We start from the raw sequence: 113531 nt of genomic DNA, 5'->3' as shown, positions 1-113531 counted from the left end.
TCATCGGCCGCACCTTCATCGAGGTCTTCGACGAGGAAGCCACCAAGCTGCAGGACGTGAAGTTCCTCGCCCAGGGCACCATCTACCCCGACGTGATCGAGTCGGCCGGCGCCAAGACCGGCAAGGCCCACGTGATCAAGTCGCACCACAACGTCGGCGGCCTGCCCGAAGACATGCAGTTCGAACTGGTCGAGCCGCTGCGCGAGCTGTTCAAGGACGAAGTGCGCAAGATCGGCCTGGAACTGGGCCTGCCCTACGACATGGTCTACCGCCACCCGTTCCCGGGCCCGGGCCTGGGCGTGCGCATCCTCGGCGAAGTGAAGAAGGAATACGCCGACCTGCTGCGCCGCGCCGACCACATCTTCATCGAAGAGCTGCGCAACTTCGACTGGTACCACAAGACCAGCCAGGCCTTCGTGGTGTTCCAGCCGGTGAAATCCGTCGGCGTGGTCGGCGACGGCCGCCGCTACGCCTGGGTCGTGGCCCTGCGCGCGGTGGAAACCATCGACTTCATGACCGCCCGCTGGGCGCACCTGCCCTACGAGCTGCTGGAGAAGGTCAGCAACCGCATCATCAACGAGATCGAAGGCATCTCCCGCGTCACCTACGACGTGTCGAGCAAGCCGCCGGCGACCATCGAGTGGGAGTGAGTTAGCCTCCCTTCGGGGCTATCACTAATGCTTGAAAGCCTGCCGTAGCATATTGATCAATTGGGAGATATGTTACGGCGGCTGTCGGTGCTGCCGCCTGCCAGCGGAACGGGCTGGTGGTTGAAGCGGTAATTCAGGATCCTCTCGTTCACTCCCCCACTCTTGACGGTAAAAGTCTTCTTGGAAAGCTTGCTTCATGCGGCTTTCCTTTCATCGGCCGGCTCTTGGCCCCTGACGGTAGAAGCCGTTACGAACCGTCACCTTCCTTTACGATTATCGTCTCAATGAGCGCCGGAACCCTGGCTGTCGGCATCAGGGCCTGCCGATATTTCTCTCGCCCTGGCCACGAAAGGTCGATGGCATGGTGTTCTCCTGTGCATCTGTTGCAGCTGGGCGGTGTTGGGTTTACCGTTCAAAGAAAAAGATCAATATCAGTGGTCTTTTTTGTCTTTCGTTAAACCGCTTCGATCTTGAAAGGTTTATAAAAACTGTATTTTGAGCACTATAAGTGATCAAAAGTCAGGAAAGCTGAACCTGCTGCTGACTGAGCTAAGTGATACGCGGCTTATCTCGAGTCGCTGGTTGCGGGCCCACGGCTATTCCAACAGCCTCGTCGCGCGCTATGTGAGCAGCGGCTGGCTGGTGTCGCCAGTACGCGGCGTGTATATGCGCAAGGGCGGCCGCCTGCAATGGGAGGGTGTGGTTCGCAGCATACAGGTTGGGGAAGGCATGCCTTTGCATGTCGGCGGCCGTTTCGCTTTGAGCCTGCAGGGGCATGAGCACTACCTGCGCTTGGGCGATGCCGGAACCATCACGCTATATGGGCCGGAACGGCCACCAGGTTGGCTCGGCAAGCTGCCACTGGCGCAGCGTTTCGAGTTCCTGGGCAGGGGAGTTTTCGATCTACCGCCCTTGTCGTTCACCGTGGCGGTGTCCGAGAAGACTCTATCCGAGCAAGGGCTGGCCTGGTACCGGGCTGCGCCGGGCGCCGATTCCCTGGTCTGCTCTACGCCCGAGCGGGCCATGCTGGAGCTGTGCGATGGCGTTGCGGACGCAGCGTTGGTCTATGAAGCCGATGCGTTGATGCAGGCCATGACAACGCTGCGGCCACAGCGGGTCAGCTCGTTGTTGCGTCACTGCTGCAGCATCAAGGCCAAACGGGTGTTCCTGGCGTTGGCCGAGCGCCATCGGCATGCGTGGCTGTCGCACGTTTCACTGGATGGCGTAGATCTGGGGCGAGGAAAGCGTGCGCTGGTGCCCGGTGGGAGATTGCATCCGACTTACCAGATCACCTTGCCGGAAGACCTCGATGAACACTTGGCTTGAGCATTTGGACCAGCGCTATACCGACCGTGTGCGGCTCTTGGTCGAGATACTGCCAGTGCTGGAGCAGGAGCCGCGCTTTGCGCTCAAGGGCGGTACGGCCATCAATCTGTTCGAGCACGACCTGCCACGCTTGTCGGTGGACATCGATTTAGCCTGGTTGCCGGTGCATGACTATGCCGAAGATGCAAAGCTGATCGCGGAAGCGCTCGGGCGACTGGCCGATGTACTGCGTGCCCATCCCCTGCGGCTGCAGGTACAGGAGGCGGCTGGGGAGGGCGCTGGTGTCACGCGACTGGTGGCCAGTCGCGGCCGTGCGCGCGTGCAGATCGAGACGACGCCGGTTATGCGTGGCACGGTGCACCCTCCGCGGAAAATGGTGGTGCGCCCGAGAGTCGAGGAGGCATTCGGCTTCGCCTCGGTGCAGGTGCTGAACTTTGCCGACCTCTACGCCGGTAAGCTGGCTGCCGCGTTGTCGAGGCAGCATCCACGCGATCTTTTCGATATCGGCCTGCTGCTTGAAGACGAACGAGCGGATCAGATGCTCTGGCGAACTTTTCTCGTCTACCTGAGCTGTAGTCCCAAACCTGCTTGGGAGATGCTGGCGCCTCGCGTGCCAGCAGATTTCTCGGCGACCTTCGAAGCGCATTTCAAAGGCATGACGGCTGAGCCTATTGAGGCCAGAGCCTTGCTGGACATCCATGAGCGCCTGCTGACGCGCGTAGCCGGTTGGCTGGATGAGTCGTCGTGTGCGTTCCTGCTATCCATCGAGGATCAGCAGCCGGATTTCGATCTGATCGGGCTTGCGCAGGCAGCTGATTTGCCGGCTGTGCGGCGCAAGCTGTACAACCTGGCCCAGCGCACCGATGCCAAGCGGCTGGCGGATCGGAAGCTGCTGGAGGAAACGCTGGGTCGGATCCTTGGTGCCAGATGAGGTGAGGTGTTTACGTGATTCACGATTTCATATTTATTTGTCGCTGTTAGTGATGAATCGTGGGTCGCTGTAATTGGTCGGCGGTTGCCGAGGGACATAATTTAGTCGAGAAGTCTATGCGCCAGCATTCCACTTTGGTCGAAAGCGATAAAGATAAAATTATCGATAGGTTGAGGGACGATTTATGGATGTTGCGGAGTAATCTGATACATCTCCTCCCTTACGAGACGGCGCAAATATTGAGCAGTTATCATGGCTGCCTTTCGCGAAAGGATACCTATCAATGGCTTGACAAAATTTCTGAGAAAATTATTGCATATGCGCAGCCCCTAGAAACAAAAGCGTCCGGATGGGGTAGTCGGACAAACTGTCCTTTGTGTGGTCGTGGTGCCGACTCTCCATACCAGGAGGGGTTTGCTTTGCCCGAAGGGCTACGTCGCCATCTGGTGGGTTATGGAAATACACATCAATGCTTGTTCACGGAAGTGGCGGAATATTTAGCAAGGGACCATTGGAGAGACAAGTTTGCTGAAAGCGAGAGGCTGGAGCGCGAGGCGGAGCAGAAGGCGCTTGTTGAGCGACGAAGCAAGGAGGTGCTGTATCAACTCGATCCATTTGATGGCGGCCATTTGCTGGATGAGGGGATTTCGTACGGAGAGAAACCTCGTCATGCCGAGGACCTAGATTGGGTAGAGTCCCGTTTGCACTTCTTGGGGATGGAGAAGAAAATCAACGGGAATATACAAGGCTGGGTCGATGATCGTGAGACTTTTGTTGTCTATGCGGACGTGCGTTCGGCAGGGCGCATAAATTTTTCAGTATGGAAGAAGCCTCTACCTAAACGTCCTCCGTCAAATACGTATCGCTATAGGCTTGGATATTTCTATTTGCTAGATAATTGGAAAAATAATCTGAAGTCCAAGTACGAGTCTAGGCTGCCGAATACTTGATCTTTGCTGGCTGAGATCGTTAAGGACGTGGGCTTGCCTTGAGCAAGCCCGTCGTCGTTTCAGCGGCCGACGAAGTTCGCCTCGCGGCGTTCGAGGAAGGAGGCGACGCCTTCCTTGACGTCCTCGCTGCCCATCAGCGGTTGCAGGTCCGGCAGCAGGCGGCGGGCGGCTTCCGTCTCGCCTTCGGCCAGGGCCAGGCGCGCGCTGGCCAGGGTGGCGCGCACGCCCAGCGGGGCTTGGCGGGCGATGCGTTCGGCTATGGCCAGGGCTGCGGCGAATTCCTCGCCGGGGGCCGTCACTTCCTGCACCAGGCCCATGCGCTGGGCTTCCCGGGCGTCGAATTCGTCGCCGGTGAGCAGGTAGCGCATGGTGTTGCCCCAGCCGATGTTCTGCACGAAGCGGATGGTCGCGCCGCCCACGGCATAGATGCCGCGCTTGACCTCGATCTGGCCGAAGCGGGCATCTTCCGCGGCGATGCGCACGTCGGCGGCCAGCATCAGTTCCAGGGCGGCGGTGAAGCAGACGCCGCGGGCGGCGACCACGATCGGCTTGGCCACCCGCCGAGCCGGGTCCAGGCCGAAGGGGTCGCAGGCGCCTGGAGGCAGTTCGGGGAAGCGGCCGCTGGCGAACTGCGGGCCCCACTTGTCCAGCTCCAGGCCGGCGCAGAAGTGCTTGCCTTCGCCGTAGAGCAGGCCGCAGCGCAGTTCGTCGTCGCGTTGCAGTTCACCGTAGGCGTCGGCCAGCGCCAGGTACAGCTCCACGTCCATGGCGTTGTACTTCTCCGGGCGGTTCAGCCCGATGCAGAGCACATGGCCCTTGCGTTCCACCTTCAGTTTCTGGCTCATGCCTCGTCTCTCTCGTCGTCAATGGCGGTGTATCGCCGTGGAAGCGAAGTTATCCAGATAGCCTTCCGTGGCGTGGCTGTCCATGTCTGTCAGGCATTTGCTGCAGTTGCCAGGGATGCGACATCGCGCAGCGCCTTCGTGCTCGCCTTGCCACCGGGAAAATGAGAAAATCTTGCATTTGCGAGATACCCGCAGGGGTTGGGGGAGACATGAGCTTTACCCGCAGACAGGTACTGGGTGGCATCGCCGGCCTCGCCGTGGTCGGCCTCGGCGCCGGCGGCGCGCGCCTCTGGCTGGCGCGTCCGCAGGTGACCGCCGAGCACGACTACGAACTGATCGCCGCGCCCATGGACCTGGAGCTGGTGCCCGGGCACAAGACTCCGGCGCTGCTCTACGGCAACCGCTTCCCCGGCTTCGAGATCCGTGCCCGCCAGGGCGACTGGCTGCGCGTGCGTTTCACCAACAGGCTGGACGAGCCGACCACCATCCACTGGCACGGCATCCGCCTGCCCATCGAGATGGACGGTGTACCCTATATCTCGCAGCCGCCGGTGCAGCCGGGGCAGAGCTTCGTCTACCTGTTCAAGACCCCCGACGCCGGCAGCTACTGGTACCACCCGCACCTGATGAGCAGCGAGCAACTGGGCCGCGGCCTGGTCGGCCCGCTGATCATCGACGAGCGCGAGCCCAGCGGCTTCACCCAGGAGAAGATCCTCTGCCTGAAGACCTGGCACGTGGACGAGCAGGGCGCCTTCACCGCCTTCAGCGTGCCGCGCGAGGCCGCCCGCGAGGGCACCCGCGGCAGCCTGTCGACCATCAACGGCGAGCACGTACCGGTGATCGAGCTGCCCGCCGGCCAGGTGACCCGCGTGCGCATCCTCAACATCGACAACACCGTGACCTACCGGCTCAACCTGCCGGGCAGCGAGGCGAAGATCTACGCCATCGACGGCCACCCGGTGGAGCCGCGGGACCTCGACGAGCAATACTGGATCGGCCCGGGCATGCGCCTGGAGCTGGCCATCCGCGGTCCGGCCGAGGGCCAGGAGCTGTCCCTGCGCGACGGCGTGGTGCGCCTGGGCACGGTGCGCGGCGTGGCGCCGCTGCAGGGTGGTTCCGCCGAATGGCCGCCGGCGCTGCCGCACAACCCGGTGAGCGAGCCGGACCTGGACAAGGCCGAGACCATCGACTTCAAGTTCGAGTGGGTGGGCGCCATGACCGACTACTCCAAGGGCCAGGCGACCCCGTCGCTGTGGCAGATCAACGGCGTGGCCTGGCAGGGCGGCGAGGAGCACAAGCACAACGCGCCGCCGCTGGCCAAGCTGGAGCTGGGCAAGAGCTATATCTTCACCCTGCGCAACCTGACGCAGTACCAGCACCCGATCCACCTGCACGGCATGACCTTCAAGGTGCTGGCGTCCAACCGCCGCAAGATCATCCCGTACTACAGTGATACCTACCTGCTGGGCAAGAACGAGAGCGCGAAGGTGGCGCTGGTGGCGGACAACCCTGGCCTGTGGATGTTCCACTGCCACGTCATCGACCATATGGAGACCGGCCTGATGGGCACCATCGCCGTGGGTGACGCCTGGTGCGGCTGACCAACAGCAAGGGCCACCCGACGGTGAAGGGGCTGGCCCCGGTGATCGATCGCAGCCGCGACCGCGAATTCATGCGCGAGGCCATGGCCCTGGCCGAGCAGGGCGCGGCCCTGGGCGAGGTGCCGGTGGGCGCCGTGCTGGTGCTGGAAGGCCAGGTCATCGGCCGTGGCTTCAACCAGCCGATCACCGCCCATGACCCCAGCGCCCATGCCGAGATGATCGCCATCCGCGAGGCTGCGGCGGCGGCCGGCAACTACCGCCTGCCCGGCAGCACCCTCTATGTCACCCTGGAGCCCTGCAGCATGTGCGCCGGCCTGCTGGTGCACGCGCGTATCCAACGCCTGGTCTATGCCGCCACTGAGCCCAAGTCGGGGGTGGTGGTCAGCCGGGGGGAGTTCTTCGCTCAGGATTTCCTCAATCACAAGGTGTTGGTGGAGGGCGGGGTGCTGGCGGAGGAGTGCAGTGCGATGTTGTCGGCCTTCTTTAAGGCAAGGCGCAAGGGATAGGGCGCGGCGTCCTACGCGAATAGCGGACGGAGTCAGCTGCTACGATAGTGCATTCCTGAAAACTGTCTTGCCGAATGCGCCGAGGTGATGGGTATCGCTTCGCTCAACACCATCCTACGGGTGTTGTGTTTGCCGGAGGCCTCGGCGCGATTCGCGGATGAGATCCGCTCCTACGCTGCCCGCTCGCGCCATTCCCATGCAGGAGCGCGCCCTGCGCGCGAAATCGCGGGCAGGGCCCGCTCCTACAGTTGTCGTGAGGCATGGAGTTCCCTCGTAGGGGACTCCGTCCGCGATGCTCTGCGCTTCAGAGCTTCTCGTCAGGCTCTTCGCTGGGGCGGGTCTTGTTCACCCCGGGCAGGTGCAGGCCGCTTTCGGCCAGTTGGCCGCCTTCGAGCTGCGGCTGGGTCACCCAGGTGAGGATGTCGTAGTAGCGCCGCACGTTCTGCACGAAATGCACGGTCTCGCCGCCGCGGGCGTAGCCGTAGCGGGTCTTGCGGAACCACTGCTTCTGCGACAGGCGCGGCAGCATCTTCTTCACGTCCAGCCACTTGTCCGGGTTCAGGCCTTCCTGCTGGGCCAGCTTGCGGGCGTCGTCGAGGTGGGCGCTGCCGATGTTGTAGGAGGCCAGGGCGAACCAGCTGCGGTCCGGCTCCTTGATGCTGTCCGGCAGCTCGTCGCGGATCTGGTCGAAGTACTTGCCGCCGCCCTGGATGCTCTGCTTGGCGTCGAGGCGGTTGGACACGCCCATGGCCTGGGCGGTGCGGTTGGTCAGCATCATCAGGCCGCGCACGCCGGTCTTGGAGGTGGCGTCGGGCTGCCACATGGATTCCTGGTAGCCGATGGCGGCGAGCAGGCGCCAGTCCATCTTCAGCGTCTGGGCGATCTGCTTGAAGTGCGTTTCGTAGCGCGGCAGGCGCTGCTGCAGGTGCTGGGCGAAGGTGTAGGCGCCGACGTAGCCGAGCACGTCGACGTGGCCGTAGTAGCGGTCCTTCAGGTGCTGCAGGGTGCCGTCCTGCTTGACCTTGTCGAGGAACTTGTTGACCTCGGCATACAGGCTGTCGTCCGTCCCGCCGGGCAGGGCCCAGGCCAGGCCGCGGGCGTCGCCCAGGTCGAAGGCCACGCGCACGTTGGGGAAGTAGACCTGGTTCATCGCCAGTTCGTTGGAGTCGATCAGCGTCAGGTCGATGTCGCCGACGTCCACCATGCGCAGCAGGTCGACCATCTCGTCGGCGTCGGATTCCTTGTATTCCAGCTTCGGGTACTTCTTCTTCAGCTCGGCCAGCTGCATGGCGTGGCTGCTGCCCTTGAGCACCACGATGCGCTTGCCGACCAGGTCGTCCGGGCGGGTGGGGCGCGGGTCGCCATTGCGGTAGACCACCTGGGGGGTGACGTCCAGGTAGGAGTGCGAGAAGCGTACGGAGATCTCCCGCTCGCCGCCGGGGGTGAGGCCGGCGGCGGCCAGGTCGGGGCCGCCGGATTGGCCGAGCTTGCTGTAGAGGTCGTCGAGGTTGTCGGCGGTCTCCATCTGCAGCTTCACCCCCAGGTGATCGGCGAAGCGCTTGGCCAGCTCGTATTCGAAGCCGGTCTCGCCGTTGCGATCCTGGAAGTAGGTGGCCGGGCTGTTGCGGGTTATCACGCGCAGCACGCCGTCCTTCTGCACTCGCTCCAGGGCTGTCGGGACTTTCGCCTCGCTACAGCCGGAGAGCAGCAGAAAGATACAGGTCGCCAGGATCCATACGGCGGAGCGCACGCGTGACGGGTTCAGGGCAAACATCGGCGCAGTATACGCCAAGGTCGCGGAGCCCAATATCTGGACAGCTCGGGGCATCTCTGCTAGCGGCTTCGCTATGGAGGCCGTGCCAGACGCCGGTCAGGGCCCCGGGGCGCGACTGGAGCGGGCTTGCGGCGAGCCTGTTCGAAAGCGTTCGAAGATGAATGGCGCCGCTCCCCCGCCCAATGGCAGAAAGCCCTCGCCGTCGGCCGAGCTGCAGGTGCCGCCGGGGCATGCTTTACGGTAGAATGCACGGCCTCTGCGGGCCGGCCCTCCCGGCCCTGCGAATTCCCCTGTCTCCAGAGGCTGTTCCGACAATGCTGATCCTGCGCGGCGCTCCCGCCCTTTCCGCCTTCCGCCACGGCAAACTGCTCGACCTGCTGACCCGGCAGGTACCCGCTGTCACCGGGCTGTACGCCGAGTTTGCGCATTTCGCCGAGGTCAGTGGCGTGCTGACCGCCGATGAGGAACAGGTGCTCGGACGGCTGCTCAAGTACGGCCCGAGCGTGCCGGTGCAGGAGCCCAAGGGCCGGCTGTTCCTAGTGGTGCCGCGCTTCGGCACCATCTCGCCGTGGTCCAGCAAGGCCACCGACATCGCCCATAACTGCGGCCTGGCGAAGCTCGAGCGCATCGAGCGCGGCATCGCCTACTACGTCGCCGGCGAGCTGTCCGAAGCCGACGCTGCGCAAGTCGCCGCGCGCCTGCACGACCGCATGACGCAGCTGGTGCTGAACCAGATGGAAGAGGCTGCCGGCCTGTTCAGCCACGCCCAGCCCAAGCCGCTGACCGTGGTCGACATCCTCGGTGGCGGCCGCGCCGCGCTGGAGAAGGCCAACCTGGAGCTGGGCCTGGCCCTGGCCGAGGACGAGATCGACTACCTGGTGAAGAGCTTCGTCGAGCTGGGCCGCAACCCGCACGACGTCGAGCTGATGATGTTCGCCCAGGCCAACTCCGAGCACTGCCGCCACAAGATTTTCAACGCCAGTTGGGACATCGACGGCCAGGCCCAGGACAAGAGCCTGTTCGGCATGATCAAGAACACCTATGAAATGCACCGCGAAGGCGTGCTGTCCGCGTACAAGGACAACGCCGCGGTCATGGTGGGCTCGGTCGCTGGGCGCTTCTACCCGAACCCCGAGACCCGCCAGTACGGCGCCAGCGAAGAGCCGGTGCACATCCTGATGAAGGTCGAGACGCACAACCACCCGACCGCTATTGCCCCGTTCCCCGGCGCCTCCACCGGCTCCGGCGGCGAAATCCGCGACGAAGGCGCCACCGGCCGCGGCGCCAAGCCCAAGGCCGGCCTGGTCGGCTTCACCGTCTCCAACCTGAACATCCCCGGTTTCGAGCAGCCCTGGGAAGTGCCCTACGGCAAGCCCGAGCGCATCGTCACCGCGCTGGACATCATGATCGAGGGCCCGCTGGGCGGCGCCGCGTTCAACAATGAGTTCGGCCGGCCCAACCTGACCGGCTACTTCCGCACCTTCGAGCAGGCCGTGGCCACCCCGCGCGGCGAGGAAGTGCGCGGCTACCACAAGCCGATCATGATCGCCGGCGGCCTCGGCAACATCCGTGAAGACCACGTGCAGAAGGGCGAGATCAGCGTCGGCGCCAAGCTCATCGTGCTCGGCGGCCCGGCCATGCTCATCGGCCTGGGCGGCGGCGCCGCTTCCTCCATGGCCACCGGCGCTTCCGCCGCCGACCTGGACTTCGCCTCGGTACAGCGCGAGAACCCGGAAATGGAACGCCGCTGCCAGGAGGTCATCGACCGTTGCTGGCAGCTGGGCGCGAACAACCCGATCAAGTTCATCCACGACGTCGGCGCCGGCGGCATCTCCAACGCCCTGCCGGAACTGATCAACGACGGCGGCCGCGGCGGCCGCTTCGAACTGCGCGCGGTGCCCAACGACGAGCCGGGCATGAGCCCGCTGGAAATCTGGTGCAACGAGTCGCAGGAACGCTACGTGATGTCGGTGGACGCCGCCGACTTCGAGACCTTCAAGGCCATCTGCGAGCGCGAGCGCTGCCCGTTCGCCGTGGTCGGCGAGGCCACCGAGGAGAAGCACCTGACCGTCGCCGACAGCCACTTCGGCAACAAGCCGGTGGACATGCCGCTCGACGTGCTGCTCGGCAAGCCGCCGCGCATGCACCGCTCGGTCGCCCGCGAAGCCGAGATCGGCGATGACTTCAGCGCCGCCGCCCTGGACCTGGGCGAAGCCACCGAGCGCGTGCTGCGCCACCCGGCCGTGGCCAGCAAGAGCTTCCTGATCACCATCGGCGACCGCACCATCACCGGCCTGGTGGCCCGCGACCAGTTCGTCGGCCCCTGGCAGGTGCCGGTGGCCGACTGCGCCGTCACCGCCACCAGCTTCGACGTCTACACCGGCGAAGCCATGGCCATGGGCGAGCGCACCCCGCTGGCCCTGCTCGACGCCCCGGCTTCGGGCCGCATGGCCATCGGCGAGACCATCACCAACCTGGCTGCCGCCAGCATCGGCGCGATCTCCGACATCAAGCTGTCGGCCAACTGGATGGCCGCCGCCGGCCACCCGGGCGAGGACGCGCGCCTGTACGACACCGTCAAGGCGGTGGGCATGGAACTGTGCCCGGCGCTGGGCATCACCATCCCGGTGGGCAAGGACTCCATGTCCATGAAGACCCGCTGGCAGGATGAGGGCGTGGAGAAGAGCGTCACCGCGCCCATGTCGCTGATTATCTCCGGCTTCGCCCCGGTCGGCGACGTGCGCAAGACCCTCACCCCGCAACTGCGCCTGGACAAGGGCGAGACCGACCTGATCCTGATCGACCTCGGCCGCGGCAAGAACCGCCTGGGCGGCTCGATCCTGGCGCAGACCTACGGCAAGATCGGCCAGCAGGTCCCGGACGTCGACGACGCCGAGGACCTCAAGGCCTTCTTCGCGGTGATCCAGGGCCTCAACGCCGACGGCCATCTGCTGGCCTACCACGACCGTTCCGACGGCGGCCTGCTGGCCAGCGTGCTGGAAATGGCCTTCGCCGGCCACTGCGGCCTGTCCCTGCGCCTCGACGACCTGGCTTCCAGCCGCGAGGAACTCAATGCCGCGCTGTTCAGCGAGGAGTTGGGCGCGGTCATCCAGGTCCGCGAAGCGGCCACCCCGGAAGTGCTGGCGCAGTTCAGCGCCGCCGGCCTGGGCGACTGCGTGGCGGTGATCGGCCAGCCGGTCAACGGCGACGCCATCGAGCTGGGCTTCAACGGCGCGCCGGTGTACAGCGCCGAGCGCCGCCTGCTGCAGCGTATCTGGAGCGAAACCAGCTACCAGATCCAGCGCCTGCGCGACAACGCCGAGTGCGCCGACCAGGAGTTCGACGGCCTGCTGGCCGAGGACAATCCCGGCCTGTCCGCCAAGCTCAGCTTCGACGTCAACGACGACATCGCCGCGCCCTACATCAAGAAGGGCGTGCGCCCGCAGGTGGCGATCCTCCGCGAGCAGGGCGTCAACGGCCAGGTGGAAATGGCCGCGGCCTTCGACCGCGCCGGCTTCGCCGCGGTTGACGTGCACATGAGCGACATCCTCGCCGGCCGCGTCAGCCTGGAAGACTTCAAGGGCCTGGTGGCCTGCGGCGGCTTCTCCTACGGCGACGTGCTCGGCGCCGGCGAGGGCTGGGCCAAGTCGATCCTGTTCAACGCCCGTGCCCGCGACGGCTTCCAGGCCTTCTTCGAGCGCAAGGACAGCTTCGCTTTGGGCGTGTGCAACGGTTGCCAGATGATGTCCAACCTGCACGAGCTGATCCCCGGCACCGAATTCTGGCCGCACTTCGTGCGCAACCGTTCCGAGCAGTTCGAGGCGCGCGTGGCCATGGTCCAGGTGCAGGAGTCGCAGTCGATCTTCCTGCAGGGCATGGCCGGTTCGCGCCTGCCGATCGCCATCGCCCACGGCGAAGGCCATGCGGAGTTCGAGAGTGAGGAAGCCCTGCTGGAGTCGGACCTGTCCGGCTGCGTGGCGCTGCGCTTCGTCGACAACCACGGCAAGGTCACCGAGAGCTACCCGGCCAACCCCAACGGCTCGCCGCGCGGGATCACCGGCCTGACCAGCCGCGACGGCCGCGTGACCATCATGATGCCGCACCCGGAGCGGGTGTTCCGCGCCGTGCAGAACTCCTGGCGCCCGGACGAGTGGCAGGAAGACGGCGGCTGGATGCGCATGTTCCGCAATGCCCGCGTCTGGGTGGGCTGAGGCCGTATCTGACGTAGCAGGAAAAAGGGGAAGGCTTCGGCCTTCCCCTTTTTCGTTGCGGGCTCGCGAACCCGACCTCCTGTAGGAGCACGCCCTGCGCGCGAATCGCGGACAAGGTCCGCTCCTACAGGGAGGCGCCATCGTACGCGTAACTGTCTATTGGGTTCCCGCGTTCGCGGGAATGACGTCGGAAAACACGATTCTTACCCCGTCATTCCCGCGAACGCGGGACGCGGCTCCATCGCGAACAGCGCTTGCGCTGGCCCGAAGGGGAATAACCCAGAAAACAGTGTAGGAGCGGACCTTGTCCGCGATCGACGTGATTCGCGGATGAGATCCTGCGTTGCAGGCGAGCACGGCTTTTGTAGGAGCGAGCTTGCTCGCGAATGAGCCCCGCTGCGGAGTCTGTTCGCGAGCAAGCTCGCTCCTACGAAGAGCGCCTCGGCGCAGCCGGCAAGACAGTTGCTCCTACGAGCATCGCGGTGCAGCGAATCGGACCCCACCAAAGGTTGGGCTGGGCGCTGGCGGCGCTTTATCGGAAAGTGATTCCGACTGAATCTGCGCTCCATCACGTTTTAAAAATCTTGGGAATTTTCCCTTAGAACGTGAAGGCAATCGCGCTGTCGATATTTGCCGAGCATGACCGCTGAGTCATTGGAGGCAAAACGCCATCATTTGTGGCAGCATTCGCTCCTCGACTCCCCACCCGGTCCAGTTTTCCGCCACGGAGCGTCCGATGTACAAACTCTGCTTCTATGTTCCCGAGACTCACCTGGAGACGGTGAAGAAAGCGGTGTTCGCCGCAGGTGCAGGACGCATCGGTGCCTACGACAGCTGCTGCTGGCAGTCCCTCGGCCAGGGCCAGTTCCGCCCGCTGCAGGGTAGCAACCCCTTCCTCGGCTCGACCGGCCTCATCGAGCAGGTGGCCGAATGGAAGGTGGAGATGGTGGTGGCCGACGAACTGATCCACGACTCGGTCAAGGCGCTGAAGGCCGCGCACCCCTACGAGACGCCGGCCTTCGAGGTGTGGCGGTTGTCGGACATGGTCTTCTAGCCACCGCAAAATGAAAAAAGGCGCCCGAAGGCGCCTTTTTTCATTGCCGCCTCAGGGGCGGATCTCGATCAGCGTGCCGTCCTTGACCAGGCTCCAGACCTCCTGCATGTCCGGGTTGGTCATGGCGATGCAGCCGTTGGTCCAGTCCAGGGTGGAGAAGTACCACTCCGGGTACTCGTCGCTCAGCGGGGTGCCGTGGATCATGATCATGCCGCCGGGCGACAGGCCCTTCTCGCGGGCGCGCACCACGTCGCGGGCGTTGGGGTAGGAGATGTGCATGGAGAGGTTGAACTTGTCGCTGGTCTTGCGCCAGTCGATCCAGTAGAAGCCCTCCGGCGTGCGGTTGTCGCCCTCGGCCAGCTTGGTGCCGCGCGGGCTCTTGCCCAGGGAGATGCGGTAGCTCTTGAGGATCTTGCCGTTGCTCAAGAGGTGCAGCTTGTGCTCGGACTTGAGCACCAGCACCTTGTCGATGCGGCCTTCCAGGGTCGGCGTCGCATTGGCCTGCGATAGAGCGGCAAAGGTCAGGCACAGAAAGGCAAGCAGCCAGCGCATGGAAAGACGATCCCCCGGATGTTCGATAAAGCGCCGCGATGCACGGCCCTGCAAAGTGTTCAGGTCTTCTTATAGTGGCCCGGCATGGGTGCTATGGCCTCGTTGCGCACCGGGAAGTCCTGCCTCTGCCGGTCGCTGAAGTAGCATTCTAAGGTACGGCCCACGGTGGGGAAAGCCAGCTCCGACCAGGGAATCGCCGATTCCTCGAACAGGCCCACCTCCAGGCTTTCCTCGCCGGCGGCGAAGTCCAGGTCGGCCAGCTCGGCGCGGAAGAACATGTACACCTGGCTGATGTGCGGCAGGTCGAACAGGGTATAGAGCTGCAACTGGCGCACGCGGGCGCAGGCTTCCTCCAGCGTCTCGCGGGCGGCGGCCTGCTCGAGGGTCTCGCCGTTCTCCATGAAGCCCGCCGGCAGCGTCCAGAAGCCCTGGCGCGGGGCGATGGCGCGGCGGCACAGGAGGATGCGCCCCTCCCACACCGGCAGGCAGCCGGCGACGATGCGCGGGTTCTGGTAATGCACCGTATGGCACTGGTCGCAGATGTAGCGCGGCCGGTTGTCGCCGCTGGGGATGCGCAGGCTCACGCTGGCGCCGCACTGACTGCAGAATTTCATGCACTTTCCCTGGGAATCGATACAGCCATCTTGCTCGCCGGAAGGCCCGCGCAGCAAGGGGGTGGGGCTTGGGCGAGGCAGCCTTTCATGCCATGATTCCACAATTGAGAGAATGGCTTACACGCAGGATGTCCGCATGCTGGACGAGCTGCGCCGGCGCATCACGGCGCACACCCCCCAGGACCTGAACAGCGAGCAGCGCTTCCCCGAAGCGGCGGTGCTGCTGCCCATCACCCCCAGCGAAGAGCTGGTGCTGACCCTGCGCGCCACCGGCCTGTCCACCCACAGCGGCGAGGTGGCCTTCCCCGGCGGGCGCCGCGACCCCGAGGACGTCGACCTGATCCACACCGCGTTGCGCGAGGCCGAGGAGGAGATCGCCCTGCCGCCGAGCCTGGTGGAGGTGGTCGGGCCGCTGAGCACCCTGGTCTCGCGCCATGGCATCAAGGTGACGCCGTTCGTCGGTTTCGTCCCGGACTTCGTCGAGTACACCCCCAACGACGGCGAGATCGCCGCGGTGTTCAAGGTGCCGCTGGAGTTCTTCCGCGGCGACCCGCGGGAAATGACCCACCGCATCGACTACTTCGGGCGCAGTTGGTACGTGCCCAGCTACCGCTTCGGCGAATACAAGATCTGGGGCCTGTCGGCGATCATGGTCGTCGAGCTGGTCAACCTGCTGTTCGATGACCGCATCGACCTGCACCGAGCGCCGCCACAATTCATCAAGCTCAGCTGAGCGGCGCGTACAACAACGAGATGCCTGAGGAGCCACCGATGAAATACCGCCTGGGCGACGCCCGAGTCGAAACCCACCCCGACAGCTGGATCGCCCCGAACGCCGCGGTGATCGGCAAGGTGCGCCTGGATGCCGGCGCCAGCGTCTGGTTCAACGCCGTGCTGCGTGGCGACAACGAGCTGATCCACATCGGCGAGAACAGCAACGTCCAGGACGGCACCGTGATGCACACCGACATGGGCTTCCCGCTGAACATCGGCAAGGGCGTGACCATCGGCCACAACGTCATGCTGCACGGCTGCACGGTGGACGACTACAGCCTGATCGGCATCAACGCCGTGGTGCTCAACGGCGCGAAGATCGGCAAGTACTGCATCATCGGCGCCAATTCGCTGATCCCCGAGGGCAAGGTGATTCCCGACGGCTCGCTGGTCATGGGCTCGCCCGGCAAGGTGGTGCGCGAGCTGAGCGAGCAGCAGAAGAAGATGCTCGAAGCCAGCGCCGCCCACTACGTGCACAACGCCCAGCGCTACGCCCGCGACCTGGCCGAGCAGGAAGAATGAGCCAGGAACGCCCGGTGGCCTCGCCCTGCGTCTACGTCTGCACCCTGGACGATCAGGACCTGTGCATAGGCTGCCAGCGCACGGCCGACGAAATCACCCGCTGGGGCCGCATGGGCAACGACGAGCGCCGCGAGGTGCTGCGCCTGTGCCATGAGCGCGCCCGCGAACAGGGCGTGCTGCTCTAGCGCGCCGACAGAACATCCCCTTCCCGAGGTTGCACGCAATGCCCCGTATTGGAACCCCCCTGTCGCCCATGGCGACCCGCGTACTGCTCTGTGGCTCCGGCGAGCTGGGCAAGGAAGTGGTGATCGAACTGCAACGCCTGGGCTGCGAAGTGATCGCCTGCGACCGCTACGCCAACGCCCCGGCCATGCAGGTGGCGCACCGCAGCCACGTGCTGAGCATGCTCGACGGCGCCGCCCTGCGCGCGGTGATCGAGCAGGAGAAGCCGCACTACATAGTCCCGGAAATCGAAGCCATCGCCACCGCCACCCTGGTGGAGCTGGAGGCCGAGGGCTACACCGTGGTGCCCACCGCCCGCGCCGCGCAGCTGACCATGAACCGCGAGGGCATCCGCCGCCTGGCCGCCGAGGAGCTGGGCCTGCCGACCTCGCCGTACCACTTCGCCGACTCCTACGAGGACTACGTCGCCGGCGTCGCCTCGGTGGGCTACCCCTGCGTGGTCAAGCCGATCATGAGCTCCTCGGGCAAGGGCCAGAGCGTGCTCAAGTCCGACGCCGACCTCAAGGCCGCCTGGGACTACGCCCAGGAAGGCGGCCGCGCCGGCAAGGGCCGGGTGATCGTCGAAGGCTTCATCGACTTCGACTACGAGATCACCCTGCTCACCGTGCGCCACATCGGCGGCACCACCTTCTGCGCGCCCATCGGCCACCGCCAGGTCAAGGGCGACTACCACGAATCCTGGCAGCCCCAGGCCATGAGCCCGAAGGCCCTGGCCGAGTCCGAGCGCGTGGCCAAGGCGGTCACCGAGGCATTGGGCGGCCGCGGCCTGTTCGGCGTGGAGTTGTTCGTCAAGGGCGACCAGGTGTGGTTCAGCGAAGTCTCGCCGCGCCCCCACGACACCGGCCTGGTCACCCTGATCTCCCAGGACCTCTCCGAGTTCGCCCTGCACGCGCGGGCCATCCTCGGCCTGCCGATCCCGGCGATCCGCCAGTTCGGGCCCTCGGCCTCGGCGGTGATCCTGGTGGACGGCGAGTCGCAGCAGGTCAGCTTCGGCAACCTGGGCGCCGCGCTGACCGAGCCGGACAGCGCCCTGCGTCTGTTCGGCAAGCCGGAAGTCTCCGGCCAGCGGCGCATGGGCGTGGCCCTGGCGCGTGCCGAATCCATCGAGGAAGCGCGGGCCAAGGCGACCCGTTCGGCCGAGGCGGTGGTCATCGAGCTGTGAACCGCCTGGCGGGGCTGGCCTGGTGGGCGGCGGCGCTGCCGTTGCTGCCGCTGGCCCTGCCGATGGCCGTGCGCACCCGGCGCACGGCTTTGCGCCTGGCGCCGGCAGCCGGTTCCCGCGAGGGGCTGGCCGGCGCCGAACTCCCCGGCGAGCCATTGAGGCTGCTGTTGCTGGGCGAGTCGACCGTCGCCGGCGTCGGCGCCTCCTGCCTGGACTTCGCCCTGGCCGGGCGCCTGGCCACGGCCCTGGCGGCGCGCCTGCAACGGCCGGTGGCCTGGCGGGCGCTGGGGGAGAACGGCATTACCGCGTCGCAGGCCTGCGAGCGCCTGTTGCCGCTGGCCGACGGGGGTTATGACCTGGTGGCACTGGTCTTCGGCGTCAACGACACCACGCATTTCAGTTCCACCGAGCGCTGGCAGGCATCCATCGCCCGTCTGATCGGGCATTTCCAGGCCGGCGGCGCGCGGGTGGTGTGCACGGCGGTGCCGCCGCTGCGGCATTTCTCGGCATTGCCCTGGTTGCTGCGGCAGTTGCTGGGCTGGCGCGCTGCGTTGCTGGATGGCCAGTTGCGGGAATTGGCTACGGCACTAGGCGCTGGATTCTGCACGGTGGGGCTGGAGATGCAGCCGCAGTATCTCGCCATCGATGGCTATCACCCGTCGGCGCTGGGCTACCAGGTGTGGGGCGAGCATCTGGCCCAGTGGCTGGTGGCCGTGGAACGCGGCTGAGGCCGGATCGCGGGCAGGGCCCGCTACGTTGCAGGCGAGCACAGCTTCTCGTAGGAGCGAGCTTGCTCGCGAATGAGCCCCGCTGCGGAGTCTGTTCGCGAGCAAGCTCGCTCCTACGAAGAGCATCCCGGCGCTCCTACATGGATATGCCATGGCTGATGCGGCGTAGAAACCGTAGGGCGTACAACCGTTCGCGGTTGTACGCCGATGGCGCTATGGTCTGCGCTGAGTTGCCTTTCGTAGGATGGGTTGAGTTTGCGAAACCCATGCTGTCACGGCGATGGGTATCGCTTCGCTCAACCCATCCTACGGGGCTGGAGTGACAGCCCCGGTCGCGATGGCGCTATCAGAGCTCCCGCTCCCGCGTCTCGTGCAGGCACAGCACCGCGATCAGGCTCAGCGCCGCCGCCACCGACACGTAGCCGCCGACCCAGCTCAAGCCGCCCATGCCCACCAACTTCTGGGCGATGTAGGGCGCCACCGAGGCGCCGAGGATGCCGCCCAGGTTGTACGCCGCCGAGGCGCCGGTGTAGCGCACGCGGGTGGGGAAGAGTTCCGGCAGCAGGGCGCCCATGGGGGCGAAGGTCACGCCCATGAGGAACAGCTCCAGGGCCAGGAAGATCGCCACTTCCACCGACGAGCCCTGGCTCAGCAGCGGCTGCATGGTGAAGCCGGAGAGGATGGCGGCGATGCAGCCGACGATCAGTACCGGGCGGCGCCCGTAGCGGTCGCTCAGCCAGGCGGAGATCGGCGTGGCCGCGGCCATGAACAGCACCGCGAAGCACAGCAGGCCGAGGAACTGCTCGCGGCTGTAGCCCAGGCTGGTCACCCCGTAGCTCAGCGAAAACACGGTGGAGATATAGAAGAGCGCGTAGCACACCACCATGGCCAGCGCGCCCAGCAGCACCGGGCGCCAGTGCTGGGCGAACAGCTCGGCGATCGGCAGGCTGGAGCGCTCCTGGCGTTCCATGGCCTTGGCGAACACCGGGGTTTCCGACAGCTTCAGACGCACGTAGAGGCCGACGATCACCAGCAGCGCGCTGAGGATGAAGGGAATGCGCCAGCCCCAGGCGCGGAACTGCTCCTCGCTGAGGGTCATGGCCAGGCCGAGGAACAGGCCGTTGGCGGCGAGGAAGCCGATCGACGGGCCCATCTGCGGGAACATGCCGAACCAGGCGCGGCGGTGCTTGGGCGCGTTCTCCGTGGCCAGCAGCGCGGCGCCGCCCCATTCCCCGCCCAGCCCCAGGCCCTGGCCGAAGCGCAGCAGGCAGAGCAGCGCCGGGGCCCAGGCGCCGATGCTGTCGTAGCCCGGCAGCAGGCCGATCAGGGTGGTGGACAGGCCCATCAGCAGCAGCGAGGCGACCAGCGTCGACTTGCGCCCGATGCGGTCGCCAAAGTGGCCGAACAGCGCCGAGCCCAGCGGCCGGGCGAGGAAGGCGATGCCGAAGGTGATGAAGGCGCTGAGCATCTGCGCGGTGCCCGAGGTCTGCGGGAAGAACACCGGGCCGATCACCAGGGCGGCGGCGGTGGCGTAGACGTAGAAGTCGTAGAACTCGATGGCTGTGCCGATGAAGCTGGCGACCGCGACCCGCGCGGTGGAGTTGGCGGGTTGCTGTTCGTCGGCAGCGGCAAGGCTGGCGGTGGTCATGGGATATCCCTGTCAGTCATGGCCGGCACGGCTCTGCGGGCGTGTCCGGCGGCGATGGAGGCTGCGCCCGTGCGCGAGGCGGGAAGCGCCACCCGGGTAGGGCAGGGGCGGGAACCTCGCGGCGGGTCGGGGCGAGGCCGGGTGCTTCGCCGGGCGCAGGCGCGGGGCCGGGCTCGGGCTGGCGGGCGGTCGACTGGCGCCGGGCGTTGCGCGGGTAGCGCAGGCCCTGGCGCGGGATGCTGGGTAAGCAGGGGGCGATTATAGGGCGCGGGCCGGCCGCTCAGGCAAGCCCGTCGGCGCTGCCCGGCGCCGGCGCGGCGGCGCGCCCGGTGAGCCAGACGCGCACGCTCTTCACGCGGTTCTCGCCGGACTGCAGGATTTCCAGGCGGTAGGGGCCGATGCGCAGGCACACCGGGCAGTCGGGGATCTGCTCCAGGGCCTCGGTGACCAGGCCGTTGAGGGTCTTCGGGCCCTCGCTGGGCAACTGCCAGCCCAGGGCGCGGTTGAGCTCGCGGATGTTCGCCGAGCCGTCGATCACGTAGGTGCCGTCGGCCTGGGGGTGGATGTCCGGGTTGCGCAGGGCGTCGGCGTTGCTGAATTCGCCGACGATCTCTTCGAGGATGTCTTCCAGGGTGATGATGCCGATCACCTCGCCGTACTCGTCGACGACGATGCCGATGCGCCGCTTCTGCTTCTGGAAGTTGATCAGCTGGGTGGCCAGCGGCGTGCTCTCGGGAATGAAGTAGGGCTCCAGGCAGGCCGCGCGCAGGCTGTCCTTGGTCAACTGGTTGTGCGTCAGCAGGCGGGCGATCTGGCGCATGTGGACGATGCCCTCGACCTGGTTGATGTCGTTGCGGAACACCGGCAGGCGCGTGTGGGTGGTGTTGCGCAACTGGCTGATGATGCTTTCCACGTCATCGTCCAGGTCGATGCCCTGCACCTCGTTGCGCGGCACCATGAGGTCGTTCACGGTGATCTTTTCCAGGTCGAGGATGCTCAGCAGCATGTCCTGGCGGTTGGCGCTGAGCTTCTCGCTGGATTCGCTGACCACGCTGCGCAGCTCGTCGTTGTTCAGCGGCCGGCTGCGGCGCTGCGCCGGGTCCAGGCCGCACAGCCGCAGGATGCCGTTGCTCACCCCGTTCATCAGCCACAGCAGCGGGCTGAACAGGCGCTGCAGCCACAGCAGCGGCAGGCTGGCGGGGAAGGCCACGCGTTCCGGGCGCAGGGTGGCGTAGGTCTTGGGGGTGATCTCGCCGAAGATCAGCAGCACCAGGGTCAGCGCCAGGGCGGTGGGCGCCACCGCGAAGTCGCCCCACAGGCGCAGGGCCAGCAGGGTGGCCAGGGACGAGGCGATGACGTTGACCAGGTTGTTGCCGATGAGGATGGTGCCCAGCAGGCGGTCGGTGCGCAGCAGCAGCCAGCTGGTGCGCCGCGCCGCGCGGTTGCCCTGCTTGGCCTGGTGGCGCAGGCGGTAGCGGTCCAGGCTGAGCACGCCGGTCTCGACGCTGGAGAAGAACGCCGAGCACAGCAGCAGGACGACCAGCAGGCCGATCAGGTAGCCGGGGTGGATGTCGCCCATGCGTCGGGTTCCCTCAGCGTTCCGTGGCGCCCAGGCGCCGCCGGGCTCAGATGTGCAGGATGAATTCCTTGACCAGCTTGCTGCCGAAGTAGGCCAGCATCAACAGGCAGAAGCCGGCCAGGGTCCAGCGGATCGCCTTGTGCCCGCGCCAGCCGAGCTGGTGGCGGCCCCACAGCAGCACGGCGAAGACCACCCAGGCGAAGCAGGAGAGGATGGTCTTGTGCGCCAGGTGCTGGGTGAACAGGTTGTCGAGGAACAGCCAGCCGGACACCAGCGACAGCGAGAGCAGCACCCAGCCGCCCCAGAGGAAGCCGAACAGCAGGCTTTCCATGGTCTGCAGCGGCGGGAAGTTGCGGATCAGCCCGGCCGGGTGCTTGTGCTTCAGGCGATGGTCCTGCACCAGCAGCAGCAGGGCCTGGAACACCGCGATGGTGAGCAGGCCGTAGGCCAGCACCGAGAGCAGGATGTGCGCGAGGATGCCCGGCTGCTCGTTGATCGGCTCCAGGGTGCCGTGGGGCACCAGCACCGACAGCGCGGCGGTCAGCATGCCCAGCGGGAAGAGGAACAGCAGCAGGTTCTCCACCGGGATGCGCAGGCAGGCCAGCAGGGTCAGGGCGATCACCGCCGCGGCGATCAGGTTGGCGGCGTTGAAGAAGTCCAGCACCAGCCCGGCGTCGGTCAGCAGTTGCGGCGTCAGGCCCAGGCACTGGGCGACCAGCGCGGCCAGGCCGAGCACCAGCAACAGGGGTTTGTTCGGCGCGGCGCGGCGCGCCAGGCAGACACCGTGGTAGGCCGTGGCGCCCAGGTAGAGGAGGGCGGCGAGCAGGCTGGGCAGCAGAGGGTGCATAGCGTCTTGGGCGAATCCTTCGAAAGGTGCCGAGTTTGGCACAGAACGCCCATGCCTAGAAAGCAGCCGGGAACGCTTCGCTTTCTCGCTGCGGCGGGATCATCGGCGGTGTCTGCGGCCTTCGCAGTTGGTTATAATCCCGCGCTTGCTGCCACGCCCACCCCGGCCGCTCCCGGCCCGATAGGAACGCGCATGTTCGAAAACCTTACAGACCGCCTCTCGCAAACGCTGCGCCAGGTCACCGGCAAAGCCAAGCTGACCGAGGACAACATCAAGGATACGCTCCGCGAGGTGCGGATGGCCCTGCTCGAGGCCGACGTGGCCCTGCCGGTGGTCAAGGACTTCGTCAACCGCATCAAGGAGCGCGCGGTCGGCACCGAGGTGTCCAAGAGCCTGACCCCGGGCCAGGCCTTCGTGAAGATCGTGCAGGCCGAGCTGGTCGAGCTGATGGGCGCGGCCAACGAGGACCTGGCGCTCAACGCCGCGCCGCCGGCGGTCATCCTCATGGCCGGCCTGCAGGGCGCGGGCAAGACCACCACCGCCGGCAAGCTGGCGCGCTTCCTCAAGGAGCGCAAGAAGAAGTCGGTGCTGGTGGTTTCGGCGGACGTCTACCGCCCGGCGGCGATCAAGCAGCTGGAAACCCTGGCCAACGACATCGGCGTGACCTTCTTCCCCTCGGACACCAGCCAGAAGCCGGTGGCCATCGCCGAGGCGGCGATCCGCGAGGCGAAGCTGAAGTTCATCGACGTGGTGATCGTGGATACCGCCGGTCGCCTGCACGTCGACAGCGAGATGATGGACGAGATCAAGCAGGTCCACGCGGCGATCCAGCCGGTGGAAACCCTGTTCGTGGTCGACGCCATGACCGGCCAGGACGCCGCCAACACCGCCAAGGCCTTCAACGACGCCCTGCCGCTGACCGGCGTGGTGCTGACCAAGGTCGACGGCGACGCCCGCGGCGGCGCCGCGCTCTCGGTGCGCGCCATCACCGGCAAGCCGATCAAGTTCCTCGGCATGGGCGAGAAGAGCGAAGCTCTCGACCCCTTCCACCCGGACCGCGTGGCCTCGCGCATCCTCGGCATGGGCGACGTGCTCAGCCTGATCGAGCAGGCCGAGCAGAACATGGACCGCGAGAAGGCCGAGAAGCTCGCGAAGAAGATCAAGAAGGGCAAGGGCTTCGACCTCGAGGACTTCCGCGACCAGCTGCAGCAGATGAAGAACATGGGCGGCCTGGGCAGCCTGATGGACAAGCTGCCGATGATGGGCGGCGTCAACCTGGCGCAGATGGGCAACGCCCAGGGCGCGGCGGAGAAGCAGTTCAAGCAGATGGAGGCGATCATCAACTCCATGACCCCCGCCGAGCGCCGCGACCCGGAAGTGATCAGCGGCTCGCGCAAGCGCCGCATCGCCATGGGTTCCGGCACCCAGGTGCAGGACGTCGGCCGCCTCATCAAGCAGCACAAGCAGATGCAGAAGATGATGAAGAAGGTCACCGCCAAGGGCGGCATGGCCAAGATGATGCGCGGCATGGGGAGCATGTTCCCCGGCGGCATGCCGAAGATGTGACCCGCAGGCCCGCCTGGCTGGCGGGCCGACGTGCTGCGGCTTGCGGCGCGGGGCTTTAGCTCATAGAATATGCGGCCTTTCGGGCTCCGTGCCCGGGGGCTGCATTTCTTTTTTGCAAGCAAACCATAGGAACAATGTACGCATGGTAACCATTCGTCTGGCTCGTGGCGGCTCCAAGAAGCGCCCGTTCTATCACCTGACCGTGACCAACAGCCGCAACGCTCGTGACGGCCGTTTCGTCGAGCGCGTCGGCTTCTTCAACCCCGTCGCCACTGGCGCCGAAGTCAAGCTCTCGGTCAACCAGGAGCGCGTCAACTACTGGCTGAGCCAAGGCGCTCAACCGTCCGAGCGCGTCGCTCAACTGCTCAAGGACGCCGCCAAGGCTGCCTGAGATTGATGAACACGATGCCTGCCGCCGAGGAAATGATCGTACTCGGCAAGATAGTTTCCGTGCATGGCATTCGTGGCGAGGTGAAGGTGTATTCCTTTACCGACCCGTTGGACAACCTGCTGGACTACCGGCGCTGGACGCTCAAGCGTGGCACCGAGGTTCGACAGGCCGAACTGGTCAGTGGCCGCGTGCAGGGCAATGTCCTGGTGGCGAAGCTGAAGGGACTGGACGATCGCGAAGTCGCCCGCACCTATGCGGATTTCGAGATCCTGGTACCGCGCAGCGAGCTCCCGGAGCTGGACGACGGCGAGTTCTACTGGAGCCAGTTGGAAGGTCTCAAGGTGATCGACACGAACGGGCAACTGTTCGGGATACTCGACCACATGCTGGAGACCGGCGCCAACGACGTGATGGTGGTCAAGCCCTGTGCGGGCAGCCTGGATGACCGCGAGCGCCTGTTGCCCTATACGGAGCAATGCGTGCAATCGGTGGACCTGGCGGCTGGCGAGATCAGGGTGGACTGGGACGCGGATTTCTGACCCGCAGGGTAGGAGTTTCAACCCATGTGGATCGGAGTCATCAGCATCTTTCCGGAGATGTTCCGCGCCATCAGTGACTACGGCATCACCAGCCGTGCGGTGAAACAGGAGCTGATCCGGCTCGAGTGTTTCAACCCACGCAACAACACTGATGACCGTCACCAGACGGTGGACGACCGGCCCTTCGGCGGTGGTCCGGGGATGGTGATGAAGATCAAGCCGCTGGAAGGCGCACTGGGCGATGCCCGGCAAGCCGCAGGCGGACCGGCGAAGGTGATCTACCTGTCGCCGCAGGGCCGCAAACTGACGCAGGCGGCCGTGAAGGAACTGGCGAACGAGGAACGGTTGATCCTCATAGCCGGGCGTTACGAAGGCATCGACGAGCGCTTCATCGAAGAGCACGTGGATGAGGAATGGTCGATTGGCGATTATGTCCTGTCCGGGGGTGAGCTTCCGGCCATGGTGTTGATCGACGCGGTCACACGGTTGTTGCCCGGTGCATTGGGCCACGTGGACTCCGCCGAGGAGGACTCGTTCACCGACGGCCTGCTCGACTGTCCGCACTACACCCGACCCGAGGTGTACGCAGACAAACGTGTTCCCGAGGTGCTGCTAAGCGGCAACCACGAACACATCCGGCGCTGGCGTTTGCAGCAGTCCCTAGGAAGGACCTGGGAACGACGTGCCGATCTTCTGGATTGCCGCTCGCTTTCTGGAGAAGAGAAGAAGCTGCTGGAGGAATACATCCGCCAGCGGGACGATAGTTAACGTATCGATGGCGAGCGCCAAGCGCTTGTCTTAGGAGCACTGAGATGACCAACAAGATCATTCAGCAGATCGAAGCTGAACAGATGAACAAAGAGATTCCGGCGTTCGCCCCCGGCGACACCGTAATCGTCCAGGTGAAAGTGAAGGAAGGCGACCGTCAGCGTCTGCAGGCCTTCGAAGGCGTCGTGATCGGCAAGCGCAACCGCGGCCTGAACAGCGCGTTCACCGTTCGCAAGATCTCCAACGGCGTAGGCGTAGAGCGTACCTTCCAGACCTACAGCCCGCTGGTCGACAGCGTCAGCGTCAAGCGTCGCGGCGACGTGCGCAAGGCCAAGCTGTACTACCTCCGCGAACTGTCCGGCAAGGCAGCGCGCATCAAGGAAAAACTGGTCTGAGTCCACGACTCCCAGTCGATCCGGAAAAAAGCAGCCCTCGGGCTGCTTTTTTCATGCCTGCGATTTGCCGGGGACGCCTGTAGGAGCGGGCCCTGCCTGTGTCTCCCTGGAACCGTAGGGCGTACAACCGTTCGCGGTTGTACGCCGCTACACCCATCCCGTCGGCTACGCCATGGCTGAGCCTGGGAGAATGTCGGCCCACGACAAGCCCGGAACCGAGCGGAGCGGTAGCCAAGGTCAAACGGCGTATAACCGCGAACGGTTATACGCCCTACACGCTTGCCGGCTGCGCCGAGATGCTCTTCGTAGGATCGAGGGGGACGCCTAGTTCTTGCTCGCGAACCGCATGGCACCGCGTTTGTTCGCGAGCAAGCTCGCTCCTACGAAAAGCCATGCCCACCGGTATGGTAGGAGCGGGCTTTCCGGTCGCCTCAGGGCCGCATGCTGACGTGCAGCGAGGCCTGGGACAGGTCGATGTCCTGCAGGCTCAGGCTGCCCATGCTCTGGCTCTGCGGGGCGCCGGCGACGCGGATGTTGTCGAAGCGCATCTCGCCGATGGAACTGGGCAGGCGCAGGCTGATCGAGCCGTCGGGGTTGAGGCTGGAGGCCATGTGTTCGGTGTCGTAGACCACGTCCTTCATCGAGGTCTCGGCCTGCAGGCTGTCCACCACCGGCAGCACCAGGCGCGCCAGTTGCTTCATGGTGCCCACGCCGTCACCGGCCTCGGCACTGACGAACAGGCTCTGCAGGGTTTCATCGAAACCCTGGGCATTGATGCTGCTCATTTCGCTGTCGCTCAGCGGCTTCAGCCCGCGCTGCTGGTGGCTCTGGCTGATCGCCGGGGCCTGTTGGCGCTGGATGTCCGCGCTGGCCAGCTGGAAGGGGCCGAGCAGGGCCGCCACCAGGGTGGCGGCCAGGCGCAGGTTGTTCTGCTTCTTCAGCGCCTGCCTGACCTGGCGTTCGCTGACCCAGCCCTGGGCGATCAGGGTTTCCCCCAGGCGCAGGCCGTTGCGCAATTGCAACTGGATCGCCTGGTCCAGTTGGGCGGCGCTGATCAGGCCCTTGCTGACGAGAATCTGGCCGAGGCGGGAATTCTGGGTGTTGGGCATGGTTGTGGACCGTGGAACTGAAAGAATGATGGCGTGGTGCAATCATTGCTTCCGACACCCCGCCCTGTCACCCATCTTAGGATAGGCTGACGGACGATTCGCCAGCCGATCCCGGATCATTCCGACTGTCGGTCGTCCTCCTTGCCGGCCGCGTGGGCGCCTTCCTCGATCAGCGCTATCACCAGCCAGCTCTCCGCGGGGTTCAGCGGCCGGGTGCTGCTGGCCACGTGCATCCAGCCCGAGGGATCGCGGGCGAACAGCAGGGTGGCGGCGTTGCCGTACAGCGCCTGGTACTGCTCCCAGCCGAAGCTCTCGCTGAGCAGGGTGCTGCGCACTTCGGCGCCGCGGGACAGCAGGCCGGCGAACTGCGGGTAGCTCAGCTCGCGCGGGCTCAGGTTGTGCCCGCGGTGCTGGTCGCTGGCGCGGTGCTTGTCGGTGCGCCGGCTCTCCTGGCCGCTGGTCAGGCTGAAGAGGCGCGCGCCGAACTCGTGGCGGAAGCGCATGCAGGCCAGGGTGTTCAGCTCGCCGGAGGGCGACAGGGCCAGCAGGTGGCCGAGGCCGACCAGGTCCAGGTGCGCCTCGGCATGCTGCGAGGTGGGGTTGCCGAAGTAGGTGGGCAGGTTGTCCATGCGCGCGGCGCGGATGTTCTCCCAGCTGGAGTCGGTGAGCAGCACGCGGCTGCCGGCGTTCTTCAGCGCCGTGCCGATGGCCCGCGCCACCGGGTTGGCGCCGACGATGAGGAAGCCGCTGGGCGCCGGCTCCGCCACTTTCAGCAGGCGCGCCAGGGGCCGCGCGGTGGCGCTCTGCAGGACCACGGTGCCGATGATCACCAGGAAGGTCAGCGGCACCAGCAACTGGGCCTGCTCGTGGCCGGCCTCCTGCAGGCGGATGGCGAAGATCGCCGAGACCGCCGCCGCGACTATCCCGCGCGGGGCGATCCAGGCCAGCAGCGCCCGTTCGCGCCAGTTCAGCGACGAGCCGGCGCTGCTCACCAGCACGTTCAGCGGGCGGGCGACGAACTGGATCAGCGCCAGCACCAGCAGCGCCGCCGGGCCCAGGCCGAGCAGGGCGGACAGGTCCAGGCGCGCGGCGAGGACGATGAACAGGCCGGAGATCAGCAGCACGCTGAGGTTCTCCTTGAAGTGCAGGATCTGCCGCACGTCCACGCCCTTCATGTTGGCCAGGCACATGCCCATCAGCGTCACCGCCAGCAGGCCGGACTCGTGCACCGTGAGGTTGGCGCCGATGAAGATGCCCAGCACCGCCGACAGCGCGGCCAGGTTGTGCAGGTAGTCCGGCAGCCACTGGCGGCGCAGCACCTGGCCCAGGGCCAGGCCGCCGAGGATGCCGAAGGCGCTGCCGCAGGCGATCACCCCGGCGAAGGCGCCAAGACTGTGGCGCCAGCCGCTGCCGGTGTCGCTGGCGGCGATGAAGCTGTAGACCACCACCGCCAGCAGCGCGCCTATGGGGTCGATGACGATGCCCTCCCAGCGCAGGATGTTGGCGATGGTCGCCTTCGGCCGCACCACCCGCAGCATCGGCACTATCACCGTGGGGCCGGTGACCAGGGTGAGGGTGCCGAACAGCAGCGCCATCTCCCAGCTGAAGTCCAGCAGCCAGTGCACCGCCAGGGCGATCACGCCCCAGGTCAGCAGCGCGCCCCAGGTGACCATGCGCTGCACCACCTTGCCGATCTCGCGCCACTCGCTGAAGTGCAGGGTGAGGCTGCCTTCGAAGAGGATCAGCGCCACCGACAGCGAGACCAGGGGGAACAGCAGCGGGCCGAACAGCGCCTGCGGGTCGAGCAGGCCGAGCAGGGGGCCGGCGAGAATGCCGGACAGCAGCAGGAAAAGGATCGCCGGCAGGCGCAGGCGCCAGGCCAGCCACTGGCAGAGCAGGGCGCCGGCGCCGATGCCGCCGAGGGAAAGCAGAACTCGGGTTTCATCCATGCGGAGGATTCCTTGACGAGGGGATGGCTGGCCGCGGACGGCCTGCCTGTGGAAGACTAGCTGCGCCCCGTCCGCTTTAGAATCCGAAAACCGCCGTGAATCCCGTTGCGCACCCGCTGATCGACCGTTTCCTCGACGCCCTCTGGCTGGAGAAAGGCCTTGCCGACAACACCCGCCTGGCCTACGGCAGCGACCTGGCGCTGTTCAACGGCTGGCTGGAGGAGCAGGGCGTGAGCCTGGAGCGCGCCGGCCGCGAGCTGATCCTCGACCACCTGGCCTGGCGCCTGGCCCAGGGCTACAAGGCCCGCTCCACCGCGCGCTTCCTCTCCGGCGTGCGCGGTTTCTACCGCTACTGCCTGCGCGAGGGGCTCATCGCCGAGGACCCGACCCTGCAGGTGGAACTGCCGCAACTGGGCAAGCCGCTGCCCAAGTCGCTGTCCGAGGCCGACGTCGAAGCGCTGCTGGCCGCGCCCGAGACCGAGGACCCGCTGGGCCTGCGTGACCGCGCCATGCTGGAAGTGCTCTACGCCTGCGGTCTGCGCGTCAGCGAACTGATCGGCCTGACCCTCGAACAGCTCAACCTGCGCCAGGGCGTGGTGCGGGTGTTCGGCAAGGGCAGCAAGGAGCGCCTGGTGCCGCTGGGCGAGGAAGCCATCGTCTGGCTCGAACGCTACCTGCGCAACGCCCGCGACGACCTGCTCGGCGGCCGCCCCAGCGACGTGCTCTTCCCCAGCCTGCGCGGCGAGCAGATGACGCGGCAGACCTTCTGGTACCGCATCAAGCACCACGCCAAGGTCGCCGGCATCGGCAAGTCGCTGTCGCCGCACACCCTGCGCCACGCCTTCGCCACCCACCTGCTCAACCATGGCGCCGACCTGCGCGTGGTGCAGATGCTGCTGGGCCACAGCGACCTGTCGACCACGCAGATCTACACCCACATCGCCCGCGCGCGCCTGCAGGAGCTGCACGCCCAGCACCACCCGCGCGGTTGAGCGTAGGAGCGGACTCCGTCCGCGATGGGCCGGACACCCCCGTAGGATGGGTTGAGCGAAGCGATACCCATCACCACGACCGCATGGGTTTCGCCAAGGCTCAACCCATCCTACGAAAAGCGCCTCGGCGCAGCCGGCAAGATAGGCCTGTCTGGTGTAGGACGAACAACCGTTCGCGTTATCCGCCGCTTGACCTGATCGACCAACGGCGCGCCCTGAAGCCTCGTGCTACAAGCTCGCGGTTCGGTCCGCAGGCTCTGCTGTGGTAGGCTGCGAGGTTCATCCACAGGAGTTTTCCATGCGTCTGTCCCGTTTCCTGGCTGCCGCGGCCCTGGGCCTCGCCAGCACCCTCGTCCTGGCCGCCGAGCCCGACCAGACCATCCGCAAGACCCTGCAGTCGCTGCAGCCCGACCTGCCCATCGAAACCATCAGCGCCAGCCCCGTGCAGGGCCTGTACCAGGTCCAGCTCAAGGGCGGCCGGGTGCTCTACGCCAGCGTCGACGGCAACTTCGTGGTGCAGGGCAACATCTACCAGGTGAAGGACGGCGCGGCCACCAACATCACCGAGGTCGCCGAGGCGGCCGGCGTGGCCAAGACCATCAATGCGCTGCCGGCCAGCGACATGGTGGTGTTCCCCGCCCAGGGCAAGGCCAAGGCGCACATCACCGTGTTCACCGACACCACCTGCCCGTACTGCCAGAAGCTGCATTCCGAGGTGCCGGAGCTGAACAAGCGCGGCATCGAGGTGCGCTACCTGGCCTTCCCGCGCCAGGGGCCGAAGTCCCCGGGTGACCAGCAGCTGCAGGCGGTGTGGTGCTCCAAGGACCGCGCGGCGGCCATGACCGAGATGTTCCACGGCAAGGAAATCAAGGCCGCGCAGTGCCCCAACCCGGTGGACAAGCAGTTCCAGCTGGGCCAGATGGTCGGCGTGCAGGGCACCCCGGCGATCATCCTCGAAAGCGGCCAGATGCTGCCGGGTTACCAGAGCGCCGGCGAAATCGCCAAGCTGGTGCTGGACACCAAGTGAATCGGGCCCTGCGCCTGATTTGACTAATAGGGAGCCGCTTCGTAATGTGCGGTTCCTTTAACCATGAGGCCGGGCGTTCGCCCGGCCTTCGTACGGTACGTCCCCGCCCTCGCCGCGCATGCGCCGCGGGCCGGGACGTACCCCGTTTGCCGCGATGATGGGGAGTTTCAGCGTGAAACCGGTGAAAGTGGGAATCTGTGGGTTGGGGACCGTCGGTGGCGGTACCTTCAATGTACTCAAACGCAACGCCGAGGAGATTGCCCGCCGTGCCGGGCGTGGTATCGAGGTTGCGCAGATTGCCGCCCGTCGCCCCAATCCGAAATGCGAAACCGGCAGCACCCCCATCACTGCCGACATTTTCGACGTGGCGAACAACCCGGAAATCGACGTGGTCATCGAGCTGATCGGCGGCTACACCCTGGCCCATGAGCTGGTGCTCAAGGCCATCGAGAACGGCAAGCACGTGGTCACCGCGAACAAGGCGCTGATCGCCGTGCACGGCAACGAGATCTTCGCCAAGGCCCGCGAAAAGGGCGTGATCGTCGCCTTCGAGGCCGCGGTGGCCGGCGGCATCCCGGTGATCAAGGCGATCCGCGAGGGCCTGGCGGCCAACCGCATCAACTGGCTGGCCGGCATCATCAACGGCACCGGCAACTTCATCCTCACCGAGATGCGCGAGAAAGGCCGCGCCTTCGCCGACGTGCTCAAGGAAGCCCAGGCGCTGGGCTACGCCGAAGCCGACCCGACCTTCGACGTCGAGGGCATCGACGCCGCGCACAAGCTGACCATCCTGGCGTCCATCGCCTTCGGCATCCCGCTGCAGTTCGACAAGGCCTACACCGAGGGCATCACCAAGCTGACCACCGCCGACGTGAACTACGCCGAGGCCCTGGGCTACCGCATCAAGCACCTGGGCGTGGCCCGCCGCACCGACGCCGGCATCGAGCTGCGCGTGCACCCGACGCTGATCCCGGCCGACCGCCTGATCGCCAATGTGAACGGCGTGATGAACGCGGTCATGGTCAACGGCGACGCCGCCGGTTCCACGCTGTTCTACGGCGCCGGAGCCGGCATGGAGCCCACCGCGTCCTCGGTGGTCGCCGACCTGGTCGACGTGGTCCGCGTGCTCACCACCGACCCGGAGAACCGCGTGCCGCACCTGGCCTTCCAGCCGGACTCGCTCTCCGACCACCCGATCCTGCCGATCGAAGCCTGCGAAAGCGCCTACTACCTGCGCATCCAGGCCAAGGACCACCCGGGCGTACTGGCCCAGGTGGCGACCATCCTCTCCGAGCGCGGCATCAACATCGAATCGATCATGCAGATGGAAGTCGAAGAGCATGACGGTCTGGTGCCGATGATCCTGGTTACCCACCGCGTGCTCGAGTCCCGCATCATCGAAGCCATCGCCGCGCTGGAAGCGCTGGATGACGTGGTCGGCAACGTCGTACGCATTCGTGTAGAGCAGCTCGCGTAAGGCTATAGGCTGAAGGCTGGACGAGAAGGCTTCTACGTCCAGCCTCAAGCCTCCAGCGCTTTTATCGGTTTTCAAGAAAGGTTTCTAACATGCGCTACATCAGTACCCGCGGCCAGGCGCCCGCGCTGAACTTCGAAGACGTGCTGCTGGCTGGCCTGGCCAGCGACGGCGGCCTGTACGTGCCGGAAAACCTGCCGCGTTTCACCGTCGAGGAAATCGCCTCCTGGGCCGGCCTGCCGTACCACGAGCTGGCCTTCCGGGTGATGCGCCCGTTCGTCGCCGGCAGCATCTCGGACGCCGACTTCAAGAAGATCCTCGAGGAGACCTACGGCGTCTTCGCCCACAACGCCGTGGCGCCGCTGCGCCAGCTGAACGGCAACGAGTGGGTGCTGGAGCTGTTCCACGGCCCGACCCTGGCCTTCAAGGACTTCGCCCTGCAACTGCTCGGCCGCCTGCTCGACCACGTGCTGACCAAGCGCGGCGAGCGCGTGGTGATCATGGGCGCCACCTCCGGCGACACCGGCTCGGCGGCCATCGAAGGCTGCAAGGCCTGCGAGAACGTCGACATCTTCATCATGCACCCGCACAACCGCGTGTCCGAGGTACAGCGCCGGCAGATGACGACCATCCTCGGCGAAAACATCCACAACATCGCCATCGAAGGCAACTTCGACGACTGCCAGGAGATGGTCAAGGCCAGCTTCGCCGACCAGGGCTTCCTGAAAGGCACCCGCCTGGTGGCGGTCAACTCGATCAACTGGGCGCGGATCATGGCCCAGATCGTCTACTACTTCCATGCCGCCATCCAGCTCGGCGCGCCGGCCCGTTCGGTGGCCTTCTCGGTGCCCACCGGCAACTTCGGCGACATCTTCGCCGGCTACCTGGCGCGCAACATGGGCCTGCCGGTCAGCCAACTGATCGTGGCGACCAACCGCAACGACATCCTGCACCGCTTCATGTCCGGCAACCGCTACGACAAGGACACCCTGCACGCGTCGCTGTCGCCGTCCATGGACATCATGGTCTCGTCCAACTTCGAGCGCCTGCTGTTCGACCTGCACGGCCGCAACGGCAAGGCCATCGCCGAGCTGATGGACGGCTTCAAGGCCACCGGCAAGCTGTCCGTCGAGGATGACCGCTGGACCGAGGCGCGCCGCCTGTTCGACTCCCTGGCGGTGGACGACGAGCAGACCTGCCAGACCATCGCCGAGGTCTACGCCGAGTGCGGCGAACTGCTGGACCCGCACACCGCCATCGGCGTGCGCGCCGCCCGCGAATGCCGCCGCAGCCTGGCCATCCCCATGGTCACCCTGGGCACCGCGCACCCGGTGAAATTCCCCGAAGCGGTGGAGAAGGCCGGCATCGAGGCGGCCCCGGCGCTGCCGGCGCACCTGGCCGACCTGTTCCAGCGCGAGGAACGCTGCACCGTGCTGCCCAACGAACTGGCCAAGGTCCAGGCCTTCGTCAGCGCCCACGGCAACCGCGGCAAGCCGCTCTAAACCGGCCGCAGGAAGAGCCCGCCACCTTGGCGGGCTTTTTCGTTTTCGGGGCAAATATCTGAGGTTATTGAACTTTTTCCTTCAGATAGAGGTCTTTTCCTGACGTATCCGTTGTATCCCAGGAGAACCCCATGGACCGACTCGAGCCCCTGCTCGCAGCCATCTTCAGCCAGTACGCCCACGATCTCGGCCCCGCGCGTCCGGACGGTGGCCGGGTGCTGAGCCTGAGCACTTCCGAAGGCGAGGTCGTCCTGCGTCGCGTCCTCAGTGGCGAACAGCTGGCCGACGAGCGCAGCAGCCAGGAGGCGCTGGAGGCCATCAGCCGCGACCTGGCGGTGCAGGAGGGGCGCATCTGCAATGACGTGATCCACGCTCTGCGCCAGCGCGCCGCCCAGGTGCTCAGCTACGACACCTGAGCCCCGCCGGTTCCATCGCGAATGCCGCCGCCCCGGCCCGGGACGGCGGCATTCGTGTTTCTACAGGCGCCCGCACTGCACCAGGCGGGCGCGGATGGCCCCGGTGGTGCGGCCATGGGCGCGGGCGATGGCGGTGATGGGTTCGCCCTCGTCGAAGCGCTGCAGCAGGGCCTGTTCCTCTTCCTCGCTCCAGGGCTTGCCGGCCTGCTCCGGCGGCGGGCGTACCTTGCTCTGGGCTTCGAGGGCCTGGATGGCCTGGAACAGTGCGCGGATCACCTCCGGCGCCTGGCAGGCATCCTCCTCGGGAAGCGGCAGGCCGCTACGCGGGTCGATGCCCTGGGCCAGCTTGCGCAGCGTGTCCAGGCGGTGCTGGTTCATCTCCATGGAGCCTTCTCCTCTGCGGGGCGCCCGGAATAGGCGCCGAAAGGATCAGGTAGTGGATTTTCCAGTGCGGATCAGTCGGGTGGTTCCGTTCTTTTCGTAGGAGCGAGCTTGCTCGCGAATGGGGCTTCGCCGGCAATCTCGGCGCTTGACCTGAAGAGTGCCCTCTCCCCAACCCTCTCCCTGAAGGGAGAGGGGGCTGGTCCGTGCCGAGAGGAGGAATGGTTTCAGCCGGTAATTTCCGTGCTAGCCGGCTAACGCCGAAACACCCACATCTGCCCAACGGTCCCCTCTCCCTTCAGGGCGGGGCGCGCAGCCGAGGGGCGGGGAGAGGGGCGGAGCCAAGCCATGGCGTCGAAGTCACCGGTGACTCCAGTTCGCGAGCAAGCTCGCTCCTACAAGAGCAGTGTGCTCACCGCTATCAGACCGCCCCATCCCGCCGTAGCGCGGCGATCTGTCCGGCGTCGTAGCCTAACTCCGCCAGGATTGCGTCGTTGTGCTCGCCCAGCTTCGGGCCTATCCACTCTGCCGAGCCGGGGGTTTCCGAGAGCTTGGGCACTATGCCGGGCATCTTGAAGGGCTTGCCGTCCGGCAGCTTCGCCGAGAGGAACATCTCGCGGGCGAGGAATTGCGGATCACTGAACATGTCCTCGGCGGAGTAGATGCGGCTGGCCGGCACCTCGGCCTCGTTCAGCACCTTCAGCACCTCTTCCTGCGGCAGCGAGCGGGCCCAGCGGTCGATCACCCCGTACAGCTCGTCGCGCCGCGCATCGCGGCCGTCGTTGCTTGCCAGTTGCGGGTCGTCGGCCAGGTCCTGGCGGCCGATGGCGAGCATGAAGCGGCGGAAGATGGCGTCGCCGTTGGCGGCGATCTGCACGTGCTTGCCGTCGGCCGTGGTGTGCACCGAGGACGGGGTGATGCCGGGCATGATGTTGCCGCTGCGCTCGCGGATGAAGCCGAACACGTCGAACTCCGGGACCATGGACTCCATCATGGCGAACACCGCCTCGTACAGCGCCACGTCCACCACCTGGCCCTGGCCGCCGTTGACCTCGCGGTGGCGCAGGGCCATGAGCGCGCCGATGACGCCCCACAGGGCGGCGATGGAGTCGCCGATGGAGATGCCGGTGCGTACCGGCGGGCGGTCCTCGAAGCCGGTGATGTAGCGCAGCCCGCCCATGGATTCGCCCACCGCGCCGAAGCCCGGCTGGTCCTTGTAGGGGCCGCTCTGGCCGAAGCCGGACAGGCGCACCATCACCAGCTTCGGGTTCAGTGCGTGGAGCACATCCCAGCCCAGGCCGAGCTTCTCCAGTACGCCGGGGCGGAAGTTCTCGATGAGGATGTCGGCCTCGGCCAGCAGCTTCTTCAGCACCTCGCGGCCGGCTTCCTGCTTGAGGTTGAGAGTCAGCGAGCGCTTGTTGCGCGCCTGCACGAACCACCACAGCGAGGTGCCCTCGTAGAGCTTGCGCCACTTGCGCAGCGGATCGCCGCCGTCGGGCGACTCGATCTTGGTCACTTCGGCGCCGAACTCCGCGCACAGGCGCGCGGCGAAGGGGCCGGCGATCAGGGTGCCGAGTTCCACGACCTTGAGGCCGGCGAGGGGTTTGGCGGTGGCGTTCATCGAAGGGTTCCATCAGTCGGGCAGTGGGGCGACTCTAGGGCCGTCGCCGGCCCGCCGCAAGCCATGGCCGGGGCGGCGGCGCGGGCAAAGCTGACCGATCGGTTGTGAAGGCGTTCCGCGATCGACGCCGGACGCGTAGAGTAGGGAACATTCCCACACCCTTTTCAGGCCGGCCGGGTATCCGTTCATGCGCGCCGTTGATCTTTCTCCTTCCGTCGACCCTACGTCGCCTGCGCGCGGGATGCCGAAGGAGGGCGCATGTCGCTGAGCCTGCCCACCCTGCTGCTGGTGGACCTGTACATCCTCGCCCTGGTCGGCGTGCTGATGTTCTTCGCCTGGTACGGTGGGCGCCGCGAGCCGACCCTCGGCTACATGGCCGCCATGCTCCTGCTCGGGGCGCTGTCCACCTTCCTCATCGCCCTGCGCAGCTTCGGCCTGGAGCTGCTGGCCATCGTCGCCGGCAACATGGTGGTGGCGCTTTCCTGCGCACTGCTGTGGACCAGCATGCGGGTGTTCGCCGGGCGTTCGCCCTACTGGCCCGGCGTGGCCGCGGGGGCCGTGATCTGGTTGTTGCTGTGCCTGTGGCCGGCCTTCCTGCAGTCGATGGTCTTGCGCATCCAGGTCCATTCGGCGCTGACCGTGGTCTACTGCCTGCTCGCCGCCGCCGAGCTGTGGCGCAGCCGCCAGCGCCTGGAGGTGCCGCTGCGGCCGACCTTGGCCCTGCTGCTGTTCCACGCCGGCTTCTATACCCTGCGCATCTTCGTCGACCGCGGCGAGGTGCCGGTGGTGCCCTCCGGCACCTACACCACCCTGTTCACCCTGCTGGTGTTCGAGACCATGCTGGTCGCCGTCGGCCTGGCCTTCACCACCCTGACCATGGTCAAGGACCGCGCCGAGCTGAAGTTCCGCTCGGCGGCCCTGAGCGACCCCCTGACCGGCATCGGCAACCGCCGCGCCTTCATGGATTCCGGCGAGCGCCTGCTGCGCCTGTGCGCCGAGCGTGGCGAGCCGGTGGCGCTGCTGGTCTGCGACCTGGACAACTTCAAGCGCCTCAACGACGCCTACGGCCACCCGGTGGGCGACCGCGCCCTGCAGGAGTTCAGCCGCATCACCGCCTCGCGCATGCGCCGCCAGGACGTGTTCGGGCGCATCGGCGGCGAGGAGTTCGCCTGCCTGCTGATCGGCGCCGGCACCGAAGCCGCCTGCCAGGTGGCCGAACGCATCCGCCGGGAGTTCGCCGAGGTGCCGTTCGTCGCGGATGGCCTGCTCAGCGTCAGCATCGGCGTGGCCACCAGCGAGGAGGGCGGCTACGAGCTGGCGCGGCTGCTGTCGCTGGCCGACCAGGCGCTGTACCTGGCCAAGGCCAAGGGCCGCAACCGCATCGAGCTGTCGGCGCCGGGCTCCGGCCGCGAGGGCCGCGGCCACCGCTGAGCGCGACGGGGGCGGCAGGGCCGGCGCAATCGGGGTAGACTTGCCGCCTTCGCATCGCTGGGATAGACCATGGCCCTCTCCGCCACCCCCTACAAGGCCGACATCAGCCTCACCGACCTGGACCGCGGCGTCTACGAGACGCTGCGCTTCACCGTCGCCCGCCACCCCTCGGAAACCGAGGAGCGCCTGGCGGTCCGCCTGATCGCCTTCGTGCTCTGGTACAACGAGCAACTGGCCTTCGGCCGCGGCCTGTCGGACGTCGAGGAACCGTCGCTGTGGGAGAAGAGCCTGGACGACCGCATCCTGCACTGGATCGAGGTCGGCCAGCCGGACAGCGAGCGCCTGGTGTGGTGCTCGCGGCGCTGCGAGAAGCTCTCGCTGCTGGCCTACGGCAACCTGCGCGTGTGGACCACCAAGGTCCTCGACGGCGTGCGCCACCTGAAGAACCTGAATGTCGCCGCCGTGCCCCAGGAGCCGCTGGAGGAACTGGCCCGCGACCTGCCGCGCTCGATCAACTGGACCGTGATGATCAGCGAGGGGACGATCTTCGTCACCGATGAGAACGGCCAGCATGAACTGCAACTCGAATGGCTGATGGGCGAACGCTGAGTTGCGCTAGCTGCGCGTCGGCCCGGCTGTGTTGAAAACAGGCCCGGGCTTGCTCATTTACACTCGGTAAACTCCGCGCCCGTGCCTGTTTTCGCCTAGCCGTGCTCTAGCTCGCAAGGCGCAAGGTCAGGCTGAAATGGAAGGATTGGAAAGCTCTGATGCGCATCGACCCCCGCCCGTTGCCGGAAACCCTGCCCGACCTCGGCGACCTGCCGCCACTGCTGACCCGCCTGTACGCCGCCCGTGGCGTGAAGTCCGCCGAGGAGCTGGACAAGGGCCTGGCGCGGCTGATCCCGTACCGCCAGCTCAAGGGCATCGACGCCGCCGTCGAGCTGCTGGTCGACGCCCTGGAGAAGCGCCAGCGCATCCTCTACGTCGGCGACTTCGACGCCGACGGCGCCACCGCCAGCAGCGTCGGCGTGCTGGCCCTGCGCCTGCTCGGCGCGGCCTGGGTCGACTACCTGGTGCCGAACCGCTTCGAATACGGCTACGGCCTGACCCCGGAGATAGTCGCGGTCGCCCTGGAGAAACGCCCGGAGCTGCTGGTCACCGTGGACAACGGCATCTCCAGCATCGACGGCGTGGCCGCGGCCAAGGCCGCCGGGCTGCGCGTGCTGGTCACCGACCACCACCTGCCGGGCCCGGAGCTGCCGGCGGCGGACGCCATCGTCAACCCCAACCAGCCGGGCTGCGAATTCCCCAGCAAGGCGATGGCCGGGGTCGGGGTGATCTTTTACGTGATGCTCGCCCTGCGCGCGCGCCTGCGCGAGCTGGACTGGTTCGCCCGCAGCGGCACGCCGGAGCCGAACCTGGCCGAGCTGCTCGACCTGGTGGCCCTGGGCAGCGTCGCCGACGTAGTGCCGCTGGACGCCAACAACCGCATCCTGGTGCACCAGGGCCTGGCGCGCATCCGCGCCGGCCGCGCCCGCCCGGGCCTGCGCGCGCTGCTGGAAGTGGCTGGGCGCGACGCCCGGCGCATCACCTCCACCGACCTTGGCTTCATCCTCGGCCCGCGGCTGAACGCCGCCGGGCGCCTGGACGACATGTCCCTGGGCATCGAATGCCTGCTCTGCGAGGACGAGGCCCTGGCCCGCGACATGGCGGTGCAGCTCGACCAGCTCAACCAGGACCGCAAGGCCATCGAGCAGGGCATGCAGCGCGAGGCCCTGGCCCAGCTCAAGGAGCTGCCGGTGGAGGAAATGCCCTTCGGCCTGTGCCTGTTCGACCCGGACTGGCACCAGGGCGTGATCGGCATCCTCGCCTCGCGCCTGAAGGAGCGCTACCACCGCCCGACCATCGCCTTCGCCGACGCCGGCGACGGCAGCCTCAAGGGCTCGGCGCGCTCGGTGCCGGGCCTGCACATCCGCGATGCGCTGGACGCCGTGGCTGCGCGCCATCCGGGGTTGATCAGCAAGTTCGGCGGGCATGCCATGGCCGCCGGCCTGTCGCTGGCGCAAGGGCACTTCGGCGCCTTCGCCGCGGCCTTCGACGCCGAGGTGCGCCGCCAGCTCAGCGAGGACGACCTCACCGGGCGCATCCTCTCCGACGGCCAGCTGAGCCTGACCGAATTCCACCTGGAACTGGCCCGCGCCCTGCGCCAGGCCGGCCCCTGGGGCCAGCACTTCCCCGAGCCGCTGTTCCACGGGGTGTTCCAGATCGTCCAGCAGCGCATCGTCGGCGAGCGCCACCTGAAGCTGGTGCTCAAGACCGAGTGCGGCTCGCTGCAGCTGGACGGCATCGCCTTCAACGTCGACCGCGAGGTCTGGCCGAACCCGACGGTGCGCTGGGCGGAAGTGGCCTACAAGCTGGACGTCAACGAATACCGCGGCAACGAGAGCGTGCAGTTGATGGTGGTGCACCTGGCGCCACGCTGAGCTCGCCGGCCGATGGGTATCGCAAGCTCAACCCATCCTGCGAAAGCGCCCTGGCGCACCTGCAGTCCCTCGTAGGATGGGTTGAGCGAAGCGATACCCATCGCAGGGTTTTACCAGCGCCCACCCCAGGCAAAAAGAGACCCGCGCAAGGCGGGTCTGAAATCGCCGCAGGAGAGAACGCGGCGAGCGTGGTTGGTCTTCCGGGCTCAGGCGCCGGCCAGCTCCGCGTTGCGCCGGGCCAGGCGGCGGCGCCAGGCGCGGTACAGCGGCAGCACGAGCATGAGCGCGACCAGGGTCCAGGTGCCGATGGCGATGGGGCTGGACCAGAGGATGCCCAGCTCGCCGTTGGAGATCGACAGCGCGCGGCGCAGGTTCTGCTCCATCAGCCCGCCGAGGATGAAGCCCAGCAGCAGCGGCGAGAGCGGGAAGTCGAGCTTGCGCAGGATGTAGCCGAGGATGCCGATGCCGACCATCAGGAACAGGTCGAAGGTGGTGGCATGCACGGCGTACACGCCGATCGCGGTGATGATCGCGATGCCCGGCACCAGCGCCCAGTTCGGCACCGAGAGGATGCGGGTGAACACCCGTACCATCGGCACGTTGAGGATGATCAGCATCAGGTTGGCGATGAACAGCGAGGCGATCAGGCCCCAGACGATGGTCGGCTGCTCCTGGAACAGCAGCGGGCCGGGGGTGATGTTGTACAGGCTGAGCGCGCCGATCATCACCGCGGTAGTGCCCGAGCCGGGCACGCCGAGGGTCAGCATCGGCACCAGGGCGCCGCAGGCGGAAGCGCCGATGGCGGTTTCCGGGGCGGCCAGGCCGCGCATGTCGCCCTGGCCGAACTTGCCGCTGGTGCCGGCGTAGCGCTTCTCGGTCATGTAGGCCACGGCGCTGGCCAGGGTGGCGCCGGCGCCGGGCAGCACGCCCATGATGAAGCCGAGCAGGCCGCAGCGCAGGTTGACGACGAACACCGAGGCCGCCTCCTTGAGGTTGAACAGCATGCGCCCGCTGGCTTCCACGGCCTTGTGCCCGTGGTGGGTCTTCTCCAGCAGCAGGAGGATCTCGCTGACCGAGAACAGGCCCAGCACCAGCACCACGAACTGGATGCCGTCGGCCACGTGGATGCTCTCGAAGGTGAAGCGGTACACGCCGCTGTTGGCGTCGATGCCCACGCTGGACAGGAACAACCCGAGCAGAGCCGCCAGCAGCGTCTTCAGCGGGCGGTCGCCGGCCAGGCCGCCGAGCGCGACTATGGCGAAGACCATCAGCACGAAGTATTCCGCCGGGCCGAAGGCGATCGCCCATTTCGCCAGCAGCGGGGCGAACAGCACCATGCCGCAGGTGGCGATGAAGGCGCCGATGAACGAGCTCCAGGCCGACAGCGACAGGGCCACGCCGGCCAGGCCGTTGCGCGCCATGGGGTAGCCGTCGAGGGTGGTCATCACGGTGGAGGCCTCGCCGGGGATGTTCAGCAGGATCGAGGAGATCCGCCCGCCGTATTCGCAGCCCAGGTACACCGCGGCCAGCAGGATCAGCGCCGACTCCGGCGGCAGGCCGAGGGCGAAGGCCACCGGGATCAGCAGGGCCACGCCGTTGATCGGGCCCAGGCCCGGGAGCAGGCCGACCACGGTGCCGATCAGCGTACCGATCAGCGCGGTGACGAGGTTGTAGGGGCTCAGGGCGACGCCGAAGCCCTGCCCGAGATAGCTCAGGGTATCCATGACGGTGTCCTCAGAAGGGCAGGAAGTCGAGCACGCCCCGCGGCAGCGGGACGTCCAGGGTGCGGTCGAAGAGCAGGTACAGGCCGATGCTCAGCAGCGTGCAGGTGAGCACGCTGACGGCCGGCTTGCCGCCGTAGAGCAGGGCGATGAAGCTGCCCACCAGGGCGCTGGCGAGGATGAAGCCCAGCGGCTCGAAGAGCCCGGCGTAGACCAGCAGCAGGCCGATGCACGCCACCACCTTGCGCAGCAGCGCGCCTTCCAGCGGCTGCTCGTCGTCGTGGCGCACCGGCGTGGGCCGCAGGATCAGCCAGGCCAGGCCGATCGCCATCAGCGCCAGGCACAGCAGCGGGTAGGCGCGCGGGCCCACCGGTTCGTAGGAAAAGGGCGCCTGGTAGTTCCAGGCCACGGTGGCCAGGCCGAGGCAGGCCAGCAGCCAGGCACCGGCGAACAGCCGCTGCGGCAGCGAGTGGGGGGCGTGCATGTCGGGAACCTCGCGGCTTACTGGATCAGGCCGAAGTCATGGGCCATCTGGCGGTAGCGGGCGACCTGCTGCTTGACGTAGCTGTCCAGCTCGGGCCCGGTCATGGCGAAGGGGAACAGCTCGCGCTGGTCGCGCAGCTTGGCGAAGTCCTCCGAGGCCAGCAGCTTGTCGAACGAGGCCTTCCAGAACTGGTAGTCCTCGTCGCTGACCTTGGGCCCGACGTAGAAGCCGCGCACCACCGGCCAGACGATGTCGAAGCCCTGCTCCCTGGCGGTGGGGATGTCGGCCATGCCTTCGTCCTGCAGACGCTCCTCGGAGAACACCGCGAGCAGGCGCATCTTGCCGGCGCGGATGTGCGGCATGGAGTCGGAGATGTCGGTGCTGCCCACCTGGATGTGCCCGCCGAGCAGCGCCGTGGCGATCTCGCCGCCACCTTCCAGGGCGACGTAGCGCAGCCGCTTCGGATCGATGCCGGCGGCCTTGGCGATCAGCGCGGTCTGCATCCAGTCCTGGCTGCCGACGGTGCCGCCGGAGCCGATCACCACCTTGCCCGGGTCGGCCTTGAGCGCGGCCACCAGGTCGGCGAGGTTCTTGTAGGGCGAGTCGTCGCGCACGGCGATGGCGCCGTAGCTGGTGCCGATGGCCGCCAGCCACTTCACCGCGTTCTCGTCGTAGCGGCCGAACTTGCCCTGGGCCAGGTTCAGCAGCGAGCCGCTGGAGAAGGCGGTGATGCTGTTGCCGTCGGCCGGGCGCTGGGCGACCACGGCGTTGTAGGCCACCGCGCCGACGCCGCCGGGCATGTAGGTGACGCGCATCGGGCTGGACAGCAGCTTCTCGTCCAGCAGGGCGCTCTGCGCCAGCTTGCAGGTCAGGTCGAAGCCGCCGCCGGGGGCGGCCGGGGCGATGCATTCCGGGCGCTTGGGCTCGGCGTGGGCGACGGCAGCGGTGAACAGCGCGCCGGCGGCGAGGAGCAGGGGGAGGGTGCGGAGCTTGGTCATTATCGGGGCCTCTTCTTGTTGTTGTTTACCAGATCGCCAGGGAGTAGGTGAGGTAGACGCGGGTTTCGTCGGCGTTGCGGGCGAAGTTGGAACGGTAGGTGGCGTTGCGCAGGCGCACGCCGAAGTCCTTCAGCGGGCCGCTCTGCACCACGTACTTGAGGTCGGTGTTGCGTTCCCACTCGCGGCCTTCGCCGGCGCGCCCGTTGATCTCGGCGTTGTCGCCCTTGAGGTAGCGGTTCATCAGGGTCAGGCCGGGCAGGCCGAACACGGCGAAGTCGAAGTCGTGGCGCAGCTGCCAGGAGCGTTCCTTGGTCTCGGCGAAGTCGCCGACCTGGACGAAGTTCACCAGGTAGGGGTTGCTGCCGTCGATGTAGGGGAAGGCGCTGTCGCCGTCCATCTGCTGCCAGCCGACGCTGAACTTGTTGGCGCCGATGGCGTAGCCGAGCATGGCGTTGAAGGCGCGGTTGTCGATCCTGCCGCCGCGGGCGGCGCCGTCGTCGTCGCTGATCGCCAGGCGCCAGTCGGTGGTCAGCTTGCCGTCGCCCAGCTTGTGGCTGCTGAGCAGGCCGATGAAGTGCTGGCGGTACACCTCGTCCAGCTCGGCGTAGTGGTAGCGGCCGGTGAAGTGGTCGTCGAACTTGTAGTCGCCGCCGGCCAGGTCGTAGTGCTCGCCGGCGACGCTGCCGGTGAAGCGCTTGTTCTTGTTGTTCAGCGCCAGGTCCTGGGCATCGGTGGAGTCGCGGTCGATGGCCTTTTCCAGGCGCCCGCCGGTGAAGGTCAGGCCGGGCAGGTCGCGGGACTCCAGCAGGCCGCCCTCGAATATCTGCGGGAACAGGCGGCTGTCGTTGGGCTGCAGGGTGGGCAGGTCGGGGATCAGGCTGCCGAGCTTGAGTTCGGTCTGCGAGACCTTGAACTTGGCGGTCAGCCCGAGCTTGCTGTACTCGTCGGCGGCGCGGCCGTCGTCGTGGGTGGGCAGCAGGCCGCTGCCGGTGCGGTCGGGGCTGGAGTCGAGCTTCAGGCCGAGCATGCCCAGGGCATCCAGGCCGACGCCGACGGTGCCGTCGGTGTAGCCGGACTGGAAGTCGAGGATGAAACCTTGCGCCCACTCCTCGCGCTTGGACTGGCCGGCGCCGTCGCGGAAGTCGCGGTTGAAGTAGATGTTCTGCGTCTGCAGCTTCAGGCTGCTGTCTTCGATGAAGCCGGAGGCGTCGGCTTCCCCAGCCAGGCCGCCAAGGGCCAGGGCCGCGCCGAAACCGGCGGGAAAAACACGGAACAGGACGGGATTGGCCCCACGGGCCGGGTGCTGGACAGTCAGCATCGGTGGACTCCATTTCTTGTTCTTGTGTGGATGGCGCCACGCCGCCAGCCGATTTGGGGACGATCTTCGTCGTCTGAGGGGCGATCCTAGCGCCGCTGCCTTTCACCAGGCTTTCAGCCGTTCACAGGCGCCCGTGGGCGGGTAAACTGCGTGCACCTGTCCACATCCGAGCGAGGAATACCGCCGTGCGCATCCTTCTGGTCGAAGACCATCCGCAACTGGGCGACAGCGTGCAGCAGGCGCTCAAGGGCGCGGGCTGGACGGTCGACCTGCTGCGCGACGGGGTGGCCGCCGACCTGGCCCTGGCCAGCGAGGAATACGCCCTGGCCATTCTCGATGTCGGCCTGCCGCGCCTGGACGGCTTCGAGGTGCTGGCGCGCCTGCGCGGCCGCGGCAAGACCCTGCCGGTGCTGATGCTGACCGCCCGCGGCGAGGTCAAGGACCGCGTCCATGGCCTCAACCTCGGCGCCGACGATTACCTGGCCAAGCCCTTCGAGCTGAGCGAGCTGGAAGCGCGGGTGAAGGCCCTGCTGCGGCGCAGCGTGCTCGGCGGCGAACAGCAGCAGCGCTGCGGCGAGCTGGTCTACGACCTGGGCGCGCGGCGTTTCACCCTGGCCGGCGAGGCGCTGACCCTGACCTCCCGCGAGCAGGCCGTGCTGGAAGCGCTGATCGCCCGCCCCGGACGGGTGTTGAGCAAGGAACAGTTGGCCGCCCAGGTGTTCGGCCTGGACCAGGATGCCAGCGCCGACGCCATCGAAATCTACGTGCACCGCCTGCGCAAGAAGCTGGAAGGCGACGCGGTGCGCATCGTCACCTTCCGCGGCCTGGGCTACCTGCTCGAGGCCGTGGATGCCTGAGGTGCTCCGGCGCCTGGCCCTGCCTGGTTCCGGCAGCCTGCGCTGGCGCCTGCTGTGGCGCCTGGGCGGATTGCTGCTGGTGCTGCTCCTGCTGGGCAGCCTGGCCACCTACCAGCGTGCCCGCCACGCCTCGGACATCGCCTACGACCGCACCCTGCTGGCTTCGGCGCGGGACATCGCCGACGGCCTCTACGACAGCGACGGCAGTTTGCGCGCCAACGTGCCCTACGTGGCCCTGGACAGCTTCGCCTACGACAGCGCCGGGCGCATCTTCTACCAGGTTATCGATACCCGGGGGCAGTCCATTTCCGGCTACGAGAACCTGCCGGCGCCGCCGCCGGGAACGCCGCGCACCGACGACTATCCGGCGCTGGCGCGCTTCTACGACAGCGAATACCAGGGCCAGGGCGTGCGCGTGGTCAGCCTGCTGCAGCCGGTCAGCCAGCCGACGGTCAACGGCATGGCGGAAATCCGCGTGGCCGAGACCCTCGGCGCCCGCGAGCGCCTGGCCCGCGAGCTGCTCACCGACACCCTGCTCAACCTGGCGCTGTCGGCGCTGGCCGCGCTGGTCATGGTCTGGTACGCGGTGAGCGCCGGCCTGCGCCCGCTCGACCGCCTGCGCGCGGCGGTGGAGGAGCGCCAGGCGGACGACCTGCGGCCCCTGCCGCCGGTGGCGGTGCAGCGTGAACTGCGCCCGCTGGTGGCGGCGCTGAACCATTTCACCGTGCGCCTGCGCAGCCTGTTCGAGCGCCAGTCGCAGTTCATCGCCGAAGCCTCCCACGAACTGCGCACGCCGCTGGCGGCGCTCAAGGCGCGGCTGGAGCTGGGCCTGCGCGAGCAGGAGCCGCAGCGCTGGCGCGAGACGCTGGAAGAAGCGGTGCAGTACACCGACCGCGTCACCGGGCTGGCCAACCAGTTGCTGTCCCTGGCGCGGGTGGAAAGCGGCGCCCGGGCCATCGCCGAGGGCGGCGGCGAGGTCATCGAACTGGGCGCCCTGGCCCGCGAGCAGGGCATGGTGCTGGCGCCGCTGGCCCACGCACGCGGCGTGGCCCTGGCCCTGGAGGCCGAGCGGCCGGTGTGGATCAAGGGCGATCCGACGCTGCTCCACGAACTGCTCGACAACCTGGTGGCCAACGCCCTGGCCCATGCCGCCGGCAACGTGGTGATCCGCGTCGAGCCGCCGGCCGTGCTGGAGATCGAGGACGACGGCCCGGGCATCCCGGCGGAGGAGCGCGACAAGGTCTTCGGCCGCTTCTACCGCAAGCGCCAGGAGGGCACCGGGCTGGGGCTGGCGATCGTTGGGGAGATCTGCGCGGCACACCGGGCTCGTATCGAGCTGGCCCATGGCGAGTTGGGTGGGTTGCTGGTGCGGGTGAGTTTTCTGGTGGAAGAGGCGAGGCTTGGGTAGGTGCTTTTCGTAGGAGCGAGGGGGACGCCTAGTTCTTGCTCGCGAATAGCGCTTGCCGCCGGGCTTCGGTGTTTGGATTGACTCCGCTCCCTCTCCCCAGCCCTCGGCTGCGCGCCCCGCCCTGAAGGGAGAGGGGGCTTGTCCGTGCCGGCTGAGAACATGGTGTTAGCCGGAAATTTCAATGCTTACCGGCTAACACTGGAATATCCAAACGCTCCGAACGGTCCCCTCTCCCTTCAGGGAGAGGGTTAGGGAGAGGGCGCTCTTCGGAGTGACACCAAACCTTTCCGGTAGAACGCTATTCGCGAGCGAGCTCGCTCCTACGAAGAGCCCTGCGCCAACGCCGGACCGGTGACCTACTGCAACATCCCCATCGCCGCCTCCATGGCGGCCGACAGGTCCTCGTCCTCGTTGAGGTTGGCCTGCGGGTCGATGCCCAGCTTGGCGAAGGACGGGATGCCGCTCCAGTCCAGCTCGGTGAAGGGATGCTGGCTGCCTAGGTAGCTCTGCAGGGTGGCGACCTGGACGATGTCCACGTAGTCGGCCTTGGCGGAGTCGCGGGTGAAGTCCAGGTAGTGGCCGGGCACTTCGGCGATGGGCGCGGGGAATTCCCAGGCCTTGAGGATGCGGTCGCCGATGATCGGGTGGATGCGCTCGATCACGTGGTTGAGGCTGATGGAGTCGGCCAGCAGTTCGCTGTTCTCCTCGGCGTAGGTGAGGATCGGCAGCACGCCGATCTGGTGCACCAGGCCGGCGAGGGTCGCCTGGTCGGGCATCAGCCGGGTGTAGTGGCGGCACAGCGCGTGGCAGATGCCGGCGACCTCGACGCTCTTGTTCCACACCTCGCGCATCTTGCGGTCGACCACGTCGGAGGTGGCCTGGAACATCTGCTCCATGGCCAGGCCCGTGGCCAGGTTGCTGGTGTAGTTGATGCCCAGGCGGCCGATGGCCATCTGCAGGTCGGTGATTTCCTTGTTGGTGCGCAGCAGCGGGCTGTTCACCACCTTGATGATGCGCGCGGTGAGCGCGGCGTCGTTGCCGATCACCCGGGCCAGGTCATGGATGCTGACGTCCGGGTCCTCCGCCGCCTCGCGGACCCGCAGCGCCACCTCGGGCAGGGTGGGCAGCACCAGTTCGTCGTTGTCGATGGCCCGCAGCAGTTCCTGTTGTACTTTTTCGGCAAGCTTGCTCATGGCGTTTCCTTGAGGGACGCCGGGCTCCCCACCCGGCAGGCGATTCGGTCAGCGCTGGATTTCGCGGTCGCTGTCGAGAACGTAGGGCAGCGTCAGCAGGCGCAGGGCCGGGCCGTCCTCGGCCTGGCCGAGGCGCACGCGGCCGTCGGCCACGGCGTCGTCCTGCAGCACCGCCAGCAGCTCGATGCCTTCGGCGGCGCGGGCGGCCAGCACCACTTCGCCGACGCTGCTGCCGTGCACCGGCGAGAACAGCGCGGCGCCCGGCTCGGGCAGCTCGGCGGCGTCCAGCTCCAGGCGGTGCAGGCGGCGCTTGAGGCGGCCGAGGTACTGCATGCGCGCGACGATTTCCTGGCCGGTGTAGCAGCCTTTCTTGAAGCTCACGCCGCCGACCGCCTGCAGATTGATCATCTGCGGGATGAACAGCTCGCGGGTGGCGCCGAAGACCTGGCCGACGCCGGCGCGCACCTGGCCCAGCAGCCAGTCGTTGAGGGTGCCTTCGTCCAGGCCGGCGTCGAGCGCCTCGCGCACTTCGCCGGCGCGGGCCGCCGGCACCCAGAGTTCGGCGCGGCCGTGGCCCAGGCCGATGGCCAGCAGCTCGCCGTTGCGCGCCACGCGGTCGGCCTCGGCGGGCAGTTCCAGGCCGAGGCCGGCGAGCACGGCGTCGCCGCCGCTCAGGCCGAAGCGGACCCAGGCGGCGCTGTCGTCGCTCAGGCTGGCCTTGGAGAACACGGCGTACTTCTTCAGGTCGGCCAGTTGCCCTTCCAGCAGCTCGGCGGCCATCGCCAGCAGGTAGCCGTCGCCCTCGGCGACGATGCGGAAGCTGGAGGTCATGCGCCCCTTGGGCGTGCAGCGGCCGCCCAGGCTGGAGGTCGTGGCATCGAGGTAGTTGAGGTTGCAGGTCAGTTGGCCCTGCAGGAACTTGGCGGCGTCCGCGCCACGGACGGCGAGGACTGCTTCGTGGGTCAGGGCGGTGTAGAACGCGGAATCGGCCATTGCGGGTCGCTGGAAGAAAGTTAGGCTTCCCATGATAGAGCCGGGACCTGTACTTGTCAGCGGGTGCCGGCGGGCGAGGGCATGCGTATAATGCCGCTCGCTTCACGGAATCCGGCTGGCGCCGCGCCGTGGGGTTTCCGATGTAGCGCCGAGGACCCGCAGATGACCGACGAAACCGAACTGAAACGACTCTTCTGGCACAGCCGCCGCGGCATGCTGGAGCTGGACGTGCTGCTGGTGCCCTTCGTGCAGGAGGTCTACCCGGGCCTGGACGCCGAGAACCAGGCGCGTTTCCGCAAGCTGCTGGAATGCGAGGACCAGGACATGTTCGGCTGGTTCATGCAGCGCGGCGAGCCGGAAGACGCCGACCTGCGCCACATCGTGCGCATGATCCTGGACCGTGTCCAACCGAAGTGAACCCTTCGAGTGCCACTGGCGGCCGTCCGATCGGCTGCTGGCGGCCTACCTGGCGAGCCTGGCGCTCGCCGTGGCGGCGCTGTATCTGGCCGCCATTCCCGCCTTCTGGCAGGCCGCCGGCCTGCTGCTCTGCCTGATCCATGCCCTGTGGGTGCTGCCGCGCCAGGTCCTGCTGCGCAGCCGCCACGCCTACCGCGCCCTGCGCCACGATGCTGACGGCTGGCAGCTGTGGAGCCCGGCCGACGGCTGGCAGGCGGTGCAACTGCGCGCCGACAGCCTCGCGCTGCCGGCGCTGATCGTGCTGCGCTTCCGCCTGCCGGGCCAGCGCCTGAGCCGCGGCCTGTGCCTGCCGGCCGACAGCCTGGCGGCGCAGGCCCACCGCCGTCTGCGCGTAAGGCTGCGCTTCAGCCGGGGCCGCTGGGCGGCGCCGCAGTAGCTTCAGCGCGGCCTGTTCGCCAGTTCCGCGCCCTGACGTAGCGCTTCCAGTAGGCTGCGTTCGTCGGCGATGCCCTTGCCGGCGATGTCGAAGGCGGTCCCGTGGTCCACCGAGGTGCGCACCACATCCAGGCCGACCGTGACGTTCACCCCGGCTTCCAGCCCGAGGACCTTCACCGGGCCGTGTCCCTGGTCGTGGTACATGGCCACCACCAGATCGAAGTCGCCGCGGCCGGCTCGGTAGAACAGGGTGTCGGCCGGCAGCGGGCCGGTGACGTCCAGGCCCCGCGCCTGCAGCAGGCTGACGGCGGGGATGATCTTCTCTTCCTCTTCGCCGTAGCCGAACAGACCGTTTTCGCCGGCGTGCGGGTTGATGCCGCAGACGCCGATGCGCGGCTGCGGGATGCCGGAGCGCACCAGGGTCTCGTGGCCGCGCTCGATGGTGCGCTGCACCAGGCCGGGCTCGATGCGGCGTATGGCGTCGATGATGCCGATGTGGGTAGTGACGTGGATGACGCGCAGCTTGGGGGCCACCAGCATCATCGAGACCTCGTCGACATTGGTCAGGTGGGCGAGCAGCTCGGTATGGCCGGGAAACTTGTGGCCGCCGGCGTGCAGGGCTTCCTTGTTCAGCGGGGCGGTGCAGATGGCGTCGATCTTCCCGGCCTTGGCCAGGTCCACCGCACGGGCGATGTACTGGTAGGCCGCATCACCCGCCACGGGGGAGAGCACGCCGAAGGGCAGGTCGTCGGGGATGAGCCCGAGGTCGATGCAGTCGATCACGCCCGGCTCGAAGCGGGCGTCGTCGGCATCCTCGATGCGCCGCACCCGGGCCAGCCCGCCGAGCAGCCGGTCGGCCTTCTCCAGGCGCTGCGCATCGCCGATCACCAGCGGGCGGCAGAATCGGTGGAGCCCGGCGCTGGCCAGGCTCTTGACGATGATCTCCGGCCCGACGCCGGCCGCGTCGCCCATGGTGATGCCGATTACGGGAAGATAGTCGTTCATTGCTGGGACACTCTGAATTCAGGAGGGGGACTGTTGCGCGTCGCGCAGGTGGCGCCACGCGCGATAGAGGGCTTCGGGGCTGCCGAAGGCGCCGGCCTTGGTGACGATGCCGGGGCGATGGCCGCCCGCTGGGGTCAGGGGGTGGCTGAGGACGCTGCCGGCCTCGATCTCGCCGACCAGCTGCAGGCCGTCGATGCCGACCGCGCCGAGCATCGCCCGCGCGGTTTCGCCGCCGGTGGCGACCAGGCCGCCGACCTGATGGAAATGCGGCTTGAGCAGGGCGGCGAGGTTGGCCGAAAGCAGGGCGCCTTCGGCAGGATCGGGGCGTTCGTCGCGACCGATGCTCAGCAGCAGGTCGCGGCCTTGTTCGAGCAGCGCGCCCACCTGCGCCTGCCAGTCCGGCCAGTCGGCATGCTCGCTGCCCTGGCGCAGCACGGCCGGCGGCAGGCTGAGCTGGCGGATGTCGCTGCGCCGCTGGAGTTCCTCGCATTGCCGGTCGGCGACGGCGGAAAGGCTGCCGGCCAGCACTACGGTTGCCAGCTGCGATGGGAGAAGGTCGACCTCGGCGGGGATTGTCTGCGAAGAGGAGGGCGCAGGCGCTTCGGTTATCTGCCTTGCCAGGCCCCCGGAGCCGACCCAGAACGCCCGGAGTTCCGGCTGCGCCGTTTCCCGGGCCAGCAGGCGCAGGTCTTCGGCCGTCTCGGCGTCGAAGATCAGGGCCTGGACGCCGCGCTCCATGGCCGACTGGATGATCCGGGCCACTTGCCCCGCCGACCGGCGCAGTTGTTCCAGAGCGCAGTGTTCGACGCGCAGCCCGGCGGCGCCGAGCATCCTGGCCATGTCGGCCGGCGCATCGGCATGCTCCAGGCGCCAGGTGTCGGTGCTTTCCAGCGGCGCGCCGTGCACCAGCACCTGGCCGTCGCGCACCGTGCGGCCCATTTCCGGAAAGGCGGGGGCGACCAGCGCCAGGCCCGCCAGGGGATGTAGCGCGGCGACTTCCGCGGCCCAGTTGCCGCGCAGGGTCGAGTCGATCTTCTTGTACAGCCGCTGGCCCGGTCTGGCCAGGGCATGGAAGGCCGCGACGCTGCGCTGCGCGGCCTGTGTGGCGTCCAGGCGGCGGCTGTCGGTATCCACGGCTATGACCTCGACCTGCGCCTGCGTCGGCCGGGCGTCGAGCATCACCAGGCTTCGCCAGCCGCGGCTGGCGAAGCCCACGGCACAGTCCGCCGCGCCGGACAGGTCGTCGGCGATGATCAGCATGTTCATCGGGGCGACTCCGGCGTCATCGCGGTGCGCTGCCCGGCGCTTTCGGCCCGCTGCCTGACGCGCTTGGCCAGGGTGGAGACCAGCACAGGCGTGAGGATGGCGGTGACCACCACGCAGGAGGCGACGAGCATGGTGGCGCTGGCGGCGGCCGGGGCGTAGACCGGGTTGGCGGCGGCGACCAGGGCCGGCACGGCCGCGGCATTGCCCGCCGTGGTGGCCGCCGCGGCGCCGGCGACGCCAGTGCCACCGGTCAGGCGGTCGGCGAAGTACAGCGGGATGCCGGTCAGCAGCACCACCGCCACGCCCATCAGAAGGCCGAGCACGCCGGCCTGCCAGACCTTGTGCAGGTCCAGGCTGGCGCCCAGGGCGAGGGCGAAGAACGGGATCAGCACCGGCACCGCCTTGCCGAGGAATTCACGCATTTCGCGGTCGAGGTTGCCGATGAGGATGCCCAGCAGCAGCGGCAGTATCGCCCCCAGCAAGGTCGGCCAGGGGAACGCCGAGAGCCCGGCGACGCCCAGGGTGAGCATGGTCAGGAAGGGGCCGGACTCCAGGGACATCACCGAATAGGCGCCGACGTCCTCGGGGCGGCCGTATTGGCCCATCAGCGCCATGTACAGGCCGCCGTTGGTGTCGTTCATCGCCGCCACCACGGCCAGCGTGGACAGGCCGGCGAAGAACCCGGCCGAGATGGGTTGTTCCCCCAGGAACTGGCCGAGCAGGATGCCGAGGAGCATCGCCGTGCCGACCTTGGTCGCGAACAGCGCGCCGCCTTTCTTCAGCAGGTAGGGCGTGGTGCGGACGTTGATGCTCGCGCCCATGCAGACGTAGAACACCGCGAGTATGGGCAGCGCGCCGGTGAACAGGGCGTTGGTGAAGGAGCCGAAGAATTTCGGCGTGTCCGGCGCGAAGGTGGCCACCAGCGAACCGAGCAGCAGCGGGACGATCATCATGCCGCCGGGAATACGCTCGATCGTGCGCTTGATCGGGATCTGGATCATGGGCAGGTACCTGTTCGTTCTTGTTCGACTTGTTGTAGGGGGATTTGATCGAATCGCTCATATATTTGATTGAGTCGATCATCAGGATGCGATTTAAAGGACAAGGCTTGCGCAAGTCAATCATGAGCTTGCGCATTTCGATCAAGAAGGGATGGCCGGCAGGCTGCGGAGGGAGGTGGCTGGAGGTTGGGCGGGTGCGAGAAGGGGCGCGCTTCAGCGGGCGGAGGAACTGGCCGGCGCCAGTTCGACGGTGGCCATGGGCAGCTGGCGGAAGGGTTCGAGCGTCCTCTCGTCCGGCGTCGAGGTGATCAGGCGCCATTCCCGCTCCAGCGGCGTCCAGTGCTGCTGGCGCGCGCGGCCCAGCTTCTCGGCGTCGGCCAGTATGTACACTTCGGCCGCCCGCTTGATCACGCATTCCTTGAGGTAGGCCTGCTGGGCGCTGGCTTCGCAGAGGCCGAACCCGGCGACGACGCCGTCGGCGCCGAGGAAGGCGCGGTCGAAGCTCAGCCGGCTCAGCGACAGTTCCGCCAGCGGGCCGAAGGTACTCATGCCGGTGCTGCGCAGGTCGCCGCCGATCAGGGTGATCCGCACGCCCGGGGCATTGGCCAGCGCGGTGAGCGCCAGCAGGTTGTTGGTGATGACGTGCACGTTCTGCAATGCATGCAGATGTGCCGCCAGCGCCGCGCAGGTGGTGCCGCTGTCGAGGAAGATGCTGTCGCCCTCGCGGATGTGCGCGGCCGCGGCCCGGGCGATGGCCATCTTTTCCTCGCGGTGGCTGGCGTTGCGCTGCTCCAGGCTGGCTTCCGGCTCGTGGGTGCCGATCAGCGCAGTGGCGCCGCCGTGGGTCCGCACCAGCCGCCGCTGTTGGGCCAGCAGGCTGAGGTCGCGGCGCACGGTGGCCTCCGAAACGCCCAGGGCGGCGCCCAGTTCTTCCACGCTGGTGTCGCGGTGGCGAACGAGGTCGAGGATGGCGCGCTGGCGGTCGGTCGGTTTCATGGCGGTCTCGCTTTCCTGTCGGGGCTGCCGGTTGGCCGTTGCGCAGGCCGCCCGCGGTGGCGGGCGGGGCGGGCTAGCGGGGGCTGAGGATGGTGTCGCGCGCCTCGGGCTGCAGCCCCGGGTAGTCCAGGGTGTAGTGCAGGCCGCGGCTTTCGTGGCGCTGCATGGCCGAGCGGATGATCAGGTCGGCGACCACGGCGAGGTTGCGCAGCTCGATCAGGTCGCGGCTGACCTTGTAGTTGCTGTAGAACTCGTCGATCTCGCTGAGCAGCATCTGCACGCGGTGCTGGGCGCGCTGCAGGCGCTTGGTGGTGCGCACGATGCCGACGTAGTCCCACATGAAACGCCGCAGTTCGTCCCAGTTGTGCGCGATGATCACGTCCTCGTCCGAGTCGGTGACCTGGCTGGCGTCCCAGCTCGGCAGGGCCGGGGTGGCCGGCGTGCTTTCCAGGCGCGCCTGGATGTCGGCGGCGGCGGAGCGGGCGTAGACGAAGCACTCCAGCAGCGAGTTGCTGGCCATGCGGTTGGCGCCGTGCAGGCCGGTGAAGCTGGTCTCGCCGATGGCGTAGAGGTGCGGCACGTCGGTGTGGCCGTGCTCGTCCACCAGCACGCCGCCGCAGGTGTAGTGGGCGGCCGGCACCACCGGGATGGGCTCGCGGGTGATGTCGATGCCGAAGGTCAGGCAGCGCTCGTACACCGTGGGGAAGTGCTCCCTGATGAACCCGGCCGGCTTGTGGCTGATGTCCAGGTACACGCAGTCCGCGCCCAGGCGCTTCATCTCGTGGTCGATGGCGCGCGCGACTATGTCCCGCGGGGCCAGTTCGGCGCGCGGGTCGAAGCGCTTCATGAAGCGCTCGCCGCTGGGCAGGCGCAGGTAGGCGCCTTCGCCGCGCAGCGCCTCGGTGATGAGGAAGCTCTTGGCCTGCGGGTGGTACAGGCAGGTGGGGTGGAACTGGTTGAATTCCAGGTTGCCGACGCGGCAGCCGGCGCGCCAGGCCATGGCGATGCCGTCGCCGGAATTGCCGTCCGGGTTGCTGGTGTAGAGGTAGACCTTGCTGGCGCCGCCGCAGGCGAGCACGGTGAAGCGCGCCGAGAAGGTGTCCACCTCGCCGCTGTCGCGGTTCAGCACGTAGGCGCCGAGGCAGCGCTGGCCGGGCAGGCCGAGCTTGCGTTCGGTGATCAGGTCGACCGCCACCCGCTGCGCCAGCAGCTCGATGTTCGGGCGCTGCCGGGCCTGTTCCAGCAGGGTGTTGAAAATGGCCGCGCCGGTGGCATCGGCGGCATGGATGATGCGCCGGTGGCTGTGGCCGCCCTCGCGGGTGAGGTGGAATTCGAAGCCGCTGTCCTCGCGGCCCGCCTCGCTGTCGCGGGTGAAGGGCACGCCCTGGTCGATCAGCCACTGGATGGCTTCGCGGCTGTGCTCGACGGTGAAGCGCACGGCGTCTTCCCGGCACAGGCCGGCGCCGGCGTCCAGGGTGTCCTGCACGTGGGACTCGACGGTGTCGGTGTCGTCCAGCACCGCGGCGACCCCGCCCTGGGCCCAGAAGGTCGAGCCCTGGGACAGTTCCCCCTTGCTCAGCACGGCGATGCGCAGGTGCTGCGGCAATGTCAGGGCGAGGCTGAGGCCCGCGGCCCCGCTGCCGATCACAAGGACGTCGTGATGAAAGTGCTCGCTCATGCCCGGATTCCGATTGGTGGCGGCCTAGTATATAGAAGGGGGGATCGGCACAATAGCGGCCCTGTGCCTGCCGCCGTATTTCTGGCGCAAGCCCCGGCGTTCATGCGCCAGGGGCGGCAGGTGGAACTATTTCAGTCTTTCTGGTTCTAACGGTGAATGTCCGAAACCTTCTTGCAACGGGGTTCCCGACGCGCGAGAAGGCTGTGGTTGTTCGCCGATTGCAGTGGATTTTCAAGGGCTTGGACAATGGGTCCGGCCGGGTCGCGGTGAAGCGACAAAAAAACTGTGCGGCGTACGCTTGGAGGGGAGAACTTTTGCAAGACATCCGAGTCTATCTTGGCAGAGCGATTCTGCTGGGTGCTCGCAGCTCCTCCGGGCTTGTTGAGGAGCATGCATGCTAACCCAGGAACAGGATCAGCAACTGGTTGAACGGGTACAGCGCGGAGACAAACGGGCTTTCGATCTGCTGGTGCTGAAGTACCAGCACAAGATCCTCGGGTTGATCGTGCGGTTCGTGCACGACGCCCAGGAAGCCCAGGACGTTGCGCAGGAGGCTTTCATCAAGGCGTATCGCGCCTTGGGCAACTTCCGCGGTGACAGTGCCTTTTATACCTGGTTGTACCGGATCGCCATCAATACCGCGAAGAACCACCTGGTGGCGCGCGGTCGGCGGCCTCCGGACAGCGATGTGACAGCCGAGGATGCGGAGTTCTTCGATGGCGACCACGCCCTGAAGGACATCGAATCACCGGAACGGGCAATGTTGCGGGACGAGATCGAGGAAACGGTCCATCGCACCATCCAGCAACTGCCAGAGGACCTGCGCACGGCATTGACCCTGCGCGAATTCGAGGGATTGAGCTACGAGGATATCGCCACCGTGATGCAATGCCCGGTGGGTACGGTCCGCTCACGGATCTTCCGTGCGCGGGAAGCGATAGACAAAGCCTTGCAGCCGTTGCTGCATGATGAACAGCCCTGAATACGGCGGAACAGCCAAGAGAGGTACGCCATGAGTCGTGAAGCCCTGCAGGAGTCGCTGTCCGCGCTGATGGATAACGAAGCGGACGAACTCGAACTGCGCCGGGTACTCGCAGCCTGCGGTGAAGACGCGGAAATGCGTGCCACCTGGTCGCGCTATCAACTGGCCCGGTCGGTGATGCACCGCGAGCCGGTGCTGCCCAAGCTGGATATCGCCGCGGCGGTATCGGCTGCGCTGGCCGAGGAGGCCGCCCCGGCCCAGCCGCGGCGCAATCCGTGGCGCAACGTCGGGCGCGTGGCGGTTGCCGCGTCGGTGACACTGGCCGTGCTGGCGGGTGTTCGTCTATACCATCAGAATGATAGCGTTGCTCCGAGCCTGGCCCAGCAAGGCGCCACGCCGCAGATCACTCTGCCGCAGGTGCAGGGCCCGGCGGTACTGGCCGGCTACAACCAGGACGAGGACGCACCGCAGGTCATCACTGGTGGCTCGGGCAGCCCCACCACCTGGCACGAACAGCGTCTTCCGGGATATCTCCGCCAGCATGCCCAGCAGTCGGCGGTGAACGGTGCCGACAGCGCCCTGCCTTACGCGCGAGCCGCCAGCCTGGAAAGTCGCTGAAACCCCTTTAAGGAGCGTCATGCGCGCCACCTTCCTGTTGTTCTTCCTGGGCGGTCTGCTGGCAATGCCGGTACAGGCCGCCGATGTTCAGGCGTGGGTCAAGCGACTGACCGAGGGCCAGCAGCGACAAAGCTTCCAGGGCACCTTCGTCTACGAGCGCAACGGCATCTTCTCCACCCATGAGGTCTGGCGTCTGGTCGAGCCCGACGGCTCGGTGCGCGAGCACTGGCTGCAGCTCGACGGCCCGCGCCAGGAAGTGGTCAAGCGCGATGGCGTGACCCAGTGCATCGCCGGCGGCATGGCCGGGCAACTGGGCGCCGGGCAGCTGTGGCCGGTGCGCAAGCTGGCCTCGGACGACCTCGCTTCCTGGTACGACATCCGCGTGGTCGGCCAGTCCCGCATCGCCGGGCGCGCGGCCACGGTGATCGGGCTGATCCCCCGCGACCAGTACCGCTACGGCTTCGAGCTGCACCTGGACCAGGAAACCGGCTTGCCGCTGAAGTCGCTGCTGCTCAACGACAAGGGCCAGGCGCTCGAACGCCTGCAGTTCACCCAGTTCAGTACCGCGGCGCCGGACGACAACGGCCTGCAGCCCTCCGACGCCTGCCAGGCGGTCCCGGCGGGCAAGCCGGACGCCCCGGTCGCCAGCAGCTGGCGCTCGGAATGGGTGCCGCCGGGTTTCACCCTGAACAACACCTATGAGCGCCGCAGTCCGGTGTCGGATGACCGCGTCGTCAGCATGGACTATGGCGATGGCCTGGCGCGTTTCTCGATCTTCATCGAGCCGCTGCACGGCGCCAGGATCGACGACGCGCGCACCCAGCTGGGTCCGACCTCGGTGGTGTCCAAACGCCTCAACACCGAAGATGGCGGCATGATGGTCACCGTTGTCGGCGAGATTCCCACCGGGACCGCCGAGCGCATCGCCATGTCGGTGCGGCCGCAGGCGCCCGCCCAGGGAGCCGCCGCGCAGTGATCGAAGAGCGGGGGCGGGTGATCGGCGTCGAATCCGTAGCGGTGCGGGTCCAGACGCTGCGCCAGGGCACCTGCTCAGCTTGCAGCGCCAAGGCCGGATGCGGCCAGGGTTTGCTACAGCAGTTGGGCTCCACTTCGGGGCGCGGAGAAGTCCGCGCCCTTTCTGCTTTCCCGCTCGGGGTGGGTGACGAGGTGGTGCTCGGCATACGCGAGGACCTCTTGTTGAAATGCGCCCTGATGTTCTATCTATTCCCCCTGCTCGGCCTGTTCACCGCTACGCTGCTCGCGTGGTGCGCCGGCCTCGCCGAGCCCTGGTTGATCCTGGCCGGCCTCGCGGGTTTCCTCGTGACCTGGCTGTGGGTACGGCGCCATGCCCGGCGCCATTCGGATGACCCGGCGTTGCAGCCGGTTGTGCTGCGTACGCTGGTCACAGGGGCCGAGGGCCCCGCCTAAGTCCACTTCCCTTTGAATACGGGAGCAGTAGTCCATGCAAACCCTGAAACGCAGTATGGCCGCGATGGTCGCCCTGCTGGCCTTGAGCCTGTCTGTGGTCGCCCGCGCCGAATTGCCGGATTTCACCCCGCTGGTGGAGAAGGCTTCGCCGGCCGTAGTGAACATCAGTACCACCCAGAAGGTGCCGGACCAGGTCGCCAGCGGGCAGATGCCCGACCTGGAAGGCCTGCCGCCGATGTTCCGCGACTTCATCGAGCGCAGCATGCCGCGTGGCCAACGCCCGCCGCGTGGGGCGCAGCGCGAGGCGCAATCCCTGGGTTCGGGGTTCATCATTTCCGATGATGGCTACGTCCTGACCAACAACCACGTGGTCGCCGACGCCGACGAGATCGTCGTGCGCCTGTCCGACCGCAGCGAGCACAAGGCCAAGCTGATCGGCGCGGACCCGCGCAGCGACGTGGCCCTGCTGAAGATCGACGCCAAGGGCCTGCCGACCCTCAAGCTGGGCGATTCCGACAAGCTCAAGGTCGGTGAGTGGGTGCTGGCCATCGGCTCGCCGTTCGGCTTCGACCACTCGGTGACTGCCGGTATCGTCAGCGCCAAGGGCCGCAGCCTGCCGAACGAGAACTACGTGCCCTTCATCCAGACCGACGTGGCCATCAACCCGGGCAACTCCGGCGGCCCGCTGCTGAACCTGCAGGGCGAGGTGGTCGGCATCAACTCGCAGATCTTCACCCGCTCCGGCGGCTTCATGGGCCTGTCCTTCGCCATCCCGATCGACGTCGCCATGAACGTGGCCGACCAGCTGAAGAAAGGCGGCAAGGTCAGCCGCGGCTGGCTGGGCGTGGTGATCCAGGAGGTCAGCAAGGACCTCGCCGAATCCCTCGGCCTGGACAAGCCGGCCGGCGCCCTGGTGGCTCAGCTGGTGCAGGACGGCCCGGCGGCCAAGGGCGGCCTGCAGGTCGGCGACGTGATCCTCAGCCTGAACGGCCAGACCATCAACGAGTCGGCTGACCTGCCGCACCTGGTCGGCGGCATGAAGCCGGGCGACAAGGCGGCCCTGGACGTGTTCCGCGATGGCTCGCGCAAGACCCTGAACATGACCATCGGCAACCTGCCGGACGAGGACGACGAAGTCGCCGCCGTCGAAGGGCAGGGCGCCGAGCGCAGCAGCAACCGCATGGGCGTGACCGTCGCCGACCTCACCGCCGAACAGCGCAAGTCGCTGGACATCAAGGGCGGCGTGGTGATCAAGGACGTTCAGGACGGCCCGGCGGCGATGATCGGCCTGCGTCCGGGCGACGTCATCACCCACCTGAACAACCGCACTGTGGATTCCGCCAAGGCCTTCTCCGACATCGCCAAGGCGCTGCCGAAGGGCAAGTCGGTGTCCATGCGCGTTCTGCGCCAGGGGCGTGCCAGCTTCATTACCTTCAAGCTGGGGGAATGACTGGCGGGTAGGTAGGCCGGAAAAGGGTCGTGCTACCGGGGCATCCGGTGTGGCCGATGAATCCAATCGCGGACGGAGTCCGCTCCTACGACGTGCTTCCCTGAACCGTAGGAGCAACTGTCTGCGTCGAGGTGCTTTCGTAGGATGGGTTGAGCTTGCGAAACCCATGCGGTTGCGGTGATGGGTATCGCTTCGCTCAACGCCATCCTACGAAAAGCCGTGCTTCCTGGAAGCGTAGGAGCGGGCTCTGTCCGCGATTCGGCGGATAACGCCGCACGCAGAAACCTCCGGGCGCACCGGAATACCTCTGAAGGCCAAATGAAAAACGCCGTTTCCCCCTCAGGAAACGGCGTTTTTTCTTAAGCGCATTCAGCGCGGCTCAAAGAAACGCCCAGCGCACCCCCAGCCAGGCGGTACGCGGCGCCCCCGGAGCAACGAAGGTCTCACCCACCGAATTGCTGCGCCTGCCGTTGACCGTACCGTTACCGGCGGCGCCATCGGTTCGCAGCACGCCGTTGTCGTCAAACGGATTGGCGCCAAGCATGCCGGCCGTGGCGTACTCACGGTCGAACAGGTTGTTGACCTGGGCGAAGACACGCCAGGCCGGAGTGAGCTGGTAGGCGCCGTTGAGGTTGAACACGGTATAGCCGCCGATCTCGCCGCCACCCTGGTACAGGCCGCCGCTCTGGTGGTCGTTGTTCTCGTTGCCGCGCACGTAGGAGCTGGAGACGCTGATGGCATCGGCTCCGATGCTCAGGCGCTCGGTCACCGCGTAGTCGGCCGACAGCTTGAGGATGTTGCGCGGGACCAGCGGAATGCGGTCGCCGGACTTCACGCTGATGTTGCCGTCGTCCGCGCTGCTGTTGGCCTCGCCCAGGAAGGTCTCGCCCGAGCGGTAGGTGGCGTCGATGAAGGTGTAGTTGGCGGCCAGCGCCCAGTCGCCCCAATTCCCGGAGATGCCGGTTTCGATGCCGCGCCGGCGGGTTTCGCCGAAGTTCGCGAAGTAGCCGCTGCCGCTGGTGCTGGAGGACACGAACATGATGTCGTTGCTGTTGCGCGCGCTGAACAGCCCGGCGTTCCACTGCACGTTGTTTCCGATCAGGCCGCGCAGGCCGGCTTCCCAGGTGCGCGTCACCACCTGTTCCAACGGCGGATCGCCGGCCATGGAGTTGGGCAGGCGGCAGGGCGACTCTGGGTTGGCGCAGCCCAGCTCGATGGTGGTCGGGGCCCGGCTGCCTTCGCTGTAGCCGACGTAGGTGGTCAGGCTGGGCGTCGGACGGAAGGTCAGGCCGATGGCCGGGTTGAAGCGGTTGAAGCTGTGCTTGCCGCTGAGCGAGGCGTTCTCGTCGACGGTATCGCCCAGGGTGTCGCCGTCGAGTTCGTAGTGGGACAGTTGGTCGTGGTTGCGCACCGAGATGTCGTTGTAGCGCCCGGACAGCGTGAGGTCGAGCGTCGGGGCCAGGCTCAGGGTGTCGCTGCCGTAGAGGCTCCAGGTGCGGGTGTTGCCCTTCAGGCGCGCGGCGCGGTCGTCCAGCTCGCCGTCGAGGTTGAAGGCGTTGCCGGCTTCGGCGTACACGCCGGTGCCGACGATGCCGCGGTCGGCGGTGAGCGCGCCGTATTCGGCCGACTGCCGGAAGCGTACCTGGCTGTAGTCGAAGCCGCCGCCCAGGGACAGCAGATTTTCCTTGCCGAACAGGCGGTTGCGCAGCGAGAACTGCTCGAACAGGCCGATATTGCTCTGGGTGGTACTGGTGCGGTTGATCATCCCGGTGCATTTCTCGCCGGGTTCGCCGCCCGGCTCGAACTGCGCGACGCAGGCCGCCAGGTTCGCCGCGGTGGTGTAGCTGCCGGCCGTCGGCAGGATGTTCTGCCCGGCTTCGCCGATGCCCTCGGGCAGGGACTCGTCGTTGATGTCGCCGTTGAAGGTGTCGGTCTTGATGTGGTGGTAGTAAAGGTTGCCGGAAGCGCTCAGGTCGTCGCTGTAGTCGTGGTTCCACTGCAGGTTGAGGAAGTTGGCGGTGTTCTGCGTGTTGTCCGGATAGGTGTACACGCTGTCGCGGTCGCGGCGCAGGAAGCTCTCGGGGACCATGCCGTTACCGTTGAGGTCGCTGTCGGCGAAGCTGTAGGTCAGCTTCAGGTCGGTGGCCTCGCCCTGCCAGCCGAGCTTGCCGAACAGCTGCTGCGCGTCGGAGTCGGAGTGGTCGCGCCAGCCGTCTTCCTCGAAGTGGGTGCCGGCGAAGAACCAGTCCCATTGCCCCTCGCTGCCGCCGTATTCGGCCTCGCCGATCCTGCGCCCGTAGGAGCCCAGGGTGGCCTGGACGGCGCCGCCGGGGTTGTCGCGGCCGTTCTTGGTCTGCACCGAAAGCGCGCCGCCCAGGGTGTTGAGGCCGAACAGCGGGTTGCTGCCGGGCATCAGTTGCGCGCCGGCGATGGCGTTGTCGGGGATCAGGTCCCAGCTGACGACGTCGCCGAACGGCTGGTTCATGCGCACGCCGTCGAGGTACAGCGACAGCCCCTGGGGCGTGCCGAGCAGCGGCGAGGCGGTGAAGCCGCGGTAGTTGATGTCCGGCTGCAGCGGGTTGTTCTGGATCTCGTTGACGTAGACCCCGGCGCTGCGCCGCTTGAGGTAGTCGGCCAGGTCGAGCGCCTGGCTCTTCTGCATGTCCTCGCCGCTGAAGGTCTGTACCGGCGCGGCGATCTGGTCGCGGGAAACGCCCAGCGAGGGCAGCGGCAGGCTGCTGATCACCTCGCTCTGCCCGAGCGACAGGGGCTGCTCGCCGTCCGCGGCCCGGGCGGGCAGGGCGAGGCCGGCGGCATGGGCCACGAGCAGGGCGAGGGCGCTCGGGCCGAAGGGGTGGCGTCTGGGCATGGCAGTGCTTCCTGGTTCTTGTTGGCGTTGTGGAGCTGCGCGGCCGAATCGCTCTGCCGCGCCTGGGCCAGGCGCGCAGGTGCTCGGTGGGGAGGGGGCCTTGGCCGGCGTGCTGCTGCACGGAGGACACTAGGGCCCTGGGCGGGGTGGGAAAATCCTACGTTGGATGCGGGCGCATCGTACGAACGTACTGGATGGCCGCCGCTGGGCGTCGGCAGCGCTGCGGCGCAGGGTGACGCCTGGCTGCGGATTCAGGTAAACTCCCCGGCTATTTTTCGGCGGATCGCCGCCTTCAGCCTTCCGAGTGTGTCAAGCCGTGAGTGACCTGAGTCATATCCGCAACTTCTCCATCATCGCCCACATCGACCATGGCAAGTCGACCCTGGCCGACCGCTTCATCCAGATGTGCGGTGGTCTGTCCGACCGCGAGATGGAAGCGCAGGTCCTCGACTCCATGGACCTGGAGCGCGAGCGGGGCATCACCATCAAGGCCCACAGCGTCACCCTGCACTACAAGGCGAAGGACGGTAAGACCTACCAGCTGAACTTCATCGACACCCCCGGCCACGTCGACTTCACCTACGAAGTCAGCCGCTCCCTGGCCGCCTGCGAAGGCGCGCTGCTGGTGGTGGACGCCGGCCAGGGCGTCGAGGCGCAGTCGGTGGCCAACTGCTACACCGCCATCGAGCAGGGCCTGGAAGTCATGCCCGTGCTGAACAAGATGGACCTGCCGCAGGCCGACCCGGACCGGGTGAAGGACGAGATCGAGAGCATCATCGGCATCGACGCCACCGACGCCGTGGCCTGCTCGGCGAAGAGCGGCATGGGCGTGGACGAGGTGCTCGAGCGCCTGGTGCAGACCATCCCGGCGCCCGAGGGCGAGATCGAGGCGCCGCTGCAGGCGCTGATCATCGACTCCTGGTTCGACAACTACCTGGGCGTGGTCTCGCTGGTGCGCGTCAAGCACGGCCGCGTCAAGAAGGGCGACAAGATCCTGGTGAAGTCCACCGGCAAGCTGCACCAGGTGGACAGCGTCGGCGTGTTCTCGCCGAAGCACACCGAGACGCCGGACCTCAAGGCCGGCGAAGTGGGCTTCATCATCGCCGGCATCAAGGACATCCACGGCGCGCCCGTGGGTGACACCCTGACCCTCAGCACCACCCCCGACGTGGCCGTGCTGCCCGGCTTCAAGCGTATCAAGCCGCAGGTCTACGCCGGCCTGTTCCCGGTCAGCTCCGACGACTTCGAGGACTTCCGCGAAGCCCTGCAGAAGCTGACGCTGAACGACGCCGCCCTGCAGTACGAGCCGGAAAGCTCCGAGGCCCTGGGCTTCGGCTTCCGCATCGGCTTCCTCGGCATGTTGCACATGGAGATCATCCAGGAGCGCCTGGAGCGCGAATACGACCTGGACCTGATCACCACGGCGCCCACCGTAATCTTCGAGATCGTGCAGAAGAACGGCGACATCCTCTATGTCGACAACCCGTCCAAGCTGCCCGACCTTTCGTCCATCGACGAGATGCGCGAGCCCATCTGCCGGGCCACCATCCTTGTGCCTCAGGAGCACCTGGGCAACGTCATCACCCTGTGCATCGAGAAACGCGGTGTGCAGCGTGACATGCACTTCCTCAGCGGCCAGGTCCAGGTGATCTACGACCTGCCGATGAACGAAGTGGTGCTGGACTTCTTCGACCGTCTGAAGTCGACCAGCCGCGGCTACGCCTCGCTGGACTATAGCTTCGACCGCTTCGAGCCGGCCAACCTGGTCCGTCTCGACGTGCTGATCAACGGCGAGAAGGTGGACGCCCTCGCCCTGATCGTCCACCGCGACAACGCTCCCTACAAGGGGCGCCAACTGGTGGAGAAGATGAAGGAACTGATCCCGCGTCAGATGTTCGACGTCGCGATTCAGGCGGCCATCGGCGGGCAGATCATCGCCCGTTCGACGGTCAAGGCGCTCAGGAAGAACGTGCTGGCCAAGTGCTACGGTGGTGACGTGAGCCGTAAGCGCAAGCTGCTGGAGAAGCAGAAGGCCGGTAAGAAAAGGATGAAGCAGGTCGGTAGCGTGGAGATTCCCCAGGAAGCCTTCCTCGCCGTGCTCAAAGTGGACAGTTAGATTCTATGACGCTGAATTTCCCGCTGTTGCTGGTGATCGCCGTCGCCTTGTGCGGCGCCCTGGCCCTGGTCGACCTGGTGCTCTTCGCACCGCGCCGCCGGGCCGCCATTTCCGCCTACCAGGGCTCGGTCACCGAGCCCGATCCGGAAGTGCTGGACAAGCTGAACAAGGAACCCGTGCTGATCGAGTACGGCAAGTCCTTCTTCCCGGTGCTGTTCATCGTGCTGGTGCTGCGATCCTTCCTGGTCGAGCCGTTCCAGATCCCCTCCGGCTCGATGAAGCCCACCCTCGAGGTCGGCGACTTCATCCTGGTCAACAAGTTCGCCTACGGCATCCGCCTGCCGGTGCTGGACGCCAAGGTGATCCCGGTCGGCGACCCGCAGCGCGGCGACGTCATGGTGTTCCGCTACCCCAGCGACCCGAACATCAACTACATCAAGCGCGTGGTCGGCGTGCCGGGTGACCGCGTGCGCTACACCAGCGACAAGCGCCTGTACGTCAACGACCAGCTGGTGGCCGAGCAACTGATCGGCGAGGAGCCGGGCAGCCTGGGCAGCGTGACCCTCTACCAGGAGAAGCTGGGCGAGGCCGAGCACCTGATCCGCAAGGAAATGACGCGCTACCGCGTGGAGCCCGGCAAGGAGTGGACGGTACCCGCCGAGCACTACTTCATGATGGGCGACAACCGCGACAACTCCAACGACAGCCGCTACTGGAACGATCCGAAGATTCCGAAGGAGCTGCTGGGCATGGTTCCGGACCGCAACATCGTCGGCAAGGCCTTCGCCGTGTGGATGAGCTGGCCGGACCCGAAACTGCGCAACCTGCCGAACTTCTCGCGGGTCGGCGTGATTCACTGAATGTGAGATGCGTCGAGCGCCGGCCGCCGGTCGGTGCTAGAACGAAGGGCGGGGCGGCACGCGGGGAGCGGGTCTGCCCCGCTTGCACTTGGAACCGCCGGTGGCGGGGGATGAGAACCATACCGACATGAGGTCAGCATGAAGTACGCAGGTTCGCAGAAGGGGATGTCGTTGCTGGGTTGGCTGGTGGTGCTGGCCATTGTGGCCTTCCTGGCCAGTACCGCGTTCAAGATCATTCCGCACTACCTCGACTACTACGCCATCGAGAAGGCCATCAAATCGGTGGAAACCGACAAGGCGGCGGATGTGCGCAGCGTCCCGGAGTTCTACTCTTACGTGGACAAGGCGCTGACCATCAACAACATCCGCGACCTGAAGCTCGAGGACGCGCTGACCGTGGAGCAGGACAACAACGAGTTCCGCGCGCACCTGAAGTATGAAAAACGCGAGCCGCTGATCGAGAACCTCGACCTGGTGGTCCACTTCGACAAAGAATTCCGTGTAAGAACGCCGTGAGCAATACCCTGGATCGACTCGAGCGCAAGCTCGGCTACACCTTCAAGGACCAGGACCTGATGGTCCTGGCCCTGACCCATCGCAGCTTCGCCGGGCGCAACAACGAGCGCCTGGAGTTCCTCGGTGACGCCATCCTCAACTTCGTCATCGGCGAAGCCCTGTTCAGCCACTTCCCGCAGGCCCGCGAGGGCCAGCTGTCGCGCCTGCGCGCACGGCTGGTCAAGGGCGAGACCCTGGCCCTGCTGGCCCGTGGCTTCGAACTGGGCGACTACCTGCGCCTGGGCTCGGGTGAGCTCAAGAGCGGCGGTTTCCGCCGCGAGTCGATCCTCGCCGACGCCATGGAAGCGCTGATCGGCGCCATCTACCTGGACACCGGCATGGATTCCGCGCGCGAGCGCATCCTCGCCTGGCTCGGCCCGCAACTGCGCGAGCTGACCCCGGTGGACACCAACAAGGACCCCAAGACGCGCCTGCAGGAGTTCCTGCAGTCGCGCGCCTGCGAGCTGCCGCGCTACGACGTGGTGGACATCCAGGGCGAACCGCATTGCCGGACCTTCTTCGTCGAGTGCGAAGTGGCCCTGCTGAACGACAAGACCCACGGGCACGGCGGCAGCCGCCGCATCGCCGAGCAGGTGGCCGCCGCCGCCGCGCTGGTGGCCCTGGGCGTGGAGAATGGCCATGACTGAACAACACGACGACATCAGCCGCTGCGGCTACGTCGCCATCGTCGGCCGCCCCAACGTGGGCAAGTCGACGCTGCTCAACCACATCCTCGGGCAGAAGCTGGCCATCACCTCGCGCAAGCCGCAGACCACCCGCCACACCCTGCTCGGCATCAAGACCGAAGGCGCGGTGCAGGCGGTGTACGTCGACACCCCCGGCCTGCACAAGGACAACGACAAGGCGCTGAACCGCTACATGAACCGCTCCGCCAGCGCCGCGCTGAAGGACGTCGACGTGGTGATCTTCGTCGTCGACCGCCTGCGCTGGACCGACGAGGACCAGATGGTCCTGGACCGCGTGCAGCACGTCAGCTGCCCGGTGCTGATCGCGGTGAACAAGGTCGACCGCCTGGAAGACAAGGCAGAGCTGCTGCCGCATCTGCAATGGCTCACCGAGCTGCTGCCCAAGGCCGAAGTGGTGCCGATCTCCGCCCAGCACGGGCAGAACCTCGACCTGCTGGAAAAACTGGTGGCCGAGCGCCTGCCGGAAAGCGAGCACTTCTTCCCCGAAGACCAGATCACCGACCGCAGCAGCCGCTTCCTCGCCGCCGAACTGGTGCGCGAGAAGATCATGCGCCAGCTCGGCGCCGAGCTGCCCTACCAGATCACCGTGGAGATCGAGGAGTTCAAGCAGGAGGGCGCCGTGCTGCACATCCACGCGCTGATCCTGGTGGAACGCGAAGGGCAGAAGAAGATCATCATCGGCGACAAGGGCGAGCGCATCAAAAGCATCGGCCAGAGCGCGCGCAAGGACATGGAAGTGCTGTTCGACTCCAAGGTCATGCTCAACCTCTGGGTCAAGGTGAAGGGCGGCTGGTCCGACGACGAACGCGCCCTGCGCTCGCTCGGCTACGGCGACCTCTGACACCCACCCGCGCGGCCCGCTCCAACGGGCCGCCTGAAGGCCGCACCCGCGCATGAGCCTCGTCAGCGTTCCCCTGCCGACCTTCATCCTGCACAGCCGCCCGTACAAGGAAACCAGCGCGCTGGTGGACTTCTTCACCCCCGAAGGCCGCCTGCGCGCTGTATTGCGCGGCGCGCGTGGCAAGTCCGGGGCGCTGGCGCGGCCGTTCGTGCCGCTGGAGGCGGAATTCCGCGGCCGCGGCGAGCTGAAGAACGTCAGCCGCCTGGAAGCCGCCGGCATCCCCAACCTGCTGGCGGGCGAGGCGCTGTTCAGCGGCTTGTATCTGAACGAATTGCTGATCCGCGTGCTGCCGGCGGAAGTCGCCCATCCCGAGTTGTTCGAGCACTATCGCGCGACCCTGCCGGCGCTGGCCGCCGGACGCCCACTGGAGCCCTTGCTGCGTGCTTTCGAATGGCGGCTGCTGGACGAGCTGGGCTATGGTTTCGCCCTCGATCGCGATATTGTCGGACAAGATATCGTCCCCGGCGGCCTCTACCGCCTGCTGCCCGACGCCGGCCTGGAGCCGGTGGGCGGCTTCCAGCCGGGCCTGTTCCACGGCGCCGACCTGCTGGCCATGGCGGAGGCCGACTGGAGCGCCCCCGGCGCCCTGGCCGCGGCCAAGCGCCTGATGCGCCAGGCCCTGGCGCCGCACCTCGGCGGCCGACCGCTGGTCAGCCGCGAACTCTTCATGAATCGCAAGGAACCTCCCCGTGACTGAAGCCAACCGCATCCTCCTCGGCGTCAACATCGACCACGTCGCGACCCTGCGCCAGGCCCGCGGCACCCGCTACCCGGACCCGGTGAAAGCGGCGCTGGACGCCGAGGAAGCCGGCGCCGACGGCATCACCGTGCACCTGCGCGAGGACCGCCGGCACATCCAGGACCGCGACGTGCGCGTGCTCGCCGAGGTGCTGCAGACGCGCATGAACTTCGAGATGGGCGTGACCGAGGAGATGCTGGCCTTCGCCGAGGCGATCCGCCCGGCCCACGTCTGCCTGGTCCCGGAAACCCGCCAGGAACTGACCACCGAAGGCGGCCTGGACGTGGCCGGCCAGGAGGCGCGCATCCACGCCGCGGTGCAGCGCCTGGCCGCCGCCGGCTGCGAGGTGTCGCTGTTCATCGACGCCGACCCGCGGCAGATCGAGGCTTCCGCCCGCGTCGGCGCGCCGGCCATCGAACTGCACACCGGACGCTACGCCGACGCCCACGGCGTGGCGGAAACCGCGCTGGAACTGGCGCGCATCCGCGACGGCGTGGAGGCTGGCCTGTCCCACGGGCTGATCGTCAACGCCGGCCACGGGTTGCACTACCACAACGTCGAGGCGGTGGCGGCGATCGCCGGGATCAACGAACTGAACATCGGCCACGCCCTGGTGGCCCACGCGCTGTTCGTCGGCTTCAAGCAGGCGGTGGCGGAGATGAAGGCGCTGATCGTGGCGGCTGCCAAGCGCTGAGCATAAGGTGGTTCCGGGCGTGGCCTCGGCGTTGGTGGAGGCCGCGGTGTGTCGGCGTATAACCGCGAACGGTTATACGCCCTACGTTTCCTGGGACACCCAGTCGTGGGAGCAACCGTCTTGTCGGCTGCGCCAGGGCGCTCTTCGTAGGAGCGAGCTTGCTCGCGAACAGACTCCGCAGCGGGGCTTATTCGCGAGCAAGCTCGCTCCTACGAGAAGCCGGGCCTGCCCGTACCGTAGGAGCGGACCTTGTCCGCGATAGCCGGAGGTTCCGGCGCGATTCGCGGATGAGATCCGCTCCTACGTAACCCCACCCACGGCATTCCCCCTGCCCGCGATTCGTGTGTAGGCCTATGGCTTGCGCGCCACCAGGGTGGCGCGCAGCGGCGCCGGCAGGCCTTCGAGGGTGCGGCTGGGGTCGTGCGGGTCGAGGAATTCCGGCAGCGACTGGTAGCGCATCCACTGGGTGGAACGCTGTTCCTCCACCGTGGTGCGGCTCTGGTCGACGCAGCGCACATCCGTGAAGCCGGCGCGGCGCAGCCATAGCTCCAGGGCCGCCACCGAGGGCAGGAACCAGACGTTGCGCATCTGCGCGTAGCGCTCCTCCGGCACCAGCACGGTGGTGACGTCGCCTTCCACCACCAGGGTTTCCAGCACCAGTTCGCCGCCGCGGCGCAGGCAGTCCTTGAGCGCGTAGAGATGGTCGATGGGCGAGCGGCGGTGGTAGAGCACGCCCATGGAGAACACGCTGTCGAAGCCTTCCAGCTTCTCCGGCAGCTCCTCCAGGGTGAGCGGCAGGTGCCAGGCGGGCAGCTCCGGCAGGTAGCGCTTCATCGCCAGGAACTGGCAGAAGAACAGCCAGTTCGGGTCCACCCCCACCACGCTGCGGGCGCCGGCGCCGAGCATGCGCCACTGGTAGTAGCCGTTGCCGCAGCCGACGTCGAGGATGCGCTTGCCGGCCAGGTCCAGGTGCGGCGAGACGCGCTCCCATTTCCAGTCCGAACGCCACTCGGTGTCGATGTGCACGCCGAACACGTCGAAGGGGCCCTTGCGCCAGGGGATCAGCCCTTGCAGGGCGGTCTTCAGCTCGGTGCGGGTGGTGTCGTCGCAAGGGCCTTCCAGGGCGAAGCGGCGGGCCAGTTCGACGTTTTCGGCGCGCAATCCGGGCAACTGGTCGACGGAGGCCAGCCAGCGCTCCAGGTCGCCGTGGCCGTCCGCCACCTTGGCCGCGAGCTGCGCGGCGAGGGATTCGCTCCAGGCTTGCAGCGGCGTGCCGGCCAGTTCCCGGCGCAGGCCGTCGAGGGCGAAGCGTTCGATCATGGCAGGGCGACCAGCGAGGCGAAGTTCAGGCACTGGAACCACGGCACCACCTTGGAGAAGCCGGCCCGGGCCAGGCGCTCGCGGTGCTCGTCCAGGGTGTCCGGGCGCATCACGTTCTCGATGGCGGTGCGCTTCTGGGCGATCTCCAGCTCGCTGTAGCCATTGGCGCGCTTGAAGTCCAGGTGCAGTTCGTTCAGCAGTTCCTGCTCGGCGGCATCGCTGAAGCGCAGCTTCTCCGAGAGGATGAGCGCGCCGCCGGGCAGCAGGGCCTGGCGGATACGCTGCAGCAACTCCAGGCGCTTGCCCGGCTCGATGAACTGCAGGGTGAAGTTCATGGCCACCAGCGAGCAGCTCTGGAAGTCCATGGCCAGGATGTCGGCCTCCAGCAGGTCCGCCGGCAGCAGTTCCTGGTACATGGCGTCCTGGGCGCTGAGGTACTCGCGGCAGCGCGCCAGCATGGCGGCGGAATTGTCCACGCCCAGCACCTTGCAGCCGTCGGCCCGGACGTGGCGGCGCAGCGCCTGGGTCACCGCGCCCAGCGAGCAGCCCAGGTCGTAGATCAGGCTGTTTGGCTGGGCGAAGCGCGCGCCGAGCACGCCGATGTTCTCGACGATGGTCGGGTAGCCCGGCACCGAGCGCTTGATCATGTCCGGGAAGACGCGCGCCACGTCCTCGTTGAAGGTGAAGTCGGCGACGTGTTCCTGGGGTTGGGCGAAGATGCGGTCAGACTCGCTCACGCGGTGGGGCCTCGGTACGGTGGTGCGGACGGCCGGCGCCAGTCTCGGACGCCGGGGTGCGCATTGTAGCCGAGCGGGGCGCGGCGCCCCAACCTCCGGGCGACGAGCCCGGCGCCTCACTTGAGCTTGTCGGAGAAGTACTCGCCGGCGCCCTGCAGCGGGCCCAGGGGGTTCTTCTTGTCTTCCACGCGGCGGATGTTCGGCTCGCCGTTGCTGACCTTGTGCACCACCACGTCGTCGATCAGCACGAACACCGGGCGGAACGACCAGCCCTGGACCTGGCGGCGCTTGCGGAAGTTGAACATGTCGGCCCAGAAGCTGCCGATGCGCTGGCTGTCGGTCTTGTTGAAGTCGAAGGAATAGCCGATGCAGCGGTCCTTGGCCTGCAGGCAGGTCACCAGGCCGTCGGGCAGGTAGTCGATAGGGATGTTCGGCTGCACGAAGAGCAGGCGCACGTCGATGAACGAGAGCATCTTGGCGTTGCCCTGGGTCAGCGGGTCGAAGCCCAGGCTGAGCAGTTGCGAGCGCGTGGTCCGGCCCGGCACCACCTGTTCGTAGCGGTGCTCGGCGTCCTGGTAGTCGATGAAGGGGGACTGCACTTCGGCGCGCTCGCTGGGCAGCAGGCTGCCGCACGCGCCAAGCATCAGACAGGTTCCAAGCATCCCCAGCAAACGGACTTCAGCACGCATGAAACCTCTCCATTCGATACTCCCTGGTATTTGATCTATAGACGATGACGGCAGCGCCTGCCGGACTTTTCTACAGGGCGAATGTGTCAGTCGACGGAGACCAGGTACTCGCGCATCAGCGGTGCCCAGGCGTCGCCTTCGCGCAGCCTGCGCAGGCCCTCGTCGAGCTGCGCCAGGCGTGCGTCGGCGTCCTTCAGGTGCGGGCTCAGGGCCACGTACATCGGCCGCGGGCTGGGCAGCTCGCCGGCGCTGCGGACCTGCCCGGCGAGGCCCTGGCGCTGGAGGTAGCGGTCGACGATGCGGCGGTCCTCGACCACCACGTCGACGCGGCCGAGCAGCAGCTTCTGCAGGTTGCGTTCGAGCACGCGCTCGCCGCTGAGGACCTGCACCCGCTCGTGGTCGTCCAGGTTGCGGTCGCGCCAGGCGTCCAGTTGCTCGCCGTAGGAATAGCCCTGCGCCAGGCCGACGGCGAGCCCGTCGAGGGAGGCCGGGTCGCGGTAGCGCCAGTCGCTGTCGGCGCGGGTGTAGAAATGCATGTCGGCCCAGGCGATGGGCTCGCGGCCGATCAGCAGCCCCTGGCTTTCCTCCGCGTAGGCGCCGATCACCCCGTCGATCAGGCCTTCGCGGGCCATCTGCAGGGCCCGCGACCAGGGCAGGTTCTCGAACTGCGGCGGCTCGGGCAGGGCCTGGCCCAGGCCTTCGAGCAGGTAGCCGGGTTTCTCCGGCGTCTGCGGGCACAGGTAGGGGCACCAGTCGTCGCCGCCCAGGCGCAGCGGCTCGGCGGTGGCGCCCAGGGCTGCCGCGCAGCACAGGGCGGTGAGGGTGGAGCGCAGCATGGCGTCCTCAGGCGAGGGGGTTCGCCTGCGAGTATGGCAGAGGCGTATGGCGCGCACTAACCGAGGCGGCGATGCCCAGTTGGCCGAGCCAGTAGCTGAGCATGATGGCGTAGCCGGAACCGGCGAAGGGCGAGACGAAGCGGTTGATGCCGATCATGCCGTCGGAGATCACGAACAGCAGCGCGCCGGCGGCGGCCAGGCGGGCGCTGGGCGAGGCCTGCGGCAGCCGGGCCAGGGCGCGCCAGAGCATGCAGGCGATCACCAGGCTGTACGCCGCGATGGGCAGGCGCAGCGGGCCCAGGCCCTGGCGGTCGAGCAGCAGGAACAGGCCGCCGCCCAGCGCCGCGGCGCAGGCCAGGGCCAATGGCGCGGGGCGCCGCGTCTCGCCCAGGTAGGCGCCGAGGTAGGCCAGGTGAGCGAGGAGGAAGGCGCACAGGCCGGGCACGAAGGCATTCAGCGGCCATTCCAGCAGCACGTCGCCGAGCAGCGACAGCGCCAGGCCCAGGGCTATCCAGCGGCGGTAGGCTGTGGCGGGTTCGCGGCTCACCCAGCCGAGCAGGGCGATGATCGGCAGCGGCTTGCAGAGCATGCGCAGCCAGGGCAGGTCGAGGGCGATGCCGAGCAGGTAGGCGAGGCCGGCGAGGACGGCCAGGGGGAGCAGCCAGCGCATCTGTCAGTTCTCCGCAGCAGGGTGCGTCGACTGTGCCGCAGCCATCGCCGCCGCCCCAGGCCGCGGGCGTCAGATCGGGTGGTATTTGGCGCCGCGCTCAGTACGCCTTGAGTGCGCAGTCGAAGGTGCGCTCGGGGGCGACGTCGGCCTCCCAGGGGCGGCGGTAGGCCAGTTGCAGGTGGTCCTCGCCGCTGGCGGTGACGCGGAAGCGCCAGGTGGACTCGCCGGCGCTGCCGACCAGGCCGCTGTCCTCGGGGTTGTTGTAGACCTCCGGGCCCAGGCTGGCCAGCACGTGGCTGGCGGGGTTGCGCACTTCCCAGCGGAAACCGGTGGTGGGGTTGCTCGGCAGCATCAGCACCAGTTCCTGGCCCTGGTGCAGTTCCAGGGGCTTGCAGGGCTTGTCGTCTTCCAGGCTGACCACGGGCTTGGGTTGGCTGGCGCAGGCGGCGAGCAACAGCAGGGGCAGGGCGAGCAGGGGGCGGGGCGACGGCATGACGACTCCTCGGACGGTCCGGACAGGCGGGAGGATATCGCAAAGGTCCGGCGCGGTGGGGCCATACGTCCCCAAGGAGCGGCATGGGTGAGATGCTCTTCGTAGGAGCGAGCTTGCTCGCGAACCTGATGCCCCGCAGCGGAGTCTGTTCGCGAGCAAGCTCGCTCCTACGAGAAGCCGTGTCAGCCTGCAGCTCGTGTCGGGATGGCCGGCTATCGCGGACAAGGTCCGCTCCTACGGGGGAATGCCATACCTTCGGGCAACCTGTAGGAGCGGGCCCTGCCCGCGATTCGCGCGCAGGGCGCGCTCCTACATGGGAATGGTGTAGGTGGCGCGGCGTAGGAGCGGATCTCATCCGCGAATCGCGCCGGGACGTCCGGCTATCGCGGACAAGGTCCGCTCCTACGGGGGGATGCCGTGCCTCGGGGCAACCTGTAGGAGCGCGCCCTGCGCGCGATTCGCAGGCAGGGCCTGCTCCTACAGGTGGATGCCTATGCCCTCAGGCCGGGAACAGCACCTTGGCCACGTCGCTGTAGCGCTTGGCGAAGTGCACCGTCAGGTCTTCCTTGAGGTAGTCCGGCAATTCCTCGAAGTCGCCGCGGTTGGCTTCGGGCAGGATCAGTTCGTGGATCTTCTGCCGGCGCGCCGCGATCACCTTTTCGCGCACCCCGCCGATGGGCAGCACCTGGCCGGTGAGGGTCAGCTCGCCGGTCATCGCCACGCCCTTCTTCGGCGCCTGGTTGCGCGCCAGGGACAGCAGCGCGCTGGCCATGGTCACGCCGGCGCTGGGGCCGTCCTTGGGCGTGGCGCCCTCGGGCACGTGCAGGTGGACGAAGGCCTGGTCGAAGAAGTTGGCGTCGCCGCCGTACTTCTTCAGGTTGGCGGTGATGTAGCTGTAGGCGATTTCCGCCGACTCCTTCATCACGTCACCCAGTTGCCCGGTCAGCTTGAAGCCGCGGTTCAGCGTGTGGATGCGCGTCGCCTCGATGGGCAGGGTGGCGCCGCCCATGCTGGTCCAGGCCAGGCCGGTGATGACGCCGATGCCGGAGAGCAGCTGCTCGGTGCGGAACACTGGCATGCCGAGGTAGCTCTCCAGGTCCTTGGCGCCGATCTTCAGCTTGGCCTCGGGGTCTTCCAGCAGCTTGACCACGGCCTTGCGCACCAGCTTGCCGAGCTGTTTCTCCAGCTGCCGCACCCCGGCCTCGCGGGCGTAGCCCTCGATCACCGCGCGCAGGGCGGCGTCGTTGATCGACAGCCGCTCCTTCGGCACCCCGGCCTTCTCCAGCTGCTTGGGCCACAGGTGGCGCTTGGCGATGGCCAGCTTCTCCTCGGCGATGTAGCCGGACAGGCGGATGACCTCCATGCGGTCGAGCAGCGGCCCGGGGATGGAGTCCAGGGTATTCGCCGTGCAGACGAACAGCACCTTGGACAGGTCCAGGCGCAGGTCCAGGTAGTGGTCGAGGAATTCCACGTTCTGTTCCGGGTCCAGCGTCTCCAGCAGCGCCGAGGCCGGGTCGCCCTGGTAGCTGGCGCCGAGCTTGTCGATCTCGTCGAGCATGATCACCGGGTTCATCACCTCGACGTCCTTCAGCGCCTGCACCAGCTTGCCCGGCAGGGCGCCGATGTAGGTGCGGCGGTGGCCCTTGATCTCCGCCTCGTCGCGCATGCCGCCGACGCTGAAGCGGTAGAACGGCCGGCCGAGGCTCTCGGCGATGGACTTGCCGATGCTGGTCTTGCCCACCCCGGGCGGGCCCACCAGCAGCACGATGGAGCCGGCGATCTCGCCCTTGAAGGCGCCCACGGCGAGGAATTCGAGGATGCGGTCCTTGACGTCGTCGAGGCCGGCGTGGTGCTTGTCCAGCACCTTGCGCGCATGGGGCAGGCTGAGCTTGTCCTTGCCCAGCACGCCCCAGGGCACCGCGGTGGCCCAGTCCAGGTAGTTGCGGGTGACCGCGTATTCCGGCGAGCCGGTCTCCAGGATCGACAGCTTGTTCAGCTCCTCGTCGATGCGCTTCTTCGCCTGCTCGGGGAGGATCTTGCCTTCCAGGCGGGCGCGGAACTCGTCGGCGTCGGCGCTCCTGTCGTCCTTGGTGATGCCCAGCTCCTGCTGGATGGTCTTGAGCTGCTCCTTGAGGAAGAACTCGCGCTGGCGCTCGCCGATCTTGCGGTTGACCTCGGCTGACAGCTCCTTCTGCAGGCGCGCGACTTCCACCTCCTTGCGCAGCAGCGGCAGGACCTTCTCCATGCGCTTGAGCATCGGCACCGTGTCCAGCACCTCCTGCAGCTCGTTGCCGGGCGCGGTGGTCAGGGCCGCGGCGAAGTCGGTGAGCGGCGAGGGGTCGTTGGGGTTGAAGCGGTTCAGGTAGTTCTTCAGCTCCTCGCTGTACAGCGGGTTGAGCGGCAGCAGCTCCTTGATCGCATTGATCAGCGCCATGCCGTAGGCCTTGACCTCGTCGCTGGAGTCGCTGGGCGTGTGCGGGTAGTCCACCTCGACCAGGAACGGCGGGCGGTGGCGCTTGATCCAGCCGCGGATGCGCACCCGCGACAGGCCCTGGGCGACGAACTGCAGCTTGCCGCCTTCGCGGCTGGCGTGGTGCACGCGCACCAGGGTGCCGTGCTCGGGCAGGCTGTCCGGGTCGAAGTGGCGCGGGTCGTCCGGCGGGTTGTCCATGAAGAACAGCGCCAGGCAGTGGTGGTCGGTCTTGGCCACCAGCTCCAGGGTTTCCGCCCAGGGTTCTTCGTTGACGATCACCGGCAGCACCTGCGCGGGGAAGAACGGGCGGTTGTGGATCGGGATGACGTAGACGGTGGTCGGCAGCTTCTGGCCGGGCAGCACCAGGCCGGTCCCGGTGACCTCCTCGGCGCTGTGGATATCGTGAATCTCGTCTTGGTCGCTCATGAGGCACCTGACTGATTGAACATGACAGTCTAGATGGGGAATCGGCCCGCGACTTTCAATTCCCCGACGAGCGCGGCCTGTTGCCGGAGGTTTCCCGCGGCGGGCGCAGGAAGTCGCTGGGCGGGCGGCCGAACTGGCGGCTGAACATGGCGCTGAAGGCGCTGGGCGTGGAGTAGCCGACCTCCAGCGCCGCCTCCAGCACGCTGACGCCGCTGCCCAGCAGCTCCAGGGCGCGCAGCAGCCGGGCCTGCTGGCGCCACTGGCCGAAGGTCAGCCCGGTGTCGCGCAGGAACCAGCGGCGCACCGTCTTGGCGTCGACCTTGGCCCGCGCGGCCCAGTCCTGGAGCCCGGCGTCCAGGCCCATGTCCCGGCACAGCCGGCGCAGGCGCGGCTCGTTGGGCAGCGGCAGGTGCAGGGGCAGCGCCGGCTCGCTGGTCAACTCGTCGAGCAGCAGGCGCAGCACGCGGCCGTCGCGGCTGTCCGCCGGGACCTCGCCGGCGATGCCGACGGCGGCCAGGATCAGCTCGCGCAGCAGCGGCGAGATGGCCAGCACCGTGCATGCGGTGGGCAGGTGCGGCGCGCTGTCCGGCTCGATGTAGAGGGTGCGCACGCGTACTTCGCCGACCATCCGCGTCCAGTGCTCGACGCCGGCGGGAATCCACAGGCCGCGGTTGTCCGGCACCACCCAGAGGCCGCCGGCAGTGCCCACCACCAGCACCCCGCGCACCGCATAGAGCAGTTGCGCGCGCTGGTGGCTGTGGCTGGGCACCTGGTGGCCGTCGGCGTAGTCCAGGGCGACGGCGGTCACCGGGCCGGTGGCGTGCTGGTCGCCGTGGATGGAGGGAATGTCCGCTTCTCGCATTTCATCGCCCGTTTTGCGTTAGACGGCCAGTCTCGCCCGTTACTAGCATGCTCGCCAATCCCCTCGCGCCCGGTTTTTCCCATGTCCGATTTCGCCAGTGCCCTGCAACCGCTCACCGAACAGCTCACCCGCATCGCCGACCTGCTGCAGCGCAACCTGCCGCCGCAGCCGGCCCAGGCGCTGCAGCCGGGAGTGATCGCCTACCTCTGGGAATACCGCCCCCACGCCGGGGTGGCCCAGGCGCAGCTGACGCCGGTGCGCGAGCCGGCGCTGATCGCCTTCGACGACCTGCGCAACGTCGAGCGGCAGAAGGCGCTGATCGAGCGCAACACCCGCCAGTTCGTCCAGGGCCGCCCGGCCAACAACGTGCTGCTCACCGGCGCCCGCGGCACCGGCAAGAGCTCGCTGGTGAAGGCCTGCCTGCACGCCTTCCACGCCGAGGGCCTGCGCCTGATCGAGGTGGACAAGGAGCACCTGGGCGACCTGCCGCAGATCATCGAGCTGGTCCGCCAGCGCCCGGAGCGCTTCATCCTGTTCTGCGACGACCTCTCCTTCGAGGACGGCGAGACCGGCTACAAGGGCCTGAAGACGGTGCTCGACGGCTCGGTGGCGGGGCAGGCCGGCAACGTGCTGATCTACGCCACCTCCAACCGCCGCCACCTGCTGGCCGAGCGCGCTGCCGACAACCTGGCCTTCTCCCGCGGCGAGAACGGCGAGCTGCACCCGGGCGAGGCGGTGGAAGAGAAGGTCTCGCTGTCCGAACGTTTCGGCCTGTGGATTTCCTTCTATGCCTTCAGCCAGGACGAATACCTGGAGGCGGTGGCGCGCTGGCTGCAGTCCCACGGCTTGGGCGAGGAGGACATCGAGGCCAGCCGCGCCGAGGCGATCCGTTGGGCCACCCACCGTGGCTCGCGCTCCGGGCGCATCGCCGCGCAGTTCGCCCGCGACTACGCCGGGCGCCACGCCGGCTGACCGGCGCGGCTGGGCAGGGCCGCGCAACTTCGCTAGAGTGCGGGAAAGCCACGCACGCCTCCTGCCGATGTTGCACGCACGCCTCGCTCGCCTGCCCGAGCAGTCCCACGCCCACGACCACGAACATCACCAACTGGTGATGGCCCTGGCCGGCCGCGCCGAGTTCGAGGTCGACGGGCGCGGCGGCGAGGTCTGCCGCATGCGCGCCTGCCTGGTGCCGGGCGATGCCCGGCATGCCTTCGCCGGCACGGGCGACAACCGCATGCTGATCCTCGACCTGCAGCCGCCAGGCGTGGCGGACGAGGACCGCGAGCTGCTGGCACGGCTGTTCGAGGCGCCGCGCTACCCGACGCTGGACGCCGACTTCCAGAACCTGCTCAGCTACGCCGGCGCGGAACTGGCGCGCTACGGCAGCGACCCGCTGCTGGCCAGGGCGCTGGGCGGCGTACTGCTGCGCGCCCTGCACCTGCGCCTGTTCGGCGAGACGCCCCGGCCGCCCACCGGCCCGCTGGACATGCAGCGCCTGGACGGGCACATCCGCAGCCACCTGGCGCGGCGCATCACAGTGGCCGAACTGGCCCAGGTGGCCTGCCTGAGCCCCAGCCATTTCCACGCCCAGTTCAAGGACAGCGTCGGCCTGACGCCGCACCAGTACCTGCTCAAGCAGCGCCTGGACGCCGCCGCGCGCCTGCTGCGCGAAACCGACCTGGCGCTGGTGCGGGTGGCGGAAGAGTGCGGCTTCTCCAGCCAGAGCGCCCTGACCACGGCGATGCGCCGCTACCTGGGGCTCACGCCCGGGGCGCTGCGCCGCGGTTGAGCCGGCCGCCTCAGGGGCCGGTGATGTCGCGGGAGTCGACCTCGGCGCGGTAGCCGGGGCCGACGTCGAAGAGCACGAAGTAGGGCACCGCCGGGCGCTGGAAGGTCAGGCTGGAGTCGGCGCCCAGGCGTTCTTCCAGCAGCGTCTGGCCGTCATGGCCGAGGACCCGCAGCTTCACGCCCTGCGCCTGGCTGCCGTCGCTGAAGCCGCCCAGGCAGCGGATGCGCTCGGCGTCCAGGGCCTTGCATTCGAGGAAGGGCGCGTGGGCCATTGCCTGCGGGGCGAGGCCCAGCAGGAGGAGGGGAAGCAGGGCTTTCATCGGGACGCTCCTTGGCGGTCGAGCCAGGCCACCAGCGACGGGGAGGCCTCGGCGAGGGGCAGGCTGGCCTGGTGCACGCTGCCGTCCCAGGCTTCGACGGTCAGCCACAGCTGGTCGTCGGCGCGGGCGCGTGGCGGCACCGCCACCTCGCTGAACTGCTGGTACGGGCTGCCGCTGAGCAGCGCGCCGGGGGCGCTCAGGCTGTAGGGCCGGCCGATGCGCAGGTAGGCCGCGCGGATGCGCTGCTCGCAGCCCTGGCACCAGGCCAGGGTGAAGGCCTTGAGGTGGCCGGCGCGGCCTTCGTCCTCGGGATCGCCGACTTCCCATTCGGCCAGGCGCGCGCGCCAGGGGCCGACCTGCAGTTCGCCGACCTCGCGTTCGCCCAGGCCGGTGAGGCCGCGGTCGACGCGGGCGTCGTGGAGGAACGCCGGCAGGTAGCCGAGGGGGATCAGCACCAGCAGGGCGCTGAGGTGGAAGCGCCAGCGCAGCCACTGGCGGCGCAGGCGCGAAGGTTGACGGGCGGGCATGGTGTTCACTCCGTGAGGGCCGCGGTGCGCTGCGGGGCGCGTTGCTTCTTCAACTGCTTGGCGGTGGCCAGCAGGGTGCGCTTGCTCCAGATCTGCAGGCCGCTGAGCACCATCAGGCTGAGCAGCAGGCCGAAGGCGAACCAGATCAGTTTCACCCACAGCCCGCCGAAGTCACCCACGTGCAGCGGACGCATGGATTCGCTGAAGAACTCCAGGCCGCTGCGGTCGCCCAGGCGCCGGGTGGCGGCCAGGCTGCCGTCGTAGGGGTTGACCTTGGCGCGCTCGAACAGCAGCGGGAACCAGCCGTGGCCGAGCAGGCCGATGGGCGCGAAGGCATCGCCCGGCAGCGTCAGGTAGCGCGGCTCGAAGCCGGGAATCTCGCGCTGCGCGACGACCACCGCCTGGTCCAGGCCGATGCGCGGCGGCGGCCCGCCGTCGACGCCCGGCGGCACCTGCTCGGGCTGGATGATGGCCGGCACGCCCTCGCTGGAGATGGAAATGGCGTTGTCGTAGAGCACCGCCTGGACCAGGAACCAGGTGCCGCTGACGGCGATCACCGCGATGAACCAGATCGACCAGATGCCGGTCAGGCGGTGGAAGTCGCCCCAGAAGATGCGCGCGCCCTGGTTCAGGCGCAGGCGCGGGGCGAGGAAGCCGCGCCAGAAGCGCTTGTAGACCACCAGCCCGGTGACCAGCGAGGCCAGCATCGGCAGGCCCAGCAGCGTCACCAGGTACCAGCCCCAGCTGTAGCCGTGGCTGAAGGGCACCAGCCACCAGCCGTGCAGGGCGCGGGTGAAGTTGCGGAAGTCGAACAGCGGCGCCTCGCCCTGGATGGCGCCGCTGTACGGGTTGACGTAGAGGGTGGCGTTGCGCGCTTCCGGGTAGCTGACCTGGGCTTCCACGGCGAAGTGCTCTTCGCTCGGCACGCGCAGGCCCTGCACATGGGCCTGCGGCTGCTGGCGCCGGACCGCGGCCAGCAGCGCGTCGTAGCCCAGGCGCTGGGCGTCGCCGGGCGGCGCGTTGGCGCGGATGGCCGGGTTGGCCAGCCAGACGATCTCCTGGCTGACGGTGGCCAGGGTGCCGGTGATGCACACCAGGAAGACGAAGAACCAGATGGGCAAGGCCAGCCAGCTGTGGATCAGGAACCAGTTCCTGGCACGGGATTTCTTGGACATGGGGGCTTCAGGCTTCACGCAGTGGAGGAGGCGGCGACGCCGCCGGGGCCCCGCCATTGGCCGGGGATTCTATGGATAAGGACGGATGAGACGGAGAAATCGGCCAGTGGGTTTGCAATAAATTATTTCATCGCTCCGGTTGCCGGTTTTGCCCCGCTCGTTCGTCTTCATTAGAGAAAGCCGCAATGGCGGCCCGGAAAAGGACTCTTTCGTGACCCTCCACCCTCGCTTCCCCGACGCGGCCGCCGACGGCCGGCCCGAGGTCCTGCCGCTGGCGCTGCGCCGTGAACTGCGCCCGGCGCGCAAGCTGCTCGAACGCGCCGGCCTGCGTTGCAGCCTGCCGCGCCTGAAGGTACTGGACGTGCTCTGCTCCGGCGGTTTCTACAGCGTTTCGGCGCTGCACCAGCGCCTGCTGGACGAAGCCGCGCCCATTTCGCCCAACTGCGTGCGCCAGACCTTGCGGCGCCTGCATGCCAGCGGCGTGCTGCGTCGCGATGCGCAGCGCCGCTACGGCCTGGAGACAGAGCTGTTGGCCTAGGGCCCAGGGGTTCGTGGACGAACGATTGACGTGTCGGCCGGCCAACCCGGTCTACAGTTGAAGTGTCGATCATTCGTTGAAAGAACCTGAGGGAGTGTAGCCATGAGCCAGCTGTTCGAGCCCCTGACCCTGCGCCAACTGACCTTGCCCAACCGCATCGGCGTTTCCCCCATGTGCCAGTACTCGGCCGAGGACGGCCTGGCCAACGACTGGCACCTGGTGCACCTGGGCAGCCGCGCCGTGGGCGGCGCCGGCCTGGTCCTGGTGGAAGCCACCGCGGTGGTTCCGGAAGGGCGCATCACCGACCGCGACCTGGGCCTGTGGAAGGACGAACAGGTCGAGCCCCTGCGGCGCATCACCCGTTTCATCGAATCCCAGGGCGCTGTGGCCGGCATCCAGCTGGCCCATGCCGGCCGCAAGGCCAGCACCTATGCGCCCTGGCTGGGCAAGCCGGGGAGCATGCCGGTGGCCGAGGGCGGCTGGGTGCCGCTGGCGCCGTCGGCCATTGCCTTCGACCCCAAGCACACCACGCCCACGGCGCTGACCGAGGCGCAGATGGCCGAAGTCACCCAGGCTTTCGTCCGCTCTGCCGAGCGCGCCCTGGCGGCGGGCTTCAAGGTGGTGGAGGTGCACGCGGCCCACGGCTACCTGCTGCACCAGTTCCTCTCGCCGCTGTCCAACCAGCGCCGCGACCAGTACGGCGGCTGCTTCGAGAACCGCATCCGCTACCTGCTGGAAGTGACCCAGGCGGTGCGCGAGGTGTGGCCTGAGGAACTGCCGCTGCTGGTGCGCCTGTCGGCCACCGACTGGGTGGAGGACGGCTGGAACCCCGACGAGACGGTGGAGCTGGCCCGGCGCCTGAAGGACCTGGGCGTCGACCTGATCGACGTGTCCTCCGGCGGCACCGCGGTGAACGCCGAGATTCCGGTGGGCCCGGGCTACCAGACGCAGTTCGCCGAGCGGGTGCGCAAGGAGGCCGAGATCGCCAGCAGCACCGTCGGCATGATCACCGAGCCGGTGCAGGCCGAGCACATCCTGCGCACCGGCCAGGCCGACCTGATCCTGCTGGCCCGCGAACTGCTGCGCGAGCCCTACTGGCCGCTCAACGCCGCCGACGAGCTGGGCGGCCAGCAGGTGCCCTGGCCGGCGCAGTACCTGCGCGCGGCCCATCGCGGCACGCCAATGCGCAAGCCCCTGGGCGAAGCCTGAGGCCATGGCGCGCCGTCCGTCGGGCGGCGCGCCAGCACTTTCGTACAACAAAATGTGAAATGGATCGTATGCAGGCATTTTGCTGCTATGCTCCGCCGCAACGCGTCAGGACGACGCACTTGCCACTGGTAGACGCATGGACGCACGCACCCCACCCTCCGCCGTGCCGGAGTCGGAGATCGCCCTGCTGGCGAACATCCTGGCCCTGGCGACGCGCAACATGTCCGCCCTCAGCACCCTGATCGGCCAGCTTTCCCTGGAGCTGGGCCGCAGCACCGACCCGCACCTGCAGCAGGTCGGCCAGCGTGCCCTGAACGACATCGCCCACCTGGCCGGCGACCTGGAAACCCAGTGGGAGCTGATCGGCAGCCTGGCGCGCTTCTGCCCGCTGCTCAAGCGCAGCCAGCTCAAGCCCGAGCCGCTGCTGACGGAAATCCATATCACCGAGCTGCCCACCGCCGAATGAGCCTTTGATCGGGATCAGGCCCTGGCCGCCGGGGCGGGACTAGCCTGTCCTGACCATTCCCCGAAAGGAGCCCGGCCATGAAAGCCCTGGTCTACCGCGGTGTCGGCGACATCGCCCTGGAAGAGCGCCCCGACCCCGAACTGCAGGCGCCCGGCGACGCCGTGGTGCGCCTGGTCCGCACCACCCTCTGCGGCACCGACCTGCACATCATCAAGGGCGACGTGCCGGCCTGCAGGCCCGGACGCATCCTCGGCCACGAGGGTGTCGGGGTGGTCGAGCAGGTCGGCGCGGCGGTCAGCCAGTTCAAGCCCGGCGACCGCGTGCTGATCTCCTGCATCAGCGCCTGCGGCAAGTGCGACTTCTGCCGCAAGGGCATGACCTCGCACTGCCGCACCGGCGGCTGGATCCTTGGCCACCTGATCGACGGCACCCAGGCCGAGAAGGTGCGCATCCCCCACGCCGACACCAGCCTGTACCACCTGCCCGCCGAGGCGGACGAAGAGGCCATGGTGATGCTCAGCGACATCCTTCCCACGGGCTTCGAGTGCGGCGTGCTCAACGGCCGCGTGCAGCCCGGCGGCAACGTCGCCATCGTCGGCGCCGGCCCGGTGGGCCTGGCCGCGCTGCTCACCGCGCAGTTCTACTCGCCGGCGCGGATCATCATGATCGACCTGGACGACAACCGCCTGGAAGTGGCGAAGGGCTTCGGCGCCACCGACTGCTTCAACGCCGGCGACCCGCAGTTGCTGGAGAAGGTGAAGGCGCTGACCGACGGCCTGGGCGTGGACAGCGCGGTGGAAGCGGTGGGCGTGCCGAGCACCTTCAGCCTGTGCGAGGAACTGATCGCACCCGGCGGCGACATTGCCGTGCTCGGCGTGCACGGGGTGCCGGTGGAGTTGCACCTGGAGCGCCTGTGGTCGCACAACATCACCCTGCGCACCCGCCTGGTGGACGCGGTGACCACGCCGATGCTGCTCAAGAGCGTGCAGGCCGGCAAGCTGCAGCCCGAACAGCTGATCACCCACCGCTTCGCCCTGGGCGACATCCTCCAGGCCTACGAGACCTTCGGCAAGGCGGCGCAAAACAAGGCGTTGAAGGTGATCATCGAGGTTTGATGGCGGGGGGGCTTTGCGTATTTTCGTAGGAGCGAGCTTGCTCGCGAACCGTGCATTCCTGCGATGTTGGCGTGATGGATTGACTCCGCTCCCTCTCCCCAACCCTCTCCCTGAAGGGAGAGGGGGCTGTCCGTGCTGGCGGAAACGGGTGGTGTTTGCCGGCGAGCATCGATGTTGCGCTTCACACCGTAAGGCTCCCTCTCCCTTCAGGGAGAGGGCGGGGGGAGAGGGTTGGTGGGGCCAGCGCAAACCTTCCAGCCCCAGGCCAACCTCACCACCCCAACTGCTTATGCAACCCAAGGGCGTCGTAGTAATCCCCCTGGTAAACGATCTTTCCGTCCTTGACCTTCACATAGCTCACACCGTCGAACGACAGCGGCTTGTTGGTCGCCGGCGTCTGCGCGTCCCAGGCGCCGGTGTTGGTGCCGCTGAAGGTCCACTGGAAGGCGATGCCGTCCTTGCTGACGATAGGCTTGCCGTTCATCTTCCACTTCAGGTCCGGCACGGCGCCGACGAAGACCTTGATCACGTTGTCGCGCGCGGCCTCGCGGCCCTTCTGCGGGGTGCCGACGGTGACGTCGAAGTACTCCGCGTCCTTGGCCAGGTAGCCGGCGGCCTTCTCGGCGTCGTGGGCGTTCCACGCGGCCATGTAGGCGTCGACTATCTGTTTCGGCGTCTCGCCAGCCTGGGCCAGGCCGGCGAGGGTGAACAGCGACAGCAGGTAGAACGCTCTGACGAGGTGACGCATGCTTGCCTCCGTTGCGGGCGCGCCCGCGGGTTGTGGGCCGGGTGGCCCTGGGTGCCGGGAAGTCGCTGGGTTCCCGCGTTCGCGGGAATGACGATGGGAGATCGTGCGCTAGCTAACCCCGTCACCCCCGCGAACGCGGGGGCCCAGCGACTTGCCTCAGTGCTTGAACATCACATGACGAACGGCGGTGTAGTCCTCCAGCCCGTACATGGACATGTCCTTGCCGTAGCCGGAAAGCTTCATGCCGCCATGGGGCATCTCGGTGGTCAGCATGAAGTGAGTGTTGACCCAGGTGCAGCCGTACTGCAGGCGGGCCGCCAGGCGGTGGGCGCGGCCGATGTCGCTGGTCCATACCGAGCTGGCCAGGCCGTAGTCGGAGTCGTTGGCCCAGGCCAGCGCCTGCGCTTCGTCGTCGAACTCGGTGACCGAGACCACCGGGCCGAAGATCTCGCGGCGCACCACTTCGTCGTCCTGGCGGGCGCCGGCCAGCACGGTCGGTTCGAAGAAGAAGCCGGGGCGGTCGGCGCGCTTGCCACCGGTGACCACTTCGATGTGCGGCAGTTGGCGGGCACGCTCGACGAAGCCGATGACGCGCTCCAGGTGCTGCTCGGTGATGACCGGGCCCAGTTCGGTGTCCGGGTCGTCCTGCTCGCCGTAGCGGATGCTGGCGACGGCTTCGCCCAGTTTCTGCACGAATTTGGCGTAGATGCCCTTTTGCGCATAGATGCGGCAGGCGGCGGTGCAGTCCTGGCCGGCGTTGTAGAAGCCGAAGGTGCGGATGCCTTCCACGGCGGCGTCGATGTCGGCGTCGTCGAAGATGATCACCGGGGCCTTGCCGCCCAGCTCCATGTGCATGCGCTTCACGGTGTCGGCGGTGCCGGCGATGATGCGGCTGCCGGTGGCGACCGAGCCGGTCAGCGAGACCATGCGCACCTTCGGGTGGGTGGTCAGCGGCTCGCCGACGCTCGGGCCGCGGCCGAAGACCAGGTTGACCACGCCGGCGGGGAAGATGTCGGCCATCAGTTCGGCCAGGCGCAGGGCGGTCAGCGGCGTCTGCTCGGAGGGCTTGAGCACCACGGTGTTGCCGGCGGCCAGGGCCGGGCCGAGTTTCCACGCGACCATCATCAGCGGGTAGTTCCAGGGCGCGATGGAGGCCACCACGCCGATCGGGTCGCGGCGGATCATCGAGGTGTGGCCGGGCAGGTATTCGCCTGCGGCGGAACCCTGCAGGCAGCGGCTGGCGCCGGCGAAGAAGCGGAACACGTCGGCGATGGCCGGCAGTTCGTCGTTCAGCGCGGCGCTGTAGGGCTTGCCGCAGTTGTTGGATTCCAGACGCGCCAGTTCCTCGGCGTGGGCGTCGATGGCGTCGGCCAGTTTCAGCAGCAGCAGCGAGCGGTCCTTCGGCGCGGTCTGCGACCAGGCGTCGAAGGCGGCGTCGGCGGCCTGCACGGCGGCGTCGACCTGGGCCGGGGTGGCCTCGGCGATCTCCACCAGGGTGGTGCCCAGGGAGGGGTTGAGCACGGCGAGCTTCTCGCCTTCGCCAGCGACCAGTTGGCCGTTGATCAGCAGTTTGGTTTGCATTCTTTAAGTCCTCTTGGTCAGGAGCTTGTGGCGTAATCGTTGGTCTTTCTTGTGGGGCCGCCGGTTTCGGCAGTCCTGAGGGGGTCTGTTGTTTTGGAGCGGGGGCTTTTCCCTCTCCCCCCGCCCTGGCTGCGCGCCCCGCTCCGAAGGGAGAGGGAGCCGTACGTGCCGGCTGAGGCCTTGGTTTCCTCCTGCTCCGATCAAGTCCCCTCTCCCTTCAGGGAGAGGGTTAGGGAGAGGGCCGCACGGCACGGTGTCACTTCCCACTCCCCGCCACGCCCTCGCCACCCTTGGTCAGGTAGTAGGCGCCGAGGATCGGCAGCATGGTCACCAGCATCACCAACATGGCCACCACGTTGGTCACCGGCACGTCGCGCGGGCGCGTCAGTTGGTTGAGCAGCCAGATCGGCAGGGTGCGTTCGTGGCCGGCGGTGAAGGTGGTCACGATGATCTCGTCGAAGGACAACGCGAAGGCCAGCATGCCGCCGGCCAGCAGGGCCGAGCCGAGGTTCGGCAGGATCACGTAGCGGAAGGTCTGCCAGCCGTCGGCGCCCAGGTCCATCGAGGCTTCGATGAGGCTGTGGGAGGTGCGGCGGAAACGGGCGATCACGTTGTTGTAGACGATCACCACGCAGAAGGTTGCGTGGCCGATGACGATGGTCAGGAAGCCCGGTTCTATCCCCAGCGTCTTGAACGCCGACAGCAGCGCGATGCCGGTGATGATGCCGGGCAGGGCGATCGGCAGGATCAGCATCAGCGAGATGCCCTCCTTGCCGAAGAAGTCGCGGCGGTACAGCGCGGCCGCGGCCAGGGTGCCCAGGAGCATGGCGATCAGGGTGGCGATGCAGGCGATCTTCAGCGACAGGGTGATCGACTCCAGCACGTCCTGGCGGCCGAAGGCGACGCTGAACCAGTGCAGGGTGAAGCCCTGCGGCGGGAAGCTGAACGCGGCGTCCTCGGTGTTGAAGGCGTACATGAAGATGATCAGGATCGGGAAGTGCAGGAACACCAGCCCGCCCCAGGCGGCCGCTTTCAGGCCGAAGGAGGCCTTCTCTTGAGATGAAGAGTCAGAGTGCATCGAAGGCCCCCAGGCGTTTGACGATGGACAGGTACACGGCGATCAGCACGATGGGCACCAGGGTGAAAGCGGCGGCCATCGGCATGTTGCCGATCGCGCCCTGCTGGGCGTAGACCATGCTGCCGATGAAGTAGCCCGGCGGGCCCACCAGCTGCGGCACGATGAAGTCGCCGAGGGTCAGGCTGAAGGTGAAGATCGAGCCGGCGGCGATGCCCGGGATCGACAGCGGCAGGATGACCTGCGCGAAGGTCTGCCGCGGATGCGCGCCAAGGTCGGCCGAGGCTTGCAGCAGCGACGGCGGCAGGCGCTCCAGGGAGGCCTGGATCGGCAGGATCATGAACGGCAGCCAGATGTACACGAACACCAGGAAGCGCCCCAGGTTCGAGGTGGACAGGGTGTTGCCGCCCACACCGGGCACGTCCATCAGCAGGTCCAGCAGCCATTGCAGGCCGAGGTGGTGTACGAACCACATGGCCACGCCGCCCTTGGCCAGCAGCAGGGTCCAGGCGTAGGCCTTGACGATGTAGCTGGCCCACATCGGCATCATCACCGCGATGTAGAAGAAGGCCTTGGTCTTGCCGCTGGTGTAGCGCGCCATGTAGTAAGCGATGGGGAAGGCCACCACGCCGCTGGCGATGGACACGGCGATGGCCATTGCCAGGGTGCGCTGGATGATGTCGAAGTTGGCCGGGGTGAACAGGGCGGCGAAGTTGGCCCAGGTCAGGTCCGGCGTCACCGTCATGGTGAAGTCGTCGAAGGTGTAGAAGCCCTGCCACATCAGGGTCAGCAGCGAGCCCAGGTAGATGGCGCCGAACCACAGCAACGGCGGCACCAGCAGCAGCGAAAGGTACAGCGTCGGCTTGCGGTACAGCAGGTTGGACAGCCGGCGCAGTGGGCCGTTGCCGGCCGTGGGCGCCTGCGCGTTCATCGTCAGTTCCATCTCAGGCGCCCTCGTTCAGCGCCACCATGGCCTCGCGCGCCCAGCGCGCAGTCACGCGCTGCCCCGGCTGGTGGGCCACGGCGGCGGCGTCCCACTGGCTGTTGGCCTGGCTCAGGCAGAGGTTCTGGCCGTTGTCCAGGCGGATTTCGTAGCGGGTGGCGGCGCCCTGGTACTGGATGTCGTGCAGCAGGCCGCTGATCTCCAGGTCGCCGGCGCCGCGCTCGCCGCTGGCGAAGCGGATGTGCTCGGGGCGGATGGAGAACGGCTGGGCGTTGCCGGTGAGTTGCTGGGCCAGGTTGCCGCGCAGCACGTTGGAGGTGCCGACGAACTCGGCGACGAAGGGCGTGGCCGGTTGCATGTACAGGTTGCGCGGGGTGTCGACCTGCTCGATGCGGCCCTTGTTGAACACCGCCACGCGGTCGGACATCGACAGCGCTTCGCTCTGGTCGTGGGTGACGAAGATGAAGGTGATGCCCAGCTGGCGCTGCAGCTTCTTCAGCTCGCTCTGCATCTGCTCGCGCAGCTTCAGGTCCAGCGCGCCCAGGGGTTCGTCCAGCAGCAGCACCCGCGGGCGATTCACCAGGGCCCGGGCGAGCGCTACGCGCTGGCGCTGGCCGCCGGAGAGCTGCACCGGCTTGCGGCTGCCGTAGCCGCCGAGGGCGACCATGCCCAGGGCTTCCTCGGCGCGCTTCAGCCGCTCGGCCTTGGCCACGCCTTTCACCTTCAGGCCGTAGGCGACGTTCTCCAGCACGTTCATGTGCGGGAACAGCGCGTAGTCCTGGAACACCGTGTTCACGTCGCGCTGGTACGGCGGCAGGCCGGCGGCCTCCTCGCCATGGATGCGGATGGAGCCGGAGGAGGGCTGTTCGAAACCGGCGATCAGGCGCAGGCAGGTGGTCTTGCCCGAGCCCGAGGGGCCGAGCATGGAGAAGAACTCGCCGTCCTTGATGTCGATGGACACCCGGTCGACGGCTTTCACCTCGCCGAACTGGCGGGAGACCTGGGTGAATTGAACAGCGGGGGTGGTCATGGGGCACGCTCCAGGGGCAGGAATCCGGCGTACGAAGGCCCTGCCCGGAAAAATCGGGTGAATCAGAAACGGATGTCGGGAAAGCGGGACGTAGGATGGGTTGAGCGAAGCGATACCCATCGATCGGGCATCGCTCCGCGGTGATGGGTTTCGCGGAGCTCAACCCATCCTACGGATGTCCCTACGACGCTGGCTTAGCGGCCGCCCATGATCGCGATGTAGTCCTGGGTCCAGCGGCTGTAGGGCACGAACTTGCCGCCCTCGGCCTGCGGGGTCTTCCAGAAGGCGATCCTGGCGAACTGGTCGAAGCCGTTGGTGGCGCAGCCTTCGGCGCCCAGCAGCTCGCTGGCCTTGCAGCCTTCCGGCGCGGCCGGCACCGAGCCGAACCAGGCGGCGACGTCGCCCTGCACCTTGGGCTCCAGCGACCAGTTCATCCACTTGTAGGCGCAGTTCGGGTGCGCGGCCTCGGCGTGCAGCATGGTGGTGTCGGCCCAGCCGGTGACGCCTTCCTTCGGGAACACGGTGGCGATCGGCTGTTTCTCGCCCTTCAGCGCGTTGGCCTGGTACGGCCAGGAGCTGGAGGCGGCCACGCCTTCGTTCTTGAAGTCGCTCATCTGCACGGTCGCGTCGTGCCAGTAGCGGTGGATCAGCGAATGCTGCTTGCGCAGCAGGTCGAGCACGGCGCCGTACTGCGCCTCGGTCAGCTGGTACGGGTCCTGGATGCCCAGTTCCGGCTGGGTGCTCTTCAGGTACAGCGCGGCGTCGGCGATGTAGATCGGGCCGTCGTAGGCCTGCACGCGGCCCTTGTTCGGCTTGCCGTCGGGCAGGTCCTGCGCCTGGAACACCACGCTCCAGCTGTCCGGCGCCTTGGGGAAGACCTTGGTGTTGTACATCAGCACGTTCGGGCCCCACTGGTACGGGGTGCCGTAGGTCTTGCCGTTGACGGTGTACCAGGGCGCGTCCTTCAGGCGCGCGTCGACGTTCTTCCAGTTGGGGATCAGCTCGGGGTTGATCGGCTGCACGCGCTTGCCGTAGATCAGCCGCAGCGAGGCGTCGCCGGAGGCGGTGACCAGGTCGTAGCCGCCCTTGGCCATCAGGCTGACCATCTCGTCGGAGGTGGCGGCGGTCTTCACGTTGACCTGGCAGCCGGTGTCCTTCTCGAACTGGGTGACCCAGTCGTAGGCCTTGTCGGATTGGCCGCGTTCGATGTAGCCCGGCCAGGCGATGATGTCCAGGCGGCCTTCACCGGCGCCGACCGCCTTGATGGCGTCGGCGGCCTGTACGCCGGCGCTGGCCAGCAGGGCGGTGGTGATGGCGCTGAACAGTGCTGTCTTGCGCATGCGATGTCTCCCTCGTTTGTTGTCTCTATTGGTGGGGCAGTGTCAATCGAGCAACGGCCCTCGCGCGGCGTACCGCCGGGGCATTTCTTATGTACCGGCGGGCGGGCCCGCCGGGGCGTTCAATCCAGGCGGTCGCCGTGGCGGGCCATGATGTGGCGCACCACGCTGTAGTCCTGCAGCGAGTCGCTGGACAGGTCCTTGCCGTAGCCCGAGCGCTTGAGGCCGCCGTGGGGCATCTCGCTGGCGAGCATGAAATGGGTGTTGATCCAGGTGCAGCCGTACTGCAGGCGGTTGGCGATCTGGAAGGCCTTGTCCAGGTTCTGCGTCCACACCGAGGAGGCCAGGCCGTATTCGGAGTCGTTGGCCCAGTCCACCGCCTGTTCCAGTTGCTCGAAGCGCGTCACCGTGACCACCGGGCCGAACACCTCGCGCTGGACGATCTCGTCCTGCTGCTTGCAGCCGGCCAGCAGCGTGGGCTGGTAGTAGAAGCCGGGGCCGGAGTGCACGGCGGCGCCGGTCACGCGCTCGATGTGCGGCTGGCCCAGGGCGCGTTCGACGAAGCTGGCCACGCGGTCGCGCTGGCGGGCGCTGATCAGCGGGCCGATCTCGTTGTCCTGGTCGCGCTTGCGGGCGAAGCGGATGCTTGCCACCGCCTCGCCTAGCTCGGCCACCAGGCGGTCGTGGATGCCGGCCTGGGCGTAGATGCGGCAGGCGGCTGTGCAGTCCTGCCCGGCGTTGTAGTAGCCGTGGGTGCGCACGCCCTGGACGACCGCCTCGATATCGGCGTCGTTGCAGACGATGACCGGCGCCTTGCCGCCCAGCTCCAGGTGGGTGCGTTTCAGGGTGCGCGCGGCGGCCTGGAGGATCTTCTGCCCGGTGACGATATCGCCGGTCAGCGAGACCATGCGCACCCGCGGGTGGCCGACCAGGTGGCTGCCGACGTTCTCGCCGCCGCCGCAGACGATGTTGAGCACGCCCGGCGGGAGGATGTCCGCCAGCGCCGGGGCCAGCGCCAGGATCGACAGCGGGGTGTGCTCGGAGGGCTTGAACACCAGGGTGTTGCCGGCGCCCAGGGCCGGGGCGATCTTCCACGCGGCCATCATCAGCGGGTAGTTCCAGGGCGCGATGGAGGCCACCACGCCCACCGGGTCGCGGCGCACCATGCTGGTGTGCCCGGGCACGTACTCGCCGGCCAGCTGGCCCTGCTGGCAGCGCACGGCGCCGGCGAAGAAGCGGAACACGTCGGCGGTGGCGGGGATGTCGTCCTGTCGCGCCAGGTGCAGCGGCTTGCCGCAGTTCAGGGCTTCCAGGCGGGCGAGGGCGTCGGCGCGCTTGTCGATGGCGTCGGCGATGGCCAGCAGCGCGGCGGAGCGTTGCGCCGGGGTGGTCCGCGACCATGCCGGGAAGGCGCGCTGGGCGGCGTCGATGGCCTGTTCGATCTGCTCGGGGGAAGCATCGGCGACCGAGACCAGGGTTTCGCCGCTGGCGGGGTTGAGGATCGCCTCGGCAAGGCCCTGGCCGGGCGTCAGCTGACCGTCGATCAGCAGCTCGGTGTACAGGGTCGGGGTGCTCGCCAGGGCGTTCATCTTCGCGGCTCTTTTCTTCTCGGTCTTGTTTTCGGGGGCCATGGGTTGCTCCGGTGGGTTGCCCGGAACTGGCCCTTTTGTATGAAGCCAGAGACTAGATTCCGGGCCTGGGGTCGACAAATTCTAAATACTGAAAGTGGCATTCGATTAAATCGAATGCTGCTAGATGGAAGGCCGCTTGGCGTTGGGTTGTTCACGGGCCACGGTGAGGAATGGGTCTACCAGCGCCGGCCGCGCCGTGCCGCGGCGCCAGGCCAGGCCGACGTCCAGCGGCTCGCCGAGGTCCACCAGCGGGCGCGCCTCGATGATGTCGCCCTCGAGCGACCAGGGGCGGTAGGTCATGTCCGGCTGGATCGACAGGCCGAGGCCGGCGGCCACCAGGCTACGCACGGCCTCCACCGAGGCGGTGCGCAGCGTCACCTGCGGCACCAGCCCGGCGCGCGACCAGATGCGCTGGGTGTGCAGGCCCATCTCGTCGGCGTTGAGCTGGATCAGCGGCTCCCCGGCGACGTCCGCCAGGCCGATGCTGTCGCGCTCCAGCAACGGGTGTTGGGCCGGCAGCCAGAGGCGGTGCGGCGAATGGGTGAGCACCTCGGTCTGCAGGGCGTGGCGGTCTTCCAGGTTGGAGAGGATCAGCACGCCGACGTCGATCTCGCCGCTCACCAGCAGGTGCTCTATATAAGGCCGCTCGTCCTCCACCACGCGCGTCTGCACGTTGGGGTAGGCGCGCTGGAAGCGGGTGATGAGGTCGGCCAGGTAGTAGCCGGCCACCAGGCTGGTCACGCCGATGGTCAGGCTGCCGGCGACCTTGTCGGTGCTCTGCTGCAGGCTGCGCTTGGCGTTTTCCACCGTGGCCAGGATCAGGTGCGCCTGGCGCAGGAACTGGTGGCCCTGGTGGGTGAGCGTCATGCCCTTGGCGTGGCGCTCGAACAGGCGCACGCCGATTTCCTCCTCCAGCTGCTGGATGGCCAGGGTCAGGGTGGACTGGGAAATGAACACCGCCTGGGCGGCGGCGGAGATCGAACCGGTCTCGGCGACGGCGATGAAATGGCGGATCTGGCGCAGGGTCATCATGGGTGGCAGGCCATGGCTTTTGTGCTTTATCGAAAATCTATAGGAGCATTCTTTTAAATCGAATGAAAGCACCCGCCCAACCCGCCTGTTCTTCGTAGGAGCGAGCTTGCTCGCGAACGGATTCCGCCGCGGGGATCATTCGCGAGCCGCGGCGATGGGTATCGCTTCGCTCAACCCATCCTACGACGACGTTCTCCTGCACCTGTAGGAGCGGGCCCTGCCCGCGATTCGTACTCCCCGGCAATATCCCGAAGCACTCTGCGCCTGCGCACCCACGGGAGCGGGCGCTAGAGTCGAGGTTTCCCTCAACCGACCCAGGAGACCGCCATGAACACCCGTGGCCTGCTCGACCAACTGCTCAAATCCGGCCAGGACCTCCTGCAGAACAAGGGCCTCGCCCAGAGCGGCGGCCAGCCCGGCCAGGCCCAGGGCAAGGGCGGCCTGGACCTCGGCAGCCTGCTCTCCGGCGCCGGTGGCGGCGCCCTGGCCGCCGGCGCGCTGGGCCTGCTGCTGGGCAGCAAGAAGGCGCGGAAGATGGGCGGCAAGGTCGTCACCTACGGCGGCCTGGCCGCCCTCGGGGTGATCGCCTACAAGGCCTACGGCAACTGGCAGCGCCAGCAGGCCAGCGCGCCGCGCGGCGAGCCGCAGACGGTGGACCGCCTGCCGCCGGTGGAGGCCGAGGCCCACAGCCACGCCATCCTCCGCGCCCTGGTGGCGGCAGCCAAGGCCGATGGCCATATCGACGCCCGCGAACGCCAGTTGATCGACGGCGAGATCGCCAAGCTCACCGGCGACCTGGAACTGCAGGGCTGGCTCGACCGCGAACTGGCCAAGCCGCTGGACCCGCGGGAAGTGGCGGGGGCCGCGCAGAGCGAGGAAATGGCCGCCGAGATGTACCTGGCCAGCCTGCTGATGGTCGACGAGGAGAACTACATGGAACGCGCCTACCTCGACGAACTGGCCCGCCAGCTGAGCCTCGACCCGGGCCTCAAGGCCGAGCTGGAAGCCCAGGCGCAGAAGGCCCTGCAGGCACTGCCGGCCTGATTCTCAGCGCGCCCCTGAATAGTCCCGGACGGCATTGGCGGAATCCGCCACCGGGACTATCGTTGCCTGACTGCAACCACGCCGAGGGCGCTGCCATGAACACCACGGATCTGCTGGAACAACTGCTGCGGGCCGGCCAGGGCGCGCAGGCGCAACAGGGCGGCGCAGGCGGCCTGGGAGGCCTTGGCGGGTTGCTTGGCGGCCTGCTCGGCGGAGCCACCGGCGGTGGCGCAGCGGCCGGAGGCCTGGGTGGCCTCGGCGGCGTGCTGGGCAGCATGCTCGGCGGCGGCGCCCCGGCCAGCCAGGGCCGCTCCAGCGGCGGCGGGGTCAACTACGCCATGCTCGCCTCCCTGGGCATGATGGCCTTCCAGGCCTACCAGAACTGGCAGCAGCAACAGGCGGTCGCCGCGCAGCAACAGCCGCCGACCACCGTCGACCAGCTCTCCGGCGACGAAGCCGAAGCCCACAGCCACGCCATCCTCATCGCCCTGATCGCCGCGGCCAAGGCCGACGGCCGCATCGACGACAAGGAAAAGCAGGCGATCTACGCGGAAATCTCCCGCCACGCCGGCGAGCCGGAACTGCAGGCCTGGCTCGACAACGAAGTGCAGAAACCCCTCGAAGCCGCCGACGTGGCTCAGGCCGCGCAAGGCGACCCGGGCAAGGCCGCGGAAATGTACCTGGCCAGCGTGATGCTGGTGGACGACCAGCAGGAAAGCGAGCGCAACTACCTGGACGAGCTGGCCTACCAGCTGCAGCTCGACCCGGAACTGCAGGCGCACCTGGAACAGCAGGCCAAGACCGGCGGTGAAGTAGCCTGAAACAACTTCGCGCGGCCCTGGGCCGCGCATTCGTACAGGCACATGGTCGAAGGGACGCAATCAACCCGGACGAATGTATCCTGCGTTCGCCCTTCAACCGGCAAGGAGGCGTCATGCCCTTCACCCGTTTCACCCTCTCCACCGCGCTGCTGCTCAGCGCCACCGCCACCCTGGCCAACGCCGCCAAACTCGAAGACGTGGCGCCCTATCCCAAGGCCGAAGACGGCTTCGTGCGGCAGGTCATCCACCTGCCGCAGCAAGCCCACGAAGAGAACTTCAAGGTCGAAGTCCTGGCCGGCAAGACCCTGACCGTCGACTGCAACCGTCAACGCCTGGGCGGCAGCCTGGAAGAAAAGACCCTGGAGGGCTGGGGCTACCCCTACTACCGCCTGGACAAGGTCGGCGGCCCGGCCAGCACCCTGATGGCCTGCCCGCAAGGTGCCAGCAAGAAGGACTTCGTACCGGTGGTCGGCGACGGCTTCCTGCTGCGCTACAACAGCAAGCTGCCGATCGTGATCTACGCACCGAAAGACATCGAAGTCCGCTACCGCATCTGGTCCGCCTCGGACAAGGTCGAACACGCCCGCGCCGAGTAAGCCCCCCGACCAAGCCCATGCATCCTCGTAGGAGCGGGCCCGGCCCGCGAAATCGCGCGCAGGGCGCGCTCCTACATGGGAATGGCGCGGGTGTGGCAGCGTAGGAGCGGATCTTATCCGCGATCCTGCTGACAGGGCCGGCACTCGGCCGGGCAGGGCGATGGGTATCGCTTCGCTCCACCCATCCTACGAAGAGCGCCACGGTTCGGCCTGCGGTGCAGTTCGCCTGATCTCTCTTAACGCCAACGCCAGGGTTGCCGCACAATACGCGGCCCGCAGCAGGCCAACAGGGAGCGTTCTGTGCAAAGAATCCTGATCATCGGCTCCGGTGGCAGCGGCAAGAGCACCTTGTCCGCCACCCTTGGCCAGCGCCTGGCGCTACCGGTCATCCACATGGACGCGCTGTACTGGCAGCCCGGCTGGCAAGAGCCGGAAAAACCGGACTGGCAGGCCCGCGTACAGGTGCTTTGCCAGGGCGAGCGCTGGGTGATGGACGGCAACTACTCCGGCACCCTGGCGCAGCGCCTTGCCGCCTGCGACACCGTGATCTTCCTCGACCTGCCACCCTTGCTCTGCCTGTGGCGCGCCCTCTGGCGCGGCTTCCGCTACCGCGGCCGAGTCCGCCCGGACATGGCCGAAGGCTGCCCTGAGCAATTGCCCGATCCGGCATTCCTGAACTGGATCTGGAACTACCCCAAGCGCAGCCGCCCCAAGGTAATGGAATTGCTGGATGCGCACCGGCAGGGGCGGCGCATCATCCATTTGCGCTCGCGACGTGAGGTCAGGCAGTTTCTCCGAGAGTTGGACTGGAGTCCGTCTGCGACAGCGGAACACAACTTCTGAGTGCAGAGACCTGAATCGCCAGCACCGCGCTGGTAGGAGCGAGCTTGCTCGCGAAGGGGACTTGCCGGCGACTCTGGTGTTTTCAGTTGAATCCGTCCCCTCTCCCCAGCCCTCTCCCTGAAGGGAGAGGGAGCTTGTCCGTGCCGGCGGAAAGGTCAGTTTCAGCCGGATAACACCGAAATTACCGGCTAACTCCAGAACTCCCGTTTCTGCCCAACGGTCCCCTCTCCCTTCAGGGAGAGGGTTAGGGAGAGGGCGCTCTCATGCCTGGCACCGGCATGACCGGGAAACTCTGTTCGCGAGCAAGCTCGCTCCTACAAAAGCGTCCCACCGCCCAACCCACGGGGCTCCGACCTTGGCGCAGGAAAGCCTAGAAAGAAATAACCGCTTAATATGGGGCGGCCATCAGTCCTGCGGCTGATGTTCCGCCAGCTTTGTTCCTCCGGGGAGGCCTGTTGTCATTCCAGTCTTCGGCTCCCCCATCAACACGCCCTGCTCCCGCTCACACAACCCCACCAGAAAATCCCAAACCAACCTCAGCCGCACCGACCGGTGCAACTCCCTTCGCGTACACATCCAGTACTCCCGCTCGATGAATTCCTCCGGCAGCACCGGCACCAGCAGCGGGTCGTGCAGACCCATGAACTGCGGGAGGATGGCCAGGCCGACGCCAGCCTGGGCGGCTTGTTGCTGGGCCACCACGCTGGTGCTGCGGAACACCACCTGGGGGTGGCGGCAGAAGCTGTGGTGGAACATCAGTTCCTGGCTGAACAGCAGGTCGTCCACGTAGCCGATCCACTGGTGCTTGCACAGGTCGTCGCGGTCGCGCAGGGGCGGGGCCTTTTCCAGGTAGGCGGGGCTGGCGAACAGGCTCAGGCGGTAGCGCGTCAGGCGGCGGCTGATCACCAGGTCGGCGTTGGGCCTTTCCAGGGTGATGGCGATGTCCGCCTCGCGGTTGGTGATGCTGACGAAGCGCGGCACCGACACCAGTTCCAGCTCGAGGCCTGGGTACTGGCGCATCAGCTCGCCCAGGCGCGGGGCGAGGAACATGGTGCCCAGGCCCTCGGTCACGCCCAGGCGCACCTGGCCCAGGGGGCTGATGCTCTGGCTCATTTCCTCCTGGGCGAGCAGGGCGGTGTTCTCCATGGCCTCGGCGTGCTTGAGCAGCGCCAAGCCCGCCGGGGTCAGCTGGTAGCCGCCGGTGTGCTGGGCGAACAGCTGGGTGCCCAGGTCGCGTTCGATGTTCTCGATGTGCCGGGCCACGGTGGCGTGGGTGGTGTTCAGCTTGCGCGCGGTGGCCAGCAGGCGGCCGCTGCGGTGCAGTTCGAGGAAGTAGCGCAGGTCGTTCCAGTCGAACATGGCGGGCTCCGTTGTTAGAAAACGATCAGCAGCTGACTCGAAATGTTCGTTTTTTTATCGCGAATGAGCGGCTAGCCTCAAGCGACGCATCGATAAGAACAACAAGAGGTCAGCCCATGCCCCAGGCACTGGACGCTTTCGACTACCTGATCGTGGGGGCCGGCCCCGCCGGTTGCCTGCTGGCCAACCGGCTGTCCGCCGACCCGGCCAACCGCGTGCTGCTGATCGAAGCCGGCGGCCCCGACAACTACCCCTGGATCCACATCCCCGTCGGCTACCTCTACTGCATCGGCAACCCGCGCACCGACTGGTGCTTCGATACCGAGTCCGTTCCCGGCCTCAACGGCCGCGCCATCAAGTACCCCCGTGGCCGCGTGCTCGGTGGTTGCTCGTCGATCAACGGCATGATCTACATGCGCGGCCAGGCCCGCGACTACGACGGCTGGGCCGCCGAGGGCAACCCCGGCTGGGGCTGGAGCGACCTGCTGCCACTGTTCCTCGGCATGGAGGACCACTTCGCCGGCGACAGCGCCATCCACCATGGCGGCGGCGAATGGCGGGTGGAGCAGCAGCGGCTGTCCTGGGAAATCCTCGATGCCTTCCGCGAGGCGGCGGCGCAGACCGGCATCGCTTCGGTGGACGACTTCAACGGCGGCGACAACGAAGGCTGCGGCTACTTCCAGGTGAACCAGCGCGGCGGCGTGCGCTGGAACGCCTCCAAGGCCTTCCTGCGCCCGGTCGAGCAGCGCCCGAACCTGCTGGTACTGACGAATGTCGAGGCGCAGCAGCTGATCCTCGAAGACGGCCGCGCCAAAGGCCTGGTGGTGGACTGGCAGGGCGCCCGCCGCGAGCTGCGGGCGCGCCGCGAGGTGATCCTGTGCGCCGGCGCCATCGGCTCGCCGACCCTGCTGCAGCATTCGGGCATCGGCCCGCGGCCCTTGCTGGAGCAACTGGGCATCGGTGTGCGCCACGAACTGGCCGGCGTCGGCGAGAACCTGCAGGACCACCTGCAGCTGCGGCTGATCTACCGCATCCAGGGCACCCGCACGCTGAACCGCATCGCCGCCACGCCCTGGGGCAAGGTCGGCATGGGCCTGGAATACCTGTTCAAGCGCAGCGGCCCGTTGTCCATGGCGCCGAGCCAACTGGGCGCCTTCGCCAAGTCCGACCCCGGCCAGGCCTCGGCCAACCTCGAATACCACGTGCAGCCGCTGTCCCTGGAGCGCTTCGGCGAGCCGCTGCACGCCTTCCCGGCCTTCACCGCCTCGGTGTGCGACCTGCGCCCGCAAAGCCGCGGCAGCGTACGCATCCGCAGTACCGACCCGCGCGCCAAGCCGCTGATCCAGCCCAACTACCTGAGCCACCCGGAAGACCTCAAGGTGGCCGCCGACGCCATCCGCCTGACCCGCCGCATCGCCGCCGCGCCGGCCCTGGCGCGCTTCCGCCCGGAGGAATACAAGCCCGGCCCGGACTTCCACAGCGAGGAAGACCTGCACCGCGCCGCGGCTGACATCGGCACCACCATCTTCCACCCCGCCGGCACCTGCCGCATGGGCAGCGGGCCGAATGCCGTGGTCGATAGCGAGCTGCGCGTGCACGGCATCCCCGGCCTGCGCATCGCCGACGCTTCGATCATGCCCAGCCTGACTTCCGGCAACAGCTGCTCGCCGGTGCTGGTGATCGCCGAGAAGGCGGCGCGGATGATCCTGGCCGAACCCTCGCGGCAGGCGGAGGTCATCCCTATCAGCGGCCGGGAGGAGAAGGCCCTGTCCTGACGGCCACCCCGGCGGGAGGAGCACGAGGTTCGACACCAGACAGCGTCGCGCGGCCCCCGGGCCGTGGCGGTCGAGGCTGAAACAACAATAAGAGCCCCCACGAGGGGCAGGAGAGCCGTAATGACCGATCTAGCACAGCCCCAGTCGTTCGAACGGGGGCGCTCAAGCAGCCGCGAAGAGCGCAAGGTGATCTTCGCTTCCTCGCTCGGCACCGTGTTCGAGTGGTACGACTTCTTCCTCTACGGATCGCTGGCCGCGGTCATCAGCAAGCAGTTCTTCGCCGGCGTCAACGACACCACCGCCTTCATCTTTGCCCTGCTGGCCTTCGCCGCCGGCTTCCTGGTGCGGCCCTTCGGCGCCCTGGTGTTCGGCCGCCTGGGCGACATGATCGGGCGCAAGTACACCTTCCTCGCCACCATCCTGCTGATGGGCCTGTCGACCTTCTGCGTCGGCCTGCTGCCGTCCTACGCCAGCATCGGCGTGGCCGCGCCCATCATCCTCATTGCCCTGCGCCTGCTGCAGGGCCTGGCCCTGGGCGGCGAATACGGCGGCGCGGCCATCTACGTCGCCGAGCACGCCCCGGCCAACAAGCGCGGCGCCTACACCAGCTGGATCCAGTGCACCGCCACCGCCGGCCTGCTGCTGTCGCTGCTGGTGATCTGGGGCTGCCGCCAGGCCACCGGCGAGGCCTTCGAAGCCTGGGGCTGGCGCCTGCCGTTCCTGATCTCCATCGTGCTGCTGGGCATTTCCACCTGGATCCGCCTGTCCATGCAGGAGTCGCCGGCGTTCCTGAAGATGAAGGCCGAAGGCAAGATCAGCAAGTCGCCGCTGAAGGAGTCCTTCACCAACTGGAGCAACCTGAAGATCGTGCTGATTGCCCTGTTCAGCATCAACGCCGGCCAGGCGGTGACCTTCTACGCCGCGCAGTTCTACGTGATGTTCTTCCTCACCCAGGTGCTGAAGGTCGACCCGGGGCTGTCCAACGTGCTGCTGATCATCTCCCTGGTGATAGGCGCGCCGCTGTTCGTGCTGGCCGGCTGGGTGTCCGACAAGGTCGGGCGCAAGCCGGTGCTGGTGGTCGGCCTGCTGCTGGCAACGGTGTTCTACTTCCCGCTGTTCAAGGCCCTGACCCACTACGCCAACCCGCAGATCGACCAGGCCTCGCGCCAGGCCCCGGTGGTGGTGATGGCCGACCCGGCCACCTGCACCTTCCAGTTCGACCCGGTGGGCAAGGCCAAATTCGACAGCCCCTGCGACAAGGCCAAGACCCTGCTGGTGAAGGGCGGCGTGCCCTACAGCACCCAGGCCGCACCGGCCGGCAGCGAGCTGGTGGTAAGCGTGGGCGAGAAGCGCATCGAAGGCTTCGACGCCGCCGCCCTGGGCGCCGCGGTGAAGGAAGCCGGCTACCCGACCCAGGCTGACGCCTCGCTGGTGAACCGGCCGATGGTGATCGCCATCATCGTGGCGCTGATCTTCATCGCCACCTGCTGCTACGGCCCGCTGGCGGCGCTGATGGTCGAGCTGTTCCCGACGCGCATCCGCTACACCTCGCTGTCGCTGCCGTACCACATCGGCAACGGCTGGTTCGGCGGCCTGTTGCCGACCATCTCCTTCGCCCTGGTGGTGTACACCGGCAACATCTTCTACGGCCTCTGGTACCCGGTGCTGATCACCGGCGTGAGCCTGGTGTGCTCGCTGCTGTTCCTGCGCGAGACGCGGCATAACGACATCCATGCCGATTGATCATGGCGCCGCCGGCTTTCGGCTCTTCGTAGGAGCGAGCTTGCTCGCGAACGGTGCCTTCCGGCGGCAGCTGTGTTTCAGGTTGACTCCGCCCCCTCTCCCCAACCCTCTCCCTGAAGGGAGAGGGGGCTGTCCGGCGCGCTCGGGAAAGTTCGGCGTCAACCTGTATGAGCGGACTCTGTCCGCGAATCGCGCGCAGGGCGCGCTCACCCGTCCGTGCCACCGGGGCGTCCGGCGTGGCCGGCAAATCCAATCGCGGACGGAGTCCGCTCCTACGCCCGTGCTTCTCTGAACCGTAGGAGCGGACTCTGTCCGCGATTCGGCGGATAACGCCGTAGGCGTTATGCGCCCTACGTCCGGCCGGGGCGGGTGTGTTCAGAACAACTCCATCTGCCGATTGACCGTGCTGCAAGAGCAAGACGGCCCGCCTCGTGCGGGCCGTCGTGCAAGTGTCGGGGACGTGCTGACAGATAATTCAGGGCTGCCGAGTTCTTCATCATGTCCCATTTTCGCTGCGATATCCGGGAACGAGCATGCGGGTGACAGGGAAAGTGGACTGCATACTCTCTTGAACGCTCGCTCTAAAAACGCTCTGTCTTCCAAGGCCTTCAGGGGGGAACAGGTCATGCAGGGCCTCCGGGAAGCGAGCCCGCGCCGGTTGCCGGCAAGGGCTGGAAGACATCCTCGAGTACTGATGGAAACAGCAAGCAGTGGAAGGACATGACAAGGAGATCGAGCGATGAGCAAGCACTACGCGAACGACCTGGAGTATCCATTGCTCTTGGGCGCGCAGCCTCTGGGGCTGGGCCGGGAGGGCGGCTACGTCGAGGGCGGCCCGTCGGATGATACGTTGATCGGCGGCGCTGGAGATGACCTGCTGTACGGCGACGCTGGTGACGACTTTCTCGAGGGGGGCGGCGGCGACGATTACCTGATGGGAGGCGATGGCGAAAACACCTACTACTTCGCTCCCGGCTGGGGAAACGACACCATAGAGCCGCACCCGCTGTATGACTGGGAAACCGGTATCACCAGGCCACCCGGCGATAGCATCGAGTTCGGCCCCGGTATTTCCGGCAGCGACATACGGCTGGTCAAGAACGGCAACGATCTCATGATCTTCGGCCAGGATGGGCGTGACTCCATCGCCCTGTTGGGCTACTTCGACGAGGCCGGCCCGCTGCGCGAGATACGTTTCGCCGATGGCACGCGCTGGCTGCCTGAACATATCCTCGACCAGGTGCTATCGGGAACCGAGAACGACGACGATCTGCACGGTGATGATCGGGACAATCGGATTTCCGGTGGCCTGGGCAACGATCGGTTATTCGGTGAGAAGGGAGACGACCACCTCGATGGTGGGGAGGGAAACGACTATCTGCTGGGTGGCGATGGGGACGATACCCTCATCGGTGGCGCTGGCGATGATTTCCTCATGGGGCATTCCGGCCATAACCGTTACCGCTTCGAGAGGAACTGGGGGGCGGATCGCCTCTTCAGCACCAATGGCAAGGATGGTCGGGAAACGCTGGAGTTCGGCGAGGGAGTGGACCCTTCAAGCCTGAGGATCGCCGAGCGGGATGGCGTTCTGTACCTGATCCAGGAAGGCACCGGCAACCGGCTCGAATGGTCGGGCTATTTCGATTTCAAGCACGGAGATGCCGAGATTCGCTTCGCCGATGGCACCGTCTGGGGGCGTGACTATATCGACGCCGCATTGCAGCGTGGAGGTTCCCGCCAGGGGCGTTGCGATTTGCCCGGCGGCCCTGGCAGCCATACGCCGATGTCGCCGCTGGACGAGTCGCCTGGAGCGCCGCCGGCTGCAGCATCCGGCAGGCTCGATGCCGATGGCTTGCTGCTCACTCTCGAAGGCAAGGCTCATCAACTGGTCAACGTGCTTGCGGCGTTCGGTACGCCGCCTGCCAGCGGCTCCCTGGGTGCGGTTGCGGTGAGCACGCAGTTGGAGCATCTCCTGGCAGTCGCTGGCTGACTCCGGAGGAGTGGCTCCTCGGTGTGAGCCGAGGAGCCTTTGACCTTTGCCATCCAACTATTTCGGCTCCAGTTCCGGCGAAAGAATCGTCGTGTCGAGTTCCTGGGAAATTTCCATTGTTTCTGTAGCGTTTAGGAAAAATTTGCAGGCAGAACTGGAAGTGGACTGCATACGTTCCTAGGGCCTCCTCTTAAAAAGACTCCCAGCTATCCAGGGCATTTCAGGGAGTCGATCATGCTGCGCATTTCACGTGGGAGTTATCGAGCCAGTCCGCTAGTCTGCGGCCGCCAGCAACGGACGGGAGTCATCCTGTGAAGGTCCTGTTGCTGCACCAGAACTTCCCTGGCCAGTTCCGCTACCTGGCTCGGAGCTTGGCCAGCGATTCCGCCTGCGAGGTGCGGGCCGTCGGCTTGGACAGCGCGCCAGGGCTACCCGGTGTGCCACTGCTCCGATACCGTCCCACCCGGGCGCCGGCCAGACAGGCGCATGGTTATCTGCGCACGCTGGAAAACGCAGTGCTGCATGGCCAGCAGGTAGCGCGATTGCTGCTGCAACAGCGGCGCAAGGGATATCGCCCGGATGTGATCCTGGCGCATCCCGGCTGGGGAGAGACGCTGTTCGTCAAGGACGTATTCCCCGACGTCCCCTTGATCCATTTCTGTGAGTTCTATTACCAGCATCAAGGGGCGGATGCGGGCTTCGATCCCGAGTTTCCCTCGACGCTGGACGACTCCGCGCGCCTGCGTTTGCGCAATACCCTGCATCTGCTCAACCTCGAACAGTGCGACCTGGGCGTCACGCCAACCCATTGGCAGCATTCCCTTCATCCCGAGGCCTATCGGGGAAAGATCCGTATCGCCCACGAAGGCGTTCCGGTCGATGAGTTGCGACCGGACCCTCAAGCCTCGCTGGTTCTACCCTGCGGTCGGCAACTGCGAGCCGGGCAGCCAGTGGTGACCTACGTGGCGCGCAACCTGGAGCCTTACCGGGGCTTCCATAGCTTCATGCGTTCGCTGCCGGCCATTCTGGCGGCCAACCCGCACGCCCAGGTGCTCGTCGTCGGTGGCGACGGTTGCAGCTACGGGGCGCCGCCGCAGGATGCCGCCAATTGGCGCAGCAAGTTGCTGGAGGAAGTGTCGCCGGACCCGGAGCGCGTGCACTTTCTCGGCAAGGTGCCGTATGCAACCTACCGGCGCGTGCTGCAGGTCTCCGCAGCCCATGTCTACCTCACCTATCCCTTTGTCCTGTCCTGGTCGCTGCTCGAGGCGATGGCCAGCGGCTGCCTGGTCGTCGGTTCGGATACCGCGCCGGTACGCGAGGTGATCGAAGACGGGCGCAACGGTTACCTGGTCGACTTCTTCTGCGCGCAAGCCATCGCCGAGCGCGTCCTGGCTGCCCTGGAACAGCCGGCTTCGCAGCAGCAGCGGGATGCCGCCCGGCTCACGGCACAACGTTACAGCGTCACCGCTGGGCTCGAGGCCTACCGCCAGTTGCTGGCCGATGCCCTCGAAGGAAGGGCCGTGGCGGCTCGCTGAGGCCATGGACGCACTCTTGGAAAAGCACAAGGAAAACCGATGCCCCTGGAACAACCCGAAGGCATAGCCGATGCCACCTCGAAACTGGACAGCGGAGTGGCCTGTCTGGTGATGCTGGCGCGTTTTCATCAGGTCGCCGTTTCGCCGGAGCAACTGACCCATGAGTTCAGCCCGTCCCAGGAAGGCTTCGGTACTGCTGAAATCCTCCTGGCGGCGCGCAAGCTTGGCCTCAAGGCGCGCGCCGCGCGCAGCACGATCGATCGACTGGCCAGAACGCCGCTCCCTGCCATAGCCCGGTCGAATGCCGGCGGCTTCTTCCTCATCGCACGGCTCGACCAGGGGCAGGCACTGATCCAGGACCCCAATGCACAGCGGCCGGAAGTCTGCTCCCTGGCTGACCTGGAGAGTCGCTGGAGTGGCGAGCTGATTCTGGTCCGCTCCGAGGCCTCGGATGCCGCCGGTCTTTCCCGTTTCGACTTCACCTGGTTCATCCCGGCCGTGGTCAAGTACCGCAAGCCACTGGGGGAGGTCCTGGTGGCGTCTTTCGTGTTGCAGATATTCGCTCTGTTGACGCCGCTGTTCTTCCAGGTGGTGATGGACAAGGTACTGGTGCACCGAGGGCTTTCGACCCTGGACGTACTGGCGGTCGGCCTGCTCGGCATCATGCTGTTTGAAACCCTGCTCAGCGGCTTGCGCAGCTACGTCTTCGCCCATACCGCCAGCCGCATCGACGTGGAACTTGGTGCGCGCCTGTTCCGCCACCTGATCACGCTGCCACTGGCGTATTTCCAGGCGCGTCGCGTCGGCGACTCGGTGGCGCGGGTGCGCGAACTGGAGAACATCCGCAACTTCCTCACCGGCAATGCCATCACCCTGGTGCTCGACGTGCTTTTCTCGGTGGTGTTCATCGCCGTGATGTGTTTCTACAGCGGCTGGCTGACCCTGGTGGTGGTGCTTTCGCTGCCCCTGTATTTCCTGCTTTCGCTATTCGTCACGCCACTGCTGCGCGCGCGGGTGCAGGAAAGCTTCAACCGCGGGGCCGAGAACCAGGCCTTCCTGGTGGAAACCATCAACGGCATCGATACCCTCAAGTCGATGGCCGTCGAACCGCAAACCACCCGCAAGTGGGACAACCAACTGGCGGCCTACGTGGCGGCCGGCTTCAAGACACAGAGCCTGTCCATGCTGGCCAACGAGGGTGTCTCGCTGATCGGCAAGCTGGTCACGGTCGCCACCCTGTGGCTGGGCGCGCGCCTGGTCATCGAGGGCCAACTCACCGTAGGGCAGTTGATCGCCTTCAACATGCTGGCAGGCCGGGTGTCGCAACCGATCATGCGCCTGGCGCAGCTGTGGACGAATTTCCAGCAGACCGGCGTATCGGTGCAGCGCCTGGGGGACATCCTCAACAGCCAGACGGAGCTTTCGCAAACCTCCCGCAGCAGCCTGCCCGCGCTGAAAGGCCGCGTGGAATTCGACCAGGCGCATTTCCGCTATCGTCCAGACGGTTCGGAGGTGCTGCGTGGCATCAGCCTGAGCGTCGCTGCGGGCGAGGTCATCGGCATCGTCGGCCGCTCCGGCTCCGGCAAGAGCACCCTCACGCGCCTGCTGCAGCGGCTGTACGTGCCCGAGCGCGGGCGGGTGCTGGTGGATGGCATGGACCTCGCGCTGGCCGACGTTTCTTCGCTGCGTCGCCAGATCGGCGTAGTGCTGCAGGATAACCTGCTGTTCAACCGCAGCATCCGCGAGAACATCGCGCTGACCGACCCCGGCGTGCCGGTGGAAACGGTGATCCAGGCCGCGCGTCTAGCCGGTGCCCATGAGTTCATCCTGGAACTGCCGGAAGGCTACGACACCCTGGTCGGCGAACATGGCTCCTCTCTATCCGGAGGCCAGCGGCAGCGCATCGCCATCGCCCGGGCGCTGATCGGCAACCCGCGCATCCTGATCTTCGACGAGGCCACCAGCGCCCTGGACTACGAGTCCGAGCGCGTGGTTCAGCAGAACATGAAGGCCATCTGCAAGGGGCGCACCGTGATCATCATCGCGCACCGCCTGAGCGCTGTGCGCGATGCCCATCGCATCGTGGTCATGGAGCGTGGCCAGATAGTCGAACAGGGCAGTCATGCCGAACTGCTCGCCCACCAGGCCGGGCACTATTCGCGCTTGTTCCGCCTGCAGCAGGGCGGTGCGCCATGAGCGCCCGCCGTGAACTGCTGCAGCGCTACCGTGAGGCATGGCGCCAGGCCTGGCGCAATCGCCAGGCGATGGACGCGCCGCAACGCCTGCCCCATGAAGTGCAGTTCCTGCCCGCGGCCCTGGCCTTGCAGGAGCAGCCGGTCGGTCCGCTGGTGCGCTACATCAAATGGTCGATCATGGCCTTTGCCGCCCTGGCCGTACTCTGGGCCTGCCTGGGCGAGATAGACGTGGTCGCCACTGCCCGCGGCAAGATCGTGCCCAGCGGCAAGACCAAGGTCATCCAGCCCAGCGAGGTGGCCGTGGTCAAGGCCATCCATGTCTACGACGGGCAGCAGGTGAAGGCCGGCGACCTGCTGCTGGAACTGGACCCGAGCCAGACCGAGGCGGACGTGGAACGCCTGAAAGCGGACCTGCTGGCGGCCAGGGTGGATAGCGCCCGCGCAAGCGCCATGCTCGAAGCCATCCGCGACGGAATCGAACCCGACTCCCTGGCGAAGCGCCTGCCCCAGGCCAGCGAAGAGCAGCGCCAAAGCGCCCAACGCTGGCTGAGCGGGCAATACCTGGAGCTACGCAGCAATGTCGAGCAGACCCAGGCGCTGATCGAACAGCGCAGTGCGGAAATCCAGGCGGCGCAATCCACGGTCGACTCCCTGCGCATCACCCTGCCCATCGCCGAGCAACTGGCGGCGGACTACAAGCGCCTGATGGAGCGCCGCTTCGTCGCCAAGCACGCCTGGCTGGAGAAGGAACAGTCCCGCCTGGAGCAGACCCGCGAGCTCGCGGTGCAAAAGGCTCGCCTGCTGGAACTGCGGGCCTCCAGGCGCGAAGCCGAACAGCGCCGCGAAGGCGTGATCGCCCAGGCCCGCCGGGCCATGCTCGACCTGCAGCAGCAATCCGAACAGAAGGCCGCCGCCCTGTCCCAGGAACTGCGCAAGGCACAGCAGCGCGACCAACTGACCCGCCTCACCGCCCCTGTGGACGGCACCGTCCAGCAACTGGCCATCCACACCCGCGGCGGCGTGGTCACCGCAGCCCAGCCCCTGATGGCCATCGTGCCCAAGGACCAGCCCGTGGAAGTGGAAGCCATGTTGGAAAACAAGGACATCGGTTTCGTCTGGCCCGGGCAGGAAGTGGAAATCAAGGTCGAGACCTTCACCTTCACCAAATACGGCGTGGTGCCGGGCGAAGTCATCAGCATCTCCGACGACGCTATCGAGGATGAAAAGCGCGGGCTGCTCTACAGCATGCGTATCCGGTTGAAGCAAAACCATATCCGCGTCGGCACGCGGGATATTCCGCTGACGCCGGGAATGGCGGTCAGTGCGGAGGTGAAAACGGATAAACGGAAGGTGATCGAGTATTTCCTGAGTCCGCTTAAACAGTATGTGAGTGAGAGTTTGGGGGAGAGGTAAGAACAAACTATGAGGCTGATTTATAGACGGGCGTTGGGATTTTTAAAAAGGGGTTTATATGGCGGAGGGTCAAGAACGATGAATGTGCTAATTGGATTTTTTCGTCAAGTGAGGGATTTGTTTCGCGGTGATGAGTTTCTTGTCGGGACTAGGATTGGGATTGTTTTGCTGGTGTTTTTTTCTGTTTTCCACTTTGTTGATATTTTGACCGATAGAAAAATTGAAGGGGAGGTTAATAGTTTTTCTGGTGTTTTGTATCACGTTACTTCTGGATCTTCAATTGGTAATACCGTTGTTTATAGGGATGGCGACAAGTATCGATGGTTATTTGCATCTCCTAGATATGTAAGGATTTTGGGGTTAAGAGAATATAAAGGGAAGGAGTTGGTGTTCAATGCAATCGGGAGAGAGTTGTATTCCTGTAAATATCAGGGGCGGGAGGTGTGTGGCTCAAGATGCTCTAATTTGAATGAATGTCAAAATAGAAAGGATTCAGCGTTGGGAACTATCTGGATAATGTTTGTTTTGGCGATTTTTACAGTTTCTTCGTTTTTAATTTATAAATTAAGAGATAGGAGGTGTGTCAATGTCTAAGTTTTCATCTGTTGCCGGTTTGGCCAGCGGAGTGGCTGGTCATATTTCAAATAAAACAAATGGCTCAGTAGCTGTTGCTAATGCTGCTAAAGATGTTCGCGATATGAAGAGGAAGAAGGAAATTAGTTCTTCTGATATTCTGGCAGCTAGCGCATCAGCATCTTCCGCAGCTCTTTCATTTGCACCACTTTCAAAAGTGGCGGCTCCTGCATCTGCATTGTCAAGTGCTCTGGCGGTTTTAAATGATATAAAGGCAAATGGAGAGGCATCTGACCGCTCCTTGCTTTCTGCACTAGCCTCGTTGGCTGGGGTTGCCGGTTTAATTGCGTCTGGGCCGGCTGCAGCAGCTTTATTTGCAGCGGCTGCAATAGGTCTGGGGTTATATGCTCTTTCTACTGATAGTGAAAATAGAGAGATTGCACAGGCTGTATCGGAATTGTTCGATGCAATAGGCTCGCTCAAGGAAAGGTATAAGGATGAGGTGTCTCCAGATAAATGGGGAGGGATGGTCGGATCTCCGCCACTTTGGACTTGGAATGAGTTACAGCAGAGTTACATTGATGGTGGCCAGTCCTGTCTTCCCCTGCTGATTCCGGAGTTGCAGAAGGATTTTAAAGACTCTGAGCAGAATGCCTCCCCCTTGATCCTTGACCTCGATGGGGATGGTGTTGAGACCCTTGGTAAGGATGCTGGCATTCATTTCGATCATGATGGCAACGGCTTTGCCGAACTGAGCGGCTGGGTTGGCAAGGATGATGGCCTGCTGGTGTTCGATCGAAATGGCAATGGCGAGATCGACGACGGGAGTGAACTGTTCGGCAATAACACGGATCTCGCCGATGGCGGAAAGGCAACCAATGGTTTCCTGGCCCTCGCGGACCTGGACAGCAATGGAGATGGCTGGATCGATGCCGGTGACGAAGCCTTTTCCCAATTGAGAGTCTGGAAGGATAGCAACAGTAATGGAAAGGTGAATGAAGGAGAATTATTGACGCTGGAGGATGCGGGCGTAGGCAAACTGTCGACCGGGTTCTCCAACCAGAACAAGGTAGATGAGCACGGCAACAAAATTCTTCAGCAGGGTGGCTATGTCGATCTGAATGGCGACACCCAAGCCATGGATGATGTCTGGTTCACTTTCGATAGTGCAAATACGCAAGATAGGAACAAGGTGGACCTTGGTTCGGAATTTTCATCCTTGCCCAATGTGGCCGGGTTCGGGAGTGTTTCTGATTTGAATCAGTCCATTGCCAAGGACTCTACTGGAAGAATAAGAGAGTTGCTGGGGGAGTATGTTGAAGAAAAGAATTTTTCCAAAAAATCGGAGATTCTTGATTCTTTGATTTATGCCTGGGCAGGTGTTCAGGATATAGATCCTAATGATCGTGGTGCTGCCAATAATAAGCTGGGAGATGCTCGAAAAATAGCAGCGTTGGAGCGCTTTCTTGGCGAGAACTATGTGAACAAGTGGCAGGCTGGTGGACTGGGCCCTAATGCTGCTGGTCTACTGGCGCAAGCGTACTCGAAGCTCAAGGATTATGTCGCTACACAGTTGCTGGCTCAATCGAGTTTCAAACATCTTTATGATCGTGTGAGTTTGTCCTTCGATGAGGCTAGCGGACAGTTCAGGTTGGATGTTTCGCTTCTGGTCGATGAACTGATAACCGAGTATCAGACAAGAGGAGAGAGTGGGGCGGGATTCATCGGCGAGTTTGCCAAGAATATAAAAGCGTTGAAAACGGATGCTGGCGTCCAGGCACTTGAGGAGATACGGAGGGCTGGGAGATCGCTTGGGGGGACCTTGGGTATCGTGCTTGCGTCTCTAGGCGCGAGTCTGGTTGTGGGAGGCACTAATAATGGGCGCCTGAGTGGGACCGATACCGACGACCTGCTGTTGGGTGTGGCTGATAATGAGAGACTGAGCGGCGGAAGTGGCAATGACACGCTGATTGGTGGCGCAGGTAATGACCACCTTGAAGGCGGTAGCGGTAGTGATGTTTATTACTTTGAGCGTGGCTGGGGGCAGGACACGGTTTTCAATTATGACAGAAGCACCGACAAAGTTGATGCTATCGAATTTGGCAATGACATCTCGACTGACGACATCCTGGTGGGGCGCTGGGGCTCCGACCTGATCCTGAGCCTGAAGGGCAGTGACGATCGGATCACACTCAGTAATTACCTCACTAACGACGGTAATAACTCATATCGTCTGGAAGAAATCCGTTTCGCCGACGGCACCATCTGGGATGTCGAACGGATCAAGGCGATGTTGCTGCAAGGAGGCGAGGGCAATGACACCCTTACCGGCTATGCCACTGATGATCACCTGAGCGGCGGCGCCGGTAATGA

Annotated in this window: 103 protein-coding genes (1 of these 103 running past the window's edge); 60 read left to right on the top strand and 43 right to left on the bottom strand. The window is 66.7% G+C overall.

Going from position 1 to position 113531, the window contains the following annotated elements; genetic code table 11:
* From guaA to BM060_RS32285, 4 genes are all read left to right on the top strand, one after another.
* A protein-coding gene (guaA, locus tag BM060_RS07810; RefSeq protein WP_009616196.1) for a glutamine-hydrolyzing GMP synthase crosses the window boundary here: on the top strand, nucleotides 1-650 show its 3' end. The gene continues 931 nt to the left of window position 1, outside the view; 650 of the gene's 1581 nt are visible here — the last part of the coding sequence; the start codon falls outside the window, past its left edge; its stop codon occupies nucleotides 648-650.
* A 495-nt stretch (nucleotides 651-1145) separates the two neighbouring features.
* Nucleotides 1146-1976: a type IV toxin-antitoxin system AbiEi family antitoxin domain-containing protein gene (locus BM060_RS07805; protein ID WP_245323014.1), complete on the top strand. Its 831-nt coding sequence runs from the start codon at nucleotides 1146-1148 to the stop codon at nucleotides 1974-1976.
* Complete coding sequence (locus tag BM060_RS07800) at nucleotides 1960-2907, top strand: nucleotidyl transferase AbiEii/AbiGii toxin family protein (protein WP_074978938.1); 948 nt, start codon at nucleotides 1960-1962, stop codon at nucleotides 2905-2907. Before BM060_RS07805 ends, BM060_RS07800 begins: the two co-directional genes overlap by 17 nt.
* Before the next feature lie 116 nt (nucleotides 2908-3023).
* The gene (locus BM060_RS32285; protein WP_135499965.1) at nucleotides 3024-3857 is read left to right on the top strand and encodes a hypothetical protein; all 834 of its coding nucleotides are present in this window, start codon (nucleotides 3024-3026) and stop codon (nucleotides 3855-3857) included.
* Nucleotides 3858-3916: 59 nt separating this feature from the next.
* Here the strand turns inward: BM060_RS32285 and BM060_RS07795 are convergent, their stop codons facing one another.
* A complete protein-coding gene (locus BM060_RS07795; RefSeq protein WP_074978936.1) occupies nucleotides 3917-4702 on the bottom strand; it encodes a crotonase/enoyl-CoA hydratase family protein in 786 nt (261 codons plus the stop codon).
* 209 nt (nucleotides 4703-4911) lie between these two features.
* Between BM060_RS07795 and BM060_RS07790 the strand changes: the two genes are divergently transcribed.
* A complete protein-coding gene (locus BM060_RS07790) occupies nucleotides 4912-6303 on the top strand; it encodes a multicopper oxidase family protein (protein ID WP_074978934.1) in 1392 nt (463 codons plus the stop codon).
* Nucleotides 6291-6809, top strand: a complete 519-nt coding sequence (gene tadA, locus BM060_RS07785; RefSeq protein WP_083426738.1) for a tRNA adenosine(34) deaminase TadA — start codon at nucleotides 6291-6293, stop codon at nucleotides 6807-6809. Before BM060_RS07790 ends, tadA begins: the two co-directional genes overlap by 13 nt.
* A 304-nt stretch (nucleotides 6810-7113) precedes the next feature.
* Here the strand turns inward: tadA and mltF are convergent, their stop codons facing one another.
* Nucleotides 7114-8583, bottom strand: coding sequence for a membrane-bound lytic murein transglycosylase MltF (mltF, locus tag BM060_RS07780; protein ID WP_074978931.1), 1470 nt, complete (start codon nucleotides 8581-8583; stop codon nucleotides 7114-7116).
* 314 nt (nucleotides 8584-8897) lie between these two features.
* On the opposite strand from mltF, the gene purL reads away from it, so the two are divergent.
* Nucleotides 8898-12794: a phosphoribosylformylglycinamidine synthase gene (gene purL / locus BM060_RS07775; protein WP_074978928.1), complete on the top strand. Its 3897-nt coding sequence runs from the start codon at nucleotides 8898-8900 to the stop codon at nucleotides 12792-12794.
* Nucleotides 12795-13530: 736 nt separating this feature from the next.
* Nucleotides 13531-13848: a YqfO family protein gene (locus BM060_RS07770; protein ID WP_074978926.1), complete on the top strand. Its 318-nt coding sequence runs from the start codon at nucleotides 13531-13533 to the stop codon at nucleotides 13846-13848.
* A 51-nt stretch (nucleotides 13849-13899) separates the two neighbouring features.
* Here the strand turns inward: BM060_RS07770 and BM060_RS07765 are convergent, their stop codons facing one another.
* The gene (locus BM060_RS07765) at nucleotides 13900-14400 is read right to left on the bottom strand and encodes a L,D-transpeptidase family protein (protein WP_009616312.1); all 501 of its coding nucleotides are present in this window, start codon (nucleotides 14398-14400) and stop codon (nucleotides 13900-13902) included.
* 59 nt (nucleotides 14401-14459) lie between these two features.
* A complete protein-coding gene (locus tag BM060_RS07760) occupies nucleotides 14460-15014 on the bottom strand; it encodes an NUDIX hydrolase (RefSeq protein WP_009616318.1) in 555 nt (184 codons plus the stop codon).
* Between the two features lie 136 nt (nucleotides 15015-15150).
* On the opposite strand from BM060_RS07760, the gene BM060_RS07755 reads away from it, so the two are divergent.
* Genes BM060_RS07755 through BM060_RS07735 form a run of 5 tightly spaced genes read left to right on the top strand, consistent with a single transcriptional unit; the run spans nucleotide 15151 to nucleotide 18443 of the window.
* Nucleotides 15151-15747 carry a CoA pyrophosphatase gene (locus BM060_RS07755; protein ID WP_074978923.1) on the top strand — a complete coding sequence of 199 codons (597 nt, stop codon included), beginning with the start codon at nucleotides 15151-15153 and terminating at the stop codon, nucleotides 15745-15747.
* 38 nt (nucleotides 15748-15785) lie between these two features.
* On the top strand, nucleotides 15786-16310 hold the full coding sequence (locus tag BM060_RS07750) for a gamma carbonic anhydrase family protein (protein ID WP_074978921.1): 525 nt from the start codon (nucleotides 15786-15788) through the stop codon (nucleotides 16308-16310).
* Nucleotides 16307-16495 carry a DUF1289 domain-containing protein gene (locus tag BM060_RS07745; protein ID WP_074978919.1) on the top strand — a complete coding sequence of 63 codons (189 nt, stop codon included), beginning with the start codon at nucleotides 16307-16309 and terminating at the stop codon, nucleotides 16493-16495. The genes BM060_RS07750 and BM060_RS07745 overlap by 4 nt, the downstream gene beginning before the upstream one ends.
* Nucleotides 16496-16533: 38 nt before the next feature.
* Nucleotides 16534-17715 (top strand): formate-dependent phosphoribosylglycinamide formyltransferase, encoded by a 1182-nt coding sequence (gene purT, locus BM060_RS07740; RefSeq protein WP_074978916.1) that lies wholly within the window; start codon nucleotides 16534-16536, stop codon nucleotides 17713-17715.
* Nucleotides 17712-18443 (top strand): SGNH/GDSL hydrolase family protein, encoded by a 732-nt coding sequence (locus BM060_RS07735; RefSeq protein ID WP_074978913.1) that lies wholly within the window; start codon nucleotides 17712-17714, stop codon nucleotides 18441-18443. Before purT ends, BM060_RS07735 begins: the two co-directional genes overlap by 4 nt.
* Before the next feature lie 346 nt (nucleotides 18444-18789).
* Here BM060_RS07735 and BM060_RS07730 read toward each other — a convergent pair whose 3' ends face one another.
* The 3 genes from BM060_RS07730 to BM060_RS07720 form a co-directional block, all read right to left on the bottom strand.
* Nucleotides 18790-20091, bottom strand: a complete 1302-nt coding sequence (locus BM060_RS07730; protein ID WP_074978910.1) for an MFS transporter — start codon at nucleotides 20089-20091, stop codon at nucleotides 18790-18792.
* A gap of 280 nt (nucleotides 20092-20371) precedes the next feature.
* The gene (locus BM060_RS07725) at nucleotides 20372-21670 is read right to left on the bottom strand and encodes an HlyC/CorC family transporter (RefSeq protein ID WP_074978908.1); all 1299 of its coding nucleotides are present in this window, start codon (nucleotides 21668-21670) and stop codon (nucleotides 20372-20374) included.
* A gap of 46 nt (nucleotides 21671-21716) precedes the next feature.
* Nucleotides 21717-22517 carry a cytochrome C assembly family protein gene (locus BM060_RS07720; protein WP_009616342.1) on the bottom strand — a complete coding sequence of 267 codons (801 nt, stop codon included), beginning with the start codon at nucleotides 22515-22517 and terminating at the stop codon, nucleotides 21717-21719.
* A 192-nt stretch (nucleotides 22518-22709) separates the two neighbouring features.
* Here BM060_RS07720 and ffh point away from each other — a divergent pair, with 192 nt between their 5' ends.
* The 5 genes from ffh to rplS all read left to right on the top strand — a co-directional run bounded on the left by ffh (nucleotide 22710) and on the right by rplS (nucleotide 26176).
* Entirely contained in the window at nucleotides 22710-24083 is a 1374-nt protein-coding gene (gene ffh, locus BM060_RS07715; protein ID WP_074978905.1) for a signal recognition particle protein, read from the top strand.
* Nucleotides 24084-24225: 142 nt separating this feature from the next.
* On the top strand, nucleotides 24226-24474 hold the full coding sequence (gene rpsP, locus BM060_RS07710; protein ID WP_009616346.1) for a 30S ribosomal protein S16: 249 nt from the start codon (nucleotides 24226-24228) through the stop codon (nucleotides 24472-24474).
* A gap of 5 nt (nucleotides 24475-24479) precedes the next feature.
* Nucleotides 24480-25013 carry a ribosome maturation factor RimM gene (gene rimM / locus BM060_RS07705; protein ID WP_009616348.1) on the top strand — a complete coding sequence of 178 codons (534 nt, stop codon included), beginning with the start codon at nucleotides 24480-24482 and terminating at the stop codon, nucleotides 25011-25013.
* A gap of 24 nt (nucleotides 25014-25037) precedes the next feature.
* A complete protein-coding gene (trmD, locus tag BM060_RS07700) occupies nucleotides 25038-25781 on the top strand; it encodes a tRNA (guanosine(37)-N1)-methyltransferase TrmD (protein ID WP_009616361.1) in 744 nt (247 codons plus the stop codon).
* A 44-nt stretch (nucleotides 25782-25825) separates the two neighbouring features.
* The gene (gene rplS / locus BM060_RS07695) at nucleotides 25826-26176 is read left to right on the top strand and encodes a 50S ribosomal protein L19 (RefSeq protein ID WP_009616363.1); all 351 of its coding nucleotides are present in this window, start codon (nucleotides 25826-25828) and stop codon (nucleotides 26174-26176) included.
* Between the two features lie 431 nt (nucleotides 26177-26607).
* Here the strand turns inward: rplS and BM060_RS07690 are convergent, their stop codons facing one another.
* Nucleotides 26608-27285 carry a cyclic di-GMP-binding domain-containing protein, MshE-related gene (locus tag BM060_RS07690; protein ID WP_074978902.1) on the bottom strand — a complete coding sequence of 226 codons (678 nt, stop codon included), beginning with the start codon at nucleotides 27283-27285 and terminating at the stop codon, nucleotides 26608-26610.
* A gap of 116 nt (nucleotides 27286-27401) precedes the next feature.
* The gene (locus BM060_RS07685; RefSeq protein WP_074978900.1) at nucleotides 27402-29234 is read right to left on the bottom strand and encodes a cation:proton antiporter; all 1833 of its coding nucleotides are present in this window, start codon (nucleotides 29232-29234) and stop codon (nucleotides 27402-27404) included.
* 95 nt (nucleotides 29235-29329) lie between these two features.
* Between BM060_RS07685 and xerD the strand changes: the two genes are divergently transcribed.
* From xerD to BM060_RS07660, 5 genes are all read left to right on the top strand, one after another.
* A complete protein-coding gene (gene xerD, locus BM060_RS07680; RefSeq protein ID WP_074978898.1) occupies nucleotides 29330-30226 on the top strand; it encodes a site-specific tyrosine recombinase XerD in 897 nt (298 codons plus the stop codon).
* A 298-nt stretch (nucleotides 30227-30524) separates the two neighbouring features.
* The gene (locus tag BM060_RS07675; protein WP_074978894.1) at nucleotides 30525-31253 is read left to right on the top strand and encodes a DsbC family protein; all 729 of its coding nucleotides are present in this window, start codon (nucleotides 30525-30527) and stop codon (nucleotides 31251-31253) included.
* Nucleotides 31254-31425: 172 nt separating this feature from the next.
* The gene (locus tag BM060_RS07670; protein WP_024128495.1) at nucleotides 31426-32730 is read left to right on the top strand and encodes a homoserine dehydrogenase; all 1305 of its coding nucleotides are present in this window, start codon (nucleotides 31426-31428) and stop codon (nucleotides 32728-32730) included.
* An 89-nt stretch (nucleotides 32731-32819) separates the two neighbouring features.
* Nucleotides 32820-34229: a threonine synthase gene (gene thrC / locus BM060_RS07665; RefSeq protein ID WP_061562593.1), complete on the top strand. Its 1410-nt coding sequence runs from the start codon at nucleotides 32820-32822 to the stop codon at nucleotides 34227-34229.
* A gap of 131 nt (nucleotides 34230-34360) precedes the next feature.
* The gene (locus tag BM060_RS07660) at nucleotides 34361-34645 is read left to right on the top strand and encodes a DUF3509 domain-containing protein (RefSeq protein WP_074978892.1); all 285 of its coding nucleotides are present in this window, start codon (nucleotides 34361-34363) and stop codon (nucleotides 34643-34645) included.
* A 60-nt stretch (nucleotides 34646-34705) separates the two neighbouring features.
* Here the strand turns inward: BM060_RS07660 and BM060_RS07655 are convergent, their stop codons facing one another.
* Complete coding sequence (locus BM060_RS07655) at nucleotides 34706-35029, bottom strand: hypothetical protein (protein WP_083426737.1); 324 nt, start codon at nucleotides 35027-35029, stop codon at nucleotides 34706-34708.
* Between the two features lie 418 nt (nucleotides 35030-35447).
* On the bottom strand, nucleotides 35448-36647 hold the full coding sequence (locus tag BM060_RS07650) for a CaiB/BaiF CoA transferase family protein (protein ID WP_074978889.1): 1200 nt from the start codon (nucleotides 36645-36647) through the stop codon (nucleotides 35448-35450).
* A gap of 258 nt (nucleotides 36648-36905) precedes the next feature.
* Here BM060_RS07650 and BM060_RS07645 point away from each other — a divergent pair, with 258 nt between their 5' ends.
* The 3 genes from BM060_RS07645 to recJ all read left to right on the top strand — a co-directional run bounded on the left by BM060_RS07645 (nucleotide 36906) and on the right by recJ (nucleotide 40561).
* Nucleotides 36906-38078, top strand: coding sequence for a GGDEF domain-containing protein (locus tag BM060_RS07645; RefSeq protein ID WP_074978887.1), 1173 nt, complete (start codon nucleotides 36906-36908; stop codon nucleotides 38076-38078).
* A gap of 69 nt (nucleotides 38079-38147) precedes the next feature.
* Nucleotides 38148-38687 (top strand): YaeQ family protein, encoded by a 540-nt coding sequence (locus tag BM060_RS07640; RefSeq protein ID WP_009616386.1) that lies wholly within the window; start codon nucleotides 38148-38150, stop codon nucleotides 38685-38687.
* Nucleotides 38688-38845: 158 nt separating this feature from the next.
* The gene (gene recJ, locus BM060_RS07635) at nucleotides 38846-40561 is read left to right on the top strand and encodes a single-stranded-DNA-specific exonuclease RecJ (RefSeq protein ID WP_074978885.1); all 1716 of its coding nucleotides are present in this window, start codon (nucleotides 38846-38848) and stop codon (nucleotides 40559-40561) included.
* A gap of 206 nt (nucleotides 40562-40767) precedes the next feature.
* Here the strand turns inward: recJ and BM060_RS07630 are convergent, their stop codons facing one another.
* From BM060_RS07630 to BM060_RS07615, 4 genes are read right to left on the bottom strand one after another with little or no spacing between them, the layout of a single operon-like run.
* Nucleotides 40768-42285: a tripartite tricarboxylate transporter permease gene (locus BM060_RS07630; RefSeq protein WP_074978883.1), complete on the bottom strand. Its 1518-nt coding sequence runs from the start codon at nucleotides 42283-42285 to the stop codon at nucleotides 40768-40770.
* Between the two features lie 10 nt (nucleotides 42286-42295).
* Nucleotides 42296-42766: a tripartite tricarboxylate transporter TctB family protein gene (locus BM060_RS07625; protein ID WP_074978881.1), complete on the bottom strand. Its 471-nt coding sequence runs from the start codon at nucleotides 42764-42766 to the stop codon at nucleotides 42296-42298.
* A 17-nt stretch (nucleotides 42767-42783) separates the two neighbouring features.
* Entirely contained in the window at nucleotides 42784-43767 is a 984-nt protein-coding gene (locus BM060_RS07620) for a Bug family tripartite tricarboxylate transporter substrate binding protein (RefSeq protein WP_281688225.1), read from the bottom strand.
* A 22-nt stretch (nucleotides 43768-43789) separates the two neighbouring features.
* Nucleotides 43790-45082: an OprD family porin gene (locus BM060_RS07615; RefSeq protein ID WP_074978877.1), complete on the bottom strand. Its 1293-nt coding sequence runs from the start codon at nucleotides 45080-45082 to the stop codon at nucleotides 43790-43792.
* Between the two features lie 185 nt (nucleotides 45083-45267).
* Between BM060_RS07615 and tctD the strand changes: the two genes are divergently transcribed.
* Both tctD and tctE read left to right on the top strand, forming a co-directional pair.
* Complete coding sequence (tctD, locus tag BM060_RS07610) at nucleotides 45268-45939, top strand: response regulator (protein ID WP_074978874.1); 672 nt, start codon at nucleotides 45268-45270, stop codon at nucleotides 45937-45939.
* Nucleotides 45932-47347 carry a sensor histidine kinase gene (gene tctE, locus BM060_RS07605; RefSeq protein ID WP_074978870.1) on the top strand — a complete coding sequence of 472 codons (1416 nt, stop codon included), beginning with the start codon at nucleotides 45932-45934 and terminating at the stop codon, nucleotides 47345-47347. Before tctD ends, tctE begins: the two co-directional genes overlap by 8 nt.
* Before the next feature lie 356 nt (nucleotides 47348-47703).
* Here the strand turns inward: tctE and BM060_RS07600 are convergent, their stop codons facing one another.
* Both BM060_RS07600 and ygfZ read right to left on the bottom strand, forming a co-directional pair.
* Complete coding sequence (locus tag BM060_RS07600; protein ID WP_074978867.1) at nucleotides 47704-48540, bottom strand: HDOD domain-containing protein; 837 nt, start codon at nucleotides 48538-48540, stop codon at nucleotides 47704-47706.
* Between the two features lie 48 nt (nucleotides 48541-48588).
* Nucleotides 48589-49533, bottom strand: coding sequence for a CAF17-like 4Fe-4S cluster assembly/insertion protein YgfZ (ygfZ, locus tag BM060_RS07595; RefSeq protein ID WP_074978865.1), 945 nt, complete (start codon nucleotides 49531-49533; stop codon nucleotides 48589-48591).
* Between the two features lie 162 nt (nucleotides 49534-49695).
* Here ygfZ and BM060_RS07590 point away from each other — a divergent pair, with 162 nt between their 5' ends.
* Nucleotides 49696-49950, top strand: coding sequence for an FAD assembly factor SdhE (locus BM060_RS07590; protein ID WP_074978862.1), 255 nt, complete (start codon nucleotides 49696-49698; stop codon nucleotides 49948-49950).
* Nucleotides 49934-50386: a protein YgfX gene (locus BM060_RS07585; protein ID WP_074978853.1), complete on the top strand. Its 453-nt coding sequence runs from the start codon at nucleotides 49934-49936 to the stop codon at nucleotides 50384-50386. Before BM060_RS07590 ends, BM060_RS07585 begins: the two co-directional genes overlap by 17 nt.
* Nucleotides 50387-50388: 2 nt before the next feature.
* On the opposite strand, the gene pdxA is transcribed toward BM060_RS07585, so the two are convergent.
* The 5 genes from pdxA to nadB form a co-directional block, all read right to left on the bottom strand.
* Nucleotides 50389-51390, bottom strand: a complete 1002-nt coding sequence (gene pdxA / locus BM060_RS07580; protein WP_074978851.1) for a 4-hydroxythreonine-4-phosphate dehydrogenase PdxA — start codon at nucleotides 51388-51390, stop codon at nucleotides 50389-50391.
* 18 nt (nucleotides 51391-51408) lie between these two features.
* Nucleotides 51409-52656, bottom strand: a complete 1248-nt coding sequence (locus BM060_RS07575; protein WP_074978849.1) for a four-carbon acid sugar kinase family protein — start codon at nucleotides 52654-52656, stop codon at nucleotides 51409-51411.
* Nucleotides 52653-53657 carry a 2-keto-3-deoxygluconate permease gene (locus BM060_RS07570; RefSeq protein ID WP_074978848.1) on the bottom strand — a complete coding sequence of 335 codons (1005 nt, stop codon included), beginning with the start codon at nucleotides 53655-53657 and terminating at the stop codon, nucleotides 52653-52655. The genes BM060_RS07575 and BM060_RS07570 overlap by 4 nt, the downstream gene beginning before the upstream one ends.
* A gap of 213 nt (nucleotides 53658-53870) precedes the next feature.
* Nucleotides 53871-54653, bottom strand: coding sequence for a DeoR/GlpR family DNA-binding transcription regulator (locus BM060_RS07565; protein WP_074978846.1), 783 nt, complete (start codon nucleotides 54651-54653; stop codon nucleotides 53871-53873).
* Nucleotides 54654-54726: 73 nt separating this feature from the next.
* Nucleotides 54727-56331: an L-aspartate oxidase gene (gene nadB, locus BM060_RS07560; protein ID WP_074978843.1), complete on the bottom strand. Its 1605-nt coding sequence runs from the start codon at nucleotides 56329-56331 to the stop codon at nucleotides 54727-54729.
* 394 nt (nucleotides 56332-56725) lie between these two features.
* Between nadB and rpoE the strand changes: the two genes are divergently transcribed.
* Genes rpoE through BM060_RS07535 form a run of 5 tightly spaced genes read left to right on the top strand, consistent with a single transcriptional unit; the run spans nucleotide 56726 to nucleotide 60809 of the window.
* The gene (gene rpoE / locus BM060_RS07555; RefSeq protein ID WP_009616435.1) at nucleotides 56726-57313 is read left to right on the top strand and encodes an RNA polymerase sigma factor RpoE/AlgU; all 588 of its coding nucleotides are present in this window, start codon (nucleotides 56726-56728) and stop codon (nucleotides 57311-57313) included.
* A gap of 30 nt (nucleotides 57314-57343) precedes the next feature.
* Entirely contained in the window at nucleotides 57344-57931 is a 588-nt protein-coding gene (locus BM060_RS07550) for a sigma-E factor negative regulatory protein (RefSeq protein ID WP_074978839.1), read from the top strand.
* A 19-nt stretch (nucleotides 57932-57950) separates the two neighbouring features.
* Entirely contained in the window at nucleotides 57951-58907 is a 957-nt protein-coding gene (locus BM060_RS07545) for a MucB/RseB C-terminal domain-containing protein (RefSeq protein ID WP_074978838.1), read from the top strand.
* Complete coding sequence (locus BM060_RS07540; protein WP_074978834.1) at nucleotides 58904-59359, top strand: SoxR reducing system RseC family protein; 456 nt, start codon at nucleotides 58904-58906, stop codon at nucleotides 59357-59359. Before BM060_RS07545 ends, BM060_RS07540 begins: the two co-directional genes overlap by 4 nt.
* A 34-nt stretch (nucleotides 59360-59393) precedes the next feature.
* On the top strand, nucleotides 59394-60809 hold the full coding sequence (locus BM060_RS07535) for a DegQ family serine endoprotease (protein ID WP_074978833.1): 1416 nt from the start codon (nucleotides 59394-59396) through the stop codon (nucleotides 60807-60809).
* A 379-nt stretch (nucleotides 60810-61188) separates the two neighbouring features.
* Here BM060_RS07535 and BM060_RS07530 read toward each other — a convergent pair whose 3' ends face one another.
* Nucleotides 61189-63678 carry a TonB-dependent receptor gene (locus BM060_RS07530; protein ID WP_074978831.1) on the bottom strand — a complete coding sequence of 830 codons (2490 nt, stop codon included), beginning with the start codon at nucleotides 63676-63678 and terminating at the stop codon, nucleotides 61189-61191.
* 316 nt (nucleotides 63679-63994) lie between these two features.
* On the opposite strand from BM060_RS07530, the gene lepA reads away from it, so the two are divergent.
* From lepA to pdxJ, 7 genes are all read left to right on the top strand, one after another.
* Nucleotides 63995-65794: a translation elongation factor 4 gene (gene lepA / locus BM060_RS07525; RefSeq protein ID WP_074978829.1), complete on the top strand. Its 1800-nt coding sequence runs from the start codon at nucleotides 63995-63997 to the stop codon at nucleotides 65792-65794.
* 5 nt (nucleotides 65795-65799) lie between these two features.
* A complete protein-coding gene (lepB, locus tag BM060_RS07520; protein WP_074978827.1) occupies nucleotides 65800-66654 on the top strand; it encodes a signal peptidase I in 855 nt (284 codons plus the stop codon).
* Nucleotides 66655-66792: 138 nt separating this feature from the next.
* Nucleotides 66793-67170 carry a DUF4845 domain-containing protein gene (locus BM060_RS07515; RefSeq protein ID WP_009616451.1) on the top strand — a complete coding sequence of 126 codons (378 nt, stop codon included), beginning with the start codon at nucleotides 66793-66795 and terminating at the stop codon, nucleotides 67168-67170.
* Entirely contained in the window at nucleotides 67167-67856 is a 690-nt protein-coding gene (gene rnc, locus BM060_RS07510; protein ID WP_009616452.1) for a ribonuclease III, read from the top strand. Before BM060_RS07515 ends, rnc begins: the two co-directional genes overlap by 4 nt.
* A complete protein-coding gene (era, locus tag BM060_RS07505; protein WP_074978826.1) occupies nucleotides 67849-68757 on the top strand; it encodes a GTPase Era in 909 nt (302 codons plus the stop codon). The genes rnc and era overlap by 8 nt, the downstream gene beginning before the upstream one ends.
* A 52-nt stretch (nucleotides 68758-68809) precedes the next feature.
* Entirely contained in the window at nucleotides 68810-69514 is a 705-nt protein-coding gene (gene recO, locus BM060_RS07500) for a DNA repair protein RecO (protein ID WP_074978824.1), read from the top strand.
* Nucleotides 69507-70250: a pyridoxine 5'-phosphate synthase gene (pdxJ, locus tag BM060_RS07495; RefSeq protein ID WP_043271374.1), complete on the top strand. Its 744-nt coding sequence runs from the start codon at nucleotides 69507-69509 to the stop codon at nucleotides 70248-70250. The genes recO and pdxJ overlap by 8 nt, the downstream gene beginning before the upstream one ends.
* A 351-nt stretch (nucleotides 70251-70601) precedes the next feature.
* Here pdxJ and cmoB read toward each other — a convergent pair whose 3' ends face one another.
* From cmoB to BM060_RS07455, 8 genes are all read right to left on the bottom strand, one after another.
* The gene (gene cmoB / locus BM060_RS07490) at nucleotides 70602-71570 is read right to left on the bottom strand and encodes a tRNA 5-methoxyuridine(34)/uridine 5-oxyacetic acid(34) synthase CmoB (protein ID WP_074978820.1); all 969 of its coding nucleotides are present in this window, start codon (nucleotides 71568-71570) and stop codon (nucleotides 70602-70604) included.
* On the bottom strand, nucleotides 71567-72307 hold the full coding sequence (gene cmoA / locus BM060_RS07485) for a carboxy-S-adenosyl-L-methionine synthase CmoA (RefSeq protein ID WP_074978818.1): 741 nt from the start codon (nucleotides 72305-72307) through the stop codon (nucleotides 71567-71569). The genes cmoB and cmoA overlap by 4 nt, the downstream gene beginning before the upstream one ends.
* Before the next feature lie 116 nt (nucleotides 72308-72423).
* On the bottom strand, nucleotides 72424-72996 hold the full coding sequence (locus BM060_RS07480) for a hypothetical protein (protein ID WP_009616464.1): 573 nt from the start codon (nucleotides 72994-72996) through the stop codon (nucleotides 72424-72426).
* 86 nt (nucleotides 72997-73082) lie between these two features.
* Entirely contained in the window at nucleotides 73083-73832 is a 750-nt protein-coding gene (locus BM060_RS07475; protein WP_074978817.1) for a substrate-binding periplasmic protein, read from the bottom strand.
* Nucleotides 73833-73839: 7 nt separating this feature from the next.
* Complete coding sequence (locus tag BM060_RS07470; RefSeq protein WP_074978816.1) at nucleotides 73840-74502, bottom strand: lysoplasmalogenase; 663 nt, start codon at nucleotides 74500-74502, stop codon at nucleotides 73840-73842.
* Between the two features lie 97 nt (nucleotides 74503-74599).
* On the bottom strand, nucleotides 74600-74995 hold the full coding sequence (locus tag BM060_RS07465) for a protease inhibitor I42 family protein (protein ID WP_043271366.1): 396 nt from the start codon (nucleotides 74993-74995) through the stop codon (nucleotides 74600-74602).
* 499 nt (nucleotides 74996-75494) lie between these two features.
* Nucleotides 75495-77894, bottom strand: coding sequence for an endopeptidase La (gene lon, locus BM060_RS07460; protein ID WP_074978815.1), 2400 nt, complete (start codon nucleotides 77892-77894; stop codon nucleotides 75495-75497).
* A gap of 55 nt (nucleotides 77895-77949) precedes the next feature.
* Nucleotides 77950-78756 carry an AraC family transcriptional regulator gene (locus BM060_RS07455; RefSeq protein WP_074978814.1) on the bottom strand — a complete coding sequence of 269 codons (807 nt, stop codon included), beginning with the start codon at nucleotides 78754-78756 and terminating at the stop codon, nucleotides 77950-77952.
* Nucleotides 78757-78837: 81 nt separating this feature from the next.
* On the opposite strand from BM060_RS07455, the gene BM060_RS07450 reads away from it, so the two are divergent.
* The gene (locus BM060_RS07450) at nucleotides 78838-79728 is read left to right on the top strand and encodes an ATP-binding protein (protein ID WP_074978813.1); all 891 of its coding nucleotides are present in this window, start codon (nucleotides 78838-78840) and stop codon (nucleotides 79726-79728) included.
* A 67-nt stretch (nucleotides 79729-79795) separates the two neighbouring features.
* A complete protein-coding gene (locus BM060_RS07445) occupies nucleotides 79796-80545 on the top strand; it encodes an AraC family transcriptional regulator (RefSeq protein ID WP_074978812.1) in 750 nt (249 codons plus the stop codon).
* 10 nt (nucleotides 80546-80555) lie between these two features.
* Here the strand turns inward: BM060_RS07445 and BM060_RS07440 are convergent, their stop codons facing one another.
* The 3 genes from BM060_RS07440 to BM060_RS07430 are packed head-to-tail and all read right to left on the bottom strand — an operon-like array spanning nucleotide 80556 to nucleotide 82566.
* Nucleotides 80556-80864 (bottom strand): hypothetical protein, encoded by a 309-nt coding sequence (locus tag BM060_RS07440; RefSeq protein ID WP_009616481.1) that lies wholly within the window; start codon nucleotides 80862-80864, stop codon nucleotides 80556-80558.
* Complete coding sequence (locus tag BM060_RS07435) at nucleotides 80861-81391, bottom strand: PA2404 family protein (protein WP_074978811.1); 531 nt, start codon at nucleotides 81389-81391, stop codon at nucleotides 80861-80863. Before BM060_RS07435 ends, BM060_RS07440 begins: the two co-directional genes overlap by 4 nt.
* Nucleotides 81392-81396: 5 nt before the next feature.
* Entirely contained in the window at nucleotides 81397-82566 is a 1170-nt protein-coding gene (locus BM060_RS07430) for a PepSY-associated TM helix domain-containing protein (RefSeq protein ID WP_074978810.1), read from the bottom strand.
* A gap of 211 nt (nucleotides 82567-82777) precedes the next feature.
* On the opposite strand from BM060_RS07430, the gene BM060_RS07425 reads away from it, so the two are divergent.
* The 4 genes from BM060_RS07425 to BM060_RS07410 all read left to right on the top strand — a co-directional run bounded on the left by BM060_RS07425 (nucleotide 82778) and on the right by BM060_RS07410 (nucleotide 85894).
* On the top strand, nucleotides 82778-83104 hold the full coding sequence (locus tag BM060_RS07425; protein ID WP_237143061.1) for a ferric uptake regulator family protein: 327 nt from the start codon (nucleotides 82778-82780) through the stop codon (nucleotides 83102-83104).
* A gap of 102 nt (nucleotides 83105-83206) precedes the next feature.
* Nucleotides 83207-84313 (top strand): NADH:flavin oxidoreductase/NADH oxidase, encoded by a 1107-nt coding sequence (locus tag BM060_RS07420; RefSeq protein WP_074978808.1) that lies wholly within the window; start codon nucleotides 83207-83209, stop codon nucleotides 84311-84313.
* A gap of 136 nt (nucleotides 84314-84449) precedes the next feature.
* Nucleotides 84450-84779 carry a hypothetical protein gene (locus tag BM060_RS07415; protein WP_074978806.1) on the top strand — a complete coding sequence of 110 codons (330 nt, stop codon included), beginning with the start codon at nucleotides 84450-84452 and terminating at the stop codon, nucleotides 84777-84779.
* 77 nt (nucleotides 84780-84856) lie between these two features.
* The gene (locus tag BM060_RS07410) at nucleotides 84857-85894 is read left to right on the top strand and encodes a zinc-dependent alcohol dehydrogenase family protein (protein ID WP_074978803.1); all 1038 of its coding nucleotides are present in this window, start codon (nucleotides 84857-84859) and stop codon (nucleotides 85892-85894) included.
* Nucleotides 85895-86165: 271 nt separating this feature from the next.
* Here the strand turns inward: BM060_RS07410 and BM060_RS07405 are convergent, their stop codons facing one another.
* From BM060_RS07405 to BM060_RS07370, 8 genes are all read right to left on the bottom strand, one after another.
* On the bottom strand, nucleotides 86166-86642 hold the full coding sequence (locus BM060_RS07405; RefSeq protein WP_074978801.1) for an ester cyclase: 477 nt from the start codon (nucleotides 86640-86642) through the stop codon (nucleotides 86166-86168).
* Nucleotides 86643-86798: 156 nt separating this feature from the next.
* The gene (locus BM060_RS07400) at nucleotides 86799-88223 is read right to left on the bottom strand and encodes a gamma-aminobutyraldehyde dehydrogenase (protein ID WP_074978799.1); all 1425 of its coding nucleotides are present in this window, start codon (nucleotides 88221-88223) and stop codon (nucleotides 86799-86801) included.
* 256 nt (nucleotides 88224-88479) lie between these two features.
* Complete coding sequence (locus BM060_RS07395) at nucleotides 88480-89301, bottom strand: ABC transporter permease (RefSeq protein WP_074978796.1); 822 nt, start codon at nucleotides 89299-89301, stop codon at nucleotides 88480-88482.
* Entirely contained in the window at nucleotides 89291-90241 is a 951-nt protein-coding gene (locus tag BM060_RS07390; RefSeq protein WP_074978793.1) for an ABC transporter permease, read from the bottom strand. The genes BM060_RS07395 and BM060_RS07390 overlap by 11 nt, the downstream gene beginning before the upstream one ends.
* Before the next feature lies 1 nt (nucleotide 90242).
* Entirely contained in the window at nucleotides 90243-91271 is a 1029-nt protein-coding gene (locus tag BM060_RS07385; RefSeq protein ID WP_074978791.1) for an ABC transporter ATP-binding protein, read from the bottom strand.
* Nucleotides 91272-91465: 194 nt separating this feature from the next.
* A complete protein-coding gene (gene ydcS / locus BM060_RS07380) occupies nucleotides 91466-92611 on the bottom strand; it encodes a putative ABC transporter substrate-binding protein YdcS (RefSeq protein WP_074978790.1) in 1146 nt (381 codons plus the stop codon).
* A 119-nt stretch (nucleotides 92612-92730) separates the two neighbouring features.
* Nucleotides 92731-94239: a gamma-aminobutyraldehyde dehydrogenase gene (locus BM060_RS07375; protein WP_074978788.1), complete on the bottom strand. Its 1509-nt coding sequence runs from the start codon at nucleotides 94237-94239 to the stop codon at nucleotides 92731-92733.
* A 120-nt stretch (nucleotides 94240-94359) separates the two neighbouring features.
* Nucleotides 94360-95271 (bottom strand): LysR family transcriptional regulator, encoded by a 912-nt coding sequence (locus BM060_RS07370; protein WP_009616507.1) that lies wholly within the window; start codon nucleotides 95269-95271, stop codon nucleotides 94360-94362.
* Between the two features lie 327 nt (nucleotides 95272-95598).
* On the opposite strand from BM060_RS07370, the gene BM060_RS07365 reads away from it, so the two are divergent.
* The 4 genes from BM060_RS07365 (at nucleotide 95599) to BM060_RS07350 (ending at nucleotide 98575) form a co-directional block, all read left to right on the top strand.
* Nucleotides 95599-96315 carry a tellurite resistance TerB family protein gene (locus BM060_RS07365; protein ID WP_074978786.1) on the top strand — a complete coding sequence of 239 codons (717 nt, stop codon included), beginning with the start codon at nucleotides 95599-95601 and terminating at the stop codon, nucleotides 96313-96315.
* A 95-nt stretch (nucleotides 96316-96410) separates the two neighbouring features.
* The gene (locus BM060_RS07360) at nucleotides 96411-97136 is read left to right on the top strand and encodes a DUF533 domain-containing protein (RefSeq protein ID WP_074978784.1); all 726 of its coding nucleotides are present in this window, start codon (nucleotides 96411-96413) and stop codon (nucleotides 97134-97136) included.
* Between the two features lie 113 nt (nucleotides 97137-97249).
* Entirely contained in the window at nucleotides 97250-97732 is a 483-nt protein-coding gene (gene eco / locus BM060_RS07355) for a serine protease inhibitor ecotin (protein WP_058487278.1), read from the top strand.
* Between the two features lie 300 nt (nucleotides 97733-98032).
* Nucleotides 98033-98575, top strand: coding sequence for a P-loop NTPase family protein (locus tag BM060_RS07350; protein ID WP_074978782.1), 543 nt, complete (start codon nucleotides 98033-98035; stop codon nucleotides 98573-98575).
* A gap of 405 nt (nucleotides 98576-98980) precedes the next feature.
* Here BM060_RS07350 and BM060_RS07345 read toward each other — a convergent pair whose 3' ends face one another.
* Nucleotides 98981-99934, bottom strand: coding sequence for a LysR family transcriptional regulator (locus BM060_RS07345; RefSeq protein WP_074978780.1), 954 nt, complete (start codon nucleotides 99932-99934; stop codon nucleotides 98981-98983).
* A 116-nt stretch (nucleotides 99935-100050) separates the two neighbouring features.
* Between BM060_RS07345 and BM060_RS07340 the strand changes: the two genes are divergently transcribed.
* The 8 genes from BM060_RS07340 to BM060_RS32275 form a co-directional block, all read left to right on the top strand.
* The gene (locus BM060_RS07340) at nucleotides 100051-101709 is read left to right on the top strand and encodes a GMC family oxidoreductase (protein ID WP_074978777.1); all 1659 of its coding nucleotides are present in this window, start codon (nucleotides 100051-100053) and stop codon (nucleotides 101707-101709) included.
* 120 nt (nucleotides 101710-101829) lie between these two features.
* A complete protein-coding gene (locus tag BM060_RS07335) occupies nucleotides 101830-103452 on the top strand; it encodes an MFS transporter (protein ID WP_074978775.1) in 1623 nt (540 codons plus the stop codon).
* Between the two features lie 739 nt (nucleotides 103453-104191).
* Nucleotides 104192-105442 (top strand): calcium-binding protein, encoded by a 1251-nt coding sequence (locus BM060_RS07330; RefSeq protein ID WP_074978772.1) that lies wholly within the window; start codon nucleotides 104192-104194, stop codon nucleotides 105440-105442.
* A gap of 311 nt (nucleotides 105443-105753) precedes the next feature.
* Complete coding sequence (locus BM060_RS07325; protein WP_074978770.1) at nucleotides 105754-106977, top strand: glycosyltransferase family 4 protein; 1224 nt, start codon at nucleotides 105754-105756, stop codon at nucleotides 106975-106977.
* A 39-nt stretch (nucleotides 106978-107016) separates the two neighbouring features.
* A complete protein-coding gene (locus BM060_RS07320) occupies nucleotides 107017-109173 on the top strand; it encodes a type I secretion system permease/ATPase (RefSeq protein ID WP_074978768.1) in 2157 nt (718 codons plus the stop codon).
* Nucleotides 109170-110585, top strand: a complete 1416-nt coding sequence (locus BM060_RS07315; protein WP_074978766.1) for an HlyD family type I secretion periplasmic adaptor subunit — start codon at nucleotides 109170-109172, stop codon at nucleotides 110583-110585. Before BM060_RS07320 ends, BM060_RS07315 begins: the two co-directional genes overlap by 4 nt.
* Before the next feature lie 9 nt (nucleotides 110586-110594).
* Complete coding sequence (locus BM060_RS32280) at nucleotides 110595-111179, top strand: hypothetical protein (RefSeq protein ID WP_135499966.1); 585 nt, start codon at nucleotides 110595-110597, stop codon at nucleotides 111177-111179.
* The coding region (locus tag BM060_RS32275) for an SPM autocatalytic domain-containing protein (protein ID WP_305728538.1) at nucleotides 111172-113531 on the top strand (2360 nt) is incomplete at its 3' end. The genes BM060_RS32280 and BM060_RS32275, both read left to right, overlap by 8 nt.

Source organism: Pseudomonas citronellolis (assembly GCF_900112375.1).
GTDB lineage: Bacteria > Pseudomonadota > Gammaproteobacteria > Pseudomonadales > Pseudomonadaceae > Pseudomonas > Pseudomonas citronellolis.
Note: the sequence above shows the minus strand (reverse complement) of the source record. Positions and strands in the feature narration are given on the sequence as shown.

Bases quoted from the DNA above. Each gene is read 5' to 3' on its own strand.
- BM060_RS07800 (WP_074978938.1), top strand. From the start codon at position 1,960: ATGAACACTTGGCTTGAGCATTTGGACCAGCGCTATACCGACCGTGTG.
- BM060_RS32285 (WP_135499965.1), top strand. From the start codon at position 3,024: ATGCGCCAGCATTCCACTTTGGTCGAAAGCGATAAAGATAAAATTATC.
- BM060_RS07795 (WP_074978936.1), bottom strand. From the start codon at position 4,702: ATGAGCCAGAAACTGAAGGTGGAACGCAAGGGCCATGTGCTCTGCATC.
- BM060_RS07790 (WP_074978934.1), top strand. From the start codon at position 4,912: ATGAGCTTTACCCGCAGACAGGTACTGGGTGGCATCGCCGGCCTCGCC.
- mltF (WP_074978931.1), bottom strand. From the start codon at position 8,583: ATGTTTGCCCTGAACCCGTCACGCGTGCGCTCCGCCGTATGGATCCTG.
- purL (WP_074978928.1), top strand. From the start codon at position 8,898: ATGCTGATCCTGCGCGGCGCTCCCGCCCTTTCCGCCTTCCGCCACGGC.
- BM060_RS07770 (WP_074978926.1), top strand. From the start codon at position 13,531: ATGTACAAACTCTGCTTCTATGTTCCCGAGACTCACCTGGAGACGGTG.
- BM060_RS07765 (WP_009616312.1), bottom strand. From the start codon at position 14,400: ATGCGCTGGCTGCTTGCCTTTCTGTGCCTGACCTTTGCCGCTCTATCG.
- BM060_RS07760 (WP_009616318.1), bottom strand. From the start codon at position 15,014: ATGAAATTCTGCAGTCAGTGCGGCGCCAGCGTGAGCCTGCGCATCCCC.
- BM060_RS07755 (WP_074978923.1), top strand. From the start codon at position 15,151: ATGCTGGACGAGCTGCGCCGGCGCATCACGGCGCACACCCCCCAGGAC.
- BM060_RS07750 (WP_074978921.1), top strand. From the start codon at position 15,786: ATGAAATACCGCCTGGGCGACGCCCGAGTCGAAACCCACCCCGACAGC.
- BM060_RS07745 (WP_074978919.1), top strand. From the start codon at position 16,307: ATGAGCCAGGAACGCCCGGTGGCCTCGCCCTGCGTCTACGTCTGCACC.
- purT (WP_074978916.1), top strand. From the start codon at position 16,534: ATGCCCCGTATTGGAACCCCCCTGTCGCCCATGGCGACCCGCGTACTG.
- BM060_RS07730 (WP_074978910.1), bottom strand. From the start codon at position 20,091: ATGACCACCGCCAGCCTTGCCGCTGCCGACGAACAGCAACCCGCCAAC.
- BM060_RS07725 (WP_074978908.1), bottom strand. From the start codon at position 21,670: ATGGGCGACATCCACCCCGGCTACCTGATCGGCCTGCTGGTCGTCCTG.
- BM060_RS07720 (WP_009616342.1), bottom strand. From the start codon at position 22,517: ATGCACCCTCTGCTGCCCAGCCTGCTCGCCGCCCTCCTCTACCTGGGC.
- ffh (WP_074978905.1), top strand. From the start codon at position 22,710: ATGTTCGAAAACCTTACAGACCGCCTCTCGCAAACGCTGCGCCAGGTC.
- rpsP (WP_009616346.1), top strand. From the start codon at position 24,226: ATGGTAACCATTCGTCTGGCTCGTGGCGGCTCCAAGAAGCGCCCGTTC.
- rimM (WP_009616348.1), top strand. From the start codon at position 24,480: ATGAACACGATGCCTGCCGCCGAGGAAATGATCGTACTCGGCAAGATA.
- trmD (WP_009616361.1), top strand. From the start codon at position 25,038: ATGTGGATCGGAGTCATCAGCATCTTTCCGGAGATGTTCCGCGCCATC.
- rplS (WP_009616363.1), top strand. From the start codon at position 25,826: ATGACCAACAAGATCATTCAGCAGATCGAAGCTGAACAGATGAACAAA.
- BM060_RS07690 (WP_074978902.1), bottom strand. From the start codon at position 27,285: ATGCCCAACACCCAGAATTCCCGCCTCGGCCAGATTCTCGTCAGCAAG.
- BM060_RS07685 (WP_074978900.1), bottom strand. From the start codon at position 29,234: ATGGATGAAACCCGAGTTCTGCTTTCCCTCGGCGGCATCGGCGCCGGC.
- BM060_RS07675 (WP_074978894.1), top strand. From the start codon at position 30,525: ATGCGTCTGTCCCGTTTCCTGGCTGCCGCGGCCCTGGGCCTCGCCAGC.
- thrC (WP_061562593.1), top strand. From the start codon at position 32,820: ATGCGCTACATCAGTACCCGCGGCCAGGCGCCCGCGCTGAACTTCGAA.
- BM060_RS07660 (WP_074978892.1), top strand. From the start codon at position 34,361: ATGGACCGACTCGAGCCCCTGCTCGCAGCCATCTTCAGCCAGTACGCC.
- BM060_RS07655 (WP_083426737.1), bottom strand. From the start codon at position 35,029: ATGGAGATGAACCAGCACCGCCTGGACACGCTGCGCAAGCTGGCCCAG.
- BM060_RS07650 (WP_074978889.1), bottom strand. From the start codon at position 36,647: ATGAACGCCACCGCCAAACCCCTCGCCGGCCTCAAGGTCGTGGAACTC.
- BM060_RS07645 (WP_074978887.1), top strand. From the start codon at position 36,906: ATGTCGCTGAGCCTGCCCACCCTGCTGCTGGTGGACCTGTACATCCTC.
- BM060_RS07640 (WP_009616386.1), top strand. From the start codon at position 38,148: ATGGCCCTCTCCGCCACCCCCTACAAGGCCGACATCAGCCTCACCGAC.
- recJ (WP_074978885.1), top strand. From the start codon at position 38,846: ATGCGCATCGACCCCCGCCCGTTGCCGGAAACCCTGCCCGACCTCGGC.
- BM060_RS07630 (WP_074978883.1), bottom strand. From the start codon at position 42,285: ATGGATACCCTGAGCTATCTCGGGCAGGGCTTCGGCGTCGCCCTGAGC.
- BM060_RS07625 (WP_074978881.1), bottom strand. From the start codon at position 42,766: ATGCACGCCCCCCACTCGCTGCCGCAGCGGCTGTTCGCCGGTGCCTGG.
- BM060_RS07615 (WP_074978877.1), bottom strand. From the start codon at position 45,082: ATGCTGACTGTCCAGCACCCGGCCCGTGGGGCCAATCCCGTCCTGTTC.
- tctE (WP_074978870.1), top strand. From the start codon at position 45,932: ATGCCTGAGGTGCTCCGGCGCCTGGCCCTGCCTGGTTCCGGCAGCCTG.
- BM060_RS07600 (WP_074978867.1), bottom strand. From the start codon at position 48,540: ATGAGCAAGCTTGCCGAAAAAGTACAACAGGAACTGCTGCGGGCCATC.
- ygfZ (WP_074978865.1), bottom strand. From the start codon at position 49,533: ATGGCCGATTCCGCGTTCTACACCGCCCTGACCCACGAAGCAGTCCTC.
- BM060_RS07590 (WP_074978862.1), top strand. From the start codon at position 49,696: ATGACCGACGAAACCGAACTGAAACGACTCTTCTGGCACAGCCGCCGC.
- pdxA (WP_074978851.1), bottom strand. From the start codon at position 51,390: ATGAACGACTATCTTCCCGTAATCGGCATCACCATGGGCGACGCGGCC.
- BM060_RS07575 (WP_074978849.1), bottom strand. From the start codon at position 52,656: ATGAACATGCTGATCATCGCCGACGACCTGTCCGGCGCGGCGGACTGT.
- BM060_RS07570 (WP_074978848.1), bottom strand. From the start codon at position 53,657: ATGATCCAGATCCCGATCAAGCGCACGATCGAGCGTATTCCCGGCGGC.
- BM060_RS07565 (WP_074978846.1), bottom strand. From the start codon at position 54,653: ATGAAACCGACCGACCGCCAGCGCGCCATCCTCGACCTCGTTCGCCAC.
- nadB (WP_074978843.1), bottom strand. From the start codon at position 56,331: ATGAGCGAGCACTTTCATCACGACGTCCTTGTGATCGGCAGCGGGGCC.
- rpoE (WP_009616435.1), top strand. From the start codon at position 56,726: ATGCTAACCCAGGAACAGGATCAGCAACTGGTTGAACGGGTACAGCGC.
- BM060_RS07550 (WP_074978839.1), top strand. From the start codon at position 57,344: ATGAGTCGTGAAGCCCTGCAGGAGTCGCTGTCCGCGCTGATGGATAAC.
- BM060_RS07545 (WP_074978838.1), top strand. From the start codon at position 57,951: ATGCGCGCCACCTTCCTGTTGTTCTTCCTGGGCGGTCTGCTGGCAATG.
- BM060_RS07535 (WP_074978833.1), top strand. From the start codon at position 59,394: ATGCAAACCCTGAAACGCAGTATGGCCGCGATGGTCGCCCTGCTGGCC.
- BM060_RS07530 (WP_074978831.1), bottom strand. From the start codon at position 63,678: ATGCCCAGACGCCACCCCTTCGGCCCGAGCGCCCTCGCCCTGCTCGTG.
- lepB (WP_074978827.1), top strand. From the start codon at position 65,800: ATGACGCTGAATTTCCCGCTGTTGCTGGTGATCGCCGTCGCCTTGTGC.
- BM060_RS07515 (WP_009616451.1), top strand. From the start codon at position 66,793: ATGAAGTACGCAGGTTCGCAGAAGGGGATGTCGTTGCTGGGTTGGCTG.
- era (WP_074978826.1), top strand. From the start codon at position 67,849: ATGACTGAACAACACGACGACATCAGCCGCTGCGGCTACGTCGCCATC.
- recO (WP_074978824.1), top strand. From the start codon at position 68,810: ATGAGCCTCGTCAGCGTTCCCCTGCCGACCTTCATCCTGCACAGCCGC.
- cmoB (WP_074978820.1), bottom strand. From the start codon at position 71,570: ATGATCGAACGCTTCGCCCTCGACGGCCTGCGCCGGGAACTGGCCGGC.
- BM060_RS07480 (WP_009616464.1), bottom strand. From the start codon at position 72,996: ATGCGTGCTGAAGTCCGTTTGCTGGGGATGCTTGGAACCTGTCTGATG.
- BM060_RS07475 (WP_074978817.1), bottom strand. From the start codon at position 73,832: ATGCTGCGCTCCACCCTCACCGCCCTGTGCTGCGCGGCAGCCCTGGGC.
- BM060_RS07470 (WP_074978816.1), bottom strand. From the start codon at position 74,502: ATGCGCTGGCTGCTCCCCCTGGCCGTCCTCGCCGGCCTCGCCTACCTG.
- BM060_RS07465 (WP_043271366.1), bottom strand. From the start codon at position 74,995: ATGCCGTCGCCCCGCCCCCTGCTCGCCCTGCCCCTGCTGTTGCTCGCC.
- lon (WP_074978815.1), bottom strand. From the start codon at position 77,894: ATGAGCGACCAAGACGAGATTCACGATATCCACAGCGCCGAGGAGGTC.
- BM060_RS07455 (WP_074978814.1), bottom strand. From the start codon at position 78,756: ATGCGAGAAGCGGACATTCCCTCCATCCACGGCGACCAGCACGCCACC.
- BM060_RS07450 (WP_074978813.1), top strand. From the start codon at position 78,838: ATGTCCGATTTCGCCAGTGCCCTGCAACCGCTCACCGAACAGCTCACC.
- BM060_RS07445 (WP_074978812.1), top strand. From the start codon at position 79,796: ATGTTGCACGCACGCCTCGCTCGCCTGCCCGAGCAGTCCCACGCCCAC.
- BM060_RS07440 (WP_009616481.1), bottom strand. From the start codon at position 80,864: ATGAAAGCCCTGCTTCCCCTCCTCCTGCTGGGCCTCGCCCCGCAGGCA.
- BM060_RS07435 (WP_074978811.1), bottom strand. From the start codon at position 81,391: ATGCCCGCCCGTCAACCTTCGCGCCTGCGCCGCCAGTGGCTGCGCTGG.
- BM060_RS07430 (WP_074978810.1), bottom strand. From the start codon at position 82,566: ATGTCCAAGAAATCCCGTGCCAGGAACTGGTTCCTGATCCACAGCTGG.
- BM060_RS07420 (WP_074978808.1), top strand. From the start codon at position 83,207: ATGAGCCAGCTGTTCGAGCCCCTGACCCTGCGCCAACTGACCTTGCCC.
- BM060_RS07415 (WP_074978806.1), top strand. From the start codon at position 84,450: ATGGACGCACGCACCCCACCCTCCGCCGTGCCGGAGTCGGAGATCGCC.
- BM060_RS07410 (WP_074978803.1), top strand. From the start codon at position 84,857: ATGAAAGCCCTGGTCTACCGCGGTGTCGGCGACATCGCCCTGGAAGAG.
- BM060_RS07405 (WP_074978801.1), bottom strand. From the start codon at position 86,642: ATGCGTCACCTCGTCAGAGCGTTCTACCTGCTGTCGCTGTTCACCCTC.
- BM060_RS07400 (WP_074978799.1), bottom strand. From the start codon at position 88,223: ATGCAAACCAAACTGCTGATCAACGGCCAACTGGTCGCTGGCGAAGGC.
- BM060_RS07395 (WP_074978796.1), bottom strand. From the start codon at position 89,301: ATGCACTCTGACTCTTCATCTCAAGAGAAGGCCTCCTTCGGCCTGAAA.
- BM060_RS07390 (WP_074978793.1), bottom strand. From the start codon at position 90,241: ATGGAACTGACGATGAACGCGCAGGCGCCCACGGCCGGCAACGGCCCA.
- BM060_RS07385 (WP_074978791.1), bottom strand. From the start codon at position 91,271: ATGACCACCCCCGCTGTTCAATTCACCCAGGTCTCCCGCCAGTTCGGC.
- ydcS (WP_074978790.1), bottom strand. From the start codon at position 92,611: ATGCGCAAGACAGCACTGTTCAGCGCCATCACCACCGCCCTGCTGGCC.
- BM060_RS07375 (WP_074978788.1), bottom strand. From the start codon at position 94,239: ATGGCCCCCGAAAACAAGACCGAGAAGAAAAGAGCCGCGAAGATGAAC.
- BM060_RS07370 (WP_009616507.1), bottom strand. From the start codon at position 95,271: ATGATGACCCTGCGCCAGATCCGCCATTTCATCGCCGTCGCCGAGACC.
- BM060_RS07365 (WP_074978786.1), top strand. From the start codon at position 95,599: ATGAACACCCGTGGCCTGCTCGACCAACTGCTCAAATCCGGCCAGGAC.
- BM060_RS07360 (WP_074978784.1), top strand. From the start codon at position 96,411: ATGAACACCACGGATCTGCTGGAACAACTGCTGCGGGCCGGCCAGGGC.
- eco (WP_058487278.1), top strand. From the start codon at position 97,250: ATGCCCTTCACCCGTTTCACCCTCTCCACCGCGCTGCTGCTCAGCGCC.
- BM060_RS07345 (WP_074978780.1), bottom strand. From the start codon at position 99,934: ATGTTCGACTGGAACGACCTGCGCTACTTCCTCGAACTGCACCGCAGC.
- BM060_RS07340 (WP_074978777.1), top strand. From the start codon at position 100,051: ATGCCCCAGGCACTGGACGCTTTCGACTACCTGATCGTGGGGGCCGGC.
- BM060_RS07335 (WP_074978775.1), top strand. From the start codon at position 101,830: ATGACCGATCTAGCACAGCCCCAGTCGTTCGAACGGGGGCGCTCAAGC.
- BM060_RS07330 (WP_074978772.1), top strand. From the start codon at position 104,192: ATGAGCAAGCACTACGCGAACGACCTGGAGTATCCATTGCTCTTGGGC.
- BM060_RS07320 (WP_074978768.1), top strand. From the start codon at position 107,017: ATGCCCCTGGAACAACCCGAAGGCATAGCCGATGCCACCTCGAAACTG.
- BM060_RS07315 (WP_074978766.1), top strand. From the start codon at position 109,170: ATGAGCGCCCGCCGTGAACTGCTGCAGCGCTACCGTGAGGCATGGCGC.
- BM060_RS32280 (WP_135499966.1), top strand. From the start codon at position 110,595: ATGAGGCTGATTTATAGACGGGCGTTGGGATTTTTAAAAAGGGGTTTA.